The following is a 114599-nucleotide window of genomic DNA, read 5'->3' on the forward strand; positions in this document are numbered from 1 at the left end:
CCGCATCTTCTATTCCTTCATGGTGCCGATCTTCGGCGGCCGCCTGTGGACGACGCTGACCACCTGGTCGCTGGTCATTCCGGCCATCGGTATCGGCTATGCGGTGCAGAACCCGAGCACGCCTTACTTCATCTTCCTCCTGCTGGCGCTGTGCTGCGGCTTCGGTGGCGGTAACTTTGCCTCCTCCATGTCCAACATCTCGTTCTTCTTCCCCAAGCACGAGAAGGGCAATGCGGCAGCGCTCAATGCGGGCCTTGGCAATCTCGGCGTCAGCGTCGTGCAGTTCGTGGTGCCGCTGGTCATTACCGCCGGTATCTTCGGCAAGCTCGGCGGCGATCCGGCGATGGTCGCGACCGAAGCGGGCAGCGCACCGCTGTGGCTGCAAAATGCCGGCTTCTTCTTCGTGCCGTTCATCGTCGTCACGGCTTTCGCCAACTGGTTCGGCATGAACGACATCGCGTCGGCCAAGGCTTCGTTTGCCGATCAGGCCGTCATTTTCCGCCGCAGGCACAACTGGATCATGTGCTGGCTCTATACGGGAACCTTCGGCTCGTTCATCGGCTATTCGGCAGGCTTCCCGCTTCTGACCAACATCCTGTTCCCGGAAGTGAATGCGCTTCAGTTCGCCTTCCTCGGGCCTCTCGTCGGCGCGCTGTCGCGGTCGGGTTCGGGCTGGCTGGCGGACAAGTATGGCGGTGGCCGTGTCACCATCTGGGCATTCGTGCTGATGATGGTGGGCGTAGCGGGCGTGCTGTACTTCGTCGGCATCAAGGATCAGCCGAATGCGTTCTGGGGCTTCTTCGCTTCCTTCGTGCTGCTGTTCTTCGCAACCGGCATCGGCAATGCCTCCACCTTCCAGATGATCCCGGCGATCATGTCGAAGGAAATGGTGCGGCTTATGCCCAATGCCACCCCGGAAGAGCGCCGTCACGAAGCGGACAAGGAATCCGCGGCCATCACCGGCTTCACCTCCGCCATTGCTGCCTTCGGCGCGTTCTTCATCCCCAAGGGATATGGCACCTCGATCAGCATGACCGGCGGACCGGAAGCGGCACTGTGGGCCTTCCTGATCTTCTACGTCACCTGCCTCGTCATCACCTGGGGTGTCTACACCCGAAAAGGCGGCCTGCTCTACGACGTGGAGCACCGCAGCAATCCAGCCGCTGCTGCTGCCTAACGAAATAATGTGAGGATAAAATCATGAGTCTGCTCCTCGATCGCCTGAACTTTCTTGCGCGCAAGAATGTCGGCACCTTCTCGGAAGGCCATGGCGTCACCACCAACGAAAACCGCGACTGGGAAGATGCCTATCGCAAGCGCTGGCAGCACGACAAGATCGTGCGCTCCACCCATGGCGTGAACTGCACCGGCTCCTGCTCGTGGAAGGTCTACGTCAAGGGCGGTATCATCACCTGGGAAACCCAACAGACGGACTATCCGCGCACCCGGGCCGATCTTCCGAACCATGAGCCGCGCGGCTGTTCGCGCGGGGCGAGCTATAGCTGGTATGTCTATTCGGCCAACCGCGTGAAATATCCGCTGATCCGCTCGCGCCTGCTGAAGTTGTGGCGCAAGGAACGCGCGCTGAAAACGCCGGTCGGCGCGTGGGCCGCGATCCAGCAGGACCCTGCCAAGCGCGCCGACTATATGAAAGTGCGCGGCCTCGGCGGTTTCGTGCGCGCCACGTGGAGCGAGGTCAACGAGATCATCGCCGCCGCCAATGCCTATACGGCCAAGACTTATGGTCCGGACCGGGTGGTCGGCTTCTCGCCGATCCCGGCCATGTCGATGGTGTCCTATGCGGCGGGCTCGCGTTACCTGTCGCTCTTGGGCGGCGTCTGCATGTCGTTCTATGACTGGTATTGCGACCTGCCGCCGGCCTCGCCCATGACATGGGGCGAACAGACCGACGTGCCGGAATCGGCAGACTGGTACAATGCCGGTTTCCTGATGCTGTGGGGTTCCAACGTGCCGCAGACCCGCACGCCGGATGCGCATTTCTATACGGAAGTGCGCTACAAGGGCACGAAGTCGGTCGTGGTCTCGCCCGACTATTCGGAAGCCGCGAAGTTCGCCGACCTGTGGCTGCATCCAAAGCAAGGCACCGACGCAGCGCTTGCCATGGCGCTCGGCCATGTGATCCTGCGCGAATATCACCTCGACCGGCAGGTGCCGTATTTCGAGGATTATTGCCGCAAATATTCCGACTTCCCCATGCTGGTCATGCTCACGGAGAAGGACGGGCGCTACGTGCCGGATCGCTTCCTGCGCGCATCCGACCTGAAGGACGATCTGGGCGAGGCCAACAATCCCGACTGGAAGACGGTCGCCTTCGACAAGAAATCGGGCACCTATGTTGCGCCGCAGGGCTCGATCGGCTTCCGCTGGGGCGATGACGGCCAGTGGAACCTTGAAGAAAAGGACGGCCGGGGCAAGGATGTGGAACTTGCCAAGAGCTTCATTGAGGCGGGCGCGCACGATGCGGTCGCCGATGTGGCCTTCCCCTATTTCGGCAATCGCGAGCACGATTATTTCGAAGGCACGGACCATGACAGCGTGCTGGTGCGCAAGGTTCCGGCCCGCAAGCTCAAGCTGAAAAAGGGCGAGGTGCTGGTCGCGACCGTGTTCGACCTGTTCGCCGCCAATTACGGCCTCGATCGCGGGCTTGGCGACGAGAACTCCGCCAAGTCCTATGACGAGGGCCTGCCCTATACCCCGGCCTGGGCGGAGAAGATCACGGGCGTCCCGCGCGACCAGATCATTGCGGTCGCCCGCGAATTTGCAACCAACGCCGAAAAGACCAATGGCCGCTCCATGGTCATTCTCGGTGCCGGTCTCAACCACTGGTACCACATGGACATGAACTATCGCGGCATCATCAACATGCTGGTGATGTGCGGTTGTATCGGCCAGTCGGGCGGCGGCTGGAGCCATTATGTGGGGCAGGAAAAGCTGCGTCCGCAGACCGGCTGGACCGCGCTTGCCTTCGCGCTGGACTGGAACCGTCCGCCGCGCCACATGAACTCCACCTCATTCTTCTACGCGCATACCGACCAGTGGCGCTACGAAACCGTGAAGGTGCAGGACATCCTCTCGCCCACCGCTCCGGACGGCGCGTGGGATGGCACGATGATCGACTATAATATCCGGGCCGAGCGCATGGGCTGGCTGCCTTCCGCGCCGCAGCTCCAGACCAACCCGCTGCAGCTTGCCAGGGAGGCCGCCGTATCGGGCAAGGAGCCGAAGGACTTCATCGCCGATGCCTTGAAGAACGGCACCCTCACCATGTCGTGCGAAGACCCGGACCACGAGGCCAATTGGCCGCGCAACATGTTCGTCTGGCGCTCCAACCTGCTCGGTTCGTCGGGCAAGGGGCATGAATATTTCCTGAAGCACCTGCTCGGCACGTCGAATGGCCTGCTTGGCAAGGATCTGGGACAGGAAGGCGCGCAGGAAAGCCGCGAGGCCGTGTGGCACGAGAATGCGCCGGAAGGAAAGCTCGACCTGCTGGTCACGCTCGATTTCCGCATGTCCACGACCTGCGTCTATTCCGATATCGTTCTGCCGACCGCCACCTGGTACGAGAAGAACGATCTCAACACTTCCGACATGCATCCCTTCATCCATCCGCTGTCGAGCGCTGCCGACCCGGCTTGGGAAGCGCGCAGCGACTGGGAAATCTTCAAGGGCATCGCCAAGAAGTTCTCCGAAGTGGCGCCGGAAGTGCTGGGCGTGGAGAAGGACATCGTTCTGGTGCCGACCCTGCACGACACGGCGGGCGAACTGGCGCAGCCGAAGGACGTGCTGGACTGGAAGAAGGGCGAAGTCGAGCCGATCCCCGGCAAGACCATGCCATCGGTCGTGGTTGTGGAGCGCGATTATCCGAACCTCTACAAGCGCTACACTTCCGTCGGGCCGCTCCTCGACAAGCTCGGCAATGGCGGCAAGGGTATTTCGTGGAATACCGAACACGAGGTGGAACTGCTCGGCAAGCTGAACGGCAAGGTCCATGAGCCGGGTGCGACCGAAGGGCGTCCGCGCATCTATACCGATGTGGACGCAACCGAGGTCATCCTGTCGCTCGCGCCGGAAACCAACGGCGAAGTGGCGGTGAAAGCATGGGAAGCGCTGTCGAAGTTCACCGGACGCGACCACACCCATCTGGCCATCCCCAAGGAGGAAGAGAAGATCCGCTATCGCGATATTGTCGCGCAGCCCCGCAAGATCATCTCCTCGCCAACCTGGTCGGGGCTGGAATCCGAGCATGTCTGCTACAATGCGGGCTATACCAATGTGCATGAGCTGATCCCGTGGCGCACGCTGACCGGCCGTCAGCAGCTCTATCAGGACCATCTGTGGATGCGCGCCTTCGGCGAGGGCTTCTGCGTCTATCGCCCGCCGATCGACACCAAGACGGTCAATCCGGCGATCCGCGAGAAGGCGGACGGCCAGCCGCATCTGGTGCTCAATTTCATTACGCCGCACCAGAAATGGGGCATCCACTCCACCTATACGGACAATCTGTTGATGCTGACGCTCAATCGCGGCGGGCCGGTTGTCTGGATTTCGGAGCCGGATGCGGCGAAGGCTGGCATCGTCGATAATGACTGGGTGGAAGTCTATAACGCCAACGGCGCCATCGTTGCCCGTGCGGTCGTTTCCCAGCGCATGAAGGATGGAACCATCTTCATGTATCACGCGCAGGAGAAGATCGTGAACACGCCCGGCTCGCCGCTCACCGGCCAGCGCGGCGGCATTCACAACTCCGTCACCCGCATCATCACCAAGCCGACCCATATGATCGGCGGCTACGCCCACCAGTCCTATGGCTTCAACTATTACGGCACCGTCGGCGCCAACCGCGACGAGTTCGTGGTGGTACGCAAGCTCGACCATGTGGACTGGATGGAAGGGCCGCTTGAAGAAGGCAACCGCAACTCCGCAGTGAAGGAGGCAGCAGAATGAAAATTCGTGCGCAAATTGGAATGGTGCTCAATCTCGACAAGTGCATCGGCTGCCACACCTGCTCCGTGACGTGCAAGAACGTCTGGACCAACCGCGAAGGTGTGGAATATGCCTGGTTCAACAATGTCGAGACCAAGCCCGGCATCGGTTTCCCGAAGGAATGGGAAAACCAGAAGAAGTGGAACGGCGGCTGGGTCCGCAAGAAGAACGGCAAGATCGAGCCGAAGATGGGCGCGAAATGGCGCATCCTCGCCAAGATTTTCGCCAATCCCGACCTGCCGGAAATCGACGACTATTACGAGCCGTTCGACTTCGATTACGGCCATCTGCAAACGGCGGCCGAAAGCCAGACCATGCCGACCGCCCGCCCGCGCTCGCTGATTTCGGGCGAGCGGATGGAAAAGATCGAATGGGGCCCGAACTGGGAAGAAATTCTCGGCGGCGAGTTCGCCAAGCGCTCGAAGGACTATAATTTCGAGGGCGTGGAGAAGGAAATCTACGGCCAGTTCGAAAACACCTTCATGATGTACCTGCCGCGCCTGTGCGAGCACTGCCTCAACCCGACCTGCGTTGCGGCCTGCCCTTCGGGCGCGATCTACAAGCGCGAGGATGACGGCATCGTCCTGATCGATCAGGAAAAGTGCCGCGGCTGGCGCATGTGCGTCTCCGGCTGCCCCTACAAGAAGATCTATTACAACTGGAGTTCCGGCAAGTCCGAGAAGTGTATCTTCTGCTATCCGCGCATCGAATCGGGCCAGCCCACCGTCTGCTCGGAAACCTGCGTTGGCCGCATCCGCTATCTCGGCGTGATGCTCTATGATGCCGACCGCATCTCGGAGGCCGCTTCCACGGCCAATGAACAGGATCTCTATCAGGAACAGCTCAATATCTTCCTCGATCCGAACGATCCTGCCGTGATCGAACAGGCCCGCAAGGACGGCGTGCCGGAAGCCTGGCTGGAAGCGGCCAAGCATTCGCCGGTCTACAAGATGGCGATGGACTGGAAGATCGCCTTCCCGCTCCATCCCGAATACCGCACCTTGCCGATGGTCTGGTACGTGCCGCCGCTTTCGCCGCTGCAATCGGCTGCTGCTGCCGGCAAGCTTGGCATGGACGGCCCGCTGCCGGATGTCCGCTCCATGCGCATCCCGGTCCGCTACCTCGCCAATCTCCTGACCGCAGGCAAGGAAGAGCCGGTCATCTCCGCGCTGGAACGCATGCTCGCCATGCGCGCCTATATGCGCGCCAAGACCGTCGACGGCGTTATCGACGAGGCGATTGCCGACCGCGTCGGCATGAGCGGCGCGATGATCGAGGAAATGTACCACATCATGGCGATCGCCAATTACGAGGACCGCTTCGTCATCCCGACGACGCATCGTGAAATCACCGAGGACGCCTATGACGTGCGCGGCTCCTGCGGCTTCACCTTCGGCAATGGCTGCTCTGGCGGCACGTCGACGGAAGACCTGTTCGGCGCCAAGCGCCAGAAGGTCGTCCAGACGCCAACCGATATTTTCAGGGAGCAGGCGTGATGAACAGGACCCTTAAAATCATATCGCTGCTGCTTTCCTACCCGTCGGCAGAGTTGCAGCTCGGCGGCGAGGAACTGAAAAAAGCGCTGGCCGGGGAAAACCTTTCCCCCGGCATACGCAGGCTTCTCGACAGCCTTGTCGAATATGTCTGCGACTGCGATCTCTATGAGGCACAGGAACGCTATGTGCATCTGTTCGACCGCACGCGATCGCTGTCGCTGCATCTTTTCGAGCATGTGCATGGCGAAAGCCGCGACCGCGGCCAGGCCATGGTTGACCTGATGAAGATGTATGACGACAACGGCTTTGTGGTGGATGCCAAGGAACTGCCGGACTATCTGCCGCTGTTCCTCGAATTCCTGTCGACGCGCTCGCCAGAGGAAATTCACGATCTCCTCACCCAGACCGGCCATATCACGGCGGCCATCGGCGAGCGTCTGCGCAAGCGCCATTCGCCCTATGCCAATGCCTTTGCGGCCCTGCTTCATGTCGCCAATGCCAAGCCGGACAAGAACCTCGTCGGAGAGTTGCTTCGGCAAGAGGAAGACGACCCGAACGACCTCGCCGCGCTCGACCGCATCTGGGAAGAAGAAGCGGTGACGTTCGGCGGCAATGCGGGCGAAAACTCCTGCGGCCCGGACCGGCTGCGCATGCAGATGCGTGCCGCACAGCGCAAGCCCGGCGCCCCGTCCAACCCTTCACATCTATAGGAGACGGAAAATGGCTTACCTCCATACGTTTCTTTTCGGCATCTATCCCTACATCGCATTGAGCGTGCTCGTTCTCGGCTCGATCTTCCGCTACGACCGCGAGCCTTACACATGGCGCTCGGGCTCAAGCCAGCTCTTGCGGCGCAGGCAGCTCATGTGGGGTTCGGTTCTGTTTCATCTTGGCGTTCTGTTCATCTTCGCCGGTCATTTCGTCGGCTTGCTGACGCCGATCTGGGTCTTCGACACGCTTGGCGTCAGCCATGAGGCAAAGCAGATTCTCGCGGTCGTCGCGGGCGGCATCGCCGGTGTGATGGCAATCATCGGCGCCACCATGCTGGTGCATCGCCGCCTGTTCGATCCGCGCGTGCGCGCATCGTCAAGGCCGACCGACACGCTGATCATCATGCTGTTGTGGGTACAGCTTCTGCTGGGCCTCGGCACCATTCCGGTCTCGCTGCAACATTTGGACGGCGGTGAAATGGTCACATTCATGAACTGGGCGCAGGGCATCTTCACCTTCAACCCGGCTGCCTCGAGCTACATCACCGATGCATCGTTTGTCTTCAAGATGCATATCTTCCTCGGGCTGACCATCTTCCTCCTGTTCCCGTTCACGCGTCTGGTGCATATGCTGAGCGCGCCGGTGCGCTATATCTGGCGTCCGGGCTATCAGGTCGTGCGCGAGCGCAATCATGGAGCGCCTGTGCGCGTCCCTGCGGAGTAAGGCTGATGGTAACGCTTTTCGACCGCAAACAGCCCGCTGCCGGGCAGCACAGTCACCCGACCGGCTACACCACCTATCAGGAGCCGGATACGCGGGTGCCGCCAAAGCCGCGCCCGGTCTTTGATGCGGTGTCCGTCAATGGCGTGGCGATCAACGAAACCGACATTCTGACGGAGGCGCAAAACCATCCGTCGGACAATCCGGGCGCAGCATTGCTTGCTGCCGCCCGCGCGCTGGCGGTGCGGGAATTGCTTTTGCAGCGCGCAAGGGAAGCGGGCATCGTCCCCGAGCGCGAGAAGGACGCCGAAGGCCGCAGCGAGACCGATGAGGATGCGCTTGTGCGCATGGTGATCGAACGGGAAGTGGAAGTGCCTTCCGCCACGCGGGAGGAAGCTTTCCGCTTTTACGAAAACAACCGCCACCGCTTCACCAGCGCGCCCATTCTGGAGGCGAGCCATATATTGATCGCCGCCGATCCAGCCGACAGCCAGGCCCGCGAAAAGGCTCGCACGACCGCATCGCGTCTGGCGGCTTCGGTGATTGCCGAGCCGGCCACGTTCGCTTCGGTCGCGCATGAATATTCGTCCTGTCCTTCAGGCGCGCAAGGCGGCAATCTCGGCCAGCTCACGCGCGGCAGCACGGTGCCCGAATTTGAAAGGGCGCTGGAGCGGATGGTCCCCGGCGAAATCACCGTTGCCCCCATTGAAAGCCGCTTCGGTTTTCATATCGTGCGGCTTGACCGCCGCATGGAGGGGGAGGAACTGCCGTTCGACTATGTGGCCGACCGCATTGCCGGCTGGCTGGAAGCCTCCACATGGTCCAAGGCCGTGTCGCAATATATCGCGATCCTCGCAGCCGATGCCGACATTACCGGCATTGATCTCCTGTCGAATGAAGGAGCGGGGGCATGAGCCGCGAACCGATGCTCGCCGCCATCCGGGTTGCGAAGGACGTGCCGGTGGACCAGCTTCTGGCGAGCGTGGCGCAGCGGGCGAGGCAGGCGGGCCTGCGCGTGGCGGGCTTTCTCCAGCACCGTGAAACCGGCGGCGAGGAATGCTGCCGCGATATCGAGATCGAGCATATCGGCACCGGCGTCATCCAGATTATTTCGCAGCCGCTCGGTTCCGGGTCGAGGGGATGCCGTCTTGATCCGGCGGCGCTTGCCGATGTGGCAGGCTCGCTTATGGCCGAACTCGATGGCGGCGCCGATATGCTGATCCTCAACCGCTTCGGCAAGGGCGAGACGGAAGGGCACGGTTTGCGATCCGTCATTGAAAGGGCCTATGCGCGGCGGGTTCCTGTGCTGACCGTAGTGCGCGAGACCTATGTGGAGGGCTGGAACGACTTTGCCGGGGATTGCGGTGTTCTTCTGGCCCCGGACAGCAAGGCCGTACTCGGCTGGTTCGACCGCGTGACGGAAGCACGGCGATTGCCGGAAGCCGTCTGAGAGCCAGCCCTACAAGTCCAGCTGGTCGCGGCGGTCTTCGGCAATCAGCTTGCGGATCTGATAGACGATCTGGTCGCCATGCGCCTTGCCAAGCAGGTCGGCGGTGTCGACGTCGCGCTCTTCGATGGCGCGGATCATGTCCTCATGTTCGGTGACATAACGCTCCGGCAGGCGGTCGGCAAAAGACTGGTAATAGAGACGCAGCAGCCTGCGCCCTTCATCAAGAAGCCTCGAAAAGAATGTGGTGTAGAACGGGTTGCGGCCCGCTTCGGCAATGGCTGCATGAAAGTCGCGGTTTGTCGCGATCATTTCCAGCGCGTTCTGTGAGCGGACGGCGCGGGCAAAAGCTTCCTGATGCGCCCGGATATTCTCAAGGTCCTTATCGGTCCGGTTGCGCGCGGCAAGCCGCGTCGTCACGCGGTACATCAGCGTCACCGCGTCGAAAAAGGCGGGCAGGCTCAGGAAGTCGATATTGGAAACAACTGTCGAGCGGTTGGGCAGTGTAGTCACGAAGCCGTCGCTCGCAAGCCGCACCAGCGCCTCGCGGATCGGCGTGCGCGACATGGAAAAGCGCTCGGCCAGCTGGTTTTCATCGATGGGGCTGCCCGGCGCGAGCGAAAGGTCGATGATCTCGTCGCGCAGCACGTCGTAAACCAGCTTGACGCCCGAACCCTTCTTCCGGTCGGCTGTCTGGCTTGCGTCGTCTTTGTCCATGTCCTGCCTGTCCTTTTTCGGTGTGCGGTGCAGCGCATGTCTTCAGCACCGCAGACCCTAAACACCAGTTTAAATCCCGCTGGTCAAGCAATCCTATCCTCAATTGAAATTTTGGTCGACAAGAAAAATACAAAGTGTATATTTGATTTCAATACAAGGTTTGGCAGACCGATTGTAGATCCAGCTCGCGTGAAAACGCTCAAGGAAAAACGTCCAAGGAACGACGCTATGACCTCTAACATTTTCTCCGGTTGCATTCCGGCCCTCATGACCCCCTGCAAGCCCGACCGCACGCCGGATTTCGATGCGCTGGTCCGCAAGGGCAAGGAACTGATCGCGAAGGGCATGTCTGCGGTTGTCTATTGCGGTTCAATGGGTGACTGGCCGCTCCTCTCGGACGAGGACCGCATGGCAGGCGTCGAGGCGCTGGCCAAGGCTGGCGTGCCCGTCGTCGTCGGCACCGGCGCGGTCAATACCAAGATCGCCGCCGCCCATGCCGCCCACGCCCAGAAAGTCGGCGCGAAGGGCCTGATGGTCATTCCGCGCGTTCTGTCACGCGGATCGTCGATCACGGCGCAGAAAGCGCATTTCAAGGCGATCCTGTCGGCTGCTCCAGATCTGCCTGCCGTGATCTACAACAGCCCTTATTACGGTTTTGCCACCCGCGCCGACCTCTTCTTCGCGCTGCGCGCAGAACATCCGAACCTGATCGGCTTCAAGGAGTTCGGCGGCGCGGAAGCCATGCGCTATGCCGCTGAAAACATCACCAGCGCCGATGACAATGTGACCCTGATGGTTGGCGTCGATACCGGCGTTTTCCACGGCTTCGTCAATTGCGGCGCTACCGGCGCAATCACCGGCATCGGCAATGTGCTGCCAAAGGAAGTGCAGCATCTGGTTGCCTTGTCTAAGGCGGCGGCGGCAGGCGATGTCGAGGCGCGCAAGCTGGCGCTGGAACTGGAAGCCGCGCTCAACGTCCTCTCGTCCTTCGATGAAGGTCCGGACCTCGTTCTCTTCTACAAGCACATGATGGTCCTGACCGGAAATCCGGAATACGAGCTGCATTTCAACGAGACGGACAAGTTGTCCGATAGCCAGCGCGGCTATTGCGAAGCGCAGCTCAAGCTGTTCCAGGACTGGTATGCCGGCTGGATCAAGCAGGGCGGCGCGGCAGCGAAATACGCCGCCTGAGATCAGGACAGGCCATGAAAAAGGCGCCGGGTTTCGGCGCCTTTTTGTTTGGTCAGGACACTGCGTCCAGCCCTTGTTCCTTCAGCTTATCCAGAAGCGCCATTTCAGCGGCGGTAAGCGTGATGCCCTTGCTGAGTGAATCGCGACGGGCGGCAAAGCGGCGCTGCGAGGGCAGGCGCGCGCCCTGTCCGGCAATCGCCTCGATCAGCATCTCGCCGCGTTCCTGCGGATTGCCGCGACCGCCCGCCATGCGGGCCGGATCGAAGGCGATGATGAGTTCGCCATGGCGCGGCGCAAGCGTCGTCGTGCCCAGAAATTCGAGCGCTTCGGGGCTGGTGAAATCGCCGATCATCGCTCCGGCCAGAAGTTCGATCATCGTGGAAATGGCCGATCCCTTGTGCTCGCCGAATGGCAGCATCGCGCCTGCAAGGGCCGCTTCCGGGTCGGTCGTGGGCTTGCCGTCCGCATCGACGGCCCAGCCTTCGGGCAGTTGCTTTCCGGCGCGCCGATAGAGCTCCAATTCGCCGCGCGCGGCAACGCTGGTGGCAAAATCGAACACGTAAGGGTAGTCGCCAGGGCGGGGCCAGCCGAAGGCGAAGGGATTGGTGCCGAGAAGCGGCTTGGTTCCGCCTGCGGGCGCGACGGTGGCATAGCTCGGGCACATGGCGATTGCCGCAAGGCCCTGTTCGGCCAGCACCTCGACTTCCGGCCACAGGGCGGCGAAATGGGTGCAATCATTGATGGCAAGCACGGCGACGCCAAGCTTGCGCGCCTTTTCGACAAGGGCAGGGGCGCCGCGTTCGAAGGCCAGATTTGCAAAACCGCCCTTGGCATCCACACGAACGACGGCGCTGTCGTCGGTCGTGACGACCGGTTCGGCATCGGCGACCACCTTGCCGCTTTTCAGCGTGCGCAGACAGCCCTCGATGCGATAGACACCATGGGATTTGCAGCCGTCGCGCTCGCCCGCCACGATCGTCTTGGCGATGGCTGCGGCATGGTCGGCGCTGAAACCCGCCTTGTTCAGGATTTCCCGCACAAGCCCGGCGAGTTCATCTGTCGAAATCGAAATGGTGTCGCTCATTCTGTCATTCCTTGCGGCGAATAGTGTTCCCTGAAATGCATACAAGATGCATGCAGGATTGTCATGCCGGGGTGGTGCTTGAAACTGCGGCAAAAGGGCTGAAGCCATGCACATGATGCGATGGCCGGGCGCGGAAAATCAACCGGCTATTCCGGTTGAAATTTGAGCGTCCTTATCATGAATAACTGGACCTGTTTGATTCAGATCAAAGAGATCGGGAGGCCGCGGGTCTACATGCCTTACATGGCGTGCTGGGGGCCGAGACGGCGGGCGCGCCAATCGATGGAGATCAGGACGAAAATGCGTAACCTCGCGATCAAATTTGCTGCTGCAGGCATCCTCGCCGTGCTGGCGGCTCCCGCTCTTGCCGAAAATATCGAAGTCAAAATGCTCAACAAGGGCGCCGAGGGCGCCATGGTTTTCGAGCCCGCCTATATAAAGGCAAATCCCGGCGACACGATCACCTTCATGCCGGTGGACAAGGGGCACAATGTCGAATCCATGAAGGACATGATCCCCGAAGGCGCGGAGAAGTTCAAAAGCAAGATCAACGAGAATTATGTGCTGACGGTTACCGTGCCCGGCGCATATCTGGTAAAGTGCACCCCGCATTATGCGATGGGCATGATCGCGCTGATCGCAGTGGGTGACGACCCCGCCAATCTCGACCAGATCGTTTCGGCCAAGAAGCCGAAGATCGTCCAGAAGCGGCTGGAAGACATCATCGCCAGCGCCAAGTAGTACGAAACTCGATGAGCCGAACTTGAACCGGCTGCATGACGAGGACATCATGACCAGACAATCAGGCCTGCAGGCAGTACCTGCTGCGATGCCATCCGATCAAAAAGGTATGCCGCGCGGACTGAAGATGACTGGCCCCGTTCTCCTCAGCTATGGCTTCCGCCCATTCTTTCTGGGCGGAGCCATATGGGCCGTTCTGGCCATGCTTTTGTGGATATTGTCGCTGACGCTCGGAATGCCGTTGGGCGGCTCCTATGGCGGGCTGAACTGGCACGCCCATGAAATGGTGTTCGGTTTCTCCTCCGCAGTGCTCGCGGGGTTTCTGCTGACGGCCATTCCGAACTGGACCGGCGGCCTGCCGGTGTCGGGAACGCCGCTCGCCATCCTGTTCGGCCTGTGGCTTGCCGGACGGCTCGTCTTTCTGGAACCTGACCTTATAGATGCGCGGTTCGCCGTTGCGGTTGAAAGCCTGTTCCTGCCGATGCTGCTTTTCATCTGCGCGCGCGAGATCGTCGCCGGACGCCAATGGAAAAACCTCAAGGCGGTGACCGGCGTGGCGACGGTTATGGTCGCCAATCTCGTCTTTCATTATCTGATCCTGACCGAGGGCGACGTTGCCTTGGCCAACCGCATTGGGGTCAGCGCCTATGTCCTGCTGGTCATGGTGATCGGCGGGCGCATCGTGCCAAGCTTCACCCGCAATTGGCTCAACAAGATGGGAAAGACGCGCTTTCCGGTGCCGTTCAACCGTTATGACGGGGTGTGCATTCTTGTCGGCGTGGCGGCCTGCATCGGCTGGATCGTCGCTCCCGACCTGACGATAACCGCCATTGTGGCATGGGTTGCGGCGCTGTTTCATATTGTGCGGCTTTATCGCTGGCGGGGATGGTCGGTCACGCGCGAAAAGCTCCTGCTTGTCCTCCATATCGCCTATGCGTTCATCCCGCTCGGTTTCATCGCCATCGGCCTTTCGGCCATCGATCGCCTCAACCCTTATTCGGCCTTGCATGTGACCACGGTCGGCGCGATGGGCTGCATGATGCTGGCCGTCATGACGCGGGCGACACGCGGCCATACCGGGCGCGAACTGACGGCATCCCCTGTCACGCAGGTCGCATATGCTTGCCTCGTCGCGGCGACGCTGGTCCGCCCGCTGGCGGAAATCATGCCGAATTTCTTCCACACCATCCTTGCCGCATCGGCCTTGCTCTGGATGGGCGCTTTCGGGCTTTACGTTGTGGAATACGGTCCGATGCTGTTGCGGGAACGCCGCCAGCGCATGGCCAGCGCGTAAGCAATTCATTTCCACGCTCGATTATGGAGCAGTTCGTGGTCGTCCACGAACTGCTTTCTGGCGTTTTGACGGGTGAGTCGCGGCGCGGAAGCTGCAATTTGTGCCCTTCAGCAGCCCTCGAACAGGGGTGTCGAAAGAAAAATCACACTCAAGATCACATTTAAATCGTTATAATGTTATGACCGTATTGTTATGCTTTTGAAACGGTGTTACCGGAATTGGTGCCTGGGAGGCTGGTCCTGAAAGGGCCGCCAAATCTCGGACAGTGCGAGCGCAATGCGCCCGAACTTTGTTGTTTTTACGCATATCGGCACCGGAACCCGGGTTTCGTTTTGCCGGAAATGCCTCGAGACTTTGCATTTGGCAAGGAGGTTGCCGCCGATGAATTTCGCCCCGCCCGTATCAGATATGCTGCAACTCGCCAACTGCATTCGCGCTCTCTCTATCGATGCCGTCGATGCCGCCAATTCCGGCCATCCGGGAATGCCGCTCGGCATGGCGGACGCCGCAGCCGTTCTGTTCTCGAAGCATCTGAAATTCGATGCTTCGGCACCCAACTGGGCGGATCGCGACCGTTTCGTGCTTTCCAACGGCCATGGCTCGATGCTGCTTTACAGCGCGCTTTATCTTGCAGGCTACAAGGACGTATCCATCGATGAGTTGAAGAACTTCCGCCAATGGGGTTCCAAGACCGCCGGTCACCCTGAATATGGCCACACCGAAGGCGTCGAGCTGACGACCGGGCCGCTCGGTCAGGGGCTTGCAAGCTCGGTCGGCATGGCAATCGCCGAACGCGCACTTGCCGACCAGTTCGGCAAGGATATTGTCGATCATCGCACCTATGTTTTCTGCGGCGACGGCTGCCTGATGGAAGGCGTGGGACAGGAAGCGATCTCGCTTGCCGGTCATCTTCGCCTCGGCAAGCTGATCGTGCTTTACGATGACAATGGCATCACCATCGACGGCAGCACGGAAATCGCCTTCACCGACGATATTCCGGCCAAGTTCAAGGCTTGCGGCTGGAATGTCGAAAAGGTCGACGGTCACGATCACGACGCCATCGATGCCGCGCTGACACGGGCCAAGGCGCAAACAGACCGCCCGACGCTGATCGCGCTCAAGACCGTCATCGGCTATGGTTCGCCCAACCGCGCCGGTACCAGCGGCGTTCATGGCGCGCCGCTCGGTGCCGCTGAAAATGCCGCCACCAAGGCCGCGCTCGGCTGGACGGCGGAAGCCTTTGAAATTCCCGCTCCCTTGCTCAATGCATGGCGTGAAGCCGGTGCGCGCGGCGCGTCCGAACGCGAAGCCTGGCAGAAGCGCGTCAATGCGCTGCCTGCAACCGAACGCGCCGAATTCGACCGCCGTATCGCTGGCGTTTTGCCGGAAGGCTTTGCGGCGGCTGTCGCAGACGCCAGGCAGCGCCTTCTCGACAAGCCGCAGAATGTCGCGACCCGCAAGGCAAGCCAGATCGCGCTTGAAAGCCTGACGGCGGCGCTCCCGGAAATGATCGGCGGTTCGGCTGACCTTACCCACTCGAACCTCACCCGCGTTCCGGCTGTCGACAGCGATTTCACGCCGGAAAAGAGCGGCCGTTATGTCAGCTACGGCGTGCGTGAGTTCGCAATGGGCGCGGCCATGAACGGCATTGCGGTCCATGGCGGTTTCATTCCTTACGGCGGCACCTTCATGGTGTTTTCCGATTATGCCCGCAACGCCATCCGCCTTTCGGCGCTGATGGGCGTGCGCGTCATCCATGTGCTGACGCATGACTCCATCGGCCTTGGTGAAGACGGCCCGACCCACCAGCCGGTCGAACATCTGGCGAGCCTGCGCGCCATGCCGAACCTGCATGTGTTCCGCCCGGCAGATACGATTGAAACGCTGGAATGCTGGGCTGTTGCGGTTTCCGATCCGCACACGCCTTCGGTGCTGGCCCTGTCGCGCCAGAACGTGCCGCAGCTTCGCACCGACAATGGCGAGAACCTTTCCGCACGCGGCGCCTATGTGCTGCGCGAAGCGAAGGGCGAGCGCCAGATCACGCTGCTTGCCACCGGCACGGAAGTCTCGCTTGCGGTGAAGGCTGCCGAAAAGCTTGCGGAGGAAGGCATTGCAACCGCAGTCGTCTCCATGCCGAGCTGGGATCTCTTTGAAAAGCAGGACAAGGAATACCGCAAGGGTGTTCTGGGCGATGCGCCGCGCATCGCCGTGGAAGCCGCAGGCAAGTTCGGCTGGACGCGTTATGTCGACAGCGAAGACGATGTTATCGGCATGGATGGTTTCGGCGCTTCGGCCCCTGCCGAAGTGCTCTATGAGAAATTCGGCATCACGGCGGAGGCGATTGTCGCCCGCGCAAAATTCTTGCTGGAGCAGGGCAAATGACGATGGCTGGCAATTTTTCTCCGCTGGTGCTGGTCGGCGATAGCGACCGTGTGGAAGCAGAAGCGGTCGGCGCCTATCTGGACAATTGGGCTGGCAAGGACGCTTTGCGCCTTGCGACCGCCGATGCGATCAAGGCTATTCTGGCTGGCGCGACGCGGCTTGCCGGTCGCATCGCCCGTGGCTCGCTTCCCGGCGATCCGGGCAAGCTCGTCGGCGTCAACAGCGATCAGGACCAGCAGAAATGCATCGATGTCGGTTCGCACAACCTGTTCGTCGAGCTGCTGATTGCGGCGGGTGCCGCCTCCGTTCTTTCGGAAGAAGCCGATCTTCCGGTCGCCGGTAAGGCCGATGGGCTGATTGCCGTCGCCATCGATCCGCTCGACGGTTCGGGCAATGTGGGCCTTGGCGCGCCGCTTGGCACGATCTTCTCGATCTTCCCCGCCGATGTGGAAGAGCCGTTTTTGCAGCCCGGCAACCGCCAGATCGCCGCCGGTTATGTGTCTTACGGCAATTCGGTCGATCTCGGCTTTTCGGTCGGCGAGGGCGTGATCTTCGCGACCTTCGATCCGGCAAGCGGGATTTTCCATATCACGCGCCGCAATGTGACCTTGCCGGAACGCACGTCCGACCTGGCGTTCAATGCATCCGTTTATCGCCACCTGTCCCCCGGGATGAAGGCCTATGTGGATGATGCCTATAACGGCAAGGATGGCCCGCGCGGGCGTAACTTCAACATGCGCTGGCTTGGTGCGGCGGTTGGCGACATGCACCGCATCATGCAGCGCGGCGGGCTGTTTTTCTATGTGAACGACAGCCGCCCCGGCTACGAGAAGGGCCGCCTGCGGCTCGTCTACGAAGCCAATCCGATTGCTTTCCTCGCCCGGGAGGCGGGAGGCAAGGCGACCAATGGTGCAATGCCCATCCTCGATATCGTGCCGCAAACCTATCACGAGCGCAGCGCGCTGGTGTTCGGTGTGGCCGAAGAGGTGGATATCCTCGGCGAATATTTCGCGAAATAGTCTGATAGTGGGAATTCAAGGGAGTCTGGAAAATGGCGCGCATTACGCTGCGGCAATTGCTCGATCACGCCGCTGAAAAGGGTTACGGCGTACCGGCATTCAACATCAACAACATGGAACAGGCGCTGGCCATCATGGAAGCGGCGGATGCCGTCGATGCGCCGGTGATCCTGCAGGCTTCGCGCGGCGCGCGCGCCTATGCCAATGACATCATGCTCCGCCACATGATGGACGCGGTCACGGAAATCTATCCGCATATCCCCGTCTGCGTTCACCTCGACCATGGCAACGAAGCCGCCACCTGCATGACCGCCATTCAGGCAGGCTTCACCTCCGTCATGATGGACGGCTCGCTCAAGGCCGACGGCAAGACCCCCGCCGATTGGGACTATAACGTCTCGGTCACGCGTCAGGTCAGCGAGATGTCGCATCTGGGCGGCATTTCGGTGGAAGGCGAGCTCGGCGTTCTGGGCTCGCTCGAAACCGGCATGGGCGATGCCGAAGACGGCCACGGCGCGGAAGGCGTGCTGTCGCACGACCAGCTTCTGACCGATCCGGACGAAGCCGTAAAGTTCGTGCGCGAAACAAAGGTGGATGCGCTGGCAATCGCCATGGGCACCTCGCATGGCGCCTACAAGTTCAGCCGCAAGCCGGACGGTTCGGTTCTCGCCATGCATGTGATCGAGGAAATCCATCGCAAGCTGCCGAACACGCACCTTGTCATGCACGGTTCGTCTTCCGTGCCGGAAGAATTGCAGGAAATCATCAACAAGTATGGCGGCAAGATGAAGCCGACCTGGGGCGTGCCGGTCGAGGAAATCCAGCGCGGCATCAAGCACGGCGTGCGCAAGATCAATATCGACACGGATAACCGCATGGCGCTGACTGGCCAGATCCGCCGCGTCCTGCAGGAAGACCCGAGCGAGTTCGATCCGCGCAAGTATCTCAAGCCCGCAATGGCTGCCATGACCAAGCTCTGCAAGGAGCGTTTCGAGCAGTTCGGCACCGCCGGTCATGCGGCTTCCATCCGCCCGATCCCGCTTTCCGACATGGCAAAGCGCTATCGCGATGGCTCGCTGGACCCGAAGTTCAGCTAAATTTTGCTGTTACGACAATAGAAAAGCGGAGGGGAAACCTTCCGCTTTTCTGTTTTCAAGAGACTGAATAATCAGGCCTTGTTGTACTTCGCGTCAACTTCGTTGATCGCGTTGACATTGCCAGCCGAACGGCCGTTTTCGTCAAAGGTCTGCGCGAGGAAGGCGTCGGCGATGGTCTTGGCCACTTCCGAGCCGATGACGCGGGCGCCCATGGTGATGATCTGGGCATTGTTGGAAAGCGCTGCGCGCTCTGCCGAATAGGTGTCGTGCGTGAGTGCAGCCCGGATGCCCGGAACCTTGTTGGCGGCAATGCACACGCCGATGCCGGTGCCGCAAACGAGGATGGCGCGGTCATAGGTGCCGTCGAGAACCGCGGAAGCCACACGGTCGGAAAGATTGGCGTAGAATGCATCCGCGCCAGCATCCGTGCGCGAGATTTCCGAAACCTCGAAACGGTCCTTGAGATAGTCGGCGAGAATCTTGGCCAGACCTTCGCCGGCGCTGTCGCCTGCAACTGCTACTTTCATGATGTTACTCCTTAATTGGATGCGATTTTCCTGGCGCACTTGTCCAGAATGTCGAGATAGCCTTCCACGTTCCACGCCGAACGGCCGATGAACAGGCCGTCGATATGCGGGCAGGCAATGAGTTCCTCGCAATTGCCGGGATTGACCGAGCCGCCATAAAGGCAGGGCACGCGGCGTCCGAGCACGCTTTCGGCAACCGCAATGATTTCCGCCTGACGCGCATCGGCGTAATCGGCGGAAGCCGGGATGCCATTCTCGCCAATGGCCCAGACCGGCTCATAGGCGAACAGGATTTCAGCCTTTTTCTGGTCGTCGGAAAGCTTGGCAAGGGCGCCGCGCACTTCTTCTTCCAGCACTTCAGCCGCGCGCCCGCTTTCGCGGTCTTCCAGCGTTTCGCCGATGCAGATGAGCGGGATCAGGCCGTGGCGCACAGCGGCTTCCACTTTCAGGCCAACCGTTTCGTTGGTTTCGCCGAAATGCTCGCGGCGCTCCGAGTGACCAAGCTCAACAATGTCGAGATTGCAGTCCTTCAGCATCAGCGGCGAAATTTCGCCGGTCCATGCGCCCTGATCGGCCCAGTGCATGTTCTGCGCGCCGACCTTGACGGAGGTGCCGGACAGGATTTCCTTCACTTCGCGAACGGCGGTGAACGGTGGAATGACAAAGCGCTGGATATCGGCGGAACGACCGCCATCGGCAGCTTTCAGCGCTTCCGCGAAGACGCGGGCCTCGGCCAGCGTCTTGTTCATTTTCCAACTCGTTCCAACCCAGAATTTGGTCATGCGTAACTGTTCCTAGTCTGCTGCTATTGTCAGTCTGATCCCGGCCTGCTCCAGCTCGGCCAGAACGGTCGCGCCGGGAGAGGCGTCGGTGATGATCGCGTCGAAATCCGACAGGTTTGCCATGACGTGGAGGGCAGGGCGCCCGAACCGCTGGTGGTTGACCAGAAGGCAGGTGCGGGCGGCGGATGCCGTCATGGCGCGCTTGGTGCGCACCACGTTTTCGTCCATGTGATAGACAAGCTGCCCGTTGACGGCGGGCGACGAAATAAAGGCGATGTCGGCACTCAAATGCGACAGCGCTTCTTCCGTCAGAATGCCGAAAAAGGCGTTGAACTTGGCTGAATAGGTTCCGCCGAGCGCAATCAGGTTGATCCCGTTCTCGCCCTTCAGTTCATCGACGATGACGGCATTGTTGGTGATGACCGTCAGCGGGCGCTTTTCCAGCAGCATGCCGCCAAGAACCGCCGCCATGGAACCGTCATTGACCATCACGGTCATGCCGGGCTCCACCAGTTCCAGCGCAGCGCGGGCCATCTTCTGCTTGGCTTCGCCGTCCTGCCGCTCGCGGAAGCGGAAATCGCTCTCGAACTGGGTGCCGGTATCGATGGTCGCGCCGCCCCGCACCTTGCGCAGCACGCCGGAATGTTCCAGCGAATCCAGATCGCGGTGGATCGTCATCTTGGAAACGGCAAACCGATCCGCCAGATCGTCGAGATCGACGGCCTGATTTTCGATGAGAAGGTTTATGATCGCCTGTCGTCTGTCGTCGCGCTTCACGCTGTTTCCGATCTATTGGGCGGAACATTTATCGCATGAAGTTAGATCACAAAATCACAAAAAAATCCACGAGAAAAATGTGATTTTGTTATTTTCCGTTCGGTTGCTGGACAAGGGCCTTTGCCGTGCGCTCATCGGTGATGAGGCCGTAAAGCCGCCCGCTTTTCAGCACGGCGCGAATGGCGTCAGCCTTGGCGATGCCGCCCGCAAGTCCGATGATTCGGCTCATATCGGCATTTTCCACCGAGGCGGCGATGGTCCGGGCGGTAAGCGCGGTTTCGAGGCGCTGGCCGTTTGCGTCAAAGAAATGTCCGAGCATTTCGCCAACGCCGCCGAGGGTGGCGATCTCCTCGACTTCGCTCAATTCTATCATGCCGGATGTGACGAGCTGCGCCTGCGCATCCACCGTGCCGATGCCGACGATCTTCAGTTCGGCGCGGCAACCCATGTCGAAAACCGTGGTGACGCCGCGCTGGGCAAGCAGCACCTCGCGGTCTTCCGCCGTGTTGGCGAAAAAGGGAACCGGCATCACATAAGCGGGCATTCCGGTTTTTTCCGCGATGCGGTGCATCACGTCATGCGGGTTGGCTGCGAAATTGCGCGTCAGGCCACCGAGCAGCGAGACGAAACGCACATTGCTGGCCGCGACACGCGGCATATAGCTGACGGCGGCAGACAGCGTGCGGCCATGGCCGATACCGATGACTTCATGATCGCCATGCTCGATCTCGCGGCGCAGAAAATCCGCGCCCGCATGGCCGAGGACCATGAGCGGCAGGCCTTCCTCGCCAATGTCGGGCGCAACCTCGCAATAGTCGAGGCCATACATGTCGGCGAGACGATTTTCGAGGTCGATGCATTCAGTAATGTCGCCATCGATGCTCACCTTCACCGCGCCGTCGGCAACGGCCTTGGCAATCAGGCGATGCGCCTTCACCGATGGCAGGCCGAGCCGCTTGGCAACGGCTGACTGGGTCATGCCGCCCACGAAGTGAAGCCAGGCGGCGCGCAGCGCCAGTGAATCGTCAGCATCTGCCATTGAAAGCGGTCCGGTTCCTTAAATTGTCTATATCTTCAAGTCCTTAGCGCCGGTGTCAATGTGGGGAGCCCAGAAAGCCACACTTTCCGCAATCTGCGGAATGACTTCACGGTCGTTCGGCTCGCGTTCCTTGAAGGAAAGTTCGAGGCAGATTTCATTATCCACCGCGCCGCCTTCGGCAAAGGCTTTCAGGAGCGGTTCCGGCTGGATGCGGCCCTTGGCGTTGAACGCGGCGGTGAACGGGCGATGCCCACCCTTGTCCATCAGGCTCTGCTTGATATGGATGATGGGCGAGACCTTCGGCACGGCCCGCGCCCAGGCATATGGGTCGTAGTCGTCCGGGTTGGACGAGGTGACGTCGCCATGGTCGATGTCGGCCATCATCCACATGGGGATCGCCATGTCGGCGGCGGTCAGGCGATCCTGAAGCTTCATGCATTCGGCGATCGTCTCGCCGAACTCGCGCCCGATGCTCATCGGCTCCCAGAACACATAGTCGAGACCAGCACCGGCGGCATGTTCGGCCACTTCCGCCCAGCAGTCGATGGCGATCTTGATCAGCTCTTCGCGGCGCGCCGGATCGTCGAAATCCTTATAGGTGAAGATCGCGAACTGCGTGCCGACCGACTTGCCGCCGAGATCACCGATAATGTCGGCAAAGGTCTTGAACCAGTCGACATAATAGCGGCGCACGTCTGCATCCGGATGGCCGAAATGATTGAGGCGACCATAGGGGCCGGTCATGCCCGAAGTGACGCGAACGCCGGTGCGCTGCAAGGCCTTGTCCATGTCGCGGGTGAGGCGGCGGATGGTCGAAGCCTGCCAGCTCGGATTGATGAATTCATGCGTAAGCTGGAGGTCGCGCAGGCGCAGGTCGCGGGCAACCGTTTCGATCAGGTCGTCCGGTTCGGCAAAGCGGTTGACCAGCGGATTGGTGTTGAGCGAAAGCGTCAGGGTCATGTCGTCCTCAAGCAACTAGATTGGCGTTGTCGAACCATTCCACGAAAGCGGCGCGTTCGGCTTCGGTCAGGTGCAGGTAATGCTTGGTGCGGCGATAGAGAATGTCTTCCGCCGTCTTCGCCCATTCCTTGGCCACCAGATAGCGCACTTCGGCCTCATGGAAGTTGCCGCCGAAATGACGGCCAAGCCCTTCGAGGTTCTGCGCACCCGCAACAACGTCTTTCGTGCGCGCGCCATAGAGACGCCCGTAATGATGGACGAGCGCGCGCGGCATCCAAGGATAGGTGTCGCGCAAGCTATTGGCGAAGGTTTCATAATCGGCATTGGCGATTTCGCCGCCCGGAAGGGGCGCATCGTGGGTCCAGTCGCCGCCCATCTTCGGGAAGATATGCTTGAGGCGATGCATCCCGCGCTCCGCCAGTTCGCGGAACGTGGTGATCTTGCCGCCAAAGACATTGAGCAGCGGCGCGTCATTGGTTTCGTCGAGGTCGAAGACATAATCGCGGGTAACGGCGGAAGGATTGCCCTTGCCGTCATCGAACAGCGGACGCACGCCGGAGAAGGAATGCAGCACGTCCTCGCGGCGCAACTTTTCCTTGAAATAGCGGTTTACCGCTGCCAGCAGATATTCGATTTCCTTCTCATCGGCTGCCACGTCTTCCGCGCGCCCTTCATAGGCGATGTCGGTGGTGCCGATCAGCGCCTTGTCGCCCTCATAAGGGTTGATGAAGATCACGCGCTTGTCGTGGTTCTGGACGAGATAGGCATTCGCGCCCGACCAGAATTTCGGCACGATGATGTGGCTGCCCTTGACGAGGCGCACATTGCGCGACGAGTTGGAGCCGGCGACATTGTGGATGACGTCCGTGACCCAGGGGCCGGCGCAATTGACGATGCAGCGGGCGCGGAACGTGCGGGTCTCGCCGGTGTCGCGGTTCTTCGTTTCCACGATCCAGCCGCCTTTTTCGCGACGGGCGGAGACGACAGGCGTGCGGGTGAGGATGGTTGCGCCCTTTTCGGCGGCCCCCACCGCATTGAGCGCTACAAGACGGGCATCGTCGACCCAGCAATCGGAATATTCAAAGCCTTTGGTGTACTGGTCGAGGATCGGCGTGCCTTCCGGGTCGCGGCGCAGGTCGAGCGTGCGCGTGCCGGGCAGTTTCTTGCGGCCGCCGAGATGGTCGTAGAGAAACAGGCCGAGCCGCACCAGCCAGGCCGGGCGATCCTGCGGGCTGTGCGGCAGCACAAAGCGCATCGGCCAGATAATGTGCGGAGCGGCGTTCAAAAGCACCTCGCGCTCGATCAGCGCTTCGCGCACAAGGCGGAACTCGTAATATTCCAGATAGCGCAGGCCGCCATGAACCAGCTTGCCGGAGCGCGATGATGTGCCTTGCGCCAGATCGTCCTTTTCCGCCAGCACGACCTTGAGGCCGCGCCCGGCAGCGTCGCGGGCCACGCCCGCGCCGTTGATGCCGCCGCCGATTACAAACAGGTCGCAGGTTTCCGGTTCAGCCATTTCAATGTTTCCTTATTTGCCGGAAGCGAGCTTGTCCCAGACTGGCGTCAGAGCCAGTCGCGCTTCCCGATAGGCAACGAAAAGTTCTTCATAGTGATGCGCGCGCGCCGCATCCGGCGCTTCGCTTGCGCCGAGCAGAGGCTCCACCCATTCGGCGATGCAATCATCCATGGTTGGATAGGCGCCGATGGCCACAGCGGCCATCATGGCGGCTCCTGCCGCGCCCGCTTCCTCGCGGGAAGAAACGCGCACCGGTGCATTGACCGCCGCCGAAAGCGTGCCGCGCAGCGCCTTCGAGCGCGCCGCGCCGCCGGTGATGCGCAGTTCGGAAGGCATTTCGCCCATGGCGGCGTAGCAATCGCGGGTCGCCATGCCGAGGCCTTCCACGACCGAACGCACCAGCTCCGGGAAACGGTCGCGGCTGGAAAGGCCGATGAAACCGGCCCGCGCATCGGCATTCACGAAGGGACCGCGCTCGCCTGCTTCCGAAATATACGGATGATAGAGGATCGATCCGGGGCGGCTGGCGTTGAACCAGCCGTCGAGGCGGGGAATGAGATCGCCAAGCGAAACCGGCTTTTCCGGCGTCGACATAAGGTCAGCTGCAACCTGCAATATCCAGTCGATATTGATGGTCGCGCCCATATTGGTCTGCACCTGCGTGACGATGCCGGGAATGGGCAGCGCGATGACGTAGCCGGTGCCTTCCTTGTTCAGATGAATATCGGCGACCGGCTTGGCGCGCATATGCACGCCGGTCGAACCGATGGTCGAGCACCCCGCACCAGCCGTGCCGCCGCGCACGCCAGCGCCAAGGGCCGTCATCGCCATGTCCACATAGGCAAGACTCACCGGTGTTCCGGCGCGCAATCCGGTCGCAGCAGCCGCTTCGGGGGAAAGCGGCTGCTGGACCTCTGCGCCGTCGATAATCTCCGGCAGCAGCTTGCGACGTTTTTGCAAGCCCAGCGCTTCGATAACCACATCGTCATACTGGCGATTGCGGAAATTGCCGAAGGTGAAGCTTGCTTCAGACGGATCGGTGGCGCGAACGCCGGTAAGATTGAGATAGAGCCAGTCCTTACAGTGAAGGGCTGCTTCCGCATTGTCCAGAAGCTCCGGCGCGGTAGCATCCATATGCGCCATCTGCGAGCCTTGCTGGCAGGTGTTCAGTCCCGTGCCGGTCGCTTCAAAGCGCGCGCGGTTCATCGGGCCTGCGGCAAGTCGTTTTACGGTGGATGCGGCGCGGGCGTCGAGCCACAGCCAGGCATCGCCAACCGGCTGATTGTCGCGACCGACCAGCCAGGTTCCGTCGCCCTGTCCGGTGACGGCAATCGCCGCGGTGCGATCGGCAAGGCCCGGCAGTTTGGCGCCTAGGTCGCGCAGGGCGCGCGCGCAGTCCTGCCATGTCTGGGAAAGCGATTGGGTAACCGCGCCATGATCGCCGGTATCGTATCTGTTGCGGACCGCCGCAGAATCGATCTGCCGCCCGCTGAGGTCGAAAGCGACCGCCTTGAGTACGGACGTGCCTGCGTCGATCCCGATGATGATGTCACCTGTCTTACGCATGGCGGATATGTGCCTTCATTGACATTTGGATTCCTCCCGCGACTGAAAATACAGCGCTCGCGGCCCCGTTTATAATGAAATCGGGCAATGGCGTAAGTTGGAGATAACATAACGCTACCACCTTGTCTGTAAAATTTTCGAGAGTGCGCATTTTTTTTCACCAAACAGTGAATGTGGAGAAAATCGCTAGGCTTCGCGCCCTGTTTTTTCTCCGGTCTTTCCGCGATCTTTCGGTCTGCGCTTGGTGTTGGAATTAAATTAAATATCTGAAAATACTACATAATATTAAGAATATGGACCAGGCCGCCATCCGGCTTTGCAATGGATCGCCGCACTGTGAATACCGCGTCGGGTAACGGATTATGTAGTGGATTTCGCTACGTCGTGATCGGGATTCAGCGCGAACTTATGCTAATTCACCGGCGTTTGAAAAACATCCGATTGACAGCTTTCGAGCTTTATAACATCATTATTGGAGCTAATAACACGCCGTTATCATAAGTTCCGATCGCGGCGCATCTGTTTCCAGGATGCACGGAGGAGCGGCCCTGGAATTCACGCGGAGGATATCATGCTCTCGTCTGTCGCATCTTGCACCGCTCCGGCGGAGGCTTTCGTCTACCCGGCGAGCGCGGAAGCGATGATCGGGGATGATCTCCGGGCGGTCTGATCTCAGCCGCATCTTCTGTTTCAATAACGACAATCCGGCAGAATTGCTGAAGGCGTTTGATAATGAGTGCACAAACCAGTCAAGTTTCACAAAAGCCCGCCAAGCTGAGCCGCGCCATCGTATGGAGCGTGATCGCCGCGGTGGTGGTTGTCGGCGCGATTGCTTTCGACACGAAGGTCGTGAAGATCGGGTCCGATTCCGATGTGCGCCAGCAGGCTTTCTCCCCCGATGCCTATGGCGCTTCCGAATTCCCCAAGGTCAAGGCCAGCGTCGAGCAGCGCGCCGTCGATGCCGTTGAAGTGGGCAATGCCCTTGTCGCTGACAAGGCTGCGGCCGGAAAGAAATATGGCGTCGGCGACGTCAATCCGGTCATTCCGGTCAAGTTCACCGGCACGGTCGAGGAGCGCAAGTCCAACTACAATGTCATCAAGGTCGACGGCCTGCCGGAAGGCGTGGCGATCCGCGTCCAGACCGGCCCCGCCGTCAACGGAACGGACCTGCGCGACGCGACCGGCGAAATCCAGTTCGGCCAGTTCAAGAACCAGATCGAATATCAGAATGCCGGTTCTGCCCTGAACAACGAGATGAAGAAGCAGGTGCTTTCGGGCGTTGATGTCGAGAATCTCGTTGGCAAGACCGTGACGGTGGTTGGTGTGTTCAAGGTCGTCAATCCGAAAAACTGGCTGGTGACGCCGGTGGGGCTCGAAGTGAAATGAGCGCTGCTCCCAAAATAGAAGGCAAAAACGGCGATGTCGTTCTTGCCGCGCATAATGTCGCCAAGTCCTATGGCCGCATTCATGCCCTGAAAGGCGTGAATTTTGAAATCCGCCGTGGTCAGGTCACGACGCTTTTCGGCGAAAACGGTGCTGGCAAATCGACGCTGATGAAAGTGCTTTCGGGCGTCATCCAGCCCACATCCGGCACGATCATCCTTGATGGCGAGCCGGTGACGTTCAACTCGTCCACCGAAGCGCGCGACCGCGGGATCTCGATCATCCATCAGGAACTGAGCCTCGCTCCCAACATGAATGTGCGCGACAACATCTTCATGGGACGCGAGATCCGCACCGCCACCGGCGTCGATTTCGCGGAAGAAGAGCGGCTGACGCGCGAGCTTCTGAAGGAGCTGGAAGAAGATATCGATCCGCTGACGCCGGTCGAGGAGCTGCGGCTCGGCCAGCAGCAGGTGGTGGAAATCGCCCGCGCGCTTTCGGTCAATTCGCGCATTCTCATCATGGACGAGCCGACTTCGGCGCTCAGCGCCTCGGAAGTCGAGGTTCTGTTCAAGGTGATCCGTGATCTGACGGCGCGCGGCGTCGCCATCGTCTATATTTCGCACCATCTGGAAGAGGCGCTGCAGATCACCAATCATGCGGTGGTTTTGCGTGACGGAACGATGACTGCCTATGCGCCGCGCGAGGAAATCGATCTGGAATGGATCGTGCGCAACATGGTCGGCGAAAACTTCGACCTCGGCTCGCCGCCAACCGGATATGAATGGGGCGATGTGGCGCTCTCCGTCGAAAACCTGACCGTTCCCGATCCGGGCGGCGCAGGCTTCTCGCTGGTCGACCGCATGTCGCTCGATGTGCGCGCCGGTGAAATCGTCTGCATTTACGGTCTCATGGGTGCAGGCCGCACCGAGCTTCTGGAAACCATCGCTGGCCGCCTCAAGGCGAGCGGCGGACGCGTTCTCCTGAAAGGGCAGGACGTTTCCGGCCTCACTATCGCGCAGCGCATCGAGAAGGGTCTTGTGCTGGTGCCGGAAGATCGCCAGCGCGACGGTCTCGTGCAGACGATGACGGTCGGCAAGAACCTGTCGCTCGCCAGCATCGCAGAAATGACCAAGGGTCTTTTCACATCGCGCAAGCGCGAAAAGCAGATCGTCGATCAGTCGATCAGGAATGTGCACATCAAGACGGATGGCGGCGAAGCGGCAATCGGTTCGCTTTCCGGCGGCAACCAGCAGAAGGTCGTGATCGGCAAGATGCTGGCGACCGAGCCGGAAGTCATCCTGCTTGATGAGCCGAGCCGCGGCATCGACATCGGCGCTAAGGCGGAAGTGTTCAAGCTTCTGGCCGAAAAGGCGAAGCAGGGTCTGGCCGTCGTCTATACGACCTCGGAAGTCGGCGAATGCCTCAGCATCGCGCATCGTATCATCGTCATGCACCGTGGGCGCATCTCCGCCGAATTCGGATCGGACGTGTCCAAGGAGAAGATCATGGCCGCCTCGGGCGAAGCCATGGTCGGTCACTAGAATAGTTATGGAGCACTGATAGAATGTCAGTCACAAGCACCAACAAGGAAACAGCGGCTCCGAACGGCGCGAAGCGGAAACCCGGCCTCGTGCATCTGCTGCTCGAAGGTCGTGCATTCTTTGCACTGATCGCGATCATCGCAGTTTTTTCGTTCCTTTCGCCTTATTACTTCACGGTCGACAACTTCCTCATCATGTCGTCGCACGTGGCCATTTTCGGCCTGCTTGCCATCGGTATGTTGCTGGTCATTCTCAATGGCGGTATCGATCTTTCGGTCGGCTCCACGCTCGGGCTTGCTGGCGTGGTCGCCGGTTTCCTGATGCAAGGCGTAACGCTGCAGGAATTCGGCATCATCCTCTATTTCCCGGTCTGGGCGGTTGTGCTGATCACCTGTGCGCTTGGCGCATTCGTCGGCGCGGTCAATGGCGTGCTGATCGCCTATCTGCGCGTTCCGGCCTTTGTCGCGACGCTCGGCGTTCTCTATTGCGCCCGCGGCGTGGCGCTTCTGATGACCAATGGCCTGACCTACAACAATCTTGGCGGACGCCCGGAGCTTGGCAATACCGGCTTTGACTGGCTCGGCTTCAACAAGCTGTTCGGCGTGCCGATCGGCGTTCTGGTTCTGGCCGTGCTTGCAATTATCTGCGCGATCGTTCTCAATCGCACCGCATTCGGCCGCTGGCTCTATGCATCGGGCGGCAATGAACGCGCGGCTGAACTGTCCGGCGTTCCGGTCAAGCGCGTCAAGGTGTCGGTCTATGTCATTTCCGGCATTTGCGCCGCCATCGCCGGTCTGGTTCTTTCTTCGCAGCTGACGTCGGCAGGCCCGACGGCAGGCACCACCTATGAACTGACGGCAATCGCTGCCGTGGTTATCGGTGGCGCTGCGCTCACTGGGGGGCGCGGTACTATCCAGGGTACGCTTCTCGGCGCCTTCGTGATCGGGTTCCTTTCCGATGGCCTCGTGATCATCGGCGTGTCCTCCTACTGGCAGACTGTCTTTACCGGCGCGGTGATCGTGCTCGCGGTTCTGCTCAACAGCATTCAATATTCCCGGCGATGATCGGTAGCGGCTCTGCCCACCGTTCCGGGCGGGGCCGCAGAAATTCCGGGCGTATCGAAAGGTTTCCAGAAAGGCGCTGATCTCGAAAACGGCCTGATGGAAATGAGTACCGCCGGGGAACCGGCATAACGCAAACGAAAATGTTAAGGGAGTGAGACCATGTTCAAGAAGGGAATGCGCGTTCTGTTCGCCGCGGCGGCAGCGTTGCCTCTCATCGCCAGCACGGCCTGGGCCGAAGGACTGATGACGATCATCGTCAACGATCCGTCCAATCCGTATTGGTTCACCGAAGGTGAAATCGCCAAGAAGACCGCTGAAAGCCTCGGCTACAAGGCTGTCGTCGGTGGCCACAAGGGTGACACCAACACCGAAAGCAACCTGATCGACACGGCTATCACCAACAAGTCGGTCGCCATCATTCTCGACCCGGCCAATGCGGACGGTTCGGTCGGTGCGGTCAAGCGTGCAATCGCCGCCAACATTCCGGTTTTCCTCGTCAATGCGGAAATCAACCAGGAAGGTCTGGCCAAGGCGCAGCTCGTTTCCAACAACGCGCAGGGCGCCGCTCTCGGTGCGACCCAGTGGGTGGAAAGCGTTGGCGACAAGGGCAAATATGTCGAGCTGTTCGGCTCGCCATCGGACAACAACGCCGCAACGCGCTCGAACGGCTATGAAACCGTTCTGTCGCAGTATCCTGATCTGGTGAAGGCTGGTCAGGATGTCGCCAACTGGGACCGCACCCAGGGTCACGACAAGATGCAGGCCCTGCTTCAGGCCAATCCGGACATTATCGGCGTTATCTCCGGTAACGACGAAATGGCTCTGGGCGCGATTGCTGCCCTGAAGAAGGCTGGCAAGCTGGATCAGGTCAAGGTTGGTGGTTTCGACGGTTCGCCGGATGCGGTTGCGGCCATCAAGGCCGGTGAACTGCAGTACACCGTTCTGCAGCCGGTTGCCGTGTTCTCGGAAGCTGCCGTCAAGCAGGCCGACAACTTCATCAAGACCGGCAAGACCGGCGTTGACCAGGAAAAGCAGCTCTTCGACTGCATCCTGATCACCAAGGACAATGTCGACAAGTACACCTCGCCGTTCGTTCTGGAACAGTAAGGTTTGAAAAAGGCGCATCCCGACAGCCCAAGCGCTTTCGGGATGCGCATTTCAGAAGTCCCTCTCCTCAGACAAGTCCCATGCAATCACTCGCTGGATTTTGGGGCTGAAGACCGCGCAATATAAAGCCTATGGGGCGATTCCGGGTGTTTTGGAACGCGCAAGCTAGGGGACAAGTGGCAGGCATGGCAGTGAGCAACAAAGCAAGCATAGACAAGCTGATGACGGATCAGGTGCCGAACGACAGCCGGCATGCGCGTCAGCTCGTCCGGCGCCAGCAGATTGCTGAAACTGTAATGGCCGAAGGCTCGATGCGTATCGAGGACCTGACCGAACGGTTCGGCATCAGCCTGATGACGGCGCATCGCGACGTCGATGAACTGGTGAGCCGCGGCCTGTTTCGCAAGTCGCGCGGCATCGTGTCGGCAGCGCCGACCAGCCTGATCGAGGCAAGCGATCTTTATCGCGTGACCCGCCAGTCGGAAGAAAAGAAGCTGATCGCCGAAGCGGCGATGCAGTTCGTCGAACCCGGCCAGGCGATTTTCTTCGACGATTCCACCACCGTCCTGCAAATGGTGCCGCACCTGGCCGAAAAGGGGCCGCTGACCGCCATCACCAATTCGCTCATCCTGATGAACGAATTGCGCGACATGAAGGACGTGACGCTGCTTGGCCTGGGTGGCCAGCTCTATAACTGGTGCAACGCCTTCGTTGGCGGCATGACCATCCACGAAATCCGCCGTCTTCGCGCCGATGTGGCCTTCATATCGATTGCTGCGATCACCGATGATCTTCTGTTTCACCAGTCACCGGAAATGGTGGAGACCAAACGCGCCATGCTGGATTGCGCCGCCAAGCGCATCCTTCTGGCCGACCATACGAAGTTCGAGCGCCGCGCCCTGCACAATTTCGGTGCACTGACCGATTTCGATGTCGTCATCGTCGATGAAAACACGCCTTTTGCGCATATCGAGCGGATGGAAGCGCAAGGCATCAATGTTGTTGTTGCGCGCGCCCGGACAGGCGGCAGGCCGGAATAACCTTCCGCATATTTATCAGGAATACGATACATGCCTTCTCTGCTCGGAATCGATAGCGGCCTCACTGTCACCAAAGCGGTCTTGTTCGATGTTGACGGGACCACACTTGCCGTTGCGCGCCGCCGCGTGGCGCAATCGTTTCCGCGCCCGCGCCATGTCGAACGGGACATGGTCGAATTCTGGAGCGCGACCGCCGATGCGATTGCGGAAGCCATCGCCAAAAGCGGGCGGCCCGCTTCCGATATTCTGGCTATCGCCACCACAGCGCATGGCGACGGCATCTACATGCTGGACAAGGACCGCCAGCCGCTCGGCGCGGGCATCCTCTCGCTCGACAGTCGCGCCGTCGATGTGGCGGAGCGCTGGGTGAACAGCCCCGTCGCCGACCGCGCCATTGCCGTTACCGGCCAGTTGCCCCATGCATCGGCACCATCAGCCATTCTGGCATGGGTGAAGGAAAACGAACCGGAACGCTATCACCGCATCGCCCATGTGATTGCCTGCAAGGACTGGCTACGCTTTTGTCTCACGGGTGACGTGGGCACGGATCGCACCGAAGCCTCCACCTCCTTTACCGATGTGAACACGCAGGACTATTCCAAGGAAGCGCTCGCTCTGTTCGGGCTCGATGCGCTTTGGGACGCGCTGCCGCCCATGTCGCGTTCGGATGAGATTGTCGGCAATGTTTCGCCCGAATGCGCGCAGCGCACCGGCCTTGTCGCCGGTACGCCGGTTGTCGGCGGTCTGCATGACGTGACGGCCTCCGCACTCGGCGTCGGCGGGCTTGGCGTCGGTACGGTTGCCGTGGTTGCGGGGACTTATTCCATCAACGAAACGCTGTCGTCCGAACCGCGCGTCGATAAAAGCTGGTTCTGCCGCAACGGTATTGCGCCGGGCGAATGGAACAACATGTCGATCTCGCCCGCATCAACCGCCAATTACGACTGGTTCCTCGACAAGCTCTGCCCGGCAGAACGGCGCGAGGCGGAGGAAACAGGGCGATCAATCCACGACATGCTGCGCCCGGAAATCGATGCGGCATTGGCCAAGCCTTCGACGGCCATGTTCCATCCTTATCTGTTCGGCTCGCCCTATGGGGCGATGGCGAGCGGCGCGTTTTTCGGCCTGCGCGGCTGGCAGGATCGCGGCGACATGCTGCGCGCCGTCTGGGAAGGCATTGCCTTCAACCACCGTATCCATGTCGATCACCTGAAGGGCGGTTTCGAGATTTCTGCCGCACGGCTTACCGGCGGCGTATCGCGCAGCCCGGCTTTCGCGCAGATGTTCGCCAATGTGCTGGGCATGCCCGTGACCGTGACGGATACGGACGAAGCCGCAGCTTGGGGCGCCGCCCTTTGTGCTGGCAAGGGTGCGGGTGTTTTTGCCGATGTCTACAGCGACCCGCGCGATCTCGATGCCATAGGCCGCACCTATCGGCCGGATGCGGAGCGGAGCGCGCTCTATGAGACGCGCTATCAGCTGTTCAAGGAAATCGCGTCGGCGCTCGGGCCGATCTGGCCGAAGATCGAAGCCCTCACGGATTGAAATGAAGGGCGTTCTTCGCCCAGAGAGACAGTGACATGAATGATTTCGTAAGTCTGGCCCAGATGAAAAGCCGCATCGGACAGCTTGAGGCCGAAGGCGTGGATGTGCTCATTCTCGGCGCGGGCGTCAATGGCGCGGGGCTCTTTCGCGATCTTTGCGAGCAGGGCGTGAGCTGTCTCATCGTGGACAAGGCGGATTTCGGTTCGGGCACGAGCGCCGCCCCGTCGCGGCTTATCCATGGCGGACTGAAATATCTGGAAACCGGCGAGTTCAGCCTTGTGGCCCAGTCCACGCTGGAGCGCAATCTGCTGCTGAAGAACGCGCCGCACAATGTGGAGCCGCTGCCGACCTTCATTCCGGTTTTTTCGTGGACCAAGGGCATCACGGCGGCGCTGCGCACCCTGTTCGGCTCGACGACCGCGCCGCGCAGCCGTGGCGCCGTGCTGATCAAGATCGGACTGGCGCTCTACGACTATTTCGGCGCGCGCGAACGCGTCATGCCGCGCCACCGTTTTCTGCTGAAAGAAACGGCGACGAAGGAAATGCCCTATATCACGCCTGCGATCGTGGCAGGCGGCATCTATCACGACGCGAAGGTCAGCCAGCCGGAACGTCTGGTCTATGAACTGGTGAGCGACGGCTTGCGCGCCAATCCGAAAAGTGCGGCCGCCAATTTCACCACGCTCATCTCCGCCGAAAACGGCGCGGTCGGCTTCGAGGGGCCGGACGGTGCGAAATTCGCCGTCAGGCCAAAGCTCGTCATCAATGCCGCCGGGCCGTGGATCGATCGGGTCAATGCCGCGCTTGGCAAACCGACCAAGATGATCGGCGGCACCAAGGGCTCGCATATTCTCATCGACCACCCCGAACTGGTGAAGAGCCTCAACGGGCGGATGATATATTTCGAGGCGGATGACGGGCGCATTTGCCTCGTCTACGACTATCACGGTCTGGCGCTGGTGGGTTCCACCGACATTCCGTCCGATGATCCGGACAATGTGCGCTGCGACGATCCTGAAACCGACTATTTCATCGACAGCCTGCGTTCGCTGCTGCCCAAGCTCAAGTTCGACCGCAGCCAGATCGTCTATACCTATAGCGGCATCCGCCCGCTTCCGGCGTCCAACGCGTCCGAACCGGGGCTGATCAGCCGCGATCATTCCGCTCCGATGATCGAGCCGGATAGCGACCGCCCGTTCCCGATCATTGCGCTGGTCGGCGGCAAGTGGACAACGTTCCGGGGCTTCGCCGAGGAAGTGGCCGACAAGGTGCTGACCCGGTTCGGCAAGACGCGGCAGGTGTCCACGCGCAATCTCGCCATCGGCGGCGGCAGGGACTATCCGTCCGATGATCGCGCCCGCAAGGCCTGGGTGACGAAATATGCCACCGAAACACGGCTGCCCGCAGCACGGGTTGAAACCCTGTTGAAGCGCTACGGCACAACGGCCTTGCCGATCCTCCGCGAGGAAGCGAGCGCATCGGTGACGATGTTGCCGGAAACCGAAACGATCAGCGTGACGGAAATCGCATGGATCGCGCGCAACGAACTCGTCGTGCATCTGGCGGACGTCGTACTGCGGCGCACCACACTTGCAATCGACGGGGCGCTGACCACCGGCAATCTCGCTGCGATCGCTGACATTCTGGCGCGGGAACTGGGCTGGGACGATACGCGCAAGGCGCGGGAAATCGAGGCGGTCAACGTCGAGCTTGAAAAACGGCATAACGTTATTTTGCAGGCGTACCCCGCCAAAAGGCGCTGATCTCCCCGCGTACTTGATTTATGGTGCATCTCTCATATTCGCGAAAGGAAACGCGCCATGGATATCAAGCGAAACGGAACCGATCCTTCGGGCAAAGGCCCAGCCGACTGGTTTACGGGTAATGTCCGTATCGACCCGCTGTTCTCTCCAAACAATGCAAGGCGCGCGGCGGCTGCGACCGTGACCTTCGAGCCGGGTGCGCGCACCGCCTGGCACACGCATCCGCTCGGCCAGACCCTGATCGTCACCGCCGGACTTGGCCTCGTGCAGCGTGAGGGCGGGCCGATCGAGGAAATCCGGCCCGGCGACGTCGTCTGGTTCGAGCCGGGCGAGAAACACTGGCACGGCGCATCGGCCAGCAACGCCATGACCCATATCGCCATTCAGGAACAGCTCGACGGCAAGGTCGTGGACTGGATGGAGCATGTCAGCGACGCGCAATATGGTGCGGGCAAGTAAATCTTGTCCGGGTTTTGCGCAGCTTTCTAAAGCCAACCCGGCGCGTTGAGGGCCAAAGGCTGCGCAAAACGCAAAGATGATTGCGTATATTGCGAAGAGGTATTTCCTGTTTCCCCTATCATGTTGTTCTCAATAAAAACAAAGGGGAGAAGAGAATGAAACACCTGCTTCTTTTGCTTGCAGCAAGCGTCGCCATCCTTGCCAGCGTGCAGGCGCACGCCGCCGAAAGCGATGCCTGCAAGTCGCCCAAATTCTCCGATGTCGGCTGGACCGACATCACAGCAACCACGGCGCTCGCTTCGCTGTTGCTGGAAAAGGCCGGTTATCAGCCGCAGACCACCATTCTTTCCGTGCCTGTCACCTTCCAGTCGCTGGAAAACGGGCAGATCGATATTTTCCTCGGCAACTGGATGCCGCTTCAGGAAGAAGCGCGCAAGCCCTATATCGAGGGAAAGAAGGTCGAACAGGCCGGTGTGAACCTTGAAGGCGCGAAGATCGGTCTTGCCGCCACGGGCAAGTATCTCGGCATCAAGACCTACGCCGACATAGCCAAATTCAAGGACCAGCTTGGCGGCAAGATCTACGGCATTGAGGCGGGCAGCAGCGCCAATGCCACCATCCAGTCGATGATAGAGGAGGACAAGTTCGGCCTGAAGGATTTTCAGCTCGCGGAATCGAGCGAGCAGGCCATGCTTTCGCAGGTTCAAAATGCAGTGCGCAAGGATGAGCCTGTCGTGTTCTTCGCCTGGACGCCGCATCCGATGAACATTCGCTACAAGCTGACCTATCTGCAAGATGGCGAAAACCTGTTCGGGCCGGAAGATGGTGCGGCCACCGTCGAGACCCTGACCCGCAAGGGTTATGCAGCCGACTGCCCCAATGTCTCGCGCTTCCTGTCGAACCTGAAGTTCAACACGGAAATGGAAAGCACGATGATGAACATGATCCTGAATGACGGCCTGGAAGCCAAGGACGCCGTTGCGAAATGGATCAAGGAGAACCCGGCGCAGCTTGATGCATGGCTCGAGGGCGTGACCACTGTCGACGGCAAGCCGGCGCTTGCCGCGGTGAAGTCCGGTCTCGGCCTGTAAGGCTTTTATTGCCGCAGCTTGCTCGGCGACTGACCGAAATGCCGCTTGAAGGCGCGCGACAGCGAACTGATCGACGAAAAGCCGGTCTGTTCCGCCGTGTCAGCCATGGAAAGGCGCGTGTCGAGGATCAGCCGCCGGGCCGCTTTCAGCCGGAGCGACAGGTAATAGTTGCCCGGTGACTGGCCGATCACATTGGCAAACAGCAACTCAAGACTGCGCGTCGAAAGGCCAAGCCTGCGCGCCACGCTCGACACAGGGATCGGACGGTCGATGTGCGTCTCCATGATCTTGATGGCGTCGGCCAGTCGCGGCTCGCGATTGAGCAGGCGGCCAAGGGAGACCAGCGGCTGCGCATCCGAAGCCTGTTTCACCTCGTCATAAACGTAGAGGCTCGCCACATCGAGCGCGATGGAATAGCCGTGGCGGGCGCGAATGAGCGCCAGCATCATGTCGAGCGCCGGGGCCGCGCCCCCGGTCGTCAGGAGTGCCCCGTCCCGCACCCAGCGATCCGACTGCATTTCAACTTCCGGAAAGCGCTGCGAAAATGCCTCCAGGTCTTCCCAGTGGGTGGTTGCCTTGCGCCCGTTGAGCAATCCGGCTTTTGCCAGCACCCATGATCCGGCCTCCACGCCAACGATGAGCTTCGATTGCGCGGCGGCCTGGCGCAGCATGGCGAGAAGCTTCGGCGTTGCGTGTTCCAAGGCATGAAAGGCGCTGACGATGATGAGAATATCCTGCGCACCGGCCTCGAATTTTCCGTCTGCCGAAACCTTGAGGCCGCTGGACGTGACCGGATCGCTGCCATCCGGCGACACCACCCGCCAGCGATAGAGCGAGCGTCCCGTCACACGGTTGGCGCCGCGCATCGGGTCCAGCGTCGCGGCCAGCGACATCAGCGAACAATCCGGCAGGACAAGCAGCGTAACGCTCAGTTCTCCGTCGGACGGTTCAAAGATCATGCTCTTCGCTCTTCGCCAAATAGATTTCGTAAAATGATAATCCCGTCATTTCGCGACCTGTCAAGCTCGGCGAAAATTGAGGGAAACGACATGCCTTTAAAACCTGCCCGCGAAATATTCATCACCGCCGCCGTCACCGGGGCCGGGGCTACCACGCATCGCTCGAACAAGGTGCCGGTCACGCCGCGCCAGATCGCGGATGCGGCAATCGAAAGCGCCGAGGCAGGCGCCGCAATCGCCCACATTCATGTGCGCGATCCCGAAACCGGCGAATCATCGCGCAAGCTGGAGCTTTTCCGCGAAGTGGTGGATCATATCCGCGCCTCTGGCGTCGATATCGTGCTGAACCTGACCGCAGGCGTTGGCGGCGATCTGGTCTTTGGGTCGGCAGAAGCCCCGCTGCCGCCCGATGCTTCGAAAACCGATATGGCTGGCGCGACGGAACGGCTTGCGCATGTTGCTGAACTCCTGCCGGAAATCTGCACGCTCGATTGCGGCACGATGAATTTCGGCGAAGGCGATTATGTGATGACCAACACGCCCGCCATGCTCAAGGAGATGGCCGCGCAGATACAGCGGCTTGGCGTGCGCCCGGAAATCGAGATTTTCGATACGGGTCATCTGCCGCTTGCCCAATGGCTGCAGCAGCAGGGCCTGCTCGACGATCCGGTTCTGGTGCAGTTGTGCATGGGCATCCCGTGGGGCGCGCCCGACGATCTGGCGACGCTGGTTTCGATCCTCCACAACCTGCCGGAAAACTGGATTTTCTCGGCCTTTTCCATTGGCCGCAACCAGTTGCCCTATGCGGCGCTCGCCGTGCTTGCAGGCGGTAATATCCGTGTGGGACTGGAAGACAATATCTGGCTCGACAAGGGCGTTCTGGCGTCGAATGGCGATCTGGTTGAACGGGCGCGGAACATCGCCGTCAATATGGGAACGAAGGTTCTGACGCCCGCCGAAGTCCGCGAGAAACTCAAGCTCACGAAGCGCTGGTGATAGTCATGAACAGCAATCCTCCCAAGATCGCCTGCATCGGCAGCGGTGTCATCGGCAGCGGCTGGGCCGCACGCTTTCTGCTCAATGGCTTCGATGTTGCTGTTTACGATCCGTCGCCGGATGCGAAGGCGACGACCGAGCATATTCTCGACAATGCGCGCCGGGCCCTGGCGGCGCTGACCACCGTGCGCCTTCCGCAGGAAGGGCGGCTGTCCTTTTCCGCGTCGCTGGCCGAAGCGGTTGAAGGCGCGGCGCTTGTTCAGGAAAGCGTGCCCGAGCGCCTCGACCTGAAGCTTGCAGTGATGACGGAGATCGAAGCGGCCTGTGCGGACGATGCGTTGATCGCATCTTCCACTTCAGGCTTCTTGCCAAGCAAGTTGCAGGCCGGGTTGCGGCATCCCGAGCGGCTGCTGATCGCGCACCCTTACAACCCCGTTTACCTGCTGCCGCTGGTCGAACTCGTTCCCGGCGAAAAGACCGCAGCCGCAACGATTGAGGCCGCTTCCGCGCTCTATCGCCAGACCGGCATGGAGCCGGTCGTGCTTGAAAAGGAGATCGACGCCTTTGTCGGCGACCGCCTTCTGGAAGCGCTGTGGCGCGAGGCCCTGTGGCTCGTGCGCGACGGCATCGCAACGGTCGAGCAGATCGACGATATCATCCGCTATTCCTTCGGGCTTCGCTGGGCGCAGATGGGCCTGTTCCAGACCTATCGCATTGCAGGCGGTCCCGCAGGTATGCGGCACTTTCTTGCGCAATTCGGGCCTGCGCTGCAATGGCCATGGACGAAGCTGACGGATGTGCCAGACCTCGATGACAGCCTGATCAACCGCATCGCCGACCAGTCGGATGCGCAGAATGAAGGGCTTTCCATCCGCGATCTCGAGCGGATTCGCGATGAAAATCTGGTCGCGATCATCCGTGCCCTGTCGCAACAGCAGCAGGGTAGGGGCTGGGGCGCGGGCGCGCTGCTCAACAACTATACCGCGCGGCTCGATGCGGCGGCGGACCGCCCCGCCACAGCTTCCGGCCCGTTGCGGCTTCTGGATGCGCGCGTGATCCCCGAATGGATCGACTATAACGGACATATGACCGAGCATCGCTATCTGGATGTGTTCGGGCAGGCGACGGACAGGTTTCTGGCCCATATCGGTGTGGACGAGGCCTATCTGCAATCCGGGCATAGCTACTATACGGTTGAAACCCATATCATGCATCGCGGCGAGGCGAAGGCAGGCGATGCACTGCATGTCGAAACGCAATTGCTCTCCTTCGACGAAAAGCGCGCGCATGTCTTTCACAGCCTCCGGCGTGGCGATACGGAAATTGCCAGCGCCGAGCAGATGCTGCTGCATGTCGACAGCAAGGCGGGCAAAGCAGTGGCGGCAAAGCCCGTTATTCGGGAAGCCCTTCAGCGGGTGTTCCATTCCCATCAGGAGATGCCGACACCGATTGCGGTCGGTCGGCATGTTGGCAGGCGCGGCTGATGCGGAGCCGTTGAACTAAGCCCACACACGGGCCAGCGGCGGCGTTTGCTTCGCCTCTGACCGCAGCGAACAACGGAACCCTAGCCCCCCCGAAGGTTCTCCGTTGTTCGCATTGCTTGACATTTAATCAATCGATTGATTAAATCAAATGTATGAGCACGTCGGAAAATATCGCGAAGGCTGACGGTCGAGCATCGGCCGAACAGACGCGCGCCGCGCTTATCCATGCGGCATTGCAGCTTTTCGGGTCGAAAGGTTTTGACGCCACATCGACGCGGGAGATCGCGGGTCTTGCCAAGGCGAATATCGGCTCAATCGCCTATCATTTCGGCAACAAGGAAGGTCTGCGACTGGCAGCGGCGGACTATATCGTCGAGACAATACAGGGCGTGGCTGGTCAGGCGCTCGGCCATTATGGGGTGATCGGCACGTCCGCTAACACGAAGGAAGAGGCGCGGCAGCTTCTTGCCATGGTGATCGAGCGGATGACGCGATTCATCGTGGCGCAACCGCAATCGGGCGAAATCGTGCAGTTTCTTCAACGCGAGCTGGCGCATCCGACGGCGGCGCTCGACCGGATCTATTCAGGCGTTTTCGAGCCGACGCACAAAAGGCTTTGCGCCATATGGGAGGTCGCGACGGGCGAGCCTGCCGAGGGCGAGGATACGCGGCTTATTATCTTCACGCTGCTTGGGCAGGTTGTCTATTTCCGCATCGGCCGCGAGGCGGTGAAACGGCGCATGGGCTGGGCGACGATGGGCGAGAACGAGGCGGCGGCAGTGGCAGCAATAGTACGCCAGAATCTGATGGCCATCCTTGCGGCCAAAGACGCCGCTCAAAACGCCGGGGTGTCGATATGAGTGTCCTGTGTATTCTCCCTTTCGCTTCCTACCTTTTTGCAGCGTGCAGCACGCAGCCCCTTGCAGTTGGCTATGTGGAAGGGGAGTTTGTGCAGCTCGCGCCGCTGGAAGTGGCGCAGGTTCAGTCCGTGACCGTCAGGCGCGGTGATCGCGTCGAGCCGGGCAAGCCGATAGCACAGACCGAAGACGCGGACGCAAGGATTGCGGTCGCGCAAGCCGAGGCGACGCTGGCGCAGGCACGCGCCCAACTGGCGGATTTGCAGGTCGGCAAGCGCCCCGATGAGATTGCCGTTCTCGAAGCGGCGGTCAGGACGGCGAGGGCGCAGGCCGACGATGCGCGGCGCACGCTTTTGCGCACGCAGGACCTGACGAAGCGCGGGGTGACGACGCAGGCACAGCTTGACGATGCGGCGACCAAGGTGGAGGTGGCGGAAGCTGCCATCAATCAGGCGACGGCCAATCTGGCGGTGGGGCGGCTTCCCGCCCGACCTGAAACCATCAAGGCGGCGGAAAATGCCGTCAAGAGCGCCGAAGCGCAGCTCGATTCCGCGCGCTGGCATCTCGCCAAGCGTACCATCGAAGCGCCCGCCCCGGGACGCATCACAGATGTCATCCGCAATCCCGGCGATATTGCCGGTCCCTCCGCGCCGGTGCTGACAATGCTGCCAGACGGTGCGGTGAAGCTGAAAGTCTATATACCGGAAGACAAGTTCGCGGCGGTGCGGACGGGCGATGTGCTGTCAGTGCGCTGCGACGGTTGCGCGCCCGGACTGCAAGCCCGTGTGAGCTATGTCTCGCCCGATCCGGAATTCACCCCGCCGGTGATCTATTCGCTCGAAACGCGCCAGAAGCTTGTTTACCTCATCGAGGCGCATCCCGTCGATCCAGCATCACCGCTCCAGCCCGGCCAGATCGTGGATGTCGATCTGGCTTCGCAATAGGCGGAGGCGGCAATGCCGAACGCCATTGATGTCAAGGGTCTCGTCAAGCGTTTCGGCGATGCCACTGTCGTCGATCAGGTCAGCATGTCGGTGGCCGAGGGCGAGATAGTCGGCTTTCTGGGGCCGAACGGCTCCGGCAAGACCACCACCATCCGCATGATGTGCGGATTGCTGACGCCCGACGAGGGTGAGGGCGAAGTGCTGGGCTACGATCTTCGCACGGAAGGGCTCAAGATCAAGCGCGAGGTCGGCTACATGACGCAGCGCTTTTCCTTCTATGAAGACCTGACCATCGCTGAAAATCTTGAATTCGTTGCGCGTCTCTACCGGCTGAAGCCGGTGAAGGAGCATGTGGCGCGCACGCTTGAGGAACTGGGCCTGACCTCGCGTGGCAACCAGCTTGCGGGCACGCTTTCCGGCGGCTGGAAGCAGCGGCTGGCGCTTGCCGCCTGCATCATGCACAAGCCAAAGCTTCTGTTGCTGGACGAGCCGACCGCCGGTGTCGATCCCAAGGCGCGACGCGATTTCTGGGACGAGATCCATCGTCTCGCCGATGGCGGGCTGACCGTGCTGGTTTCGACCCATTACATGGATGAAGCCGAACGCTGCCACCGCATCAGCTATATTTCCTATGGCAAGCTGCTGGCCACTGGCACTGTGCAGGAAGTGATCGACAAGGCCGGGCTTTCGACCTTCATCGTCAATGGTCCGCGCCTTGGCGAAATTGCGCGCATACTGGAAGGCGAACCGGGCGTGGAGCAGGTGGCTCCTTTTGGTGCGACGCTGCATGTGGTGGGCTCCGACCGGGCGAAGCTTGAAAAGGCGCTCACAAAAATCAGGCAGCGCGACGGGATCAGAATCGAGCCGGGCGAAACCAGCCTTGAGGATGTCTTCATTCAGTTCATGGCCAGTGCCGAGGACAATATGGCGAAGGACGGCCCATCATGAGCGGCGGCTGGTTCTCGTTCGAGCGTCTTGGCGCGATGCTGATGAAGGAATTCATCCAGATGCGGCGCGACCGCATCACCTTCGCCATGATGCTGGTTGTCCCGCTGATGCAGCTTTTGCTGTTTGGTTTCGCCATCAACAACGATCCAAAAAGCCTGCCGAGCGCGCTGGTTGTGACCAGCCAGGATCACTATACGCGCGCGATGATTTCGGCTTTGGAAACAACCGGTTATTATCGGTTCGACCATGTGGTGCAAAGCGCGGCGGAAGCCGAGGCGCTGATTGCCAGTGGCGCGGTTTCCTTCGTGGTGACGATCCCGTCCGATTTCGCAAGGCGGGTCGACGCAGGCGCGCAGCCGCAGATCCTGATCGAAGCAGACGCGACCGATCCATCGGTCGCAAGCGGAGCAATCTCGACGCTTGGAACCGTCGCAAGTCAGGCGCTTTTGCGCGAACAGGGCAGACAGGCCGAAGCCGCCGATATGGCGCGCAGCCAGCTTCAGGTCGTGGTGCACCGGCGTTACAACCCGGAAGGCGTGTCGCAATATAATATCGTTCCGGGTCTTCTGGGCGTGATCCTGCAAATGACCATGGTCATGATGACGGCGATGGCGCTGACACGGGAGACCGAGCGCGGGACGATGGAAAACCTGCTCGCCATGCCTGCAACACCGGCTGAAATCATGCTGGGCAAGGTGCTGCCGTTTCTGGTCGTCGGGGCCGTGCAGGTTGTGGTGGTGCTGGCGGCGGCAAAACTTCTGTTCGGGGTCCCCTTCGTCGGATCGCTGGCGCTGCTTTTGGCCTGCGTGCTGATCTTCGTTCTGTCGCTGGTGCTGCTTGGCTATACGATCTCGACGGCTTCGCGCACGCAGATGCAGGCCATGCAGCTGACCTTCTTTTTCTTCCTGCCCTCGCTGATGCTGTCGGGTTTCATGTTCCCGTTCAGGGGTATGCCCGATTGGGCGCAGATGCTTGGCGAGATTTTTCCGCTCACGCATTTCCTGCGGATTGTGCGCGCAGTCATGCTGAAGGGCGCCCACCTTTCCGACATTGCCGGAGAGGTGAATGCCCTCATATTCTTCGTGTTCCTGTTTGCGTCGCTGGCGCTTCTGCGCTTCAGGCGAACGTTGGATTAGCAGGCTGAAGGAGCCAGCGCTGTTTTCGGACGCCGGGACAGCGTGAACAACAGGCCCGCCGCTGCCAGAAGGCCACCGGCTACCGGTATCGCGGCATAGCCAAAACCAAGGCTGATAACGCCGCTGCCCAGTGCCGCGCCGACGGCATTGCCGAGATTGAACGCGCCAATATTGATCGACGATGCCAGTCCCGGCGCTTCGGAAGCAGCCTGCATGACGCGGGTCTGAACCGGCGGCACGATGGCGAAGGCTGCCGCGCCCCATGCAACGAGACCAATGGCGGCACCGATATGGCTGGTAAGCACCAGCGGCAGTGCGAGACTGATGATCGCAAGCGCGCCAAGGAAGATGCGCGTCGCACCATCAAGCGACCAATCGGCGAGACGCCCGCCAAGCGCATTGCCGATGGTGAAGCCGAGGCCAATGAGAACCAGCGCCAGCGTCACGAAGCTTTCCGATGCGTGGGTCAGTTCGGTCAGAACCGGCGCGACAAAGGTGTAGAGCGTGAACATGGCGCCCGCGCCCATGACAGTCGTTGCCAGCGACATGAGCACTGTCGGGCGCATGAGAACGCGAAGTTCCTGGCCGACATTCGGCATCTTGCCTGCTTCGCCGCGCGGCAGGGCAAGCCAAAGCGCGGTGATCGTGACGAGGCCCAGAACGGCGGTGCCAGCAAAGGACATGCGCCAGCCGATTTGCTGGCCGACCCAGGTTGCTGCCGGAACACCGCCAATATTGGCGATCGTCAGGCCCATGAACATGGTGGCAACAGCGCTGGCGCGCTTTTCAGGCGGCACGACACTGGCCGCGACGACGGAGCCAAGGCCGAAGAACGCGCCGTGATTGAGGCTGGTCACGAGGCGCGCGGCGAGCAGCGTCCAGTAATCCGGAGAGAGCGCGGACAGGATGTTGCCGAGCGTGAATATGGCCATGAGCAGCATCAGCGCGGTGCGCTTGCCGAAGCGCCCGAAGGCGAGTGTCATGACCGGCGCGCCGACCATCACGCCGACTGCATAGGCGCTGACGAGCAAGCCAGCCGTCGGGATGGAGACATCAACGCCGTCCGCGATGACGGGCAAAAGGCCCATCGGTGAAAATTCGGTGGTGCCAATGCCAAAGGCACCGATTGCAAGCGCGAGCAGCGGCCAGTTGAAACCGGCCGCCTTCGTCGCGCTGTCGTGAGACTGTGTAGCGCTCATAATAAAATTCCTATTTGTCCCAGACGGGAGCCAGGCCTTCGGGGCTGACGATGCGACCATCGGGGCGGCTGAGTTTGGCGATGGCGGCCATGTCTTCGGCATTCAGTTCAAAGTCGAAGACATTGAAATTCTCTGCCACGCGCTCAGGCTTGGCTGTCTTGGAAAGGGCGACGAAACCCTGTTCGATCAGCCAGCGAAGGCCGACCTGTGCGGCGGTCTTGCCGTATTTTGCGCCAATGGCCTGAAGCACTGCATCGCGCGGCACCGCGCCATCGGCCATGCCGTAATAGGCGGTGATGGCGACGCCGGCAGCTTTCGCGGCCTGTGCAATCGTGCTCTGGTCGAGATAGGGGTGAACCTCGATCTGGTTGGTCACGATGGGCGCGCGGCTCTTCTGGACGGATTCCTTCATCTGCGCGACGTTCTGGTTGCTGACGCCGATGAAGCGCGTCTTGCCTGCTGCTTGCACGGCATTGAGCATGTCGATCTGATCGGCGATGGAAACCTTGTCAGCAGGCCAGTGCAGGAGCAGAAGATCGACCTGATCGACCCTCAGCTTGTCGAGGCTTTCATCGACGGAAGCCGCGAATTTTTCCGGGCTGTAATTATCGACCCAGACCTTTGTGGTCAGGAACAGGTCTTCGCGCCGTGCGCCCGCCTTTTGCAGGGCGCGCCCGAGGGCGGCTTCGTTCTGGTAGATTTGCGCGGTGTCGAAATGGCGGAAACCAGCTTCCAGCGCTGCCGGAACCACGCTTTCCACTTCGGCGTCCGTCATGCGGAAAACACCAAAGCCGAGCGCTGGTATGGCCGCGCCATCTGCGTTCACGATTTTCATATTATCTCCTGTCGATTGGCCTTCGGCATATCGCGTCGATTGCGCGAGCTTGGGAGGCTCATGCTTCGGGCCGTCAATTCCAGTTTTCCTGAATCAGCAGGTTTCAGGTAAGGTATGATCTCGGCTGCACAGATAGGACAATTGCGCGGGCTTGAAAATCCGCTCGGAATCCACATTATCTGTGAAACGATTTCACAGATGGAGCGGGCGATGGACAATCGCATCGGCGAAATGCAGGTTTTTATGCGAGTTGTGGAAGCAGGCAGTTTCTCCGAGGCCGCACGCCTTCTGCGCATGAATCCTTCGACCATCAGCAAGCTCATATCCCGTATAGAGGCGAGGCTCGGCGTGCGGCTTCTGGAGCGCTCCTCCCGACGCCTGTCGATGACGAGCGAGGGACAGATTTACTACGAACGCAGCCAGGGATTGCTGCGCGATTTCGAGGAAGTTGAACGCGAGCTTTCGCAAGGTTCGGCAAGCACCGGCGGCACGGTGCGCGTCAATGCTTCGGTAGCGTTGGGCGCGCTGGCGCTGGAGCCGCTTTTGCCGGAATTCTTCGCCGCCTATCCGAATATCGTGATCGACCTGTCGCTGTCGGATGAACTGGTCGATCTTTATCTCGACCGCACCGATGTGGCGTTTCGCATCGGAACCCTCCCCAATTCCAGCATGACGGCGCGCAAACTCGGCATTGCCCGGCGCAAGATCGTGGCGGCTCCTGCCTATCTGGAGCGTCACGGTACGCCCGTGACTGTCGACGATCTTGCCGAGCATAATTGCATCGGTTTTAATTTCCGCCGCGCCGCACCAGTCTGGCCGCTGAAGGAAAGCGGGCGGATCGTGGACCGTGCCGTCTACGGCTCGCTCCTGGCCAATAATGGCGAGACCGTCCGCCGCATGGCGGTTGCGGGGCTGGGGCTTGCAAGGATCGCTGATTTTCATGCGCGCAACGACCTTGCTTCCGGCGCGTTGGTGGAGGTTCTCGCCGACGCGGTCGAGAACGATCTGGAGGACGTGCATGCCGTGTTTCTGGGCGGCGCGCGACTGCCGCAACGGGTCCGCGTTTTTCTTGATTATGTCGTGCCGCGCTTGCAGACCTATCTCGCTGCGCAATAGGCCCCTTCTGTCGAATCACGAGCGATGCTTCCCGGAAACGTCCGATTTCCGGCGCAAAAGCGGGTGCTTGCCTGAAAATATTTTGGTTTCTGATAGCTGAACGATTTCAGCTTGTTGCTGTCGTGCGCCGTTATGTTCACGACGATACGCTCCGCTTTTGTGTTGACTATTAACAATCCGTTAACCACAGTTTGTTGCAATATGTAACACAGTGTTACATTTCTTGATGACGAATGGGGTGTGGATTGGACAAAAACCGGCAGACAAGACAGCAAACCTTGCAGGCAAGGGAGAGGTCTGCCGTAGCCGATATGACGTCGTTCTGGGGACTGATGCGCGCCTATTGGGTCTCCGATCGCTGGAAGGAAGCCTGGGCTCTCACGCTCGCGATCTTTCTGATGACGGCTTTCGTGAGCAAGACCACCGTGTGGGTGGCGGAGGCTTCCGGCCTGCTCATGAATTCCATCGTCAATGTGAACACCGCGCCTGTTCAGCATCCCCTCATGACGATAGCCTACAATGCGGGCATTCTTGTTCTGCTGATGCTGGCAAAGGACGTGATGCTGGTCGGCTCCCGTCACTTCCTGTCCACCACGCTGCATCGCAAATGGCGCAAATGGCTGAACGACCAGTTTTCCACCGCTCTGTTGAACGGCAAGCACACGCATTTCCATTTGCAGCAGGGCAGGGCCAAGGACCAGCCCGACAATATCGACCAGCGCCTGCAGGAATCGATCAAGGGGATGACCGGCGGTGCCATTGGCCTCGTCATGGGCATTGTCGGCGTATTCCTGTCGGCTTTCTTCATCGGTCAGAAGCTGATTGAGATGTCCACCCATGTGGATGGGCTGGATTTCCTCGGCAGCTACGGCAGCGCCGTTCTGGCTTTCGCGGCAATCGTCGTCTATGTCCCGCTCGGCACACTGGTCGCCATCAAGATCGGCAAGCGTCTGGAGCGCCTCAATCTCGGCATCCAGAAGGCCGAAGGCTCGTATCGTGGCGAATGGACGACGCTCTTGCGCCGCAGTTTCCAGATTTCGGCGTCCGGTGGTGAGGCTGTGCAGCGCTCGGTCAATGACCGTCTCTACAAGGATGTCGACGGGACGTGGAACCGGCTCAACCGTTTCGATGCCGCCTATCTCGCCTTCTCGCAGGCCTATGGCTTTCTCTCGAACCGCATCGTTGCCTATATTCCGGGCCTCCTGCCCTATATGAGCGGCTCCGTCAGCTTCCGTAACTATGTGACGGGCGCGGAACTGGTCGCGGCCATGATCAACGATTGCTCATGGTTTATCCAGGTCATGCCGGCGATTGCCAATCTGCGCGCCAATGCGGGCCGCGTGACGGGGCTGGCGCAGGCCATCGAAAATGTTCAGGAACCGACCGAATTCTACAGCCGGTCGGGCATCAACCGTTTCGCTTTTGCGCAGCAGCATCCGCGCTTCGGCCTGTCGGTGCGCAATCTGGCTCTCATGCAGGGGCCGGACAGCGAAGCGCCCTTCCTGCGCTCCGGCGTGATCAATATGCGCGCTGGCGACTGGGTTTACATGCGGGGCGAATCCGGCTCGGGCAAAACTTCATTCATGAAGGCGCTGAATGGCCTGTGGCCCTACGGGGCTGGCGAAATCATCTATCCGCAGAATGCCACCTCGCTTTATGCGACGCAGGAGGCCAAGTTCCCTTCCGTAACGCTGAAACAGCTTGTCGCCCTGCCGGCCGATGAAGGCCGGTTCAGCGATCTGGCTGTCGCAGCCGTGCTGCACGAAGCGGGGTTGGGCGAATTCATCGAGCGCATGAACGACCCGGATGCAGACGGCGCGCCATGGGACATGATCCTCTCCGGCGGCCAGAAACAGAAAATCGTGCTGGCGCGCATTCTCCTGCACAAGCCGTCGATCATCTTTTTGGATGAAGCGACCGGCGCACTCGATCCGGCCTCGAAAATGCGTTTCCACGAAGCGCTGAAAGCGCGCTGCCCCCAATCCATCGTCATCAGCATCATGCATGAGGACAAGCTGCCGCTGCTCGAAGACGGCCGGAATGTCTATTCGCATGTACTGGATATCCGCAACGGCTATGTTTCGTTGCGTCCCGTTCACTTCGATATACTGCCGGAAATCGCTGCCGGAACCGCCCTCATCGCCGCTGAATAGAGCCTCTTCGGTCTCAAGAGAAATGCCGCAGGTTGCATTAGTCCAAATTTGGACTATATTCTGATCTGGACGATCGGAGGCAATCATGGCCCGAAACAAGGCAGTGCTGGATAGGCAAATTGGCAAGGGACCGGATATTCTCGATGCCGCCCGCTTCGCTCCCGGTTCCCGCAAGCGGTTGAGCGGACCGGGGCTTCGCACTTTCCTGACCATTGCCGATCTGTGGGGGCTGGACGAACAGCAGCGGCTGATGGTGCTGGGCCTGCCTTCGCGATCAACCTATTACAATTGGGTGAAGGCGGTGCGCGAGCGCCGCGATATCACGCTTGATGTGGATGTGCTGATGCGGCTTTCCGCAGTGCTTGGCATCCATCAGGCGCTGGGTGTGCTCTATCCCGATGAGCAAGCGGGCATTCGCTGGCTGCATAGGCCCAATCAGGCTGGCGTCTTCGGCGGGCATCCACCGTTGCGGCTTGTGACGAGCGGCTTGCAGGATGGACTGCTGACCGTCCGCCGCTTTCTGGATGCGGCGCGTGGCGGGCTCTATATGGAGCCGAATGAACTGGATCGCGCCTTCAAGCCCTATCGCGATGAAGATGTGGTGTTTTCGTGAAGCGCAATCCCGCACCGCAGCCGAGCTATCGCCTGATCCCGTCGCGCTTTCCGCCTATCGGTCTTTTCGACACGGTTGCCACGGCTGCTGATCTGGAAGCGGTGATGGAACTGGCGGGATGGACGAATGATCGCCTTCTGGCTGAACGATTGCAGCGCCTTCCCCGCGAGGAATGGGTGTTCGGCAGGCCCAACTCCAGCATCGTCATGGCGACTTTTCTCCATGTTGCGCCGGGCGGAATGCGGTTTAACGGGCCGGAGCTTGGCGCGTGGTATGCGGCGGCGCGGCTCACCACATCCGTCATCGAGGTGGCGCATCACATGCGTCGCGAAGCCGTTGCGACACAGCAGGACAGTCTGGCCCGCACCTTCCGGGTCTATACCGCCAAGCTGGAAGAGGATTTCGTCGATATACGCGGCGCGCAAGCCGCATTGCCCGCAGTCTATGACCTGGCAGATTATTCCGCATCACAGAAGTTCGGTGAGGAGATGCGCAAGGGCGGCGAGTTCGGGATTCTGTTCGACAGCCTGCGTCACGCGGGTGGCATCAATGCGGTTGCATTTCGTCCGAGCAGGATCGCGGAGGTGACGCAGAGCGATCATTACGAAATCACGGTCGAAAGGGCATCTTCGCGTATCCAGGCGAAAAAGCTCAACGCCTGAAGAGGCGGGCGCCGCAGCCCGCCTCGTTTCATCCGCTTATGACCAGCCATATTCCTCATCGAGATCCTGAAATTTTTTCAGGTCAACGATGTCGCAATATTGCTGATAGGTAATCATGTCTCCGGCGCGTGCCTTCGGCGTGCCGTCACGCTTCAAAACCGACAGCGTGTCGCTCACCGCCTTTACTGCCGAGAACAGTGTGGACAGAGCATAGAACACGACATTGAAACCCATCTGTTCGAGATCGGCGGCAGTCAGCGCCACGGTTTCATTGCCATCGACAATGCTGACGCCCTTCGGTCCTTCGACATGCCGGGCGACGGTTTCGATTTCCGCGATGGTCTTGATGCCATCGACGAAAACAAGATCGACACCCGTGTCCTGATACATTTTCGCGCGGCGGATTGCTTCTTCCGCTCCCGCTGCGGGCATGGCGTCGGTGCGGGCAATAAGGAGCAGGTCCTTGTCGGCGCGAGCCGTGATCGCGCATTTGAGGCGACGCACATTTTCTTCCGCCGGGATCAGCCGGATACCGGCAAGCTGGCCGCAGCGTTTCGGCGCCATCTGGTCTTCCAGATGAATGGCTGCAACGCCGGACTGGATATATTCTTCGACAGTGCGAACGATATTTGCCGGGCCGCCATAGCCCGTATCCGCATCGGCGATGACCGGAATATCCACCGCGCGGGTCATATCCCGCGCATGGGTCGTCATCTCGGTCTGGGTGAGAAGGCCAAGATCGGGAGTGCCGAGGCGGCTTGCCGTCGCGCCGAACCCTGTCATGTAGATGGCCGGAAATCCCGCCTGCTGCACGAGGCGGGCGGTCAGCGGATCGGGCGCCCCCGGCGCCTGAACGATGCGCCCTGTTTCGATGAGGTTTTTCAGGGCTCTTGCCTGTGTCATCGTCGTCTCCTTGAGCATGTTCGCGCTGGAAAATGCGATAAAACAAATAGTTGGAGCGGTTCTGGCGATGCTATCAGGAACCGCTCTATCGTCCGCCGGAAACATCAAGCACGACGCACGTGATATAGGCTGCGCCCGGCGACAGCAGCCAGATGGCCGCGTCGGCAACTTCATCGGCGGTTCCAAGCCGTTTCAGCGGGATGAGGTCCGCCATCTTCGCGATGCTCGCCGGATCTGCGAAGACGTCTTTCTGAATTTCCGTGTCGATCACGCCGGGGGCGAGAGCGTTGACGCGGATTTCCGGCGCGAGTTCCTTGGCAAGCGCGTAGGTATAGGACGCGATTGCGCCCTTGGTCGTGGCATAGGCGATGTTGCCGACCATGCCGCCGGTGCGCCCGGCGATGGAGGAAAGGCCGACCACGGATTTGTTCGGCTTCGTGCCCGGATTGTTAAGGAAGGCACTGGAAACGTAGAACACGCTTTTCAGATTGACGGCGAGCACCCTGTCCAGTTCATCGGCATCGAAATCCTTGACGGTCATGCGCTGGCCGATGATGCCTGCATTATTGACGAGATGGTCGATGCCGCCCCATTTCGCGGCGATGTCTTGCGCCGCGCGGTCGACGGCTGTCTTGTCCGAAACATCCACAAGGGCTGTCAGAACCTGCTCGCCATGCCTTTCCGCCATTTCCTCAAGGCGCGCGCCGTTCACGTCCCAAAGCGCGACCCGGGCCTTGAGCGCGATGAGCTTTTCGGCAATCGACTTGCCGATGCCGGATGCGCCGCCGGTGACGAGCACCACGCGGTCGACGAAGAAATCGGTCGGAAACGCTGGCGGGGCGTTGAGTGCGGTCATGAATTATCTCCTCCTCGAAAACGAACGCTGCAGCGCGTCCGTGGGTCGCCGATGAGAATCCGCGGGACTCGGTCATGGGGCGACGTTGACTTTAAAAGCCATGCGAGCGGCAATCTGTCAATCTAAGGTACAAGATTTTGTATGCTACTTGTAAAGTGATCGTTGGCAGGCTAATCATTGCGACGGAGCAAGACGACAACGGTCGGAATTGTGCGATGGCCTACCCGTCCGTGGGGCCATGCCTGACTGCCCCGACCTGTTTTTCGCCGAAGCTCCAAACGGAAGGCGCGCATTGCCGCGTGACAACTTCCGCAAAGATTATTGCATGCCGCTCATGCAGGGACGTGAGCGTAGATCTGGGAGGATATCGTGGTCAATTCCACTGTGAGCGCGGTCGGCGTAACGCCCGACCTGCGCGACAGCACCATTCGCAAGCTCAACCTGCGGATCGTACTGTTCTGTTTCATCTGCTTCATCGTCAACTATCTTGATCGGGTGAATATCGGCTATGCCGCGCTTCACATGAACAATGATATCGGCCTGACGCCTTATATGTTCGGCGTCGGGGCGGGCATCTTCTTCATCGGCTACATGCTGTTTGAAGTGCCGAGCAACATGATGCTGCACAAGCTTGGCTCGCGCGTCTGGATCGCGCGCATCATGGTCACGTGGGGGCTGGTCTCCTGCGCCATGGCTTTTGTGCAGGGCCCGGTTTCGTTCTACATCCTGCGCTTCCTGCTGGGCGTTGCGGAAGCCGGTTTTGCGCCGGGCGTTCTGCTTTACCTCACCTATTGGTTTCCGGCCAAGGAACGTGGCCGCGCAACGGCGCTGTTCATGACGGCAACCGTGCTTTCCATCGTTGTCGGCGCGCCGTTCTCGGGCTGGCTGATGGATGCAGGCGAGGGGCTTTTCGGCCTGCATGGCTGGCAGGCGATGTTCATTCTCGAAGGGCTTCCCGCCGTGCTCCTCGGCATCGTGACATTCTTCTATCTGGTCGACAGTCCAGAAAAGGACAAGCACTGGCTGACGGCAGACGAACGCGCCTGGCTGATGGCCGAACTTGCCAAGGAAAATCAGGGCAAGCAGCCTGATACCCGCCATTCGCTGAAAGAGGTTTTCAGCGACTACCGCGTCTGGCTTCTGACGCTGGTCTATATGTTCAACGGCATTGCCGTTTATGGCGTCATCATGTGGCTGCCGCAGATCGTCAAAAGCCTTGGTGATTACAGTGCGGCCCAGACGGGGCTCATTTCGGCCATTCCTTTCGTGTTCGCAGCCATCGGACTTGTGGTGATTTCGCGCAGTTCGGATCGTACTGGCGAACGCAAGATCCATACGGCGATTGCAGGCCTGTTCGGCGGCGTGTTCCTCGCCGCCAGCGCGCTGTCTCCGTCGCCGGTCTTGAGCCTCGTCCTGCTGTCGGTCTGCGCCTTCTTCCTCTGGTCTTATCTGGGTGTGTTCTGGACGCTGCCGACCCAGTTCCTTTCGGGCGCCGCTGCTGCTGGCGGTCTTGCCGCCATCAATGGCTTCGCGCAGCTTGGCGGCTTCACCGGGCCTTATCTCGTCGGTTGGGTCAAATCCACGACCGACAGCTTTTCGCTGTCATTGCTGGCCCTGTCCGTATTCCCGATCATCGGCTTCTTCCTCTGCATGAGCCTGAAAGCCAAACGGGACTAGTGGACTGACGGACCCGGCATCACCGGGTCCGTTACTATCACGCGTGGAATTTGAATGCGGTTTCAACCGCTCTATACGTTGCAATAAGGCGTCTGTAAGATTCGGACATGAAAGAGATTCGGGGCAAGAACAAGAAGTCGCTGGCAAGCAGCATCGCGGAACGCATTCGCGGTGCGATTGTCGATGCGGAGTTTCTATTCGGTGAAAACCTCTCCGAAGACATGCTTGCTGCGGCGTTCGATGTCAGCCGCACGCCGGTGCGCGAGGCGCTCAACATTTTGCAGATGCAGGAACTGGTCCACATCGTTCCGAAGTCCGGCACCTATGTTTTCACGCCCACGCAGGAAGACATTGCCGAACTGTGTGATTTTCGCGTCGGCCTTGAGGATCAAGCCATGCGGCTGGCGCTCGTCTGCAATCGCAAGAAGCTCGTTTCACAATTGAAAAAGCAGTACGATCTCATGCGCGTGGCGATAGACGAAGATGATCTGCGCGCTTACGGGCGCTGTGACACGGAATTCCATCTGGCTTTCTTCCGCGTCTGCGGCAATCGTTATCTGGCGCGGGCCTATGACAGTATTCTGGGACGTGTCGCTGCCTTGCGGACCCATCTGGCCATCGGCGCGGAGGGCGAGCCCGCGCGCTCTTTCGCCGATCATGCCGCCATCATCGAACTGGCTGACGCCGACAAGCCGGAAGAACTGAAGGAAATACTGGACGCGCACATCATGCGCACCAAGACCAATTACCTGAATGCCTTCAGCCGGTTGCCTCGCCAGCCGGGCGACAGCCGCACGATGCGGCTGCGCCGGCAATTGTCGCTGACAAACGAATAGGGTTTCGGGTCAGACTGCCCACTCCACATCCGTGGTGAAGGCGATGGTCAGCCACCGGTCCGGCCCTTCACCGCCGAGCGCATCGCCGATTTCGTCACGCAATTGGTCCCATTCTTCAAGCTTTCGCGGCGGAAGATCGGGCGGGACAATGAAATAGAGTTCGATTTGCTTGCCGCGGCCGACCTTGGCGACATAAGCGCGGTATGACAGGAAACCGTGGCGCTTGACGAACTCTTCCGCAATCCTGTCGACATGCTGTTTAAGGTCCGCTGGGGTGACAAGGAATATGTCGGCCAGCGCCTGTTTGATCGTGCCGATCGGCATGGGAATGATGACAAGGCAAACGACTGCCAGAACTGCGGGATCGATATAGGGTGTCAGCCAGCCCAGTTCCGTATTCTCAATGGCATAGCCAATGGAGAAGGCTATCAAAAGCGCTGCGGTAATTCCGCCCGACATGATCCAGGCTTTGGCGTCGAGCGCCACGAAGTCCGACTTCAATGTGCGGTTTGCGCGCATTTCGAACCACGCCATGCCGAGGCAAGCGATGAGCGCGACCACCGCATAGAAAATCGCATAGCTGAATTCAAGATTGCGTCCGCCATCCATCAGGCTGCCGATTGCATTTATAAGCGCGTAGATCGCAACGCCGGTCAGCATCATACCATTGAGGCCGAGCACCATGGGTTCCAGATGCCAGAAACCCATCGTGAAGCGATCACGCAGTTTTCCGCGAGGCTGTTCCGGCAGGGCAGAGAGTGCGATGAGCCGTGAAACGAGAAGGGCAAGCCCGCTCATGGCAGCGTCGGCAAGCATGTAAACGCCGTCGAATACGATAGAAAATGAGCCGGATAGCAGGCCGAAAACGACGCCGAAACCAGCAACAAAGATAGTAACCGCTATTGAGATTTGAAGAATAGATTGTTCACTGCGCAATTTGTACTCCGATTTAACCAAACACAACGCGGTTTGGCTTCGGAATGCGCTTCTTCAAGCGCCGAGCCAATTCCGCGTTGCACGGCAAATCTACACCGGCGGCGCTAAACTGGCAAATCGGTCAGCTATTCAGCATCAGGCCCATTCTGGTACGCGGGTCGCGGATTCCCGCAGGATAAGCTCGACCGGCCATAATTCCTGAATGTCGGACGCGGCGCGTCCGTCGAGTATGTCCATCAGGAGATCGGCGCAACGCTTGCCTGCCGCACGCATCGAGGAGCGCGTCGCCGTAAGGGAAGGGACCATATTGTCGGCGCTCAAAAAAGAGATCACGTCGTCATGGGCGATGACGGAAATGTCCTTGCCGATGGTCAGGCCGAAGGATCTTGCGGCGCGGTATATGCCAAGTGCGGTCATCATCGAGCCGGCCACAAATGCGGTCGGGCGCGGATTGCGCTCCAACAGCTTGCGAGCAAGGCGATAGCCGATTTCGTCCGTGAAGTCGCCATGCGCGACCAGATCGGGATCGAAGGCGATGCCTCTGCTTTCAAGCGCTTTGCGGTAGCCTTCGTCTCGGTGAAGCGAGAAGGTGAAGCCGTAACGCCCATTGATCATCGCAATGCGCCGATGGCCGAGATCGAGCAAATGCGTCGTCGAGCGATAGACCGCGCCTTCATTGTCGATGTCGAGCCATGCGTGCGGAATGTCGGTCTCGGAACGTCCATGGACGAGAAATGGCATGCCTAGTTCGTGCAGCAGGCGGATGCGCTCGTCATTGGGCTTCGGAGATGTCACGATGACGGCATCCACGCGGCGACTGGTGGCCAGACGCCGGCAGAGCTGCACTTCGTCGTCGGTTCCATTGTTGGCGATGGGGCTGACAAGAATATCGACTTCGTCCTGACTGAGCCGTTCGGCCATGCCGCGCATGAATTCAGCGAAGTGAAATTCGCTGTTGCGTCCCATCACGACACCGATTGCACCGGCGCGACCCGTAACAAGCCTGACCGCGTTGACATTGGGCCGGTAACCAAGACGCACCGCCTCGTCCATCACCCGCTTGCGCGTGCTTTCCGCCACTTCGGGATAGCCGCTCAACGCCCGGCTGACGGTCGTGGCCGAAAGGCCCAGATGTTTGGCGAATTCACGGAGCTTCATTTGGCTTTCAAATTATACGGGCAGGCAAGGCGGCGGATTATAGCCGCTTCCCTGCGATTAACAATTGGCCGGCTGCGTTCTTTGCGTGCTGCAACATATAGGGTGCATGAAATCCAAACCGATTTCAAGTTTGTTCGGATTCTTGCTCCCGCCTGCCGCAAGGAAAGCGTGCCTAGAATGCCGATCAACAACGCAATGAAACCCTAACCGCTTGAATTATAACAGAATAGGGATTGGCAATGGGTGAAACGAAGCGCGCCGGAGATTCTGCTGCTTGACAGAAATCCACTCCTCTGCAACCTTTTTGCCATCCAAACCGTTTTCGATTTTATCAAACCGTTTGCAGAATGGATGGGAGGAGGGAACTATGAAGGCTTTTCAAGGTGTGCTCGCGGCGTGCGTGGCGCTTGGTCTGGCGACGGTGAGCGCCCATGCGGTGGAGATTTCCATCGCGGCCAATTCGACGGGCAACAACATCAAGTTTCTGCAGGAGCAGATCGTCAAGTTCGAGAAAGATACCGGCAACAAGGTCAATATCGTCTCGATGCCGCCCTCGAGCAGCGAGCAGTTCAGCCAGTATCGTCTTTGGCTTGCAGCCGGTAACGCCGATATTGACGTTTACCAGACGGATGTGGTCTGGGCGCCGCAACTGTCCGACCAGTTTGTCGACCTGACGGAAGCGGCCAAGGACGTCACCGGCGCGCATTTTCCTTCCATCATCGCGTCGCAGACCGTGAACGGAAAGCTGGTTGCGCTGCCATTCTATACGGATGCTCCCGCCCTTTTCTATCGCAAGGATCTGCTCGAAAAATATAACAAGCAGGTTCCGAAGACCTGGGACGAGATGACGGCAACCGCCAAGGAAATCATGGACAAGGAGCGGGCCGAAGGAAAGTCCGATCTCTGGGGCTTCGTGTTTCAGGGCAATGCCTATGAAGGCCTGACCTGTAACGCGCTGGAATGGATCAAGTCCTCCGGCGGAGGCCAGATCGTCGAGGCCGACGGCACCATCTCCGTCAACAACGAGAAGGCCGCGGCAGCACTCGACCGCGCCAAGGGCTGGATCGGCACGATTTCGCCGCAGGGCGCGCTTGCCTATCAAGAGGAAGAATCGCGTGGTGTCTGGCAGACGGGCAACGCTGTTTTCATGCGCAACTGGCCCTATGCCTATGCGCTCGGTAACAGCGCGGACAGTGGCGTAAAAGGCAAGTTCGATGTCGCGCCCTTGCCTGCGGGTGCGGAAGGCGACGCGCCATCCTCGACGCTTGGCGGCTGGAACCTCGCCGTTTCCAAATATTCCACCAAGCAGGATGCGGCCATCGCGCTGGTCAAATATCTGGCCTCGCCGGAAGTGCAGAAGGTGCAGGCGGTGGAGATTTCGCGACTGCCGACCATCGAAGCGCTCTATGACGACAAGGACGTCATCGCGGCGCAGCCTTTCATGGCCAACTGGAAGCCGATCTTCCAGAATGCCGTGCCGCGGCCATCGGCTGCGACCAAGGTGAAGTATAATGAAGTCTCATCGAAATTCTGGACAGCGGTGCACAAGACGCTCTCGGGCAACGGCACTGCGGCGGAAAATCTCGAAATGCTTGAGGTCGAGCTGACTGAGCTGGAAGGCTCCGGCTGGTAGGACCGGTCAAGCCGCGTTCGGGTTGTTCTCCCAAGCCCCTATCGGGCAACCCGAACGCTCCAATCCCTCTGGACAGGACCAAGAGTGGGATCATGACGGAGACTTCTCTCAATGTTGCGGGGAGCCTGGCCGGAAAAAGCCGGGTTCATTCCGATCTGCGCGCGCAGCGTGTCCGCTCGGCGTGGCTGTTTCTAGCGCCCACGCTGGCCGTGCTGGCGCTGGTGGCAGGCTGGCCGCTGTTGCGGACCGTCTATTTCAGTTTCACCAATGCGTCCCTCACGAGCCTCGGGACGGCGGAATTTGTTGGCCTCAATAATTATCTGTCGTGGGTGACGCTCAAGAGCGGACGCACTATCTATCGCGGTCTCCTGGCCGATCCGGCCTGGTGGGGCGCAGTCTGGAATACGATCCGGTTCACCGTTCTGTCGGTCAGTCTGGAAACCGTCTTCGGATTGATCGTTGCATTGGTGTTGAACGCAAACTTTCGGGGGCGCGGGCTTGTGCGCGCTGCAATCCTGATCCCCTGGGCCATCCCGACCATCGTTTCGGCCAAGATGTGGGGCTGGATGCTCAATGACCAGTTCGGCATCCTCAATCATATCCTGATCAATCTGGGCCTCATCAGCCAGAAGATCGCCTGGACGGCCAATCCCGATACGGCGATGATCGCGATCCTGATCGTCGATGTCTGGAAGACGACCCCTTTCATGGCGCTGCTCATTCTGGCCGGCCTGCAAATGGTGCCGTCTGATATTTATGAGGCCGCGAAGATCGACGGCGTGCATCCGCTGAAAGTGTTCTGGCGCGTAACGCTGCCATTGATCCGCCCGGCGCTGATGGTAGCGATCATCTTCCGTATGCTCGACGCGTTGCGCATCTTCGATCTGATTTATGTGCTGACGCCCAACAACGCGCGGACCAAGACCATGTCGGTTTTCGCCCGCGAGAATCTCTTCGATTTCGACAAGTTCGCCTATGGCGCGGCGGCATCGACGATGCTGTTCCTCATCATCGCGGCGATAACCGTGGTCTACATGTTCTTCGGACGCGTGAATGTTGGCGGAAGGGGAGAGTAGCGTGATGCGCTTTGTGAAAACGCTCGGCTTTTATCTGCTCGTGGCGCTCATCATTCTGATTGCGGTGTTTCCGTTCTATTATGCGATCATCACAAGTTTAAAATCGGGAACGGCGCTGTTTCAGGTCGATTATTGGCCCAACAGCTTTTCGCTCGACAACTATACCGGCGTGCTGACGCAGGGCAGCTTTCTACGTAGCCTCGGCAACTCGTTGCTGGTGGCAACCGTTGTAGTAGCGATTTCGCTGTTGCTGGCGGTAACGGCTGCCTATGCGCTGGCGCGAGTGCGCTTCCGGGGGCGGGGGCTCTTGCTTCTCACCATCCTGTCGGTGTCCATGTTCCCGCAGATCGCGGTGCTGGCCGGCCTTTTCGAGCTGATCCGCTTCCTGGGCATTTTCAATACGCCGCTGGCGCTGATTTTTTCCTACATGATCTTCACGCTGCCTTTCACGGTCTGGGTGCTCACTACCTTCATGCGCGACCTGCCGGTGGAAATCGAGGAAGCGGCAATCGTGGACGGCGCGTCGCCATGGGTGATCATTACGCGGGTTTTCATGCCGCTCATGTGGCCCGCCCTGGTGACGACCGGACTGCTCGCCTTCATATCGGCGTGGAACGAATTCCTGTTCGCGCTCACCTTCACCTCTTCCGGCAGTCAGCGCACCGTGCCCGTGGCAATCGCGCTTCTGTCCGGCAACAGCCAGTTTGAAATTCCATGGGGAAACATCATGGCGGCTTCCGTTATCGTTACGGTTCCCCTCGTCATCCTCGTGCTCATCTTCCAGCGGCGGATCGTGTCCGGTCTGACGGCAGGCGGCGTAAAGGGTTAGGTACAACCATGGCAGAACTTCAGTTGCGCGACGTGCGCAAGTCATTCGGGAATTTCGAGGTTATCAGGGGCGTGGATATGGATATACGCCCCGGCGAGTTCATGGTTTTCGTCGGCCCCTCCGGCTGCGGAAAATCCACGCTGCTGCGTCTCATTGCCGGGCTTGAGGAAATCACCTCGGGAAGCCTTTCCATCGACGGAACGGTGGTCAACAGCTTCGCGCCGTCGAAGCGCGGCATTGCCATGGTGTTTCAATCTTATGCGCTTTATCCGCATATGACGGTCTATGAGAACATGGCCTTCGGCATGCAGCTTGCAGGCAAGAGCAAGGATGAATGCAAGGACCGTATTCATCAGGCCGCAGAGATGCTGCAACTGTCACCTTATCTGGAGCGCCTGCCGCGCCAGCTTTCGGGTGGACAGCGCCAACGCGTTGCTATCGGCCGCGCCATTGTGCGTGATCCGAAGGTTTTCCTCTTCGATGAACCCTTGTCCAACCTCGATGCGGCACTACGTGTGGCTACAAGGCTTGAGATCGCCAAGCTTCACCAGAGCATGGAAGACACCACCATGATCTATGTGACGCATGATCAGGTGGAGGCGATGACGCTAGCTGATCGCATCTGCGTTCTGCGCGATGGACGCGTGGAGCAGATCGGCACGCCGCTCGAGCTTTATGAAAAGCCCAATTCGCTTTTCGTCGCCGGGTTCATCGGATCACCGAAGATGAATTTCCTGACCGGCAGATATAGTGAGCCTTTTGGCGCGCATACGGTGGGCCTGCGTCCTGAACATCTCGCCGTCGTGCCCGAAGGAGGCCGCTGGACCGGTCAGGTGATCCATACCGAAATCCTCGGTTCCGATACCTATGTCTATATCGATCTCGGCCTGGAGGAGCCGCTGGTGGTCCGCGAAAGCGGCGTGGCAGCGCGTAAACCGGGTGAGACGCTTTCGGTTTCCCCCATGGGGGAAAACATTCATCGTTTCGATGAAAAAGGCCGCGCCGTATAGCGCCGACCTCCCAAGCTCAACGACACGTGAGACAAATGGGCCATGATGCCCGCAGCAAGGAGAATACTCGTGCCTATTCGTACTATCGTCTGGGGTGAAAACATTCACGAGCAGATCAATGAAACCGTGCGTTCAATCTATCCGGACGGGATGCACAACACCATCGCCGATGCGCTCAACAAGGATGGCGCTATCGAAGCGACGACTGCGACCTTGCAGGAACCGGAACATGGCCTGAGCGAAGAGCGTCTTACCGGAACCGATGTGCTGGTCTGGTGGGGACATAAGGACCATGGCGGCGTCAGCGACTTGGTTGTGGAGCGTGTGGCAAAGCGCGTCTTTGAGGGCATGGGGCTGATCGTGCTCCATTCCGGCCATTTCTCCAAGATATTCAAGCGCCTGATGGGAACGCCCTGCGCGCTGAAATGGCGGGAGGCGGGCGAGCGTGAACGGCTTTGGGTGGTCAATCGCGGCCATCCCATCACGCAGGGGCTGGATGAGAATTTTGTGCTTGAGAACGAAGAAATGTACGGCGAGCAGTTTTCGGTACCCGAACCGCTCGAAACCGTTTTCATCTCATGGTTCGCTGGCGGTGAGGTCTTCCGGTCGGGAATGACCTGGCGGCGCGGGGCAGGCAACGTGTTCTATTTTCGGCCCGGTCACGAGACATATCCGACCTATCACGATGCGAATGTGCAGACGGTTCTGCGCAATTCAGTGAAATGGGCTTACAATCCGCAACCGGCCTGGACGGGCATCCATACTGCGCCGAATGTCCCGGTCGACAAGGCGCCGGAGCCGATCGTGGAGCGTGGTCCGAAATTGCACAAACCGGGCGAAGCCGGCTATCGCTGAGGTGCATCATGCGTCTTCTTATTCTTGGTACAGGCGGCATGGCGAAGAACCATGTCGAAGCCTTCAAGGCCATTGAGGGCGTCGAGGTCGTGGCGGCGTGCGATGTTTCGGCAGTGCGTGTCGATGCGTTTTCGGAAAACCATGGCATTCACAACCGCTTCACGCGGCTTGAGGATGCTCTGGAATGGAACCGTTTCGATGCAGTTGCCAATGTGACGCCGGATGCCATCCACCACCCGACCACGCTTGCGCTGGTCGGGGCCGGCAAGCACGTCTTCTGCGAAAAGCCATTGGCTGAAAGCTATCAGAAAGCCGCTGAAATGGCCGATGCCGCAGAGCAGGCGGGCGCGGTGAATATGGTCAACCTCACCTATCGCAATGTCGCGCCGCTGCAAAAGGCGCGCGAAATGGTGCTGGCGGGCGAGATCGGACAGGTTCGCCACTTCGAGGCGTCCTATCTGCAAAGCTGGCTGGTCTCCAAGGCGTGGGGCGACTGGAAGACGGAGAGCAAATGGCTCTGGCGTCTGTCGACCCGGCACGGCTCAAATGGCGTTCTGGGCGATGTCGGCATCCACATTCTCGACTTCGCGACTTATGCCATCGGCAGCGATGTGGAGCGGGCTTCGGCGCGCCTGAAAACTTTCGAGAAGGCGGACAACAACCATATCGGCGAATATGTGCTGGATGCCAATGACAGCTTCGTCATGATGGCGGAATATGCCAATGGCGCGCTGGGTGTCATCCATGCAAGCCGCTGGGCGACGGGTCATCTGAACGAGCTGCGGCTGCGCATTCATGGAGACAAGGGGGCTCTGGAAGTCGTTCACACGCCGACGGGGTCAAGCTTGCGCGGCTCCATCGGTGAGGATATCGAAACGCCGGTCTGGCGGGACATTGATGCAGGAACGGTGGAAACCAACTATCAGCGGTTTGCGCGCGCGGTCGCTGATGGCGCGCAACTGGAACCAAGCTTCCGTCATGCGGCCAATCTGCAACGTGTTCTCGATCATGCGATGATCGTGGACAGGCCGTTGCCTGAAGTCGTCAGCGGATAGAAAAGGTAGAAGCCCTCCCGGTCTTGCCGGGAGGGCAATTTGTCAGTTGTCCTTGGTAAAGGTGTTATCTGTCTCGCCACGGAAGAAGTCGCGGCCATAGATCAGCAGGCACAGGACAACACCCGTTGCAAACGCCCAGGCTGCGCCGCGTGTAGCGAGAACCGCACCCACGACGCCAGCAATGCCGAGATCACGTTGCGAGCGTGCTTCGAGAATGCCGACGCGAACCGAAACATAACCTTGAATAAGCAAGGTTAGCGCAAGCGCCACGCCGAGGATCGGCTGAACGAGCGTTACGATCGGCATCAGGAACAAGCCGGTATTGGTGCCCCAGCGGAACGAGCCCGCGCCGCCGAAGATCGAATGCATGGCCTTCTTGCCTTGCGAAAAACGTTCGGTGATGACCACATGCATGGCCGACCAGAGCGGTCCGCACATGCAAACATCCGGCCCCAGAACACTCATTGCCGCGTTGCGCCCGCCAAAAATGAGGTGCGCGCGATCGGGATTGTAGTCCACTTTTTCGTCCGGACGCGCCTCGTCGGCCTCCTTCAGGATGGCGCGGCTTTGCAATACGTCGCCGAATACGACGATATAGGCCGCGAGCATGGTCGGGATAGCGCTGAGAAACATCGAAAGCGGCGGCAAGCCGAGACCGAACACCGTGTATTCACGCCACAGCGTGGCGAAATCCGGGCTGGTGAGCGACCATTCCAGCTTCGGCCACTGCGCTTCTCCAAAAAGGGGAGCGATAATGACAGCAAGCAGAATGATCGGAAATACGCCAAGCTTTCCAATGATGGCGAGTATCGGATTGCTGTTCTTGATACGCGCAAAATGGCGGGAAAAGATGACGTAGAAGCCAAGGCCGACGGCAATGGTGATCGTGAAGGGGAACGTATCGAAACGCCCGCCAAGCTGGAAAACCGATATGACAGCGGCAAATCCCGCACCGACGATGATGCCCGCCTTGATAGCGGCTGGAATGAGCTGCACCACGCGATGCGCCATGCCCGTCGCGCCGATGAAAATGGAGAATATGCCCAGCATCATCTGGAATGCGACCAGCGCGTGAACGCGTTCCGGTCCTTCGGGGAAGGTGGCGCAATAGGCCATCAGCAGCGGAATGGCAGGCGTGATCCAGCCCGGAACGACAGGATCGCCCAGAAGATGGTGCGCAAGATAGAAAAGCCCATTGAGAACCACCACCGCAAGGGCGACCTCGAAGGGCATGCCAAGCAGTTCGGTCATCAGCGGGATGGCGGACAGGTCCACTGCGCACATGAGCAGGCCCTGAAAATAATCCGGCCATTCGAATTTGTAGTGAAGGAAGGGCAGGCGAATTTTGAATGGTCCGGCAGGCCAGTATGGCTGCTCCTGACCGTCGATACGTTCAGTGCTCAATTTATTCTCCGAAGACATGAGGAACGGCTGCGGAGAAGCGGCAATCAGCTCGCTTCTCCGGCACGTTCCGTCAGGTCGTTGTTATTGATCAGAAGGCTTCGCGGTAAAGCGCGAGCGCATCGGCCTCGGTTACGTCAACCGGGTTGTTGCCCAGAAGCCGTGTCTGCAGCATCGCGTCGCGCGCCAGCATTTCGAGGCTATCTTCGGTCACGCCGACATCACGCAGGCGGCGCGGCGCGCCGGACCGGTTCATCAGCTCTTCCATATAGGTGACGAAGGCCGCTGAGCGCTCTTCCGTCGTGCCTTCGGATTTCTCCAGCAGGAGATCGGCAAGCTCGGCGTAAAGCGTAGCCGCGTCTGCCATATTGTAACGCAGGACAGGCCCCAGCATTAGCGCGTTGGAAAGGCCGTGCGGCACATGATAGTGGCCGCCGAGCGGATAAGCCAGCGCGTGAACGGCGCCGACAGGCGAGTTGGAAAAGGCCTGACCGGCATAGTTGGCGCCGAGCAGCATGGCCTCGCGGGCATGACGGTCATTGCCGTTTTCGCAGGCAGCAACCAGATTGGCTGAAAGAAGCTTCAGCGCTTCGCGGGCGAATGCGTCGGAGAGCGGGTTCTTCTTGATCCGGCTCGTATAGGCTTCGATTGCATGGACCATGGCGTCGATACCGGTCGCCGCCGTATGAAGTGCAGGCAGGCCGCAGGTCAGCTCCGCATCGAGGATAACGAAGTCAGCGTAAAGCTGGCGGGCAACGACGCCCATCTTTGTGGTTTCGCCGGTTGTCAGAATGGTGATGTTCGTGACTTCTGATCCAGTTCCGGCGGTCGTCGGAATCTGGATCAGTGGAAGACGGCTGCCTTGCACCTTGCCGATACCGTAAAGCTCGGAAAGCTCCTGTTCGGAAACGAGCAGCACGGCCGCGAGCTTGGCGATATCCATGGAAGAGCCGCCGCCCAGACCAAGTACGATATCGCAACCGGCGGCCTTTGCTTGCTCAACACAGGCAAACAATACGGATTCCGGCGGATCGGCAACCACGTCATCGAACACGCTGATACCGAAACCAGCCTTTTCAAGCGAGGCCAGCGCATGGTTGAGGACGCCGGCCTTGTGCAGGCCCTTGTCCGTCACGATCAGAATCTTGCGTTCGGAAAACCGCTCGCCGAGGATTTCGCCGAGGCGCTTGGCAGCGCTCCATTCGACGAGCATCGAGCCGACGGTATCGAACGAAAATGGCTTGATCTCTGTTGTCATCATTCCACCCTTATCACTTTCACCAGCGCCGAGGTCTCTCACTTCCTCACCGGCACACAACGCTGGGCTTATCCCGGAAAAGCTTCTGTCTTGGGAAGGAAGCGCCTCCGTCATTTTCCGATACAGCCGATGCATCGGCGGTTCTGAAGAAAAGCCTGGGAGAAACTTTTCGTTTGTTCAGTATATTGAACAATGTTCAAAACTAAACGACCGATACAGGATAAGAAGCCGGACTGTCAATTTCTCCCTTCGATCAGGAGGGCTAAATCAAGGCCAGAAAGTTCGCGGTCGAAATGCCCCGGAATATAAGCGATTGAAAATGTTCGCTTTCACTTCGGTTGCCATCACACAATTTTGTGAATATTTCAGGAAAAATAACTTGCCGGGCTTCGCCCGAGGCTGCGTTTGAACGTTGCGGCGAAAGCGCTTGCGCTTTGATATCCGCAGTCCAGCGCAACGGTGACGACGGGCATTCCCGCGGCCAAGGCGGGCAGGGCAGCGAGCAATCGTGCCTGTTGCCGCCAACGGCCATAGGTCATGCCGGTCTCGCGCTCGAAGTGTCGCATGAAACTGCGCCTGCTCATGCCGGTTCGATCAGCGGCATCGTCAAGGGACAGCTCTGTATCGGGCTCTGCTTGCAGGGCTTCACAAAGGTTGCGGAACCGTTGATCCAGAGGCATTGGAAGATTGAGCGGTTCCGCGGGGAGAAAGGTCAGTTCTTCCAGCAAAAGTTCGCTGATACGCTGTGCAAAGGATGTAACAGGCTGGTCCTGCAATTCAACCAGACGCAGGATCAATTCCCGCAATAATGGCGAAACTTCCACCACGCCGCAGGACGGGGGAAGGGAGCGGGCCGCATCCGAACGGACAAAGATCGTACGAAACTGGACCGGTCCATGGCTGCGCGTTGCATGCTCCACCATCGGCGGTACCCACACCGCACGATTTGGCGGCACGACCCAGGTGCCGCTCTCCGTTGTGACGGATACCACGCCGGATCGCGCATAGATCAGTTGCGCATCCTGATGCCGGTGCGGCGGCCCGGCAAAAGACGTGTCATCTTGCGCCAGGGCCGATAGGGCGAGCGCAAGCGGTGCAGGGTAGTTCAGCGACATGGGTTGACCCTTTTGCGCTCTATTATGACCCTGATGCGCAAGAATGCCAATATCGGGACGTCTATTATCGGGTGGAGAAGCCAGTTTTCCAGAAAGCCTGAACGTGTCCGCTTGCGCCTGCCACAACACAGTTGTTTCGACGGAGTTGAACACTCCGGTCAGCAATGCGCGACTGGCGTCCCTGCTTCTTCTCCTTCGACTTACCGGCGACCGTTGGGCCTGATGGCATCCCGGCGGTCGTAATCTGCCGTCAATCCCTTTCCCATTGTCGCAGTCGCTGCTCAGCGCAGCCGAAGGAATCTATTGTCATGTTGCAGAACCCGGACAGCAAATACCGTCCTTTCATATCTCCAATCGAACTGCCGGATCGCCAGTGGCCGAACCGGCGCTTGACGCAGGCGCCACGCTGGGTATCGACAGACCTGCGCGACGGCAATCAGGCGCTTGCCGACCCGATGGATGGCGACAAGAAAATGCGCTTTTATCGCATGCTCCTGGAAATCGGTTTCAAGGAAATCGAGGTTGCATTTCCTTCAGCTTCGCAGACGGAATTCAATTTTGTCCGCCGCCTGATCGAAGAGGAACTGATACCCGACGATGTGACCATTCAGGTGCTCACCCAATCGCGAGCCGACCTGATTGCACGCACTTTTGAATCCCTGCGCGGAGCGCGTCAGGCCATTGTCCATCTTTATAATGCGACAGCGCCGCTCTTCCGTCGCGTTGTATTCAAGATGGAAAAGAACGAGATAATCGACCTAGCCGTCTGTGGCGTAACGGCCATGCTAGAGGAAAGCCGGAAGCAACCCGAGACGCGTTGGACGTTTGAATATTCACCGGAAACCTTCTGCTTTACCGAGCCGGACTTTGCGCTGGAAATCTGTGAACGTGTTCTGGATGTCTGGCAGCCAACGCCGGAAAACAAGGCGATCCTGAATCTGCCTGCTACCGTTGAAGTGGCAATGCCGAATGTCTATGCGGACCAGATCGAATGGTTCTGCCGCAATCTTTCCCGCCGCGACAGCGTGATCATAAGCGTCCATCCGCATAACGACCGGGGCACAGCGGTGGCTGCAACGGAACAGGCCCTGCTCGCAGGCGCTGATCGTGTCGAGGGCTGCCTGTTCGGCAATGGCGAGCGCACCGGCAATGTCGATCTCGTGACGCTGGCGCTGAATTTCTATACGCAGGGCATCGACCCAAAACTGTATTTTCCAGAAATGCGTTCCGTCGTGCGAACGGTGGAACATTGCAATGACTTGCCAGTTCATCCGCGCCATCCCTATGCAGGCGAACTGGTTCATACAGCTTTTTCCGGCTCGCATCAGGACGCTATCCGCAAGGGCTTTGCCGCGCATGAAACACGTAATGACGGAATATGGGAAATGCCTTACCTGCCCATTGACCCGAAGGATATCGGCGAGAGCTATGAAGCCGTCATTCGCGTGAACAGCCAGTCGGGCAAGGGCGGCGTGGCGTGGGTGCTGGAACAGGACCGGGGCCTGAAACTGCCGCGTCCGCTGCAAATCGATTTCAGTCGTCGCGTACAGGCATTTGCCGACGATACCGGCAAGGAAACGACCTCTGAAATGATCTGGACGCTGTTTAGCGACCTGTATCATTTGAACGCAAACGCCGAATTCGAGCTTCTGAACTATAGGGAAAGCAGACCGGCGCGGAGCGAGGAGCCGCGTGTCTTTGCCGGGCGAATCCGGCATCGCGGCAAGGAAATCGCCATAACGGGGCGCGGTAACGGTTTGATCTCAAGTGCGGTTTCGGCATTGCAGGCCGGTTGCGATACCGATCTGGAAATCGTCGATTATCACGAGCATTCGTTGAAAAAAGGCACCTACGCGCAGGCTGCGGCCTATATCGAATGTCGGACGCAGGATGGGCGGAAAGTTTTCGGCGTCGGGATCGATGACGATATCGCAACCGCGTCGATACGGGCTGTGTTAAGCGCTGCCGCAAACGATACCAAGAGCGCCGTCTAAAAAAGTGAGGAAGCAGACAAGATTTGCTCTTGACCTCAACCAAGGTTGAGGAACTAGAGAAACATGGCCGATTATCTGGAGTATCGTCCATGCGCTTGTCGCTCCTTCTTGTTCCCCTTGCCTTTTCCACTGCTCTCATTGTTTCGACAGCCGCCTCTGGTGAAGGGGCGGATGCTGCCGCGGGGAAAAAACTCTTCAAGCGATGCTCCGTCTGCCACAGGGCGGATGCCGATGAGAGTAAACGCGGTCCGTCATTGCAGGGCGTGGTGGGCCGCAAGGCCGCCTCCTATCCGGGCTATCCCTATTCGGATGCAATGCGCAAGGCGGCGTCCGAAGGACTGGTCTGGAACGAGGATGAGCTGAAGAGCTTTCTCAAGAAACCGCAAGCCATGGTGAAAGGCACATGGATGGCTTTCGCCGGACTGACCAAGGAAAAAGACCTCGAAAACATGATCGCCTATCTGAAACAGCATTCCGAATAGCTGTTTGGAGCCGATATGGCCGAACGGACATCCCGACGTAAGGCCATGGCCGGTCGGAAACGCTGCGGGGCGATTCCGACCGGCGCCAGAGCATTTCCAGCAAAAGTGTGAAACGGTTTTGCGTTCGGAAATGTTGAAAAACAAATAGATGGAGCTGTTCCGACGATGCCGTCAAAACAGGAACCGCTCCAAGCAGGGACAAAGCCGAAGGTTGCTTCGATGATGAACAGAAACGTGCTGCATATAGATCGCGACGCAATTGGCGCCGTTCCGAAACAGGAGTTCGCGGATGTGATGTCGCGTATGGCCGCTACCGTGTCCGTGGTGACAGCGCGCGATGCTGGCGAAGCCCACGGTCGCACGGTGACAGCGGTGTTGTCGCTTTCCGCCGAACCGCCGATGGTCCTGGTTTCGGTCAAAAGCGACAGCGCACTGGCAACGGCGATCATTTCCGATGGCGGCTTCTCACTCGCCATGCTCGCAGAAGGGCAGGAGATGATCGGCGATGGCTTTGCAGGCAAAATACCGCATGGGCATAGATTTCTCATTGGGGTGTGGGGCGAATGGCCGTCGGGCAGGCCGCATCTTTTCGGGGCGTCAGCTGCGATAGATTGCGAACTGGCGGGCAGTGTTCCAATGGCGGATCACACGCTTTTTGCCGGGCTGGTAACGAATACCGATTTGCCGCTGCATTCGCGCCCGTTGCTATGGGCGCGTCGCAATTATCGCGCGTTGAGACATGACGCGGATTTATGAGACGCTTGCAATGGCGCGCGGCTGGAGCGCTTTTCTTCCGCGCATCTGAACCAAAAACCGTTTCACACTTTTCGGGATGCGCTCAAAGGCCTACACATTCGGCATGATCGAGTTTGACGATATGGAACATTCAGGTCTCAAGAAAAGCCTGACAGTTGGTGACGTTTCCCGGCGCGCTGGCGTGGCGGTCTCTACGGTTCATTTCTATGAAACCAAGGGGCTTATCGAGGGCTGGCGCACAGAGGGCAACCAGCGACGTTATCACCGCGCCGTGCTGCGTCGCATTGCCATTATCAAGATCGCGCAACGCGCGGGCATCCCGCTCGCGATCATTCGTGAGGCGCTGGAAGACCTTCCGCACGACCACGTACCGACGGCGGAAGACTGGAGACGATTTTCGGAAGCTTGGAAAGGCATGCTTCAGGAACGTATCGACAGTCTGATGCAGCTTCGTGACCAGATAACAAGCTGCATCGGCTGCGGTTGTCTCTCGCTTTCCGAATGCCCGTTGCGAAATCCAGACGACATCCTCGGACAACAGGGCGCCGGCCCCAGAAGATTGATGGTCAAGACCGGCAATCTCACTTGATTTTCCAGCGTCCGAGCCGAGTTTTCCCCACCGCCATTGCGCTCGTTCGCGGTGGCGGTTTTGTTTTGGATTTGGCCGATTAAATCCTGATGTTTTCAGTCGAAATAGCCTATTGACCTCAACCAAGGTTGAGGTTCTATAAACCCGTCGGCAACAATTCAGTTCACGGAGGCCGACAGTGCAAAGTTCGATCGAAGAAACAATTCCGGCGGGGGACGCGGGCTATAAGCCCGCTGGCTGGGGTGAGCTTCTAAGCGGTAAAAATGGCCTCTATGCCCTGGCTTTGGCTGGTGGGGTCACGCTCCACGCGGTCAATATGTACATCGCGACCACAGTCATGCCGAGCGTGGTGCAGGATATTGGCGGCATGGATTTCTATGCTTGGGCCACGACCTTGTTCGTCGTTACATCCATTCTGGGCGCCGCACTCACTGCGCGGCTTCTGAAAAGCGCCGGTCCAAGGGGCGCCTATGTCGTGGCGACCCTGCTGTTCGCGGCCGGTACGCTGATTTCATCTCTGGCGATCAATATGCCGGTGATGCTGGTGGGGCGGAGCGTGCAGGGCCTTGGCGGCGGCTTCCTTTATGCGCTTGCCTATGGCCTGACCCGTGTCGTACTGCCAGAGCGTCTGTGGGGCAGGGCCATTGGGCTCATTTCCGCGATGTTTGGCGTGGCGACACTGATCGGTCCGGCGATTGGCGGCATCTTTGCCGAATATGGCGCATGGCGCGCCGCGTTCTGGTCGTTGCTGCCCGTTTCTGGCCTTTTCGCTGTGGTCGCATTCGCAACAATGCCGCGCTCGAGCTGGGACAAGAATGAGCGCGTTTCCATTCCCGTTCTTCAACTCATCCTTTTGACCGGCGCTGTCCTTGCGGTGTCAGCAGGCAGCCTGTCTCAGGAGACGCTATGGAAGATCGTTGGACTGGGGGCTGCGATATTCATGATTGCCGTCATTGCGGTCGTGGACCGCGACGCCAAGGCCCGCCTCCTGCCGCGCCGCTCGTTCAGCCTGTCGATGCCGCTGGGTGCGCTTTACCTTACAATCGCGCTTTTGATGCTCAGCATGCAGCCCGAAATATACGTGCCCTACCTGCTTCAGCACCTGCATGACCAGTCTCCGCTATGGGCGGGATATCTGGCGGCACTGATGGCCATTGGCTGGACTGTGGCATCCTTCCTCAGTTCCAAATGGCAGGAGAAGGGCGGCGACAAACTTGTCGTGGCGGGCCCCATCCTTGCGCTCGCGGGCCTCGTATTGCTCGCCATATTCCTTCCGGTTCACGGTAACGGCAACTGGTCATTGCTCGCGCCCGTCTGCCTTGGGCTCATCCTGATCGGTTTCGGGATCGGCCTTGCCTGGCCGAGCCTCGTCACCCGTGTTTATCAAAGCGCTCCGTCGACCGAGCAGGACCTTGCCGCAGGCGGCATGACGACCGTGCAGCTTTTCGCCATCGCCTTCGGGACGGCCTGTGCGGGCATGGTTGCCAATTTCGCCGGCATTGCCGTGCCTGGCGGCGTGGAAGGCGCGGCCAATGCCTCGCTCGGGCTCTCGGTGATTTTCGCGCTCGCACCGGCAATTGCGATTGCCGTGGCATTCAGGGTCAACCGGATTACTGGCGGAAAGGGCTGATCGATGCCGCGTTTCATTGCCAACATTCTCGATTCCCGCGTCAGTCTTTTGCTAGCGCGGATCGTTCTCACCTTTGTTTTATGGTCCAGCGGTCTGGCCAAGCTCTTTGATTTCGGTGCCAATGTCGCGGAAATGGAGAGCTTCGGTCTCTATCCGGGCTGGCTGTTCAACAGTGCGACCCTGCTTTTGCAAATCGGCGGATCATTGATGATTATCTTCAATCGCGGAACCTGGCTTGCTTGCGGCGCTCTTGCGGTCTTTACGATCCTGACCATTCCGGTCCCGCATCCATTCTGGACGAAAGAAGGAGAAGAAGCTTTCCGGGATATGACGGTGGCACTGGAGCACATATCGCTGATCGGTGGCCTCGCCATAGCCGCGATCCTGGCGCGTAAGGTTTAAACCACTGGACGCAAGGATTGGCCTGCCTGTACCCTGCCTGTCGTCTGATCGATAGGCAGGGAGGGCCTGGAATGGATGTGACGGTCATAACGGGAGCATCGGATGGTATCGGGGCCGAAACGGCACGGCAGATTGCCCGGCGCTACCGTGCAAATGCTGCTTTGGTGCTCGCCGCACGCAATGTGGACAAGCTGGAAAATTTGGCAACGGAATTGCGGCAGCTGCGCAGTTCTGCCCTCGTGGTGCCAACCGATGTAAAAGATCGCGCTGCCTGCATCGCTTTGATTGACAAGGCGGTTTCTACCTATGGCCGCATCGATACGCTGATCGTGAATGCGGGCATGTCGGCCCATGCCAATTTTGCCGAAATCAAGCCGGATGATCTGGGCTGGATGCATGATCTGATGGAGCTGAACTACTGGGGCAGCGTATGGCCTATCCATGCCGCACTTCCACATCTCGCTGCTAGCAAGGGACGGATTGTAGCCGTCTCATCCGTTGCCGGGTTGATCGGCGTGCCGGGGCGCACGGCCTATAGCGGAACGAAGTTCGCGCTTTCCGGCTTCTGCGAGGCGCTTCGCGCGGAACTGGAACCAAGCGGCATATCCGTGACAATCGTCTATCCGGGTGTCGTCAAGACCGACATTCGCAAGGTGGGCTACAGCGCGAGCGGGGCCGCTCTTGGAACGAGCGGCGTGCGCGAGGATGACATGATGCCGGTCGAAGAAGCTGTGCGGCTGATGCTGGACGGCGTGCAAGCGCGCAAACGGGAAGTGCTGATGACCCGGCAGATGCGGCTGGGGCGTTGGTTGAAGCTTATTGCGCCCCGGCTGGTGGACCGCATGGCGCTCAAGGCTATCAAGCCGGAGTTCAGGCCGAAACCGATCGTCCCCGCAAGGTAAACAAGGACCAACAAGCGGTTGCGAGCGAGGGAGCGTTGGATATCCCTTCCGACGCACGGTGCTCCACGCTTCAAACGCGAATTTAGCGCAATCTACATCGCATAAGTTCATTTTTCATTTGGCTTCTGTCGCGGTCCCGTTACAAGAGAGGCTCGGGCGGTAAAGGGCTAAAAATGGACACGCGGGGGCAGGGCAGCAGGAATGTGCCGCTGGCAGTCGATCTGGACGGAACGCTGGTTTCGACCGATCTGCTGTGGGAAGGCATTTTTCTTCTTCTGAAAAAGAACATTCTGTTCGTCTTCATGTTGCCGGTTTGGCTGCTCTCCGGCAAGGCACATCTCAGGCAACAGGTGGCTGACCGTGTGACGCTCGATGCTTCGCGACTCCCTTATCGAACAGAATTTCTGGATTTTTTGCGCGGGGAACATGCATCGGGAAGAGCTTTGGTGCTGGTGACGGCAGCTCCAGAACCGGTAGCGACTGCGGTCGCGTCGGAACTCGGTATCTTCAGTGAGGTCTGCTCAACGTCCTTGGCAAAAGAATCTTCCGCAAAAAGCAGGGCCGAACTGCTGGTGGAGCGCTATGGGCGGCAGGGGTTCGATTATGCGGGGAATGATCGCGACGATTTGCCGGTTTTCGATGCGGCGCGGCAGGCGATTGTCGTGGCACCTGATCGCGCAGCGGCTCAATTCCAGAAGCGGACGGGCTGTCCGGTTTTCAATGCTGGAAAACCGACTATCCGAACCTATGTCCGGATGCTGCGGGTTCATCAATGGCTGAAGAACCTGCTGGTCTTTGTTCCTGCCACGCTGGCTCACGACATAGCAAAACCCGATGTGTTCACCGCGGTTTGTCTGGCATTCGTCGCCTTTTCTGCGACGGCGTCCGCAATCTATATCATCAACGACATTATCGATCTTCCGGTTGACCGGAGACATGCCCGGAAAAATCAGCGGCCTTTTGCAAGCGGGCAGGTATCCATTCCATTTGGTCTCGGCACCGTAGCTGTGCTGCTGCTTTTGACGGCCTTCATCTGTTTCTTCCTGCCGCCTGCTTTCACGCTGGCAATCGTCACCTATCTGGCTTTCACCACCGCCTATACATTTGCCTTGAAACGCATGTTGCTGGGCGACGTGATTTGCCTCGCAGGGCTTTACAGCTTGCGTCTATTGGGAGGATCGGCTGCCTCCCATGTTCCGCCGTCTTTCTGGCTGATGGCCTTCGCCATGTTTTTCTTCCTCTCGCTCGCATTGGTGAAGCGTTATGTCGAGCTGGACGGCGCGATGGCAACGGAAATTGACCGGATTGCCGGGCGAGGCTACCGTCCGGAAGATCGTGATATTGTGGGACAGTGCGGCGTTGCCGCCGCGTTTACCGCAGCCCTGGTTCTGGCCCTTTATATCAATAGCGACTCGGTCAAGACGCTCTATACCTATCCCTGGCTGATATGGCCGCTCGGCCCGATGGTTCTCTATATGAACGTGCGCGTATGGATATTGGCGCATCGCGGTGACATGGACGACGATCCGGTCCTCTTCATGGCCAAGGACTGGCGCAGCCAGGTCGTTATCGCGCTTGGCGCGGTGTTGCTTCTTGTGGCTGGAATGCGCTGATGGAACAGTCCTTTGACAGTTTCGGGCGAGTTGACCGGCGAGAGCGCCGATCCCTTTCGCTTGAGCGGCTGGAAACTGATTTCGCACGGACCTTGCCTGAAGGGGCCAGCCTGTTGCCATTCGGAAATGGTTGTTCCTATGGCGACAGCTGCCATAACGATGCGGGCTTCCTCGTCCCCATGCGGGCTCGAAGGAGCATACTGCACTTCGATCCAGATACGGGATTCTTGACGGCTGAAAGCGGCGTGCTCCTGAGCGAGATCATCGCGCATGTTGCGCCGCATGGCTATTTCCTGCCTGTTACGCCCGGCACCCAGTTTGTCACGCTCGGCGGCGCCATCGCCAATGACGTGCACGGGAAAAACCACCATCTGCGGGGAACCTTCGGGTGTCACGTCAAAGAGCTGGACCTGCTTCGCTCGGACGGCGGCCAGTATCGGTGCTCCGAGACGGAAAATGTTGGGCTGTTTCGCGCAACAATCAGCGGAATGGGGCTGACCGGGTTGATCCTGCGCGCAACGATCCGGCTCATGCGCGTAGGCGGTCTTGATATTGAGGAAAGGGCTCTGCCTTTCGGCAGTCTTGATGCATATTTCGATATGGCTGAGACCGCAGATATCGAGAATGAATATGCAGTTGCCTGGGTCGATCAGCTTTCCGATGGCAGGGGTCTGCTGTTGGTCGGCAATCATGTCGACGTGCCCGGCGGCGTGCATATCGCGGCATCTGCGCGCCTCGGCGTGCCTTTTGAGTTGCCGTTCTCCGCACTCAACAGGACAAGCCTGTCATTGTTTAACGCGGCCTATTTTCGGCGTAAGCGACGGCTGAAGGCGGCACATAGGATGCCATATCGAAATTTCTTTTATCCGCTCGACAGTATCGGGAACTGGAACCGGCTTTATGGCCCGGCAGGGCTTTACCAGCACCAAAGCGTGATCCCGCTTGATGCTGCCAGAACCGTCATTCCCGCAATGCTGGAGGCAAGCCGTGCCGCCGGGCAGGTTTCATTCCTGACGGTGCTCAAACGTTTCGGCTCGGTGAAGTCCCCCGGTCTCATGTCGTTTCCGACGCCGGGATATACGCTGACCATGGATTTCCCAAATCGTGGCCGAAAGACGCTGGATTTGCTGGACCGGCTGGACCGTCTGACCGTGGGAGCCGGTGGCCGCATGAACCCGTATAAGGACCAACGGATGAGCGCTGATATTTTTGCTGCGAGTTTTCCGCGCTGGCGGGATTTTGAAATTTTTCGCGACAGGGCTTTCAATTCAAATTTCTGGCGCCGCACGGCGTTGACGCTCGGCGAGGCAGAGTAGGAAACGTGATGAAATATATTCCCTTCATCCTGTTCACAGTCATGACCAACGCCGCCGCGCAACTGATGCTGAAATACGGCATGCTGACGCTCGGGCCGATCAGTTTTTCAGCCGAAACAATGATCCAGCGCATATTCCAGATCGTGTTCAACCCCTGGGTGTTTGCGGGTCTTTTGACCTTCGTGATCTCAATGGCATCGCATCTTTACGTGCTGTCCAAGGTCGACCTTTCCTTTGCCTATCCGTTCCTCAGCCTTGCCTATGTGGCGGTCGCTTTGCTCGCCTGGCTTTTGTTCAAGGAGGAACTGGGCGCATACAAGATCGCAGGCATAGCGTTCATCTGCATCGGGACGGTGCTGATCGCGCAGAGCGCCAAATCGTCGGCCCCGCAAGCGGAAACGACTGTAAACCGGCAGACGCAAGGGTGAACGGGGGGCATAATGAGACACATAATTTTCGGTGGCGATGGATTTGTCGGACGCTATCTCGCGCCAAAACTCCTTGCCGATGGCCATGAGGTCATTGTTGCGGATATCGTGAAAAGCGATCTGCCGCACTACGGCGACGCAGCCTTCATCGCGACCGATGTAACCGATCTGGAAGCTATCCGCAGGCTGGGCATTCGCGCTGACGACGTGATTTACAATCTGTCGGCCAAGATGCTCTCGCCGATACAAGTCCGTGCAAAGCGGCATGATTTTTTCTTTCCCGTCAATTATTACGGGACGGAGAACATCATCAAGGCAATGGATCTTGCCGGTGCGAGCAAGCTGGTCCACTTCACCACCGACATGGTGTACGGGCACACCTATACTTGGCCGCAGAAGGAAGACCATCCGTGCAAGCCGCTTGGCGAATACGGGCTTTCCAAATTGAGGACCGAGGAGCTTGCCGTTGAATGGCGGGAACGGGGAATGAATATTTCGCTGTTTCGTCCGCGTCTTATCATTGGCCCCGGACGCCTCGGCATTCTGCAAAAGCTGTTCAAGCTGATTGATTACAATCTGCCGGTGCCGATGATCGGTTCGGGCAAAAATCCCTACCAGTTTATTTCGGTGTTCGACTGTGCCGAGGCGGCATGGGCTGCTTTCAAGGCGGGTATACCTAATGAGGTCTATAATCTCGGTTCGCTCAATCCGCCTCCCGTACGCAAGCTGCTCGGTGATCTCATCCGTCACGCCGGATCGAAATCCATTCTGTTGCCGACGCCGGCCTGGGCGGTGAAACGGACGCTCGACCTGCTCGACTGGATGAACATGCCCCTCATGGACCCGGAGCAATATCTGATTGCCGATGAAATGTGTGTTCTCGATGTTTCAAAGGGCGAGCGCGAACTTGGTTGGGTGCCGCAATATCGGGACGAGGATATGTTGATCGCAGCCTATGGCGAATATCGTAAGAAAATCGGGGCAGATTCCTCGGAAGTGCGGGCTTCCGAAACGGCACAGAGGCAGAAATGACCAGAACCAATGCAACGCCAAAGCCGAAACTGCTCACTGTAGGCGAAGCGAAGGCGCTCGACTTGCCACGGATGACCGAGCTGTTCACTGCCCACCTCAATCCGGGCCAGCTTCATTTCATGAAGCTGCTCGGCTTTCATAAGGTGAAGATCGAACGCGCGGAAGGCATGTATTATTACGACCAGAACGGGCGCCCGATTCTCGATTTCTTCGGCGGGTTCGGATCGCTGGCTTTCGGCCACAATCATCCGCGCATTCTCGAAGCGAGGCGTCTATTCCAGGAAGAGATGCGCCACGAGATCGCCATCGCCTTCATGTCGCAATATGCAACTGCTCTCGCATATGACATTGCGGCCTGCTCGCCCGGCGATCTGGATATGGTGTTTCTGGGGTCTTCCGGCTCGGAAGCGATGGAAGCCGCAATCAAGGTCGCGGAGCGCGCTGCCGGTCCGAGCAAGCCGAAGATCGTCTATGCGGAAAACTCATTCCACGGGAAGACGAAGGGCGTTCTGTCCATCACGGATGGCGGGCTTTATCGCGGCGAATTCAAGCTGGTCGACAACACTGTGCGTGTGCCTTTCGGCGATATAGAAGCCATTGAAAATGCGTTTCGCGCGGACCCTGAAATCGGGGTGATCGTGCTTGAAACGGTGCAGGGCGGCGGCGGCATCATTCAGGCTGATGCAGAGTTCTGGCAGAAGCTGCGTGGCCTGTGTGACCAGTATGGTGTCATCTGGATCGCCGACGAAGTGCAGTGCGGGTTGGGACGAACCGGGAAATTCTACGCTTTCGAGCATTATGGCGTCATACCGGATGTCACCGCGCTGGCGAAATCGCTTGGCGGCGGAAAGACGGCTATGGCCGCGATGATTGCCCGTCGCGACATCTATATGAAGGCTTATGGCACGCCAAAGACGGCGATGATTCATGCCATGGCAACCTTTGGCGGGATCGGCGAAGCCTGTGTCACTTCCATCGAAGCCTTGAATGTTCTGTACGACGAGCATCTGATCGATAACGCAGCCGAGGTAGGGGATTACCTTCTGGAAAGGCTGCGAGAGGTGCAGAGCCGCTATCCCGCGCTTGTGAAAGACGTGCGCGGGAAGGGGATGATGGTGGGGCTGGAGTTCCACGATTTTTCCCAAACCATGCCGGCTGTGCTGCGGCCAGTTCTGGCGATGCTGGATGAAAAGCTGAAAGGCTCGCTCCCTGGCTTCATCGGCAGCCATCTGCTGCGCGATCACAGGGTTCTGGTCGCCTTTACCGAATATAATCGCAATGTCATTCGTCTTGAGCCACCGCTGATCTGCGAACGCCAGCATGTGGATGCGTTCATCAAGGCGCTGGATGAAGTGCTTTCGCGCGGTATCGTCCGGATTGTGCGCGATTTCGTCAAGGCTCAAATCAAGTAGGTGGATTCCACTTACGGAACAAGACCATGGCGAAGCAGCAAATCCCAACAAGGGTTCAAGGCGATAACGGTTCGATCCTTTAGCGCCTCGGCGTATATTTTCTGCAGGGCAAGGCGATTTGTCGTGGGCGGACATTTCGGACGCAATACGCCGTCAGTTGCTTCCACGGCGGCTTTCGCTTCTTCGGACAGAGCGGGAACCGTGCGGAAAGGGTCAGCGCCGATCTGGATATGCCGTGTAGCGTCACGGTCCAAAACCCAAGCGAAAGGGTTGACGAAATCAAGCGTCATGATGCTTTGCAGGCGAGTGTTGATGCGGTTTTCGAAGGATTTCAGATCCTTCACCATCTGGTTTGCAGAAAGGAGCCAGAAAACCTGAAAGTCAATTTCCGAAAAAAGCTGCCAGCTGGGTAGCTGGCCCTGTTTGGCCAGTGTTTCGAAAGCGGCACTGTTCTCCGGGTAATGCGACTGGAAAAGTTCTGCGCGCTGCAGGAAATCGGGCCGTGTCAGCACCTGCCCCATGTCCTTCAATTCCGGCAATGACGGCCGAACATAAGTGGGCGCCACAGCGACGGCGCGCAAGGTCCTGTGCGCAACCTTGGTGAAAGTCGGAATGACGCAGAAGGCGGCCAATATCAGGAAAGCGAGCTTGAAGTTCGGACTGCGAAGCTGCACCCGCTGAAAGATCATGATCAGAACAGGCCAAAGAAAAATAAACTCCTGGCTGCCGGTGTTCTGGGTTTCAAGGATGACTCCGCCGAGCAACCCGACAGCGAGCCAGACGGAGCTTCGGTCGAAGAAGCGGGGGCGTTCGCTGGAGGCCTGAGGACCGGTCCGGCGCTGCTCGTTCCAGAAAAGCATCACGACCAGGACTGAAGCGGGTAGAATGACATCCAGCTTCAACGATATGACGGTCAGGAACCGCGGAAGCAGGGCTTCTTCATTCAGTGCCAACAGTGTGGCTATATCGCGCACATAAGCGCCGACTATTCCGTTGTGCAATTCAAGAACGGATAAAGCTGCCGAAGCAGCGACTGTCGCCAGAAGGACATGACGGACCGAGATTCGTCCGCCCAGAAGCGCTGCAAGCCCGAACAGCCCGCCTGCGAGAAAGCCGGTAACTTTCATCAGGAGCAGGGCGAACATCGTCGTCGCGCAAAACAGCGCAAGCTTTGGGCTGTCACGCATAAACATCAGCCCGCACATGAGCACGTAAAGCAGAAGCGACGTGTGACGGTTATAAATACCGAAGCCGTCCAGTCCGGGATACGGATAGAAGCTCTGCGTGTTGGCGGGAAAAGTCGCGAAAACCAGAAATGGAACAAGGAGGAGAAATCCGGTGGTCCGGCTTTGGGAACGAAGCTCGGCCAGCAGCCAGAACATCAGTGGGGCTGCCACGATCAATATGGACCATTGCACAAGCAACAACGGCTGCGCTTTGGGAAACAGGGATTGTCCCCACGCGAAAAGATAATAGCCAAGCGGTCCGACCGGTGTGGCGAAGTCCAAATTGGGAACCTGCCCCATCTTTATGCGCTGGGCTGCATCGAAGTAGATGTAGCTGTCCCAGTACATGGGGCCGATAGGGGCATTGAGCTGGAATGACAGAAGAACAATCAGCAGGATGAGCGCAAAGGCCAGCCAGAACAGAGGCGCGGATAACAGCGGCGCTTTTGCCGTTTTGAAGGTCGTACCGAAGAACATGAAACCCCACTCCCATGCGTAATGCGCAGAGATTAACGGCTGACCCTTAAAACAACAGAAATAGGGAAAGACCGCTTGACCCAACTCGATTTCAAAAGGGGACTTCCAGATATGAGAACGCCCACTGCACTGGGAGGAGGAGTGTGCAGTGGGCGAATCTATAAAGCGCGATTGGGAGGAGGAGTATCGCGCTTCGCGTTCGGTTTTTGGGAGGAGGAGTAAAACCGAACAACCGCAAGATAGGAATACGGCGTCTCGCTTGCAAGGGGCAACCTTGCAATGCAGATATGCATTTTTGTGTGACTAAAAAGAAACCGCCCCGCAGCGATCTAGCGCGCAGGGGCGGTACTCCCTCCTCCAAGTGAGACGAACAATAACTCCGCTCATGAAGAAAGCAACCCCTAATATAACTACATAAATTTCAGAAAATACTGAAAATAGTATACGATTATCCAGTGGAGCGCCGTTCTGCACTTCGTCGACAGAAGCACGGACAGCTACGTTGCAGTCTGGTTTGTCCGTATACGCGTCGAGTTCTTGGAGTTTGTTCCAGAATTCGTCTTTTGGGCTGCAAATGGCAATTTATCTGCGTTCCCATGCTGCCTATTTTTCCTGCGCATAATCGGTCCCGAAAAAGACTGCGGCTTTTCGGGGCGAGTAGAAAACCACCATTTCCGCACACATACGCGGTTCTTTGATTCAATCTCCTGGACGGTCGTGAGGCGAAGAAATGTTCAGGAAAACAAAGGGGCCTCAACCTCTGGGAGATATTGTCTGCGGATTTTCTAACAATGGTGCAAATTGCCTATTTATTTTTATCGAAGCTGTGATTAAGTTCCGTCATCTTCTTCGCTTGGGGGCTTTCGAGGAAGGTACGCCGCCTCAGCGCGTTCATCGCCGCGGGGCGGTTTTCATTTGGGGTGTGGAAAGTGCATATCAGCAATGCAAGCTTGTTAATTGAGTGGGCGCGCCGAAGGGATTATTAAAAATCCATCCCGGCTTGCTCCTCCTCCCAAAAGCCGGGCCGGAGCGCGATATTCCTCCTCCCAATCGCGCTTACTGATCAAGCCCGCAACGCTCACCTCCTCCCGAGCATTGTGGGCTTTTCTGTATTTCGGTCACGTAATTTTTCAGGCTGGAACGTATTGTTAGTTCCAGAATCGCAGCTAACGTTCCATTTTCATTGTGCGTGCACTCCTGAGAGCTCGCCCGCCTCGCGCCCCTAAGCCCCCCGCCCAAACGCGAGGCGGTTCCTTTTGAGCGGAACCTTCCCAAAACTTTAGCTTCCAATGCGTTCGGAAGAATTTATTCCAACTGAAGTGAGCTTCATTGGACACCGAAGGCCTTAGGAAAGCTTCTCTTTCTTCGGTTATTATGCGCCGCTATGGGAGGCAGGCGCTCTGCGTTGCGTTTTGTTTCCGAATTTCCGGAATCGGCGGCGTCGATATGCGATGTCAGTCCTTTGACCTGTGATCACCTTCCGCAATGGATAAAATATACTTTTAAAAATATCGATTTAATTATATTATATTTCTCTCTCTGCACAATTTCTGCTCAGTTATCTAAATAAAATTTATTATAAAATTATAATACATTACGTAGCGTCAATTTTGATTGGAATTTAAGTTTATATTTTTCTGTATCGACTTCTGTGGACGGTCGAAGAAACGACAATGATCGGTCCAATTATCCGTTTACAATCAAGAGGAAGTTGAGTCGCTTTCGATCTTGAGGCGGCTCCGACTGTTCGGGCGGGCATGATGTTGCGTTCTGTGCCTGTCGGCGGATTCCTTGCGGGTAGTTGTGTTCTGATCGTCGAATGGAATGGTTTCTCCAATTCAGGAGACCTTCACGCTTCAGAAATTAACCATCCGTTAACCATTGCGCATATAGACCGGATAAACCGTTTTTTAACCAAGATGAATCAAGTGCTAACACAGTCTCGTCCAATCCGCTTGAAAGGGAGGTCCTTTCTGGCGCTGGTCCTCTCGCCTGAATTGCCGCTCGACGGCTGGCTCGACAAGCTGGATGATCTTGCAGCGCGTTCAGTCGGTTTTTTTCTCAATCGTCCGATCGTCCTCGATCTGGAAAATGTAACGATTGAACGCCCGCAACTGGTGCAGTTGCTTGAGGATCTGGTTAGCCGCGGCGTCTGGATTACGGGTTTCGAAAATGCGCGGCCTTCGCTTCTGGGACCCGGGATGCCGCCGGCGATGCGGGGCGGGCAGCCTGCCGCCGATTTCGATCCGGAAATCGCGGAATCGAAACCGAAGGAACGCACGCCAGCCGCGCCCGCATCGGTGCAACTCGTCAAGGCAGTCCCTTCCATGGTCGTCACCGAGCCGGTTCGATCCGGCCAGTCGATCTATTTTCCAGACGGCGATGTGACGATTGTCGGTTCTGTTGCATCCGGTGCGGAAGTGGTGGCTGGCGGCTCGATCCACGTCTATGGCGCACTGCGCGGCCGGGCAATGGCGGGAACGGCCGGAAACGCCGATGCGCGCATTTTTTGTCGCAAGATGGAAGCTGAGCTCGTCGCTATCGATGGTCTCTACAAGACGGCCGAAGACATGGAGAGCAGATTGCGCGGACAAGCCGTACAGCTCTGGCTCGACGGCGACTATATGATGGCCGAAACGCTGGGCTAGCCTGTTTCCCGGCAGGCGGAAATGCCTTGGGGAGCAGACGTTCGAACCGATTCCGGGCACGTTGAGTGTCACAAAAGAAAAGCAGAGCATCTCATATCCCGGGTAACGGATGTTCTGGAGGCGCGCGGGAGATACAGGAGACAAATATGGCAAAAGTGATTGTTGTAACTTCCGGTAAAGGTGGCGTTGGCAAAACGACATCTACCGCCGCAATCGGCGCCGCGCTGGCGCAACGCGGCGAGAAGACCGTCGTTATCGATTTCGATGTAGGCCTGCGTAACCTCGATCTCGTCATGGGAGCAGAACGCCGCGTCGTGTTCGATCTGGTCAATGTCATTCAGGGCGATGCAAAGCTTCCGCAGGCTTTGATCCGCGACAAGCGTCTTGAGACGCTCTACCTGCTGCCAGCCTCGCAAACGCGCGACAAGGATAACCTGACCACCGATGGTGTCGACCGCGTTATGGAAGACCTTAAGAAGGAATTCGACTGGATCATTTGCGACAGTCCTGCCGGGATTGAACGCGGTGCCACGCTCGCCATGCGCCATGCCGATATGGCCGTGGTCGTCACAAATCCCGAAGTGTCGTCGGTGCGCGACTCCGATCGCATTATCGGTCTGCTGGACGCCAAGACGCTCAAGGCCGAGCGTGGCGAACGCGTCGAAAAACATCTCCTCCTGACCCGTTACGATCCGGTACGCGCTGAACGCGGCGACATGCTGAAGGTTGATGACGTTCTGGAAATCCTGTCCATTCCGCTTTTGGGCATCATTCCGGAAAGCCAGGATGTTCTGCGGGCGTCCAATATTGGTTCCCCCGTAACGCTGGCCGATCAGCGCAGTGCGCCCGCATTGGCTTATCTCGACGCAGCCCGCCGCCTTGCCGGTGAAGAAGTGCCGATGACTGTTCCATCCGAAAAGCGCGGCCTTCTGGGTAAACTTTTCGGAAGGAGAGCGGCATGAGCCTGTTTCGTTTTTTCAGCAAACCTGCTTCCGCGCCACAAGCGCGCGAACGGTTGCAGGTTCTGCTCGCCCATGAAAGGGCGTCACATGAACATTCCGATCTCGTCGCGGTGCTGCGGGAGGAAATCCTCGCCGTGATCGCCAAGCATATCCAGATCGATCGTGACAAGGTCAGCGTGAAAATGGATCGGGGCGACCAGATGTCGACGCTTGAAGTCGATATCGAACTTCCCCTGAAGACGAAAGCGAAGGTGCGGGCAGCCTGATTACACCAATCTTGCGGATAGCCAGAAAGATGGAGGGAAAACCATGAACCGCGGTGCACTTCTCACCAGATTGAAGGAGCTTCAGGAGCTTCCAAAGTTTCAGAAGCGGGATATCTGTAGCATAAGCGCTTTCTTGCAGCTCGAGGCGCTGGCAGAACATGTCAGGGTTTGCGAAGAAGCGGCCGGTGTCGCACAAACGGGGCAGGATCAATGATCCTGCCTTTCTCGTGATCGCCTGAGCGAACATGAGGGCTCTTTGCCAGGCTAACCAGAGAACGGATTTCGATGTTCGGGCGTTACGGCACGGCAAAGAACATCTGCAAATAGCAGCCGAGGAAGACGAGGGCGATCAGCGCCGCGATGAGGAGCAGAAGTTTCATTTTTGATGCATCGCTCAATTGCTGTTCACATTCAAGAAAACAGATGGTGATTGAACGGCGGGTAAGGAAAAGCCTTGCCCCGGTTTCCTGTCTTATGGTGGCCTGCCGGTCGGATGACCGTCAGTTTTGCGGAAGAGGCGCGAGTTCCTGACGCGCCGTCATGAGGACGGTCTGCGTCAGCCCAGCAAGACGCTCGGCTGCCAGGCGGTTCACCTGCCAGAACAAGGGAATATCCAGAGCCGTATCAGGAAGGAGTTCAACCAGCCGCCCGGCTTGCAGATGCTCACCGACCAACTGCATCGGATTCATCCCCCACCCCATGCTTGACAGACTTGCATCGACGAAGGCCTGCGTCGAGGGAAGCCAATGTGTCGGGCAAGTCATGTCAGTTCCGAGAACAGAACGGACCCACCGATCCTGCAATCTGTCTTTCTGGTTGAATGTCAGCGCGGGAGCCTTGGCGATCGCACTGCGGGTTATTCCGCGGGGAAAATAGCGGGCGATGAAATCCGGCGATGCTGTGGCGCGATAGCGGAGAATGCCAAGCGGCGTGAGACGGCAGCCCTGAACCGGTTTGGAGAGCGAAGTAACAGCGGCGACGACGCGCCCACGTCGCAGCCATTCGGCGGTGTGATCCTGATCGTCGACAGCAATGTTGAAGAGATATTCCGATCTGGTGCTGAAATCCGAAATCGCTTTCAGAAACCACGTGCCCAGACTATCGGCATTGGTCGCTATGTGGAGTGTGACGCGCTGAGCCGTGCTTTCGCTACCGGACAGGCCGGGCAATTCCGCCAGAAGCTCGCGTTCGAGCATGCCGACCTGCTCAATATGGCGGCACAGCCAGTCTCCCTTTTCAGTCGCCGTGCAGGGCGTACCCCGCTCTATCAGGACTGCGCCCAGCCGCTCTTCCAGATGTTTGACGCGCTGCGAGATTGCAGACGGGGTAACGTTCAATATACGGGCGGCTTTCTCAAAACTGCCCGTCTGAACCACCATTGCCACAGCTCTCAGAGCAGAATAGTCGATCATTAGAATTCCTAAATCGGCTTTACCATATTTAACTATTCTAACCGTCGTTCATGCGCTATCCAAGTGCCAACTTACTCCCAGACGGCGACCTTTCATGAATCCTTCAGTCTACATAACCGGCCTTACCATGGGCCTCAGCTTGATTGTTGCTATTGGCGCGCAAAACGCCTTCGTGTTGCGGCAGGGATTGCGGGATGAGCATGTGTTTGCGGTCAGTCTGGTTTGCGCCATATCGGATGCCATCCTTATCCTCATCGGCGTGACCAGTTTCCAGAAGATCGCTGCCATCATGCCAGCGCTCGATCCCATCATGCGCTATGGCGGAGCGGCTTTTCTGATCTGGTATGGCGCGCGAAGCCTTCATTCCGCCTTCACATCGTCTGCCGCACTGGCGACGGCAAACGGAGCATCTGCAAGCCTGACCAAGACGCTGGCAACCTGTCTTGCGCTGACATGGCTTAACCCGCATGTTTATCTGGATACTGTCGTTCTTCTGGGAACGATCTCCACGCAGTTTCCCGGTTTGGAAACATCGTTTGCGGCAGGTGCGATCACTGCGTCTTTTCTGTTTTTCTTTTCGCTGGGCTTCGGCGCCCGCTGGCTGCGTCCGGTTTTTGCCCGTCCGTCTTCGTGGCGTATTCTGGAAGGTCTGATTGCCGTCACGATGTGGTCAATTGCGCTGAAGCTGGTGATCGGCATGTAAAGAAAAGCCGGAGGCGATAAACGCACCCGGCTTTTCAGTTTTCGGAGGGTGCTTACAGGCCCATGGCCTTGAGTTCCTGAAGCGGAGGGATCGTTTCATACATAACGGGATCGAGCCGGTCCCAGATGATCCCGCAGGTTGGCTTGTGCGGGTCCTTCACCTCGATGGTGCGGGTCGGCGTGAAAATCACGTCCGCCACCGTGTCGTAAACATCGGGCGTCAGCTTTTCGCTCAATACCTGGCAGTCATGAACGACAGCGGCTGCTGGTGTCGCCGCGGTGATGCGGCCCAGACGGTAAAGCATGCCCCATTCCGCATCGAAGAAGCCATGGCCCTTGCCGAAACGGACCCCTTCCAGATTGATCGCCCCGGTGCCTGTGACCATGTAGTCGATGACTGGCAAGGCGGAGATGTCTTTCAGCGTTACCGGCTGTCCCACGCGCTCCATGCCGTCGAGCGTAGACGCATAAAGATAATGATCCGGCGAAATCAGTTTCGGATCGAGAACCCAGAAGCCGCGCCTGATGGAATAAGTGGTGATCAGAACGGTCTTGCCGTCTTTCAAAGCCTGAAGGCGAAGGCGGTCGAGACAATTGTCGGGCGTGATGAAGATGAAATCGGCGTTCTGGTAGTAGCGATGGGCCGTCAGTCGGGCAACCGCTTCCTCGCCGCCTTCAAAATCCGCGATGAATTCCCCAAAGTCAAAATGGAAGCGGCTATCCGGAACGGCGACCTTGCGCAACTCGCTCCAGACACGTTCGCGAACGGAAGCTTTATGATCGGTGATTTCCATGGGGACTCCTTGCATTTTAGTCTGCCGGGTTCATACCCCGGCGGGCGAGCACACGGCGCTCGCAGAGGGCTACGATCTGGTAGAAAAAGACGGACAGCATGACGGAGACCACGGCGACGGCCCAGATCATGCCGTAGTCGAGATATCCGCGCGATTGGTTGAGCAGGTTTCCAAGGCCCGTTCCTGTCGCGAGCCACTCGGCGATCATGACGCCGAGCAGAGCCCGCGGCACGGCAAGGCGGATGGCAGCGAAGAGATAGGGGAGGGAGGCTGGCACCGATACGAGGCGAATCTGTTTCCAGATGCTCGCGCCGTATGCGCGGGGCACATCCAGCGCAGCACGTGGAACCAGTGCCATGCCTTGCGCCATGGTGACGAAGGCGGGAAAGAATGTAACCGAAACGGTGATCCAGAGGATCACCGACGGCCCGCGTCCCAGCAGCAGGACGAGCAGGGGCGTCAGTGCAACGAGAGGCATTGTCTGCGTGACAAGGGCGATAGGCATGAAGCCGCGCACGATGGCCGGTTTCGCGACCGACGCAATGGCAAGTGCAAAGGCAAAAAGGATGCCCGCGGCCATGCCGAGAAAGGTAAGCGGCAAGGTCTGCGAAAGCGCTGTCAGCAATTTCGTCTGGGCGACGACTGCGGACGGGGCGAGAAACAGATAATCGAACAGCGCAGCAGGTGTTTTTGCGATCATGGCCGGCGTTCCCATGACGGCAAGCAACAGCCACCACAAGAGGAACGGAAGCGCGACTGAACAAAGAGTGAGAACGAAATTCAAGCCGCGAGAGCCGCGTGGGGCAGCATCTGGAGCACTGGCCGGCACGGTGATGGCCTTGGTGCTGCCTGTCATCATTTTTGCAACAATGGAAAAAAGCGCATAGGCCAGCCCCGCGAGCAGGGTGGCGCAAAGGCCAATACCCCATAACCGGGTCGGTTCGGCTCTCCCGAGAGAACCGATCAGATAGGCACCGAGACCGAAACGTCCGCCACCGCCGAATTCGGCCAGAATGGACCCCAGAACCGCGTTCGGAGCGGCAATGCGCAGACCCGCGAGGATCGACGGCAGTGCAGACCGCAATTGCGCCAGGCGCAACACTTCCCATCGACTCCCACCATAGGCGCGAACGATATCGACCATGCGTTGGTCCGTCTGGCTGATGCCGGTTACGGTGGCAGCCATGGTGATGAAATAACAGCCGAGCGCCGCCAGCGTGATACGCGGCGTCATGCCTGAAAAAGTCAGCACCAGAATGGGTGATATGGCAATCGGCGGCAATGCAAAGATCGCGATGTTGATGCCGCGCCCCAGTTTGGCAGCAGCGGGAAACAGAGCGAACAGGATACCGGCTGCCACGGCAACGAGATTGCCGATGATAAAGCCCGCGCCTGCGCCGTGAAGTGTGGCCAGTATGTGGGCCGGATAATCGGCCCGGTCGATCCATAGGCGGGCTACAATCGCCGAAGGTGCTGGCAAGGCTCCGCCCGCGATCAGCGAAAAGCGGCCGCATATCTCCCAGATCGCAAGAAGGATAATCCAGTTGCGCAAGGTCGAGAGACGGTTGGACGGCTTCACGTCAGCCATGCAAAGCCTCCGCGACGGCGTCCTCCAGAGCATGGAATTGCGACGTACTGAATATTTCGGGACTGCGTGGACGCTCCAGTGGAATATCGATGATCTGCGCGATGCGTCCGGGGCGGCTGTGCATCACCACGATCCGGTCTGCGAGAAAAACGGCTTCGTCAATTCCATGGGTAACAAGCAGGGTTGTCGCCTTGCTTTCAAGCCATATGCGTTGAAGCTCTATGTTCATCTGGCGGCGCAATATCTGATCGAGTGCGCCAAAAGGCTCATCAAGGAACAGAACGCGCGGGTCGGTAACCAGGGAACGGGCGATGGCGACGCGCTGGCGCATGCCGCCCGAAAGCTCGCCGGGAAGCGCCTTTTCAAAGCCTTTGAGGCCGACAAGAGCGATGAGTTCCGCAATCCGCTCCGTCTTTGCGGAACGCGAAAGACCGAGAACATCCAGCGGCAAGGCGATGTTGTCTTCGACACTGCGCCATGGCATGAGCGCCGCGTCCTGAAAGGCCACGCCTGTCAGCCCGGCTTTTGCGGCCTCGACCGGGCTTTTACCCATGACAGAAACCGAGCCGCTGTCGGGCCGGTCAAGCCCCAATGCCAGCCGCAACATGGTCGACTTGCCACAGCCGGATGGCCCGATAAGTGCAGTAAACGATCCGGTCGGGCGTTCAAGCGAGACGTCGGAAAGTGCAATCACATTCGTGCCGCGCCCCGAAAAGGAGCGCGTCACGTTTTCAAGTCTGATACCGGACATGTCAGGCATCAAATTTCTTCGAGAAGAGTTGTATCGAAATGATCCCGCTTTGCGGCGATGCCGATAGTGCCGAGCGCCTTGATCGTTTTCTCAATGGCTTCTTCGCTCATGGAAAACACGCCATTCGGTGTCTCGATGAGTGGCTTCTGCGCCGTGTTGAAATAGATTTCGTTTTCGATTGAACGTCCCGTTCCCTTGAACCAGCTGTCGGCAAACCTGGGCGGATAGGCTGCGGGATCCTTGAGGTTTTCATCCCAACCCTTGCGGCTTGCGCGAAGGAACGCAACGATATCCTTGCGCTTTTCCTTGAGCGTCTGTTCCGTCACGACAACCGTGTCGTTGAAGATGGTGAAGCCGAAATCATAAAGCAGAAAGGAGACGGCCTCTTCACCAGCCTGTTGGATGGTGAAAGGAACATTGGTCGTAAAATCGAGCGACGCGTCGATTTCACCCTTGATGAGCGGCGTCGGGTCGTAGGCATAGGGAACGATATTGACTTGAGATGGGTCGATGCCCGAAATCTTCAGCATGGCTTCGACAGAAATGACGTTGACCGGTGGTACAGCAAGGGTCTTGCCGATCAGGTCCTTTGGTTCCCTGACAGGGTTCTTGGCGAGCGAAATAATGCCGATCGGATTCTTCTGGTATTGGGCGCCGATGATTTTGAAAGGTGCGCCCTGTTCGACGATGGCCTTGATCGTTGTATCCGGAGTGGTGAGGGTCAGGTCAGCCTTGCCGGCAATGATCGCACTTTCGGGAATGACATCCGGACCGCCGGAAATGTAGTTAAGGTCAAGGCCTTCTTCTCGGTAAAAACCCTTGTCGGCTGCAATGAAATAGCCGCAGAATTCGGCGTCATTGATCCAGGAAGCCTGAAAGCTGAACGGCGTATCCGCAGCTGCAAAACGATTCATGGCAGGCAGGGTTGCTGCAGCACCCATAAGTCCGAGAAAACGGCGGCGATCCAGAATTATATTCATTGAAACTTCCTCTTTGGTGCTGAATTGTCAGGCAACACCGCGCATGCGGGCGAGTTCGCGCAGCGGTGGAATCGACTGTATGTCCTCTGCGGAGACTTCGTTCCACCGGATACCGCGCGGCCGGCGACGATTGCGCGAGACTTCAATCAGACGGCTTGGTGTGGCAATGAAATCGAGAGCAATATCGCTTTCAGAAACATTAAGGCGCTCTTCCACGATCTGTACGTCGTGGACGGCTGCGACAATCAGGGATTGCTCGTCCGCAAGCCCCAGGTCGGTAAACATGCCCCATTCCAGATCGAAGAACGCATGACCTTTGCCAAAGCGAACTCCATCGATGGAAACAGCGGATGCGCCAGTCGCCACGACATCAAATCGACCGATACGGGTCAAATCTTCGAGACTGACCGACCGGCCGAAATGTTCCATCCCATCAAGCCAGGCTGCGGCTTTCTCCAACCCCGGGGGAACGGATCCCGGTTCCAGCAGGAGAAAGCCGCGCTGCATGCCGTAGGTCGGCATGATGAATGGTGTACCTGACATGATCAGGCGACGGCGCAACTCGATCATGGAATTATCCGGGGTGACAAAAACCAGATCGGCCTTTGCAAACCCTTCCAGCGCCAGCAAACGATCGGTAGCTGTCTCGACACCTTCAAAGTCCGGAATGAATTCCGAAAATTTGAGGTGGAAGCGTGCATCAGGACGTGCGACATCTTTCAGTCGCTCCCAGATGCGCTGCCGGGTATTGCGGGAGTACGCCATGGAGATTCCATGAATTTCAACGTTTCACTATCAATGAAACAAATGTTTCAGTATTGCAAGAGGCAATGATAAGCTTTTTTAGTGCATTAGAGATTCGGAATAAACGCACATGGCCTCACGTCTGGTACTGCGCATACAGGAGCGCTACGCAAAGCTCACGGCAGGGGAGCAGAAAATCGCGCAGCTCGTTCTTGAGCGCGAAGACGATATCCTGATTCATTCCGCTACCGAAATCGCGGAGATGGCCGGTGTATCCAAGGCCACGACGGCTCGTTTCTTCCAGCATCTGGGCTATGCCGATTTTAATGAAGTAAAACTTCAGGCGCGGGAGGAGCGCAATCGCACGGAGCCATACGAATATTCGGCTATCATTGATGAAGAGGTGCCGCTGGTGCGTACCATCGGCGCACATCTTGATCTGGAGATCGCCAATATCACGCGGACCTTCGAGGCGTTGCGTTCCGACAAGATGCGTGAGGCTGCGGAACTGATCGCTGCCGCGCCGCGTGTCTGGGTAATTGGAATGGGCGATGAGGAAGGGTTCGCGCGCTATGCGCGGCTTCTGTTTTCCAGGCTGCGGCACAGCGTGATGATCCTTGGCATCAATCAGGGTTCGTGGGCTGAAGATCTGGCCATGACTGGCCCGAAAGACGTATTGCTGCTGATCACGCTGCCGCCGCATCGGGCTTTGCTGAAACAAGTTCTGGGATATGCCGTTACCAGCCGGCTGAATATCGTGACCATTACGGACCGGGGATCGGTTTCGGAGGCGCAGCGTTATGCGCGTGTCGTCCTGCCGTGCCATGTGGACAGTTTCGCACTGGGGGCATCCTATACGGCTGTCAGCAGCGCCATCCGGCTTCTCGCTTTGACCTATGCTTCGCTCGCAGGCAAATCGGCGCAACAGCGGCTGGAGATCGTTGCCGGAATCCACGATGAACTCGACGACATAGACTGAAGTCTTCCGCTCATTTGTTGCGGACGTGCTCCGGGCGAAAGCCGATCCCGATCAGTCTACCCGCGAGGTGCGCCAGCATTGGCCAGCGGGCGAGATGGCGCATGAAAGCGGGCGGTCCGTCTTGTCTAGTGTCATTCGCTTCGCGTTTGCGGCGATCGCTACGCATCATGAGCTGCAATTTTTGCGTTGCCTTCGTCGGAAAGCGGCGTCGCGCCTCGACAGCCGCAAGGTGACGGGATGAGACCGAGTTGTCCTTGAGCGGTCCGGCCAGAATATTTGCTGCTGCAACAGCGTCCTGAATGGCAAGATTGACTCCGAATCCGCCGATAGGCGACATGGCATGGGCGGCGTCGCCGATGCATAAAAGTCCCGGTTTCCACCATTTCTTCAGCCGATCAATGCGTACACTCAACAGATGAACGTCATCCCATGTACGTATTTCATCCATTCGGTCAGCGGGCAATGGGGATACTTTCGCTACCGCATTCCTGAATGCTTCGAGCCCCTTCTGTTTTACCTCGGCGAAAGATTGTTTGCGGAGCACGTAACCGCATTGCCAGTAGTCGCCGCGGTCGATCATGACGAAACCTTGCCTGGGGCCGCCATGCCCCATCGTATAGGGCGGGTCATCGCCAAGGTGAGACAGTTTCATCCAAAGTATCTCGCTCGGCGAACCAAAGCTCTCGATTTCCATGCCGGCTTTTGCGCGCACCATGGAGTTCCGACCGTCGGCACCCACCACGAGTTTGGCGCTGATATTGATCGTTTCATCGAGCGTTGTCGCAACGAGACCGGTGATATTTCCGTCCCGTTCGATCAGCTCCGCCACGCTGGCGGACATGATGAGTTTGAAGTTGGGATATTTCGCAGCTTCACGCGCGATATAATTGAGAAATTCCCATTGCGGCATGAAGGCGATAAAGCGGCAGTGCGCTGGAATCCTCGAAAAATCCGCTATCGTTATGTCCTGATCGCCAATCTCCGCATGTAACCGATATGCCTTGGTATGGGGTAACGCGAGAAGCCCGTCCAGCAAGCCCAGTTCATGCATGATCTGAAGAGTAGACGGGTGAATTGTGTCGCCACGAAAATCTCGCAGGAAATCCGGATGTTTCTCGAGAACGGTTACGCTCACGCCTGAACGGGCGAGCAGAAGCCCCAACATCAGGCCTGCCGGCCCGCCGCCTGCTATCGCACAGTCCGTCTTCATGCCGTTTATATCCGATGTGACTGGTTGCATCATGACGTATCCACTCAACTATGCTGGCGCGGCCCGGAAGGCATAAAAGGACCGGCACTCTCGCAGGTCAAGCCCATGGACATCAATCTCGAAAGCAGCAAGCAGGCGAATGTCGTGATGTTATAACCAAAGTGGGCACCTCGGCGGGTTCTAGCCGAGTGCAGGCGGCTTGCTTTTACCAAGCTGACGTTCGCGGAAGACAGAAAACAGTCCAGCGCCCACGACGATAAGCGCACCGAGGACGATGTTCCAGGTCAACTGTTCATGAAATACCGTAACTGCGATACATGCGCCAATAACGAGCTGGAGGTAGGTGAGGGGCTGCACTTCTCCAGCTTCGAGAATGTCATAGGCGCGAATGAGGAAGTAATGGCTGGCTATGCCGCAGGCACAAAGAGCCGCCATCCAGAACCAGTCGCTCCGCGCAATCGGCATGAGATAGAAGCTGCCGATAAATGTAAGGGCTACAGCGCCAGCCATCCCCGTATAGAAAAAGCTGGTCATGGCATCATCGCTTTTGCTGACGGCGCGCGTTGCAACAGCGTAAACGGCAAACATGACCATCGCTGCAACAGGCAGAAGCAGGGATGCGTCGAATTTTGCATTGACCGGATTAATGATCAGCAGGACGCCAATCAGCCCGACGATGATCGCCGTCCAGCGCCTCCAGCCCACCTTTTCACCTAAAAATGGCACGGAAAGCATGGTCACCAGCAGGGGCGCCCCTTGGAAGATCGATTGCGCCGTTGCCATGCCTGCACGGCTGAGAGCGAAGATGAAAGTAACTATTTCGGCGGCAAGCAGAATGCCGCGAAAAAGCTGCAGAAACGGGCGTTTCGTTGCCGCGGCTTTGGCAATGCCGCCGGAGCGAATGGCCAGCAGAAGAACGAAAGCTGCAAAAACCCAATAGCGGATCATCGTTATCAGGATGGGTGAATAATGCGTGCCAAGGTACTTCGAGATACCATCCTGCGTCGCAAAAATGGTAACCGCGAGAAGTGTGAAGAGATAGCCTTGGCCCTTACGTGTCATGGCGCACTCATATCGGGACAATCTCGCGGGTGCTACCCGTAAATTCTCAAATGCTCAGATAGTAATGGTTTGGGCTGCACAACGCAGAAAGGCTGGCGATCAGCGCCGGCCTTTACGTGGTTGAAGCTGCTTTCGATCAACTTTCGATGTGTTGTTGCTTGGCGAGGTCCTCGACGCTCATGTCAGGCTCGTTGCGGGTTTTATAAAGCGAGTAAAGTACACCGCTTGCGAGGATGGCGAGCGTCACGACAAGCGACAGAAGCGTATTGATGTGAACGCCCAGCGGCACGAGGAAAATCTTGATGCCGATCAGCACCAGAATGATTGCAAGCGATACCTGCAGATAGCGGAACCGGTTCATAGCAGCGGCAAGTGCGAAATAAAGGGCGCGCAAGCCGAGAACGGCAAAGATGTTGGAGGTGTAGACGATGAATGTGTCCTGCGTGACAGCGAAGACGGCCGGGACCGAGTCGACTGCGAAGATGAGGTCGACTGTTTCCACCATGATAAGAGCAACTGCCAGTGGTGTCAGCCACGTAACCATCTTGCCGGTTTTCGGATGCGGTTGCTTGACCGTGAAATTGCGGCCATGCAATTCGCTGGTGATGTTGAACCGACGGCGCAGAAATTTGAAAACGGCATTCTGTTCGATGTCAGGCGTCTCATCTTTATGGCCGAACATCTTGAAGCCGGTGAAAACGAGGAACGCGCCGAAGAGGAAGAGAATCCAGTTGAACTCGTGCACAAGTGCCGCGCCCAGCCCAATCAGGATTGCCCGGAAGGCGATGACACCAAGAATACCCCAGAACAACACGCGATGCTGATAAAGGCGCGGAATGCCGAGAAAGCCGAAAATCGTGGCGATGACAAACATGTTGTCCATCGCGAGGCTCTGCTCGATCAGATAGCCGGTATAAAATTCCAGACCGGCTTCCGCTCCGCGCTGCCACCAAACCCAGCCACCGAAGGCCAGTGCGATCAGAACATAGAAGCCATAAAGCAGGAGGCTTTCCTTGGCTTCGATCTCATGTTCGTCACGATGAAGAATGCCAAGGTCGAAGACAAGCAAACCGACGACAACAATGATAAATGCCGCCCAAAAATATACAGGTGTACCAAGAAAATCGCCCGAAAGGGCTGCAATAAGCGAATCCATCGCCGGACCATCTCCATTTGAACAAGTGGAGCAGCCCCGACATCGCCATAGCGGTAGCCATGACCAGAGGGGCCCGGCGCTGCGTTCTTCAGATGTGTATCGTTTGGCGAAGTTCAAGACCGGAACATAAATTTTTTCCAGTCTCCGGTTGACGATGGCGCCTCTTGCCCCGCTGGCGCTTTATTCTCTGAGCAGGGAGAACCCACCTGCTGCGCTCACTGCCTTTTGCCAGGCTGTGCGGGAGTTTTTAGTCTGGTTGCAGAAAGCGCTACATCGCAGTGGTTGTTGAGCACTCTGTTGACCCAGTATGCGACAGCTTACGTCCTGAGCAACCCTAGGCGGTATCCCGCAATTATAAGCGTTGATGCAATCGGGCTCCGCCCCTCGAATTTCAGCCGCTCGCGGACATATTTCAAATTGCGTCGCTTTCGTTTTCCTTTGGCAGTCCAAACCACAGCCCCAGGTTTGAAAGTCCAGTCGAGCCAGCCTGTTTCGGCGATGTCGAACACTCTTACATTTCGTCTTGAGAGATAAGTTTCATAGAGTGCTCGTTGATCGAGAAAATAGAACGGTTCGTGGTTGTCGATGTAGCGTGAAACATCCTCAAAGAATTCGACGCCAGAGGGCGCGGCGTAGATCATGGCACCCAGCACTTTCATGCCAAGACGCTCATACTCATTTCTGCCCTTTTCCTCATTAAGCCGCAGGAACAGACCGACGTCGTTGCCTGGCCTAGCAGGTATGGGTTGGATTACGAGGCTGTCGATATCGAGAACTGCTACTGGACGATTGTAAGAGCGCAACAAAGCAGGAAGACGGAAAAAACGAACCGATTGGTAGAAAATAACGGTTTCAAGCTCACCCATCTCCCGTTCTATACGAGGATCAGACCAAATCTCGACGGTGATACGCGCACGTTCTTCGTCCGAAAACTGTCTCCAAAAAAAAGGCAATAACTTTCGCTGCAATTTCTGCGCGCGCGATGCTGCTTGCGCGCCAGGAGAGGGGGTGACTGTTAGATGTACCGAGTGGCCAGCCCTCAACGAGGACTTTGCAAAACCAACTGCATGCTTTCGAAAATATGCTTCATCCGATGCAGCGAAAACCAAAGGCTTCGCGCTGAAAACAGCAGAACCGTCCATAGTGCCCCCAACAACACGCAGGTAGGTATCCCCGGACGTTTCGAATTTCAACTGCAATTATTGATTGTTAAGCGATATGTGTTTATCGTTTAATCAGCGCGAATTGCGTTGATCCTCTGTAGCGCGAAAGATGCTTGGCAGAGCAGTAGTCATCGCCAAAGCGATCAGGATTAACTGCCGCTCTGCGGCAGTCAGCGATATGCATCGCTTGCGACCGTTACCTTTTGGCTTTGAATGGCTCCAAAGCATTTTGATCACGGACATAGCCCTTCGGGACGTTCGCTCGATTTTGGAGGCGCACTATCTCAATCACGATCCGAAGCTTGGAGGACAGGCTATTTGCAAGCTCGAATCTGTAACGGAAGTTGCAAAATAAACTGCAAAATGGCCTTTACAGTTCCAGTTTTGTTTCGGAAATTACGCAGGAAAATCAAGTGGCTGGGGGACCTGGATTCGAACCAAGACTAACGGAGTCAGAGTCCGCTGTTCTACCCTTAAACTATCCCCCAGCAGGGATTTGCATATGCCTTCAATCTGGAGGCCTGCAAGCGCGACAGAAGCGTTAACTTGTTCGCGACGGCCCCCATCTAGCGAACTCAAACACCGAACGCAACACTTTTCTTTGAAAAAAACAAAGCGATTTCAGTTATCCAGAAATTGCTTATTTCGAGCGCTCTGATGGTTGCAAGTTGGCTGCCGAGGAGTGCGCTTCAGATGCTGGCACATAAAAAAGCCCGGCCAGCGGAGGAGCGGCCGGGCAAGGGGCAGGCTGGCCGAGAGGGGACCCGGCATGTGAAGGTGGCGCCTGCCAGATGTAAGGTCTGCGAGTTCAAAGAGAGCAATATCTTCAAACTTCACACTGATGTCTTCAGCAGATAAGGCCTGTTGCCTTGATACGCAGGCGTGCGGCTGCAAGTTCGCTCAGAACGCAGGTGGGGTCTTCAACGCCACGATAGTGGGTCGCCGTGTAAATATCTTCTCTGCGAAGTCCGATATCGCGCAACATGTGATCGTCGAAATCGCTTAGGTTCGCCACTTGCCGTCGACCATCGGAAAACGTCCAGCGACGCATGATCGACGTAATTGCAGTCTTCACCTTTTGCGCGAGCATGAAGGTCGGTGCGCTCGTTGCCGGTAAATGCGTGGTCGTTATCTTGCTTGTCGCTGTCATGTCCGCTCTCCTTTGATATAGCGGGGCTAGGGGATCCTTATCGTCAGGTTCATTCGCTTTCGCGGCTCCTTTTCCTTTAGGATGACGGCTTTATCCAACAATCGAATTGATTGTTCCAACGAATGTTTTTAATGTCATCCTTCAATAATAGTGATGGATCACGCCAATGAGCACGCCTCTGGATCTCGATCAGTTGCAGACCTTTATAGCCATCGCGGATACAGGCAGTTTTACGCGTGCCGCGGATGCTGTTTTCAAGACACAATCGGCTGTTTCGATGCAGATGCGCCGTTTGGAAGAGCGCATCGGCAAGCCTTTGTTCGAACGAGACGGACGAACCAATCGTCTTACCGAAGAGGGGGAGCGGCTATTGCTTTATGCGCGCCGCATGATGCAGCTCAATGGCGAAACCATCGCGGCATTCGACGATACTCAATTGGAAGGCCATATTCGCATCGGTACGCCGGACGATTATGCGGATCGCTTCCTCCCGGAAATCATGGCGCGGTTTGCCAGATCAAATCCGCGCGTCGAATTGTCGGTCGTGTGCGAACCTACTGTCAATCTGGACGAGATGATTCGCCGCGGAACGCTGGATATCGCCCTCGTCACCCAGTGCGATGACAAACGACGGTCTGAGGTCGTTCGCACGGAGCCCTTGCTTTGGGTTACGTCCGCCAACCATGCAGTGCATGAAGAAGCCGTGTTGCCGCTTGCCGTGGGACGTCCAACCTGTATCTGGCGTCATGCCGCTATCGATGTGCTGGAGGCGGCCCGGCGTGATTACCGCATCATAATCACGAGCTGGTCCGCCACAGTGCTGGCGGCCGCGGTTCTTTCCGGGCTTGCGGTTTCGGTGCTTCCGGAATGCGCGCTCCGTCCGGGCATGCGCGTGCTTGGTGAGGCCGATGGTTTCGGAATGTTGCCGGAATTCGGCATCGGCATCATGCGTGGTCATACAAAACAAAACGCTGTCGTAGATGCGCTTGCACAGCACATCATTGAAAGTCTAGACAATATATCGTCACCACAACCCGGCGCGATGGCTTCGGCGGAAATTTCGCCGTTTCCGGCGGTTCGTACGAGGAGGGTACGAGCCGACGAATTGCTGCCAGGCTGGTGACGAAGCAGTAAATCGCCGCATGGCTCCTTGACCAGCCATGCCACCTGGTTGCCTATGATGGGATGAGCATGGGTTCCGATTCGAGTTTTACCGGCGCATCGTCCAATGTCGCCGAGTACAGCGTTTCCGAGATTTCCGGCGCGTTGAAGCGCACGGTCGAGGATGTGTTCGGGCATGTGCGCGTACGCGGCGAAATTTCCGGCTATCGTGGCCCGCATTCGTCGGGGCACGCCTATTTTGCATTGAAAGACGATCGGTCGCGGCTGGAGGCCGTTATCTGGCGCGGTTCAATGAGCCGGTTGCGCTTCCGGCCCGAAGAAGGGATGGAGGTGATTGCCACTGGCAAACTCACCACTTATCCGGGCTCTTCCAAATATCAGATCGTCATCGAACAGATGGAGCCTGCCGGCGCCGGAGCGCTGATGGCGCTTCTGGAGGAACGCAAGCGGCGGCTGGCTTTGGAAGGCTTGTTCGATCCTGCCGTAAAGCAGCTTCTGCCTTTCATGCCTCGTGTGATTGGGGTGGTAACTTCTCCAACCGGGGCGGTCATTCGAGACATCATTCACCGGATCACAGACCGTTATCCCTTGCACGTCATGGTTTGGCCGGTGCGCGTGCAGGGCGAAACAAGCGGGCCCGAAGTGGCCGCCGCCGTAAATGGTTTCAACGCTTTGCCCGAAGGCGGAGCCATTCCGCGGCCCGATATAATCATCGTGGCGCGCGGTGGCGGCAGTCTGGAAGACCTGTGGGGGTTTAACGACGAAATCGTTGTACGCGCGGTTGCTGCATCGCATATCCCCGTGATTTCGGCTGTTGGCCATGAAACTGACTGGACCTTGATTGATCTCGCAGCCGATATTCGCGCTCCTACGCCGACAGGTGCGGCAGAAATGGCGGTACCGGTAAAAGCGGATTTGCTGGCCGCGCTGGCGGGGCAATCCGCACGGCTTTCATCTGCCATTTCCCGCTTTATCGACCTGAAACGGCAAACGCACCGTTCCGCGGCGCGGGCCCTTCCATCGGCTGACCAGCTATTGGCTTTGCCGCGCCGGCGGTTCGATGAGGCAGCTTCGCGTCTCACGCGCGCTTTGTTCGTCAATACGCAAAAGAAGCGGGTGCACTTCGAAGGTCATGCAAGACAGTTATCGCCGCGTCTTCTGCAGCGCCGGTTCACGGAGCTGGAACGCGGGATTTCCGTTCTTGGACAAAGATTGCCACGAGCGCTTGAGAAATTCCTGCGCGAACGGCGGATTGCTTTCACACATCGGGCAAATCGTCTTTCTGCTGAGCCCGTACTGCGACGCACCAAGCTTGCGACCCTCTCGATAGAGCAGTTGGATCGTCGTCGCGATCAGGCTGTGCGGCTTCTTATTGAAAGAGCCAAACGACGCGGTCAGGAGTTGGAACGTCTCATGCGTACGCTTTCTTATGAAAGCGTGCTGGAGCGTGGTTTTGCGGTTGTCTTCGATGCAGAAGGGACGCCGGTGAAGCAGGCTGCAACCGTATCGGCTGGCGAAGCATTATCGATCCGGTTTCGCGATGGCGTCGTGGCCGCGGTCGCGGATGAGGGCAGTGGGAGTGAGCGAGGAAAGCCTGCCCAAACGAAGAAAGTTCAATCTCCCGGCTCCGACAATCAGGGATCGCTATTTTAGCAACATCCAATCGCGTTGTTTTCCGCTTTCGGCTGAGTTCGGGTGGCCTTAAGGCTGACTTAAGCTTGAGCATCCTTTTTCTTGCGCATCTGTCATTGTTAGAGATTCAGGATGTCGCGTAAAAATTCTCAGGACGACCTTGCAAATGGCTTTGCGAAGGCTTCCTTCAGCCGTCGTGGCTTTATTATAGGTGCGAGCGCCATTGCGTTGTCGGGCTGTGTTTCGGCTGTATCGCAGCCGACTCAACCGGCGAAAAAACTGCCTCAACCAGCGCCTTCGCGACCCGTGCCGCTGATGTACCAGGCGTTGCCTGACGAGCAGTTTCCTATCCCTGCTGTCGATACGAGCAAGGTCGATCCCAAATTTTGGCGGCAGGAAGTCGAGTACCCGACGGACGAAGTGAAAGGCACTGTCATCGTCGATACGCCGAACAAGTATCTTTATCATGTACTCGGTAATGGCCGGGCCATGCGCTATGGTATCGGGGTGGGGCGCGACGGTTTTGCTTGGGCGGGACGCGCAAAGATCGCTTATAAGCGCCAGTGGCCGCGCTGGACGCCGCCGGATGAGATGGTCGCTCGCCAGCCATCGCTGGAGCCCTACAGCATTGCCAATGGCGGAATGCCCCCCGGGATTAAGAACCCGCTTGGTGCAAGAGCGATGTATATCCACAAGGATGGGCGCGATACGCTTTACCGCATCCATGGATCGCCGGAAGCCTGGAGCATCGGTAAGGCTGTGTCGTCAGGATGTATACGCATGCTCAATCAGGATGTGATCGATCTATATAATAATGTGCGTGATGGCAGCACGATCGTCGTGATACCCGATCCAAGCAAAGGCCAACAGGTTGTGAGCTGATTAAAATACAAAGGGCGCGAATTTCGCGCCCTTTGTGCTCCATGTGCTTTGGGGCACAAGGCTTAATAGGCATATTCCAGAAAGATCGGGTCGACCGATCCCGCCCAAACGCTGTTATATGCTTTCAGCATACGCTCGGCATCAGTCACACCGGCGGCGACGATCTCCTCAAGCGGCGCGAGGAAGTGGGTTTCGTCATGACCTTCACTGTTGAGCTTGTTGCGGTTCAAAAGGCCCAGACGAGAGATTTTTAAAGTCTCGCGGGCGATCTGTTCCAATGGCTTGCCGCGGAAGGTTGTGTTCAATGCCTTGGCTGGAACTTCGTTGCGAAGCGCAAGCACTTCTTCATACGTCCAGTCCTTGGTCAGAAGCTCGGCGGCTGTCAGGGCTTCTTCGTCATAGAGCAAACCCACCCAATAGGCTGGAAGGGCACAAATGCGGCGCCATGGCCCCCCATCGGCGCCACGCATCTCCAGGAAGCGCTTCAGGCGCACTTCAGGGAAAAGAGTGGAAAGGTGGTTGGTCCAGTCGCCCATATTGGGCAGCGGATCACTTACCTCGCCTTTAAGTGCACCGTTCATGAACTGGCGGAAGGTGACATGCGTGCAGTCATGATAATGGCCGTCGCGCAGAATGAAGTACATCGGGACGTCGAGCGCCCATTCAACATAGTCGGCAAAACCAAAATTTTCCGAAAAGACGAAAGGCAGCACGCCCGAACGCTGATTGTCGGTATCGCGCCAGATACTCGACCGCCAGGATAGCAGGCGGTTCGGCTTGCCTTCCGTGAATGGAGAACTGGCGAAAAGTGCTGTCGCCACCGATTGCAGTTTCATCGAAACCTGCATCTTGCGGCGCATGTCCCGTTCAGAACTGAAATCCAGATTCACCTGAATGGTTGAAGTGCGATACATCATGTCCAGACCTTCATGCCCGACTTTGGGCATGTAGTTGGTCATGATCTTGTAGCGCGATTTCGGCATGACGGGCGTTTCGGTCAAGGTCCATTTCGGGCTGCCGCCGACACCCAAAAAGCGAATTCCCAGTGGTTCTGCTATTTCGCGGACCTGTGAAAGATGCGCGTTCACTTCCCGGCATGTCTGATGAATGGTGGAGAGCGGTGCACCGGAAAGCTCGAACTGGCCACCCGGCTCAAGCGAAATTGCGCCTTGTCCGGTTGGTTCCACCAAGCCGATGATGTTGCCTTCATCGATAATGGGCTCCCAGCCTAGCTTGGCCTGCATGCCTTCGAGGATGGCTTTGATGCCGCGCGGCCCCTCATAAGGGACTGGACTGTTATCGGCCGTATAGAATGGAAATTTTTCATGCTCGGTGCCGATACGCCAGGCGTCCTTGGGCTTGCATCCGCCAGCCAGATAATCTGCCAGTTGTTCAACGCCCGTCAGTGCCGTTTCGTCCGTCGTATCGCGCGCCATGCAGTCTGTCCCTAGTCGATTTTTCGCGTTTCAGCGTGATTGGACAAATTTGTCAAATCGCGCAAGTCAATTCCATTGAACATCATGTTTCGAGAACGTCATCCTGCATTGCGCCAGTCTCCGAGCACCGATTGTACCAAAGCCATGGCGGCGACGGCTGCGGTATCAGCGCGCAGGATTCGCGGGCCGAGCGGAATAGCCGTTACGTATGGAAGCCCTCGCAGTGTCTGGCGTTCGCCTTCCGAAAAACCGCCTTCGGGCCCGATCAACAACGCGGCGGGGCCGGGCTTCATGGCCTGCAAGATAGTCAGCGGATCGTCCGATTCGTGCCCTTCATCGCAGAAGATCAGGTGACGGGTCTCATCCCAGTGTTCGATGAAGCGGTCAAAGCGGATGGCTTCGCAGCATTCAGGCAAGGAAAGAACGCCGCATTGTTCCGCAGCCTCTATCGCATTGGCTCTGACGCGGTCAGTTCCCAGTTTCGGAATCTGGGTATGCTGTGTAATAACCGGTTGCAGGACGCCAGCGCCCATCTCCACGGCTTTTTGCACCATATAGTCCAGCCGACCCTGTTTCAGCGGGGCGAAGCAATAGATCAGGTCACTGGCCGGCGGCTGTGGACGCGTTTGCTCGAAGGGCTCAAGGAAAAGCCGCTTTTTACCCTCCGGTCTCAGCCGTGATTTCCATTCACCGTCACGGCCATTGAAGGTCAGAATTTCGTCACCGTCCTTCAATCGCAGAACATGCGTAAGATAATGTCCGGCTTGTGAAGCGACCTCAACCCGGCTACCAGATTCGAGATCGTTTTCAACATATAGTCTCTGCATTTTGTAATTTGCGCGCATGTCAGCATCGATGGCAGAGGGCAGGGGCGGCGGTCAAGCGCCTTGGCGACGCATGATGAGGCAATTGATGAGCATTCCTACACAAACAATTGATGGGAAATATCAGCCAAGTTGCAATTAACTAGATTGTATCCATATAGGTATGAAGCTATCTATTTGAATGGAATTGATGTGATGAAACAAGCGTGGGTCGAATTCGCGCCGCTTCTTGCCAGTACCGCCAGAGGATGGCGGAAAGCTTTCGATGCGGCGATGGCGGAACATGGTCTTTCCGACGCGAAAGCCATACCGCTGATGATCCTCTTGCGGCATGGAGATCGTGTTCCTCAAGGTGTGCTGGCCGAAAGGGTCGGGATCGAAGGGGCAACGATTGTCCGGGTCGTCGACGAGTTGGAAAGGGACGGCCTGATCCAGCGGATTGCCGATGATGCTGATCGTCGCGTCAAGCTCATCCAACTGACAGAGGATGGCCGCGCTCTTGCCGCCGAGGTGGAAAAGTCTGCTGCCCGTCTTCGCGCTTTTTTCCTTGGCGATTTCGATTCCGATGCGGTCGATGTCGCCATGGAAGTCTTGCGCAAGCTGAATGAGAAATTTGAAATATAGTCTTTCTGATCGGCCGTCTGACCGGAAAGGCGCATTGCGTTCAACCGGTGCCCCCCCAAGCCATGACGAAACCAGCCGAAACAACCCCGAAATTTTGGGATGTCGTCTTTTCATTGAAGACTTTCGCTGCGGGCATGCTGGCGCTTTGGATCGGCTTGATGGCCAATCTGCCCAATCCTTACTGGTCCATTGCGGCAGTTTATATCGTTGCGCATCCGTTGTCCGGGGCCACCACGTCAAAAGGATTCTACCGCCTCATCGGTACGATCATCGGCGGCGCGGTGACCGTTCTATTCGTGCCGCATCTGGTCAATTCGCCTGAAATCCTAACATTGGCCATCGGGCTCTGGATGGGGCTTTGCCTTGCAATCAGCCTGCTTGACGGCACTCCGCGCAGCTATCTGTTCATGCTTGCCGGTTATACGGTGGCAATCGCCAGCTTTGCCGTTGTTTCCGTGCCGGAAACGACGTTCGACTATGCTGTGGGCCGCGTGGAAGAAATCGCGATCGGCATTATTTGCGCTGCCGTCGTCAATCGTCTCGTCTTTCCGCGCCATAGCGGTCCGGTACTCGTCAGCCGTATCGATAACTGGCTGCGGGATGGTTCAAAGCTCGCGCTGGCGAGCCTGCGAGGAGAGGGTGCCACGCCGGAATTCCTTCGGGATCGTCAGCGTCTGGCAGCCGATGCGCTTGAGCTGCGCAATCTGACGACGCATGTTGCCTATGACACCTCATCGATCAGAAATGTTGGTGCGCTGCTGCATGTGCTGCAGCAGCGTATGGTGGCTGTTCTTCCAATCATATCGAGCTTGCATGACGTGCTGGCGCTGAAGCCCGATGAAAACGCGCAGCCCTGGCATCCTGCTGTACAGAAGCTCTTGGACGAAGCTTGCGACTGGATAGAAAGCGGCGAGAACCTGACGGAGGAACGCCGCACCGTTCTGTTGCGATTGATCGAAGATATAGATCGGCACGGGAAGGATGCGACGCGCTGGGACGAATTGCTGCCTTTCAACGTCGCTGCTCGCGTTCGCGATCTGATCCAGATATGGAGCGATTGCATCACGTTGCGCCAGGATATCCTGTCGGGTTCGCGGCATTCGCTGCGGTGGCGTCGCTACGACGCCCATCTGAAAGCTCGCCCCATGCATCGCGACTACGGCATGGCCTTTCTATCGGGCTTTTCGGCTCTTCTGGCTACCTGCGTGGCGACCGCCTTCTGGATCGCCAGCGGCTGGTCCCAAGGCAGCGCCGCAGCCATGATGGCGGGCATCTTCTGCTGCATCTTCGCTACCATGGACGATCCTGTGCCTGTGATGCGCAAGTTCAACTGGCTGCTCCTGATCGTTATTGCGGCTGCTTTCATTTTTGAGTTTGCGCTACTGCCGCTTGTCGATGGCTTCTTCCCACTGGTTCTGGTGTTGGGGCTGTTCCTCATTCCGGCAGGTCTGCTGCTTGCCACTCCATCGCAATTTCTGCTGGGAATGGTTCTTTGCGTAAACTTGCCGAACATGCTCATGCTGCAAGGCCATCTGACCCACGATTTTGTGAGTTTTGCCAATGCCAATCTGGCCACGGTTTTGGGGATCGTTATCGCTGCGGTCGTAACCTCGATTGTACGATCGGTGGGTGCGGAATGGAGCGTTCGTCGTCTCATCAGGGCGGGATGGAACGACATCGCGCTTGCTGCTGAACGTGGCCCGGGACGACATCGCCGCCAGCGCATGAACCGCTTGCTGCTGCGCATGATCGACCGCATCGGCATGATGACGCCCCGTCTGGCGCTTGTTGCGGCGGCTGACGTCGCGAAGGTCGATCTGCTGCGCGATCTGCGAAATGGCATGAACACGATCGATCTTCAGCAATATCGTACCAAACTGCCTGAAAACTGCCGGGCGGCTGTCGATGCAGTTCTGGATGGTGTCGGTGCGCATTACCGGGCCTTGGCCAATAGGCCGCAGGAGGCTGGTGAAATCGACAGAAATCTGCTCGCCTCCATCGATCAGGCGATCACGGCCATTATTGAGAGCGGATCGCCAGCGATTGCCAAGCGCACGAGAATGGCGCTGGTCGCGCTACGCTTCAATCTTTTCCCAAAAGCGCCACCTTTTGCCTTGCCGCCGCGTCCGCTGATGGACCTTCCGCAAGCAGCATGAAGACAATGTGATTTGTGATGCAACCTGAACTCGACATTTACGGAATCTACATTCCTACCCTCGGCGTGCTGGCGCTCGGAGCCTATTTCGCAAACTCGATCATGCAACGGCTTCTGGCGCGCGCCCGCTTCTATCGTTTCGTATGGCACCGGCCTTTGTTCGATGCTGCCATGTATTTTTGCATTCTCGGCTCAGCAGCCGTCATCCTCAATGGAATACCGCTATGAAAAAGCTCTTTGCCCATTCAGGCCGTGTGTTTGTAACCCTCGTCATGGTCACGATGGCAGGGCTTCTTGGCTGGCATTTATGGGACTACTACATGAATGCGCCTTGGACCCGTGACGGCAAGATCCGTGCAGATGTTGTGCGTGTCGCGCCGGATGTTTCAGGACTGGTTGGCGAAGTGCTTGTCCACGACAACGAGGCGGTTCATCGCGGCGACGTGATCTTCCGCATTGATCAGGCCCGATACAAGCTCGCCCTGCAAACGGCAGAAGCAAAGGTCGATAGCAGCAAGGCGGCGCTCGACATGGCCAACCGTGATCTGGTTCGCTATCGCCAACTCAACGATACGACCGTGACTCGCCAGAAGCTCGAACAGATTGAAACGACGGCCCAGCAGGCGCAAGCTGCTTATCGGCAAGCGCAACTGGACCGTGATCTCGCAGCGCTCAATCTGGACCGGTCGTCGGTGAAAGCGCCCGTAAACGGTGTGGTGACCAACTTCTCGCTTCAGCCGGGCGATTATGTTTCCGCCGGTTCGGCGGTGACGGCTCTCGTTGATACGGATTCCTATTATGTTTCCGGCTATTTTGAAGAAAATAAGCTCGAACGTATCCGGGTGGGCGATCCGGTGGTGATCGATATCATGGGCAGCAAGGTTCAGCTCAAGGGGAAGGTCGAAGGTATCGCCGGAGGAATAGAGGATCGCGAGCGTAGCGATTCATCGAGCTTGCTTGCGAATGTTTCGCCGACATTCAACTGGGTGCGGCTGGCGCAGCGCGTGCCGGTGCGCGTGAAACTTGAGGATGTGCCGGACAGCGTGCACCTCGTTGCAGGCCGAACGGTAAGCGTTTCGGTCGTGAACTGATCAACGATCCGGCTGTCGCCGGACTCTTTTCCGTGATACCGAGTGTGAAAGTCGGCAGGGGATATCATGGGCGTGCTGGTCGTTCAAAACTACAAAGGGTCGGGGTTGGGACAGATTGAACCCGTCCTGACAGATGCGGGCTTTTCCATCGATCTGCGTCATCCCTATGATGGGGATACGCTACCGGTGGACGACGATGGATATCAGGCCTTGATCGTTCTTGGCGGTGAGCAGAACGCGCTCGCCGACGATGAATGTCCTTATTTCCCGCATCTGCTGGAACTTATACGCAGATTTGGCAGCAGCGATAAGGCCGCTCTCGGCATTTGTCTGGGCAGCCAACTCATAGCGCGCGCATATGGTGGCGAGAACATTCTTGACCGACCCATGGAGTTCGGCTGGCGGGAGGTTCGGCTTACGGAAAATGGCAAGAGCGATCCGGTCCTGTCCGCGGCAGGTGATGCCTTTCCAATCTTTCACTGGCATCGCGATACGTTTTCGCTGCCGAAGGATGCAATCCACATGGCAACGAGCGATATGACGCCTCATCAAGCCTATCGTATCGGACGTGCCGTCTATGGCACGCAGTTCCATTTTGAGGCAGACACACAACTCGTAGCCGAATGGAACGATCAGCTTGGCGGTCTGATATCGAGCTTTGCTCCGGAATGGGCAGTGCAGTATCCCGCGCTTGCAGGGACATTCGGAGTAGGAGCGGATGCTGCCGGCGCTGCATTGGCAAGGGCTTGGGTAAGCCAGATCTAGAGGTTTCGTAACGGCGCCTTAACCTTAAGTCGCTGTTTTGCGTTGCCCCTTTGCCACAGCGTGCAGCCAATCAGTTCTGCCCTTCAAAAAAGCGGTGATCCGGCCGGAACCGTTCAGTTGCGGGTAACTTTTTTCGGGTGTAACTGAACGCCGTCCCCCGGGCAGCGACCGAACGGGCAAGGCTGATCGCCGTGCTCCCAAGTGGCGGCTCGTCTAAAGAACTTTGTCCGGCCCAGTCGAAAGAGTTTCCGAATATGACCGCCAAGCATGCCGCTCTTCTTACCGTTCTGATGGTTTCCGCGATTGTGTTCATGGCGGTCGGCATATTCACCGTCGATGCGGGCAACAATGCGATGTCTACAGACGGTTACGGCATTTCCAGCGCGCACTAAGCGCTTTTTCTCGCTTCAATAAAACGCTTTTCCGCGCCATCGATCACGATGGCTGAAAGCTGGCCGCTTTTCCATGCATAAGTATCGAGATTGACCCTGTTGGGCTGAATATCGATAGCGCTCTGCGGTGTATGACCGTGGATGACGACTTTTTCGAATGGTTCTGTCCATTTCAGGAAGGCGGTACGAATCCAGATCAGTTCCTCGGGATCTTGTGCATCGAGTGACACTGTGGGATTGACGCCGGCATGACAGAAGAAGAAGTCGCCGAAATCGACTGAGCGGGGCATGGTGCGGATGAAGTCTATATGACTTTGCGGAACGGCTTTGACGAGCGCGGCATGACCGCGGCGCGCTGAATCTGCATCGGTAAAATCAACTTCCACACCATAGGATCGAGCGGTATCGACGCCGCCATGCAGTGCGAATATCCCCGCAACGTCTCCCGTCGCGAGATAGGTGAGAAAACCGTCGTCGTGATTGCCAAGCAGCGAAATCACGCGTTCGTCCCGTTCCGACGCGTCGATCAGGAAATCCAGCACGTCCTTCGATTTCGGGCCGCGATCGATATAATCGCCCAGATGAATGATGCGCCAGTCATGGACAGGACGGCGATCAAGGTCGGCACGGATGAGCCCATGCATGTCCTCCAACAAGTCGAGACGGCCGTGCACGTCGCCAATTGCATAAAGCCGTATCCCGTAGGGCGCTCTCGCATCCTTGAAAACTACACTCATTCGCTATCGTCTTCTTTCATGTCTTTGCTTGCTTTCACGCCGGCCCGCTGCCGATAGCGCAGGCGCGAGACACGTTCGCGTTCTTCGTGAAGCTCGCGATCATGCGTTGCCTGCTCAACGAAACGTATGTGTTTTTGTACCGCTTCGCGCGCTGCCTGCGGATTTCCGGCCATGACTGCATCGTAAATGGCCCGGTGCTGCGACAAAAACATGTCAGCGACGCCAGGATAGCTGTAGATGAGACCGCGATTGTAGAAAACGCCATCCTTCAGCAGTTGATAGCACGACCGCAAGGTGTGTAGCAGAACGATATTATGAGCGGCCTCGCCGATGGCATTGTGCAATTCCACGTCGAGACGCGCTTCCGTGTCGAAGTCACTGACGCCATGAGCCTTTTCCATGGCTTCCATGATTTCGGTCAAAAGCGCCTTGTCTGCCGGTGTAGCTCGCAAGGCGGCATATTCGGCGGCAATACTTTCAATTTCCCGGCGATATTCGAGATAATCTGCGGTCGCCTTGCGGTGATCGGCAAACAGCTTCACGACAGGAGCGCTGAATACCTGTCCAATCACGTCCGCGACAAATGTGCCTCCTCCATGGCGGGAAACGAGAAGTTCGGCGGCCTCCAGTCTCTTCAGGGCGTCGCGCAGGATGGGACGCGAAATATCGAATTGGCGCGCCAGCTCGCGTTCACCGGGAAGGCGGTCACCGCCACGCAGAACGCCCTCGAGGATAAGCGTTTCGATCTGGCGCACAACATCATCTGCGGTGCGGCTAGCCTGTATGCGTGAAAAAATTGTTTCCGCCATGCCCTTTGAAGCCTCTCTGTGACGGCGGCAAAGTAGCCGTTAGCCCCATATCCGGCAACGGAATATATCGAAATTGAAAGCCCGGTTCATAATACAACCGGGCTTTCATGGTTGATCGTCAAAAAATGATCAGGCTTTGTTGCGCTTGCGTGTTGCGACGAGCACGAAAAGTCCTGCGACCACACCATACATCGCCCATTTGAAGGGAAGCGCGTCTGCGGTCTCGCTACGGATAGGCAGTACGGTCACGGTGCCGGGACGGCTTTCCACGCCGGGTTTGCCTTCGGCTTTGGCCTGCTCGATCTGCTGAGGAGAAACGACCCATTCGGCGCCACGCGATTTGTCATAGACCATGAAGCCGCAGCCAACGATCACGGCGACGATGATTGCGAGAATAAAGCGTACAGGTGTGTTCATCATTTTTTCCAGAAATCAGGACAAGGGGAGGAGGCATCCGATTCGCTTGAATAGCGGATTGCTCTGGGAGATAAGCCTTTTAGAATCAAAAGCTTAGTCAGCTTTATATGCTGTCACGCTAATAGAGCGTGCGTGACTTACTAACCGACGAATGAAAGCCAGTCTATTTCTTTGCTATTTCGTGTGGAGACGTTCCACTCTCCCAATAGGGAACAGGGCCATAAAGATCGGCGAGATAGTCGATGAACAGTCGGACCTTCGCCGGAAGAAACTGTTTCGATGGATAGACGGCATGAATTGCAACGTTGCGAGAAGCCGCATAGTCGGGCAGAACCTGTACCAGCTTTCCGGCTGCAAGTTCGGGTCCGATATCCCAGGTCGATCGTTGCGCGATGCCAAGGCCCGCCAGAACTGCCTCCCGCACCATCTCGCTGGAATTGGTTTGCAGCGGTCCTACCGGGCGAATGACGATCGGCCCTTTGGGGCCTTCCAGTCGCCACGGGTCGTTGTTGTGCGGGGCCAGGCAGATATGGTTTTGCAGATCCTCAATCGTCTGCGGTGTACCACGTTCCACGACATAGTCCGGTGATGCAACGAGGATGCGGCGCACGGGTGCAAGCCGACGCGCGACGAGGGTTGAATCGGACAGTTCAGCGATACGGATAGCAAGATCGTATCCATCCCCCACAATATCCACCATCTCGTCCGTGAGCTGCATATTGACAGTAAGATCGGCGTTGGCGCGCATGAACGGCACAAGATAGGGGGCAATGTGCATACGCCCGAAAGTCGTTGGGGCCGAAATTTTCAATGTACCCCGTGCATCAGCAGAACGGCGGGCGACAAAGGCTTCCGCTTCCTCGATGTTGGACAGAATTGCGAGCACACGCTCATGATAGCCCTGACCGGCCTCGGTAAGTGCGATCTGTCGGGTTGTACGTTGAAGTAAGCGGGTTCCCAACCGCTCTTCCAAACGTCCGAGACGTTTGGATACGACTGCGGGAGAAAGACCCAGATCACGAGCGGCGGCGGACATGCTGCCCGTCGCCACGACGCGGGCAAAGATTTCCATATCGGCCAGACTGCTCATCATGTTCTGCTATCCCGCTTGCTGCTGCATTTGCTAATGCTTTTGATTTTAAAAGCATCTAGCCGAGCGTCAGGAAACTAGGCAAGCAATTATGCCGCAGCGTGGAAACTGTTTAGCTGATGTCTAAAGTGGTAAAAATGATTTACCACTTGACGAAAACGGTATGGAATGCACTTTGGCCATGCAAGTGGTGGAGGAGAATATGAGCGGACTCATAATGCCGGAGCCGGATGCATCGGTCATGGAACGGCGTGAGCAGATCGTGGCGGACCTGCGCGGCATCGTGCCGGGCGAAGGCGTTGTCGATGCGATCAATGCGATGCGCGTATTCGAGAGCGACGGTCTGACGGCACATCGCTCGCTGCCGCTGGTGGTTGTGCTCCCCGAAACCGTCGATCAGGTTGCGCGGGTTCTGCGCTATTGTCACGACAATAACGTTCGTCTTGTGCCACGAGGGGCGGGGACCTCGCTCTCCGGCGGGTCCATGCCGTTGCAGGACGCCGTGCTTCTGGTGATGTCGCGTTTCAACCGCATTCTGGAAATCGATTATCCCAACCGTGTCGCCGTGGTGCAGCCTGGCGTGACCAATCTCGGCATTACCAAGGCCGTCGAACACGAGGGTTTTTATTACGCGCCTGATCCGTCGTCGCAGATTGCCTGCTCTATCGGCGGAAACGTCGCTGAAAATGCGGGTGGCGTGCACTGCCTGAAATATGGTCTCACCGCCAATAATGTTCTGGGCATTGAAATGGTGTTGATTACCGGCGAGGTGATCCGGCTCGGGGGCAAGCATCTCGATAGCGAGGGCTACGATCTTCTTGGTCTGATGACCGGTTCGGAAGGGCTGCTCGGCGTCGTGACGGAAATTACTGTGCGCATCCTGCAAAAGCCGGAGACGGCGCGCGCCGTCATGGTCGGTTTTCCCTCCAGCGAACAGGCGGGCCAGTGCGTCGCCGACATTATCGGCGCGGGCATCATCCCCGGCGGCATGGAGATGATGGACCGGCCAGCCATCAAGGCTGCGGAGGATTTCGTACGGGTCGGCTATCCGCTGGATGTGGAGGCGCTGCTGATTGTCGAACTCGATGGGCCGCCGGTTGAGGTGGATTATCTCATTGGACGAGTCGAAGCGCTGGCACTGAAAAATGGCTCCACAACTTGTATCCTGTCCCAGTCGGAAGAACAGCGACTGGCTTTCTGGGCCGGGCGCAAGGCCGCTTTTCCAGCAGTG

General features: G+C 58.3%; 104 protein-coding genes, 1 tRNA gene and 1 pseudogene (2 of these 106 cut by a window edge). 67 read left to right on the top strand and 39 right to left on the bottom strand.

Annotated elements, in window-relative coordinates; all coding sequences use genetic code 11:
• The 7 genes in view from F9K78_RS06745 to F9K78_RS06775 are tightly spaced (at most 23 nt apart) and all read left to right on the top strand, a layout consistent with a single transcriptional unit that may run on beyond the window.
• On the top strand, positions 1 to 1177 hold the end of the coding sequence (locus F9K78_RS06745; RefSeq protein ID WP_122066783.1) for a nitrate/nitrite transporter. 1562 nt of this gene lie to the left of the window's left edge; only the last 1177 of its 2739 coding nucleotides appear in the window; the start codon falls outside the window, past its left edge; it ends in the stop codon at positions 1175 to 1177.
• 23 nt (positions 1178 to 1200) lie between these two features.
• Positions 1201 to 4965, top strand: a complete 3765-nt coding sequence (locus tag F9K78_RS06750; protein WP_122066782.1) for a nitrate reductase subunit alpha — start codon at positions 1201 to 1203, stop codon at positions 4963 to 4965.
• The gene (gene narH / locus F9K78_RS06755) at positions 4962 to 6500 is read left to right on the top strand and encodes a nitrate reductase subunit beta (RefSeq protein WP_121981100.1); all 1539 of its coding nucleotides are present in this window, start codon (positions 4962 to 4964) and stop codon (positions 6498 to 6500) included. Before F9K78_RS06750 ends, narH begins: the two co-directional genes overlap by 4 nt.
• Positions 6500 to 7210, top strand: coding sequence for a nitrate reductase molybdenum cofactor assembly chaperone (narJ, locus tag F9K78_RS06760; protein ID WP_121986214.1), 711 nt, complete (start codon positions 6500 to 6502; stop codon positions 7208 to 7210). The genes narH and narJ overlap by 1 nt, the downstream gene beginning before the upstream one ends.
• A gap of 10 nt (positions 7211 to 7220) precedes the next feature.
• A complete protein-coding gene (narI, locus tag F9K78_RS06765) occupies positions 7221 to 7934 on the top strand; it encodes a respiratory nitrate reductase subunit gamma (protein ID WP_121986215.1) in 714 nt (237 codons plus the stop codon).
• 5 nt (positions 7935 to 7939) lie between these two features.
• Entirely contained in the window at positions 7940 to 8845 is a 906-nt protein-coding gene (locus tag F9K78_RS06770; protein ID WP_121986216.1) for a peptidylprolyl isomerase, read from the top strand.
• Positions 8842 to 9381: a DUF2478 domain-containing protein gene (locus F9K78_RS06775; RefSeq protein ID WP_121986217.1), complete on the top strand. Its 540-nt coding sequence runs from the start codon at positions 8842 to 8844 to the stop codon at positions 9379 to 9381. Before F9K78_RS06770 ends, F9K78_RS06775 begins: the two co-directional genes overlap by 4 nt.
• A 9-nt stretch (positions 9382 to 9390) precedes the next feature.
• Here F9K78_RS06775 and F9K78_RS06780 read toward each other — a convergent pair whose 3' ends face one another.
• Positions 9391 to 10095, bottom strand: a complete 705-nt coding sequence (locus tag F9K78_RS06780; protein WP_121981095.1) for a GntR family transcriptional regulator — start codon at positions 10093 to 10095, stop codon at positions 9391 to 9393.
• Between the two features lie 228 nt (positions 10096 to 10323).
• On the opposite strand from F9K78_RS06780, the gene F9K78_RS06785 reads away from it, so the two are divergent.
• Positions 10324 to 11286, top strand: coding sequence for a dihydrodipicolinate synthase family protein (locus F9K78_RS06785; RefSeq protein ID WP_121986218.1), 963 nt, complete (start codon positions 10324 to 10326; stop codon positions 11284 to 11286).
• A gap of 52 nt (positions 11287 to 11338) precedes the next feature.
• Here F9K78_RS06785 and F9K78_RS06790 read toward each other — a convergent pair whose 3' ends face one another.
• Positions 11339 to 12370, bottom strand: a complete 1032-nt coding sequence (locus tag F9K78_RS06790) for an Ldh family oxidoreductase (protein ID WP_121986219.1) — start codon at positions 12368 to 12370, stop codon at positions 11339 to 11341.
• 300 nt (positions 12371 to 12670) lie between these two features.
• On the opposite strand from F9K78_RS06790, the gene F9K78_RS06795 reads away from it, so the two are divergent.
• The 5 genes from F9K78_RS06795 (at position 12671) to fba (ending at position 18903) form a co-directional block, all read left to right on the top strand.
• Positions 12671 to 13111 (top strand): pseudoazurin, encoded by a 441-nt coding sequence (locus F9K78_RS06795; protein WP_121986220.1) that lies wholly within the window; start codon positions 12671 to 12673, stop codon positions 13109 to 13111.
• A 49-nt stretch (positions 13112 to 13160) separates the two neighbouring features.
• Positions 13161 to 14405 carry an NnrS family protein gene (locus F9K78_RS06800; RefSeq protein ID WP_151682109.1) on the top strand — a complete coding sequence of 415 codons (1245 nt, stop codon included), beginning with the start codon at positions 13161 to 13163 and terminating at the stop codon, positions 14403 to 14405.
• A 381-nt stretch (positions 14406 to 14786) separates the two neighbouring features.
• Positions 14787 to 16787, top strand: a complete 2001-nt coding sequence (gene tkt / locus F9K78_RS06805) for a transketolase (RefSeq protein WP_121986221.1) — start codon at positions 14787 to 14789, stop codon at positions 16785 to 16787.
• Positions 16784 to 17806, top strand: coding sequence for a class 1 fructose-bisphosphatase (locus F9K78_RS06810; RefSeq protein ID WP_121986222.1), 1023 nt, complete (start codon positions 16784 to 16786; stop codon positions 17804 to 17806). The genes tkt and F9K78_RS06810 overlap by 4 nt, the downstream gene beginning before the upstream one ends.
• 32 nt (positions 17807 to 17838) lie before the next feature.
• On the top strand, positions 17839 to 18903 hold the full coding sequence (gene fba, locus F9K78_RS06815) for a class II fructose-bisphosphate aldolase (protein WP_121981089.1): 1065 nt from the start codon (positions 17839 to 17841) through the stop codon (positions 18901 to 18903).
• Between the two features lie 71 nt (positions 18904 to 18974).
• Here the strand turns inward: fba and derI are convergent, their stop codons facing one another.
• The 8 genes and pseudogenes from derI to F9K78_RS22330 form a co-directional block, all read right to left on the bottom strand.
• Positions 18975 to 19430, bottom strand: a complete 456-nt coding sequence (gene derI / locus F9K78_RS06820) for a D-erythrulose-4-phosphate isomerase (RefSeq protein WP_121986223.1) — start codon at positions 19428 to 19430, stop codon at positions 18975 to 18977.
• An 11-nt stretch (positions 19431 to 19441) separates the two neighbouring features.
• Positions 19442 to 20212, bottom strand: coding sequence for a triose-phosphate isomerase (locus F9K78_RS06825; RefSeq protein ID WP_121986224.1), 771 nt, complete (start codon positions 20210 to 20212; stop codon positions 19442 to 19444).
• A 12-nt stretch (positions 20213 to 20224) separates the two neighbouring features.
• Positions 20225 to 20989, bottom strand: a complete 765-nt coding sequence (locus F9K78_RS06830) for a DeoR/GlpR family DNA-binding transcription regulator (protein ID WP_121981087.1) — start codon at positions 20987 to 20989, stop codon at positions 20225 to 20227.
• Positions 20990 to 21077: 88 nt separating this feature from the next.
• Complete coding sequence (locus tag F9K78_RS06835; RefSeq protein WP_121981086.1) at positions 21078 to 22028, bottom strand: sugar-binding transcriptional regulator; 951 nt, start codon at positions 22026 to 22028, stop codon at positions 21078 to 21080.
• Between the two features lie 27 nt (positions 22029 to 22055).
• Positions 22056 to 22988, bottom strand: coding sequence for a sugar phosphate isomerase/epimerase family protein (locus tag F9K78_RS06840; protein WP_121986225.1), 933 nt, complete (start codon positions 22986 to 22988; stop codon positions 22056 to 22058).
• Positions 22989 to 22995: 7 nt separating this feature from the next.
• The gene (locus tag F9K78_RS06845; protein ID WP_121986226.1) at positions 22996 to 24504 is read right to left on the bottom strand and encodes a glycerol-3-phosphate dehydrogenase; all 1509 of its coding nucleotides are present in this window, start codon (positions 24502 to 24504) and stop codon (positions 22996 to 22998) included.
• 12 nt (positions 24505 to 24516) lie between these two features.
• The gene (locus F9K78_RS06850; RefSeq protein WP_121986227.1) at positions 24517 to 26070 is read right to left on the bottom strand and encodes an FGGY-family carbohydrate kinase; all 1554 of its coding nucleotides are present in this window, start codon (positions 26068 to 26070) and stop codon (positions 24517 to 24519) included.
• A 641-nt stretch (positions 26071 to 26711) separates the two neighbouring features.
• Positions 26712 to 26823 (bottom strand): annotated as a pseudogene (locus tag F9K78_RS22330) (ATP-binding protein); the annotation flags it as partial.
• Here F9K78_RS22330 and F9K78_RS06860 point away from each other — a divergent pair.
• The 9 genes from F9K78_RS06860 (at position 26803) to choX (ending at position 37066) form a co-directional block, all read left to right on the top strand.
• Positions 26803 to 27456, top strand: coding sequence for a DUF2291 domain-containing protein (locus F9K78_RS06860; RefSeq protein ID WP_121986228.1), 654 nt, complete (start codon positions 26803 to 26805; stop codon positions 27454 to 27456). The pseudogene F9K78_RS22330 and the gene F9K78_RS06860 overlap by 21 nt on opposite strands.
• Positions 27453 to 28997 carry a sugar ABC transporter ATP-binding protein gene (locus F9K78_RS06865; protein WP_121981081.1) on the top strand — a complete coding sequence of 515 codons (1545 nt, stop codon included), beginning with the start codon at positions 27453 to 27455 and terminating at the stop codon, positions 28995 to 28997. Before F9K78_RS06860 ends, F9K78_RS06865 begins: the two co-directional genes overlap by 4 nt.
• A 23-nt stretch (positions 28998 to 29020) precedes the next feature.
• Entirely contained in the window at positions 29021 to 30061 is a 1041-nt protein-coding gene (locus tag F9K78_RS06870) for an ABC transporter permease (protein WP_114215987.1), read from the top strand.
• Positions 30062 to 30220: 159 nt separating this feature from the next.
• The gene (locus F9K78_RS06880) at positions 30221 to 31168 is read left to right on the top strand and encodes a D-ribose ABC transporter substrate-binding protein (RefSeq protein ID WP_121981080.1); all 948 of its coding nucleotides are present in this window, start codon (positions 30221 to 30223) and stop codon (positions 31166 to 31168) included.
• Positions 31169 to 31353: 185 nt separating this feature from the next.
• Positions 31354 to 32208, top strand: coding sequence for a DeoR/GlpR family DNA-binding transcription regulator (locus tag F9K78_RS06885; RefSeq protein ID WP_121981079.1), 855 nt, complete (start codon positions 31354 to 31356; stop codon positions 32206 to 32208).
• Positions 32209 to 32238: 30 nt separating this feature from the next.
• On the top strand, positions 32239 to 33753 hold the full coding sequence (locus F9K78_RS06890; protein WP_121986229.1) for an FGGY-family carbohydrate kinase: 1515 nt from the start codon (positions 32239 to 32241) through the stop codon (positions 33751 to 33753).
• Positions 33754 to 33788: 35 nt separating this feature from the next.
• Complete coding sequence (locus tag F9K78_RS06895) at positions 33789 to 35516, top strand: glycerol-3-phosphate dehydrogenase/oxidase (protein ID WP_121986230.1); 1728 nt, start codon at positions 33789 to 33791, stop codon at positions 35514 to 35516.
• A gap of 57 nt (positions 35517 to 35573) precedes the next feature.
• The gene (locus tag F9K78_RS06900) at positions 35574 to 35975 is read left to right on the top strand and encodes a (R)-mandelonitrile lyase (protein ID WP_114215983.1); all 402 of its coding nucleotides are present in this window, start codon (positions 35574 to 35576) and stop codon (positions 35973 to 35975) included.
• 155 nt (positions 35976 to 36130) lie between these two features.
• Positions 36131 to 37066, top strand: a complete 936-nt coding sequence (gene choX, locus F9K78_RS06905; RefSeq protein ID WP_121986231.1) for a choline ABC transporter substrate-binding protein — start codon at positions 36131 to 36133, stop codon at positions 37064 to 37066.
• 5 nt (positions 37067 to 37071) lie between these two features.
• On the opposite strand, the gene F9K78_RS06910 is transcribed toward choX, so the two are convergent.
• Positions 37072 to 38025 carry a GlxA family transcriptional regulator gene (locus F9K78_RS06910; RefSeq protein ID WP_121986232.1) on the bottom strand — a complete coding sequence of 318 codons (954 nt, stop codon included), beginning with the start codon at positions 38023 to 38025 and terminating at the stop codon, positions 37072 to 37074.
• A 90-nt stretch (positions 38026 to 38115) separates the two neighbouring features.
• Here F9K78_RS06910 and F9K78_RS06915 point away from each other — a divergent pair, with 90 nt between their 5' ends.
• From F9K78_RS06915 to F9K78_RS06940, 6 genes are all read left to right on the top strand, one after another.
• Positions 38116 to 39021, top strand: coding sequence for a beta-keto acid cleavage family enzyme (locus F9K78_RS06915; protein WP_121986233.1), 906 nt, complete (start codon positions 38116 to 38118; stop codon positions 39019 to 39021).
• A 5-nt stretch (positions 39022 to 39026) separates the two neighbouring features.
• Positions 39027 to 40505, top strand: coding sequence for a carnitine 3-dehydrogenase (locus F9K78_RS06920; protein ID WP_121986234.1), 1479 nt, complete (start codon positions 39027 to 39029; stop codon positions 40503 to 40505).
• A gap of 152 nt (positions 40506 to 40657) precedes the next feature.
• Entirely contained in the window at positions 40658 to 41365 is a 708-nt protein-coding gene (locus F9K78_RS06925) for a DUF1956 domain-containing protein (protein ID WP_121986235.1), read from the top strand.
• Positions 41362 to 42306, top strand: coding sequence for an HlyD family secretion protein (locus tag F9K78_RS06930; protein WP_121986236.1), 945 nt, complete (start codon positions 41362 to 41364; stop codon positions 42304 to 42306). The genes F9K78_RS06925 and F9K78_RS06930 overlap by 4 nt, the downstream gene beginning before the upstream one ends.
• Before the next feature lie 12 nt (positions 42307 to 42318).
• Positions 42319 to 43254 (top strand): ABC transporter ATP-binding protein, encoded by a 936-nt coding sequence (locus F9K78_RS06935; protein WP_121986237.1) that lies wholly within the window; start codon positions 42319 to 42321, stop codon positions 43252 to 43254.
• A complete protein-coding gene (locus F9K78_RS06940) occupies positions 43251 to 44390 on the top strand; it encodes an ABC transporter permease (RefSeq protein ID WP_121986238.1) in 1140 nt (379 codons plus the stop codon). Before F9K78_RS06935 ends, F9K78_RS06940 begins: the two co-directional genes overlap by 4 nt.
• Here F9K78_RS06940 and F9K78_RS06945 read toward each other — a convergent pair.
• Together F9K78_RS06945 and F9K78_RS06950 are read right to left on the bottom strand one after the other, a co-directional pair.
• Entirely contained in the window at positions 44387 to 45589 is a 1203-nt protein-coding gene (locus tag F9K78_RS06945; RefSeq protein WP_121986239.1) for an MFS transporter, read from the bottom strand. The genes F9K78_RS06940 and F9K78_RS06945 overlap by 4 nt on opposite strands.
• A 10-nt stretch (positions 45590 to 45599) precedes the next feature.
• The gene (locus tag F9K78_RS06950; RefSeq protein ID WP_121986240.1) at positions 45600 to 46424 is read right to left on the bottom strand and encodes an aldo/keto reductase; all 825 of its coding nucleotides are present in this window, start codon (positions 46422 to 46424) and stop codon (positions 45600 to 45602) included.
• Between the two features lie 210 nt (positions 46425 to 46634).
• On the opposite strand from F9K78_RS06950, the gene F9K78_RS06955 reads away from it, so the two are divergent.
• The 4 genes from F9K78_RS06955 to F9K78_RS06970 all read left to right on the top strand — a co-directional run bounded on the left by F9K78_RS06955 (position 46635) and on the right by F9K78_RS06970 (position 50968).
• The gene (locus F9K78_RS06955; RefSeq protein ID WP_121986354.1) at positions 46635 to 47540 is read left to right on the top strand and encodes a LysR family transcriptional regulator; all 906 of its coding nucleotides are present in this window, start codon (positions 46635 to 46637) and stop codon (positions 47538 to 47540) included.
• A 245-nt stretch (positions 47541 to 47785) separates the two neighbouring features.
• On the top strand, positions 47786 to 49693 hold the full coding sequence (locus F9K78_RS06960) for an ABC transporter ATP-binding protein/permease (protein WP_121986241.1): 1908 nt from the start codon (positions 47786 to 47788) through the stop codon (positions 49691 to 49693).
• 85 nt (positions 49694 to 49778) lie between these two features.
• The gene (locus tag F9K78_RS06965; RefSeq protein WP_121986242.1) at positions 49779 to 50306 is read left to right on the top strand and encodes an MbcA/ParS/Xre antitoxin family protein; all 528 of its coding nucleotides are present in this window, start codon (positions 49779 to 49781) and stop codon (positions 50304 to 50306) included.
• Positions 50303 to 50968 carry an RES family NAD+ phosphorylase gene (locus F9K78_RS06970; protein WP_121986243.1) on the top strand — a complete coding sequence of 222 codons (666 nt, stop codon included), beginning with the start codon at positions 50303 to 50305 and terminating at the stop codon, positions 50966 to 50968. Before F9K78_RS06965 ends, F9K78_RS06970 begins: the two co-directional genes overlap by 4 nt.
• A 36-nt stretch (positions 50969 to 51004) precedes the next feature.
• On the opposite strand, the gene F9K78_RS06975 is transcribed toward F9K78_RS06970, so the two are convergent.
• Together F9K78_RS06975 and F9K78_RS06980 are read right to left on the bottom strand one after the other, a co-directional pair.
• Positions 51005 to 51871, bottom strand: a complete 867-nt coding sequence (locus F9K78_RS06975) for an isocitrate lyase/PEP mutase family protein (protein WP_121986244.1) — start codon at positions 51869 to 51871, stop codon at positions 51005 to 51007.
• An 85-nt stretch (positions 51872 to 51956) separates the two neighbouring features.
• Positions 51957 to 52727: an SDR family NAD(P)-dependent oxidoreductase gene (locus F9K78_RS06980; RefSeq protein ID WP_121986245.1), complete on the bottom strand. Its 771-nt coding sequence runs from the start codon at positions 52725 to 52727 to the stop codon at positions 51957 to 51959.
• A 369-nt stretch (positions 52728 to 53096) separates the two neighbouring features.
• On the opposite strand from F9K78_RS06980, the gene F9K78_RS06985 reads away from it, so the two are divergent.
• Both F9K78_RS06985 and F9K78_RS06990 read left to right on the top strand, forming a co-directional pair.
• Complete coding sequence (locus tag F9K78_RS06985; RefSeq protein WP_121986246.1) at positions 53097 to 54404, top strand: MFS transporter; 1308 nt, start codon at positions 53097 to 53099, stop codon at positions 54402 to 54404.
• A 107-nt stretch (positions 54405 to 54511) separates the two neighbouring features.
• Positions 54512 to 55240: a GntR family transcriptional regulator gene (locus F9K78_RS06990; protein ID WP_121986247.1), complete on the top strand. Its 729-nt coding sequence runs from the start codon at positions 54512 to 54514 to the stop codon at positions 55238 to 55240.
• A gap of 9 nt (positions 55241 to 55249) precedes the next feature.
• On the opposite strand, the gene F9K78_RS06995 is transcribed toward F9K78_RS06990, so the two are convergent.
• Positions 55250 to 56176 (bottom strand): cation diffusion facilitator family transporter, encoded by a 927-nt coding sequence (locus F9K78_RS06995; protein ID WP_121986248.1) that lies wholly within the window; start codon positions 56174 to 56176, stop codon positions 55250 to 55252.
• A 135-nt stretch (positions 56177 to 56311) separates the two neighbouring features.
• Positions 56312 to 57334: a substrate-binding domain-containing protein gene (locus F9K78_RS07000; protein WP_121986249.1), complete on the bottom strand. Its 1023-nt coding sequence runs from the start codon at positions 57332 to 57334 to the stop codon at positions 56312 to 56314.
• 367 nt (positions 57335 to 57701) lie between these two features.
• Between F9K78_RS07000 and F9K78_RS07010 the strand changes: the two genes are divergently transcribed.
• The 6 genes from F9K78_RS07010 to F9K78_RS07035 all read left to right on the top strand — a co-directional run bounded on the left by F9K78_RS07010 (position 57702) and on the right by F9K78_RS07035 (position 63792).
• Positions 57702 to 58967 carry an ABC transporter substrate-binding protein gene (locus F9K78_RS07010; protein WP_121981056.1) on the top strand — a complete coding sequence of 422 codons (1266 nt, stop codon included), beginning with the start codon at positions 57702 to 57704 and terminating at the stop codon, positions 58965 to 58967.
• 92 nt (positions 58968 to 59059) lie between these two features.
• Positions 59060 to 60043 (top strand): carbohydrate ABC transporter permease, encoded by a 984-nt coding sequence (locus tag F9K78_RS07015; protein WP_121986250.1) that lies wholly within the window; start codon positions 59060 to 59062, stop codon positions 60041 to 60043.
• A gap of 1 nt (position 60044) precedes the next feature.
• The gene (locus F9K78_RS07020; protein WP_162929803.1) at positions 60045 to 60872 is read left to right on the top strand and encodes a carbohydrate ABC transporter permease; all 828 of its coding nucleotides are present in this window, start codon (positions 60045 to 60047) and stop codon (positions 60870 to 60872) included.
• An 8-nt stretch (positions 60873 to 60880) separates the two neighbouring features.
• The gene (locus tag F9K78_RS07025; protein WP_121986252.1) at positions 60881 to 61882 is read left to right on the top strand and encodes an ABC transporter ATP-binding protein; all 1002 of its coding nucleotides are present in this window, start codon (positions 60881 to 60883) and stop codon (positions 61880 to 61882) included.
• Between the two features lie 69 nt (positions 61883 to 61951).
• A complete protein-coding gene (locus F9K78_RS07030) occupies positions 61952 to 62737 on the top strand; it encodes a ThuA domain-containing protein (protein WP_162929802.1) in 786 nt (261 codons plus the stop codon).
• An 8-nt stretch (positions 62738 to 62745) separates the two neighbouring features.
• Complete coding sequence (locus F9K78_RS07035) at positions 62746 to 63792, top strand: Gfo/Idh/MocA family protein (RefSeq protein WP_121981051.1); 1047 nt, start codon at positions 62746 to 62748, stop codon at positions 63790 to 63792.
• Between the two features lie 42 nt (positions 63793 to 63834).
• Here F9K78_RS07035 and F9K78_RS07040 read toward each other — a convergent pair whose 3' ends face one another.
• From F9K78_RS07040 to F9K78_RS07050, 3 genes are all read right to left on the bottom strand, one after another.
• Positions 63835 to 65196, bottom strand: coding sequence for a hypothetical protein (locus F9K78_RS07040; protein ID WP_208851915.1), 1362 nt, complete (start codon positions 65194 to 65196; stop codon positions 63835 to 63837).
• 88 nt (positions 65197 to 65284) lie between these two features.
• Entirely contained in the window at positions 65285 to 66454 is a 1170-nt protein-coding gene (locus F9K78_RS07045) for an iron-containing alcohol dehydrogenase (protein ID WP_121986255.1), read from the bottom strand.
• Between the two features lie 362 nt (positions 66455 to 66816).
• Positions 66817 to 67566 (bottom strand): AraC family transcriptional regulator, encoded by a 750-nt coding sequence (locus F9K78_RS07050; protein ID WP_121981048.1) that lies wholly within the window; start codon positions 67564 to 67566, stop codon positions 66817 to 66819.
• Between the two features lie 308 nt (positions 67567 to 67874).
• On the opposite strand from F9K78_RS07050, the gene leuA reads away from it, so the two are divergent.
• From leuA to F9K78_RS07115, 12 genes are all read left to right on the top strand, one after another.
• A complete protein-coding gene (gene leuA / locus F9K78_RS07055) occupies positions 67875 to 69560 on the top strand; it encodes a 2-isopropylmalate synthase (RefSeq protein ID WP_122066781.1) in 1686 nt (561 codons plus the stop codon).
• 89 nt (positions 69561 to 69649) lie between these two features.
• Positions 69650 to 70042, top strand: coding sequence for a c-type cytochrome (locus F9K78_RS07060; RefSeq protein WP_121986257.1), 393 nt, complete (start codon positions 69650 to 69652; stop codon positions 70040 to 70042).
• Positions 70043 to 70261: 219 nt separating this feature from the next.
• Positions 70262 to 70798 (top strand): flavin reductase family protein, encoded by a 537-nt coding sequence (locus F9K78_RS07070; RefSeq protein ID WP_121986259.1) that lies wholly within the window; start codon positions 70262 to 70264, stop codon positions 70796 to 70798.
• 121 nt (positions 70799 to 70919) lie between these two features.
• Positions 70920 to 71387 carry a redox-sensitive transcriptional activator SoxR gene (soxR, locus tag F9K78_RS07075; RefSeq protein WP_162929807.1) on the top strand — a complete coding sequence of 156 codons (468 nt, stop codon included), beginning with the start codon at positions 70920 to 70922 and terminating at the stop codon, positions 71385 to 71387.
• A gap of 178 nt (positions 71388 to 71565) precedes the next feature.
• On the top strand, positions 71566 to 73017 hold the full coding sequence (locus F9K78_RS07080) for an MFS transporter (RefSeq protein WP_122066780.1): 1452 nt from the start codon (positions 71566 to 71568) through the stop codon (positions 73015 to 73017).
• A gap of 3 nt (positions 73018 to 73020) precedes the next feature.
• Positions 73021 to 73419 carry a DoxX family protein gene (locus F9K78_RS07085; RefSeq protein WP_122066779.1) on the top strand — a complete coding sequence of 133 codons (399 nt, stop codon included), beginning with the start codon at positions 73021 to 73023 and terminating at the stop codon, positions 73417 to 73419.
• Between the two features lie 71 nt (positions 73420 to 73490).
• A complete protein-coding gene (locus F9K78_RS07090; protein WP_122066778.1) occupies positions 73491 to 74321 on the top strand; it encodes an SDR family oxidoreductase in 831 nt (276 codons plus the stop codon).
• A gap of 173 nt (positions 74322 to 74494) precedes the next feature.
• Positions 74495 to 75934: a UbiA family prenyltransferase gene (locus tag F9K78_RS07095; RefSeq protein WP_151682110.1), complete on the top strand. Its 1440-nt coding sequence runs from the start codon at positions 74495 to 74497 to the stop codon at positions 75932 to 75934.
• Positions 75934 to 77250 (top strand): FAD-binding oxidoreductase, encoded by a 1317-nt coding sequence (locus tag F9K78_RS07100; RefSeq protein WP_122066776.1) that lies wholly within the window; start codon positions 75934 to 75936, stop codon positions 77248 to 77250. Before F9K78_RS07095 ends, F9K78_RS07100 begins: the two co-directional genes overlap by 1 nt.
• Positions 77251 to 77258: 8 nt before the next feature.
• Positions 77259 to 77678 (top strand): EamA family transporter, encoded by a 420-nt coding sequence (locus tag F9K78_RS07105; protein WP_122066775.1) that lies wholly within the window; start codon positions 77259 to 77261, stop codon positions 77676 to 77678.
• Positions 77679 to 77690: 12 nt separating this feature from the next.
• Entirely contained in the window at positions 77691 to 78710 is a 1020-nt protein-coding gene (locus tag F9K78_RS07110; RefSeq protein ID WP_122066774.1) for an NAD-dependent epimerase/dehydratase family protein, read from the top strand.
• Entirely contained in the window at positions 78707 to 80122 is a 1416-nt protein-coding gene (locus F9K78_RS07115) for an aspartate aminotransferase family protein (RefSeq protein WP_122066773.1), read from the top strand. The genes F9K78_RS07110 and F9K78_RS07115 overlap by 4 nt, the downstream gene beginning before the upstream one ends.
• 11 nt (positions 80123 to 80133) lie before the next feature.
• Here F9K78_RS07115 and F9K78_RS07120 read toward each other — a convergent pair whose 3' ends face one another.
• Entirely contained in the window at positions 80134 to 81825 is a 1692-nt protein-coding gene (locus tag F9K78_RS07120; RefSeq protein ID WP_121986260.1) for a hypothetical protein, read from the bottom strand.
• A gap of 1919 nt (positions 81826 to 83744) precedes the next feature.
• On the opposite strand from F9K78_RS07120, the gene minC reads away from it, so the two are divergent.
• From minC to minE, 3 genes are all read left to right on the top strand, one after another.
• Positions 83745 to 84473 (top strand): septum site-determining protein MinC, encoded by a 729-nt coding sequence (gene minC, locus F9K78_RS07130; RefSeq protein WP_121986261.1) that lies wholly within the window; start codon positions 83745 to 83747, stop codon positions 84471 to 84473.
• Between the two features lie 146 nt (positions 84474 to 84619).
• Positions 84620 to 85435, top strand: coding sequence for a septum site-determining protein MinD (gene minD / locus F9K78_RS07135; RefSeq protein WP_010660936.1), 816 nt, complete (start codon positions 84620 to 84622; stop codon positions 85433 to 85435).
• Entirely contained in the window at positions 85432 to 85701 is a 270-nt protein-coding gene (gene minE, locus F9K78_RS07140; protein WP_006468449.1) for a cell division topological specificity factor MinE, read from the top strand. The genes minD and minE overlap by 4 nt, the downstream gene beginning before the upstream one ends.
• A gap of 500 nt (positions 85702 to 86201) precedes the next feature.
• On the opposite strand, the gene F9K78_RS07145 is transcribed toward minE, so the two are convergent.
• On the bottom strand, positions 86202 to 87113 hold the full coding sequence (locus tag F9K78_RS07145; protein WP_121986262.1) for a LysR family transcriptional regulator ArgP: 912 nt from the start codon (positions 87111 to 87113) through the stop codon (positions 86202 to 86204).
• Positions 87114 to 87207: 94 nt separating this feature from the next.
• Between F9K78_RS07145 and F9K78_RS07150 the strand changes: the two genes are divergently transcribed.
• Complete coding sequence (locus F9K78_RS07150) at positions 87208 to 87816, top strand: LysE/ArgO family amino acid transporter (RefSeq protein WP_121981034.1); 609 nt, start codon at positions 87208 to 87210, stop codon at positions 87814 to 87816.
• Between the two features lie 52 nt (positions 87817 to 87868).
• Here the strand turns inward: F9K78_RS07150 and F9K78_RS07155 are convergent, their stop codons facing one another.
• From F9K78_RS07155 to F9K78_RS07175, 5 genes are read right to left on the bottom strand one after another with little or no spacing between them, the layout of a single operon-like run.
• Positions 87869 to 88609: a 5-formyltetrahydrofolate cyclo-ligase gene (locus tag F9K78_RS07155; RefSeq protein WP_121986263.1), complete on the bottom strand. Its 741-nt coding sequence runs from the start codon at positions 88607 to 88609 to the stop codon at positions 87869 to 87871.
• A 16-nt stretch (positions 88610 to 88625) separates the two neighbouring features.
• On the bottom strand, positions 88626 to 90197 hold the full coding sequence (locus tag F9K78_RS07160; protein WP_121986264.1) for an ABC transporter permease: 1572 nt from the start codon (positions 90195 to 90197) through the stop codon (positions 88626 to 88628).
• Positions 90190 to 90957: an ABC transporter ATP-binding protein gene (locus F9K78_RS07165; RefSeq protein ID WP_151682111.1), complete on the bottom strand. Its 768-nt coding sequence runs from the start codon at positions 90955 to 90957 to the stop codon at positions 90190 to 90192. The genes F9K78_RS07160 and F9K78_RS07165 overlap by 8 nt, the downstream gene beginning before the upstream one ends.
• The gene (locus F9K78_RS07170; RefSeq protein WP_121986266.1) at positions 90957 to 91928 is read right to left on the bottom strand and encodes an ABC transporter substrate-binding protein; all 972 of its coding nucleotides are present in this window, start codon (positions 91926 to 91928) and stop codon (positions 90957 to 90959) included. Before F9K78_RS07170 ends, F9K78_RS07165 begins: the two co-directional genes overlap by 1 nt.
• 27 nt (positions 91929 to 91955) lie before the next feature.
• The gene (locus tag F9K78_RS07175) at positions 91956 to 92693 is read right to left on the bottom strand and encodes a 5-formyltetrahydrofolate cyclo-ligase (RefSeq protein ID WP_121986267.1); all 738 of its coding nucleotides are present in this window, start codon (positions 92691 to 92693) and stop codon (positions 91956 to 91958) included.
• Between the two features lie 109 nt (positions 92694 to 92802).
• Here F9K78_RS07175 and F9K78_RS07180 point away from each other — a divergent pair, with 109 nt between their 5' ends.
• Complete coding sequence (locus tag F9K78_RS07180) at positions 92803 to 93651, top strand: MurR/RpiR family transcriptional regulator (RefSeq protein ID WP_121981028.1); 849 nt, start codon at positions 92803 to 92805, stop codon at positions 93649 to 93651.
• Positions 93652 to 93661: 10 nt separating this feature from the next.
• Here the strand turns inward: F9K78_RS07180 and F9K78_RS07185 are convergent, their stop codons facing one another.
• The 6 genes from F9K78_RS07185 to F9K78_RS07210 all read right to left on the bottom strand — a co-directional run bounded on the left by F9K78_RS07185 (position 93662) and on the right by F9K78_RS07210 (position 99392).
• On the bottom strand, positions 93662 to 94894 hold the full coding sequence (locus F9K78_RS07185; protein WP_121986268.1) for an FAD-dependent oxidoreductase: 1233 nt from the start codon (positions 94892 to 94894) through the stop codon (positions 93662 to 93664).
• A gap of 147 nt (positions 94895 to 95041) precedes the next feature.
• The gene (locus tag F9K78_RS07190) at positions 95042 to 95923 is read right to left on the bottom strand and encodes a DMT family transporter (protein ID WP_121981026.1); all 882 of its coding nucleotides are present in this window, start codon (positions 95921 to 95923) and stop codon (positions 95042 to 95044) included.
• Positions 95924 to 96059: 136 nt separating this feature from the next.
• Positions 96060 to 97079: a TerC family protein gene (locus F9K78_RS07195; RefSeq protein ID WP_121981025.1), complete on the bottom strand. Its 1020-nt coding sequence runs from the start codon at positions 97077 to 97079 to the stop codon at positions 96060 to 96062.
• A 317-nt stretch (positions 97080 to 97396) separates the two neighbouring features.
• A complete protein-coding gene (locus F9K78_RS07200) occupies positions 97397 to 98221 on the bottom strand; it encodes a hypothetical protein (RefSeq protein ID WP_121986269.1) in 825 nt (274 codons plus the stop codon).
• Between the two features lie 435 nt (positions 98222 to 98656).
• Positions 98657 to 98730: transfer RNA gene (locus F9K78_RS07205), tRNA-Gln, on the bottom strand.
• Positions 98731 to 99089: 359 nt separating this feature from the next.
• The gene (locus tag F9K78_RS07210) at positions 99090 to 99392 is read right to left on the bottom strand and encodes a DUF1127 domain-containing protein (protein WP_121986271.1); all 303 of its coding nucleotides are present in this window, start codon (positions 99390 to 99392) and stop codon (positions 99090 to 99092) included.
• A gap of 166 nt (positions 99393 to 99558) precedes the next feature.
• Here F9K78_RS07210 and F9K78_RS07215 point away from each other — a divergent pair, with 166 nt between their 5' ends.
• The 3 genes from F9K78_RS07215 (at position 99559) to F9K78_RS07225 (ending at position 103028) form a co-directional block, all read left to right on the top strand.
• A complete protein-coding gene (locus tag F9K78_RS07215) occupies positions 99559 to 100515 on the top strand; it encodes a LysR substrate-binding domain-containing protein (protein WP_151682112.1) in 957 nt (318 codons plus the stop codon).
• A 68-nt stretch (positions 100516 to 100583) separates the two neighbouring features.
• Positions 100584 to 102167, top strand: coding sequence for an exodeoxyribonuclease VII large subunit (gene xseA / locus F9K78_RS07220; protein WP_121986272.1), 1584 nt, complete (start codon positions 100584 to 100586; stop codon positions 102165 to 102167).
• 111 nt (positions 102168 to 102278) lie between these two features.
• Complete coding sequence (locus tag F9K78_RS07225; protein ID WP_121981021.1) at positions 102279 to 103028, top strand: L,D-transpeptidase; 750 nt, start codon at positions 102279 to 102281, stop codon at positions 103026 to 103028.
• Positions 103029 to 103090: 62 nt separating this feature from the next.
• Here F9K78_RS07225 and F9K78_RS07230 read toward each other — a convergent pair whose 3' ends face one another.
• Positions 103091 to 104464: a glutamate--cysteine ligase gene (locus F9K78_RS07230; protein ID WP_121986273.1), complete on the bottom strand. Its 1374-nt coding sequence runs from the start codon at positions 104462 to 104464 to the stop codon at positions 103091 to 103093.
• Between the two features lie 98 nt (positions 104465 to 104562).
• On the bottom strand, positions 104563 to 105309 hold the full coding sequence (locus F9K78_RS07235; RefSeq protein WP_121986274.1) for a 16S rRNA (uracil(1498)-N(3))-methyltransferase: 747 nt from the start codon (positions 105307 to 105309) through the stop codon (positions 104563 to 104565).
• Between the two features lie 174 nt (positions 105310 to 105483).
• On the opposite strand from F9K78_RS07235, the gene F9K78_RS07240 reads away from it, so the two are divergent.
• The 6 genes from F9K78_RS07240 (at position 105484) to F9K78_RS21855 (ending at position 110315) form a co-directional block, all read left to right on the top strand.
• Positions 105484 to 105912 (top strand): MarR family winged helix-turn-helix transcriptional regulator, encoded by a 429-nt coding sequence (locus F9K78_RS07240; RefSeq protein ID WP_121986275.1) that lies wholly within the window; start codon positions 105484 to 105486, stop codon positions 105910 to 105912.
• 62 nt (positions 105913 to 105974) lie between these two features.
• A complete protein-coding gene (locus tag F9K78_RS07245; RefSeq protein WP_121986276.1) occupies positions 105975 to 108068 on the top strand; it encodes an FUSC family protein in 2094 nt (697 codons plus the stop codon).
• 17 nt (positions 108069 to 108085) lie between these two features.
• Positions 108086 to 108295 (top strand): DUF1656 domain-containing protein, encoded by a 210-nt coding sequence (locus F9K78_RS07250; RefSeq protein ID WP_121981016.1) that lies wholly within the window; start codon positions 108086 to 108088, stop codon positions 108293 to 108295.
• Positions 108292 to 109158: an efflux RND transporter periplasmic adaptor subunit gene (locus F9K78_RS07255; protein WP_121981015.1), complete on the top strand. Its 867-nt coding sequence runs from the start codon at positions 108292 to 108294 to the stop codon at positions 109156 to 109158. The genes F9K78_RS07250 and F9K78_RS07255 overlap by 4 nt, the downstream gene beginning before the upstream one ends.
• A gap of 66 nt (positions 109159 to 109224) precedes the next feature.
• Entirely contained in the window at positions 109225 to 109923 is a 699-nt protein-coding gene (locus tag F9K78_RS07260) for a type 1 glutamine amidotransferase (RefSeq protein ID WP_121986277.1), read from the top strand.
• A 254-nt stretch (positions 109924 to 110177) separates the two neighbouring features.
• Positions 110178 to 110315, top strand: a complete 138-nt coding sequence (locus tag F9K78_RS21855) for a hypothetical protein (RefSeq protein ID WP_010660970.1) — start codon at positions 110178 to 110180, stop codon at positions 110313 to 110315.
• On the opposite strand, the gene F9K78_RS07265 is transcribed toward F9K78_RS21855, so the two are convergent.
• The 4 genes from F9K78_RS07265 to F9K78_RS07280 all read right to left on the bottom strand — a co-directional run bounded on the left by F9K78_RS07265 (position 110312) and on the right by F9K78_RS07280 (position 113371).
• Complete coding sequence (locus tag F9K78_RS07265; RefSeq protein ID WP_121986278.1) at positions 110312 to 111052, bottom strand: metallophosphoesterase; 741 nt, start codon at positions 111050 to 111052, stop codon at positions 110312 to 110314. The genes F9K78_RS21855 and F9K78_RS07265 overlap by 4 nt on opposite strands.
• The gene (locus tag F9K78_RS07270) at positions 111049 to 111861 is read right to left on the bottom strand and encodes an FCD domain-containing protein (protein WP_121986279.1); all 813 of its coding nucleotides are present in this window, start codon (positions 111859 to 111861) and stop codon (positions 111049 to 111051) included. Before F9K78_RS07270 ends, F9K78_RS07265 begins: the two co-directional genes overlap by 4 nt.
• Before the next feature lie 129 nt (positions 111862 to 111990).
• A complete protein-coding gene (locus F9K78_RS07275; protein WP_121981011.1) occupies positions 111991 to 112278 on the bottom strand; it encodes a hypothetical protein in 288 nt (95 codons plus the stop codon).
• A 163-nt stretch (positions 112279 to 112441) separates the two neighbouring features.
• The gene (locus F9K78_RS07280) at positions 112442 to 113371 is read right to left on the bottom strand and encodes a LysR family transcriptional regulator (RefSeq protein ID WP_121981010.1); all 930 of its coding nucleotides are present in this window, start codon (positions 113369 to 113371) and stop codon (positions 112442 to 112444) included.
• 199 nt (positions 113372 to 113570) lie between these two features.
• Here F9K78_RS07280 and F9K78_RS07285 point away from each other — a divergent pair, with 199 nt between their 5' ends.
• On the top strand, positions 113571 to 114599 hold the 5' portion of the coding sequence (locus F9K78_RS07285) for an FAD-linked oxidase C-terminal domain-containing protein (RefSeq protein ID WP_121981009.1). It continues 468 nt past the right edge of the window; 1029 of the gene's 1497 nt are visible here — the first part of the coding sequence; its start codon is at positions 113571 to 113573; its stop codon lies beyond the right edge, outside the window.

Origin of the sequence: Brucella pseudintermedia (assembly GCF_008932435.1) — a bacterium.
Classification (GTDB): Bacteria; Pseudomonadota; Alphaproteobacteria; order Rhizobiales; family Rhizobiaceae; genus Brucella; species Brucella pseudintermedia.

Bases quoted from the DNA above. Each gene is read 5' to 3' on its own strand.
- F9K78_RS06750 (WP_122066782.1), top strand. From the start codon at position 1,201: ATGAGTCTGCTCCTCGATCGCCTGAACTTTCTTGCGCGCAAGAATGTC.
- narH (WP_121981100.1), top strand. From the start codon at position 4,962: ATGAAAATTCGTGCGCAAATTGGAATGGTGCTCAATCTCGACAAGTGC.
- narJ (WP_121986214.1), top strand. From the start codon at position 6,500: ATGAACAGGACCCTTAAAATCATATCGCTGCTGCTTTCCTACCCGTCG.
- narI (WP_121986215.1), top strand. From the start codon at position 7,221: ATGGCTTACCTCCATACGTTTCTTTTCGGCATCTATCCCTACATCGCA.
- F9K78_RS06770 (WP_121986216.1), top strand. From the start codon at position 7,940: ATGGTAACGCTTTTCGACCGCAAACAGCCCGCTGCCGGGCAGCACAGT.
- F9K78_RS06775 (WP_121986217.1), top strand. From the start codon at position 8,842: ATGAGCCGCGAACCGATGCTCGCCGCCATCCGGGTTGCGAAGGACGTG.
- F9K78_RS06780 (WP_121981095.1), bottom strand. From the start codon at position 10,095: ATGGACAAAGACGACGCAAGCCAGACAGCCGACCGGAAGAAGGGTTCG.
- F9K78_RS06785 (WP_121986218.1), top strand. From the start codon at position 10,324: ATGACCTCTAACATTTTCTCCGGTTGCATTCCGGCCCTCATGACCCCC.
- F9K78_RS06790 (WP_121986219.1), bottom strand. From the start codon at position 12,370: ATGAGCGACACCATTTCGATTTCGACAGATGAACTCGCCGGGCTTGTG.
- F9K78_RS06795 (WP_121986220.1), top strand. From the start codon at position 12,671: ATGCGTAACCTCGCGATCAAATTTGCTGCTGCAGGCATCCTCGCCGTG.
- F9K78_RS06800 (WP_151682109.1), top strand. From the start codon at position 13,161: ATGACCAGACAATCAGGCCTGCAGGCAGTACCTGCTGCGATGCCATCC.
- tkt (WP_121986221.1), top strand. From the start codon at position 14,787: ATGAATTTCGCCCCGCCCGTATCAGATATGCTGCAACTCGCCAACTGC.
- F9K78_RS06810 (WP_121986222.1), top strand. From the start codon at position 16,784: ATGACGATGGCTGGCAATTTTTCTCCGCTGGTGCTGGTCGGCGATAGC.
- fba (WP_121981089.1), top strand. From the start codon at position 17,839: ATGGCGCGCATTACGCTGCGGCAATTGCTCGATCACGCCGCTGAAAAG.
- derI (WP_121986223.1), bottom strand. From the start codon at position 19,430: ATGAAAGTAGCAGTTGCAGGCGACAGCGCCGGCGAAGGTCTGGCCAAG.
- F9K78_RS06825 (WP_121986224.1), bottom strand. From the start codon at position 20,212: ATGACCAAATTCTGGGTTGGAACGAGTTGGAAAATGAACAAGACGCTG.
- F9K78_RS06835 (WP_121981086.1), bottom strand. From the start codon at position 22,028: ATGGCAGATGCTGACGATTCACTGGCGCTGCGCGCCGCCTGGCTTCAC.
- F9K78_RS06840 (WP_121986225.1), bottom strand. From the start codon at position 22,988: ATGACCCTGACGCTTTCGCTCAACACCAATCCGCTGGTCAACCGCTTT.
- F9K78_RS06845 (WP_121986226.1), bottom strand. From the start codon at position 24,504: ATGGCTGAACCGGAAACCTGCGACCTGTTTGTAATCGGCGGCGGCATC.
- F9K78_RS06850 (WP_121986227.1), bottom strand. From the start codon at position 26,070: ATGCGTAAGACAGGTGACATCATCATCGGGATCGACGCAGGCACGTCC.
- F9K78_RS06860 (WP_121986228.1), top strand. From the start codon at position 26,803: ATGAGTGCACAAACCAGTCAAGTTTCACAAAAGCCCGCCAAGCTGAGC.
- F9K78_RS06865 (WP_121981081.1), top strand. From the start codon at position 27,453: ATGAGCGCTGCTCCCAAAATAGAAGGCAAAAACGGCGATGTCGTTCTT.
- F9K78_RS06870 (WP_114215987.1), top strand. From the start codon at position 29,021: ATGTCAGTCACAAGCACCAACAAGGAAACAGCGGCTCCGAACGGCGCG.
- F9K78_RS06880 (WP_121981080.1), top strand. From the start codon at position 30,221: ATGTTCAAGAAGGGAATGCGCGTTCTGTTCGCCGCGGCGGCAGCGTTG.
- F9K78_RS06885 (WP_121981079.1), top strand. From the start codon at position 31,354: ATGGCAGTGAGCAACAAAGCAAGCATAGACAAGCTGATGACGGATCAG.
- F9K78_RS06890 (WP_121986229.1), top strand. From the start codon at position 32,239: ATGCCTTCTCTGCTCGGAATCGATAGCGGCCTCACTGTCACCAAAGCG.
- F9K78_RS06895 (WP_121986230.1), top strand. From the start codon at position 33,789: ATGAATGATTTCGTAAGTCTGGCCCAGATGAAAAGCCGCATCGGACAG.
- F9K78_RS06900 (WP_114215983.1), top strand. From the start codon at position 35,574: ATGGATATCAAGCGAAACGGAACCGATCCTTCGGGCAAAGGCCCAGCC.
- choX (WP_121986231.1), top strand. From the start codon at position 36,131: ATGAAACACCTGCTTCTTTTGCTTGCAGCAAGCGTCGCCATCCTTGCC.
- F9K78_RS06910 (WP_121986232.1), bottom strand. From the start codon at position 38,025: ATGATCTTTGAACCGTCCGACGGAGAACTGAGCGTTACGCTGCTTGTC.
- F9K78_RS06915 (WP_121986233.1), top strand. From the start codon at position 38,116: ATGCCTTTAAAACCTGCCCGCGAAATATTCATCACCGCCGCCGTCACC.
- F9K78_RS06920 (WP_121986234.1), top strand. From the start codon at position 39,027: ATGAACAGCAATCCTCCCAAGATCGCCTGCATCGGCAGCGGTGTCATC.
- F9K78_RS06925 (WP_121986235.1), top strand. From the start codon at position 40,658: ATGAGCACGTCGGAAAATATCGCGAAGGCTGACGGTCGAGCATCGGCC.
- F9K78_RS06930 (WP_121986236.1), top strand. From the start codon at position 41,362: ATGAGTGTCCTGTGTATTCTCCCTTTCGCTTCCTACCTTTTTGCAGCG.
- F9K78_RS06935 (WP_121986237.1), top strand. From the start codon at position 42,319: ATGCCGAACGCCATTGATGTCAAGGGTCTCGTCAAGCGTTTCGGCGAT.
- F9K78_RS06940 (WP_121986238.1), top strand. From the start codon at position 43,251: ATGAGCGGCGGCTGGTTCTCGTTCGAGCGTCTTGGCGCGATGCTGATG.
- F9K78_RS06945 (WP_121986239.1), bottom strand. From the start codon at position 45,589: ATGAGCGCTACACAGTCTCACGACAGCGCGACGAAGGCGGCCGGTTTC.
- F9K78_RS06950 (WP_121986240.1), bottom strand. From the start codon at position 46,424: ATGAAAATCGTGAACGCAGATGGCGCGGCCATACCAGCGCTCGGCTTT.
- F9K78_RS06955 (WP_121986354.1), top strand. From the start codon at position 46,635: ATGGACAATCGCATCGGCGAAATGCAGGTTTTTATGCGAGTTGTGGAA.
- F9K78_RS06965 (WP_121986242.1), top strand. From the start codon at position 49,779: ATGGCCCGAAACAAGGCAGTGCTGGATAGGCAAATTGGCAAGGGACCG.
- F9K78_RS06975 (WP_121986244.1), bottom strand. From the start codon at position 51,871: ATGACACAGGCAAGAGCCCTGAAAAACCTCATCGAAACAGGGCGCATC.
- F9K78_RS06980 (WP_121986245.1), bottom strand. From the start codon at position 52,727: ATGACCGCACTCAACGCCCCGCCAGCGTTTCCGACCGATTTCTTCGTC.
- F9K78_RS06990 (WP_121986247.1), top strand. From the start codon at position 54,512: ATGAAAGAGATTCGGGGCAAGAACAAGAAGTCGCTGGCAAGCAGCATC.
- F9K78_RS07000 (WP_121986249.1), bottom strand. From the start codon at position 57,334: ATGAAGCTCCGTGAATTCGCCAAACATCTGGGCCTTTCGGCCACGACC.
- F9K78_RS07010 (WP_121981056.1), top strand. From the start codon at position 57,702: ATGAAGGCTTTTCAAGGTGTGCTCGCGGCGTGCGTGGCGCTTGGTCTG.
- F9K78_RS07015 (WP_121986250.1), top strand. From the start codon at position 59,060: ATGACGGAGACTTCTCTCAATGTTGCGGGGAGCCTGGCCGGAAAAAGC.
- F9K78_RS07025 (WP_121986252.1), top strand. From the start codon at position 60,881: ATGGCAGAACTTCAGTTGCGCGACGTGCGCAAGTCATTCGGGAATTTC.
- F9K78_RS07035 (WP_121981051.1), top strand. From the start codon at position 62,746: ATGCGTCTTCTTATTCTTGGTACAGGCGGCATGGCGAAGAACCATGTC.
- F9K78_RS07045 (WP_121986255.1), bottom strand. From the start codon at position 66,454: ATGATGACAACAGAGATCAAGCCATTTTCGTTCGATACCGTCGGCTCG.
- F9K78_RS07050 (WP_121981048.1), bottom strand. From the start codon at position 67,566: ATGTCGCTGAACTACCCTGCACCGCTTGCGCTCGCCCTATCGGCCCTG.
- leuA (WP_122066781.1), top strand. From the start codon at position 67,875: ATGTTGCAGAACCCGGACAGCAAATACCGTCCTTTCATATCTCCAATC.
- F9K78_RS07060 (WP_121986257.1), top strand. From the start codon at position 69,650: ATGCGCTTGTCGCTCCTTCTTGTTCCCCTTGCCTTTTCCACTGCTCTC.
- F9K78_RS07070 (WP_121986259.1), top strand. From the start codon at position 70,262: ATGATGAACAGAAACGTGCTGCATATAGATCGCGACGCAATTGGCGCC.
- soxR (WP_162929807.1), top strand. From the start codon at position 70,920: ATGGAACATTCAGGTCTCAAGAAAAGCCTGACAGTTGGTGACGTTTCC.
- F9K78_RS07085 (WP_122066779.1), top strand. From the start codon at position 73,021: ATGCCGCGTTTCATTGCCAACATTCTCGATTCCCGCGTCAGTCTTTTG.
- F9K78_RS07090 (WP_122066778.1), top strand. From the start codon at position 73,491: ATGGATGTGACGGTCATAACGGGAGCATCGGATGGTATCGGGGCCGAA.
- F9K78_RS07095 (WP_151682110.1), top strand. From the start codon at position 74,495: ATGGACACGCGGGGGCAGGGCAGCAGGAATGTGCCGCTGGCAGTCGAT.
- F9K78_RS07100 (WP_122066776.1), top strand. From the start codon at position 75,934: ATGGAACAGTCCTTTGACAGTTTCGGGCGAGTTGACCGGCGAGAGCGC.
- F9K78_RS07105 (WP_122066775.1), top strand. From the start codon at position 77,259: ATGAAATATATTCCCTTCATCCTGTTCACAGTCATGACCAACGCCGCC.
- F9K78_RS07110 (WP_122066774.1), top strand. From the start codon at position 77,691: ATGAGACACATAATTTTCGGTGGCGATGGATTTGTCGGACGCTATCTC.
- F9K78_RS07115 (WP_122066773.1), top strand. From the start codon at position 78,707: ATGACCAGAACCAATGCAACGCCAAAGCCGAAACTGCTCACTGTAGGC.
- F9K78_RS07120 (WP_121986260.1), bottom strand. From the start codon at position 81,825: ATGTTCTTCGGTACGACCTTCAAAACGGCAAAAGCGCCGCTGTTATCC.
- minC (WP_121986261.1), top strand. From the start codon at position 83,745: ATGAATCAAGTGCTAACACAGTCTCGTCCAATCCGCTTGAAAGGGAGG.
- minD (WP_010660936.1), top strand. From the start codon at position 84,620: ATGGCAAAAGTGATTGTTGTAACTTCCGGTAAAGGTGGCGTTGGCAAA.
- minE (WP_006468449.1), top strand. From the start codon at position 85,432: ATGAGCCTGTTTCGTTTTTTCAGCAAACCTGCTTCCGCGCCACAAGCG.
- F9K78_RS07145 (WP_121986262.1), bottom strand. From the start codon at position 87,113: ATGATCGACTATTCTGCTCTGAGAGCTGTGGCAATGGTGGTTCAGACG.
- F9K78_RS07150 (WP_121981034.1), top strand. From the start codon at position 87,208: ATGAATCCTTCAGTCTACATAACCGGCCTTACCATGGGCCTCAGCTTG.
- F9K78_RS07155 (WP_121986263.1), bottom strand. From the start codon at position 88,609: ATGGAAATCACCGATCATAAAGCTTCCGTTCGCGAACGTGTCTGGAGC.
- F9K78_RS07160 (WP_121986264.1), bottom strand. From the start codon at position 90,197: ATGGCTGACGTGAAGCCGTCCAACCGTCTCTCGACCTTGCGCAACTGG.
- F9K78_RS07165 (WP_151682111.1), bottom strand. From the start codon at position 90,957: ATGCCTGACATGTCCGGTATCAGACTTGAAAACGTGACGCGCTCCTTT.
- F9K78_RS07170 (WP_121986266.1), bottom strand. From the start codon at position 91,928: ATGAATATAATTCTGGATCGCCGCCGTTTTCTCGGACTTATGGGTGCT.
- F9K78_RS07175 (WP_121986267.1), bottom strand. From the start codon at position 92,693: ATGGCGTACTCCCGCAATACCCGGCAGCGCATCTGGGAGCGACTGAAA.
- F9K78_RS07180 (WP_121981028.1), top strand. From the start codon at position 92,803: ATGGCCTCACGTCTGGTACTGCGCATACAGGAGCGCTACGCAAAGCTC.
- F9K78_RS07185 (WP_121986268.1), bottom strand. From the start codon at position 94,894: ATGATGCAACCAGTCACATCGGATATAAACGGCATGAAGACGGACTGT.
- F9K78_RS07190 (WP_121981026.1), bottom strand. From the start codon at position 95,923: ATGACACGTAAGGGCCAAGGCTATCTCTTCACACTTCTCGCGGTTACC.
- F9K78_RS07195 (WP_121981025.1), bottom strand. From the start codon at position 97,079: ATGGATTCGCTTATTGCAGCCCTTTCGGGCGATTTTCTTGGTACACCT.
- F9K78_RS07200 (WP_121986269.1), bottom strand. From the start codon at position 98,221: ATGGACGGTTCTGCTGTTTTCAGCGCGAAGCCTTTGGTTTTCGCTGCA.
- F9K78_RS07210 (WP_121986271.1), bottom strand. From the start codon at position 99,392: ATGACAGCGACAAGCAAGATAACGACCACGCATTTACCGGCAACGAGC.
- F9K78_RS07215 (WP_151682112.1), top strand. From the start codon at position 99,559: ATGAGCACGCCTCTGGATCTCGATCAGTTGCAGACCTTTATAGCCATC.
- xseA (WP_121986272.1), top strand. From the start codon at position 100,584: ATGGGTTCCGATTCGAGTTTTACCGGCGCATCGTCCAATGTCGCCGAG.
- F9K78_RS07225 (WP_121981021.1), top strand. From the start codon at position 102,279: ATGTCGCGTAAAAATTCTCAGGACGACCTTGCAAATGGCTTTGCGAAG.
- F9K78_RS07230 (WP_121986273.1), bottom strand. From the start codon at position 104,464: ATGGCGCGCGATACGACGGACGAAACGGCACTGACGGGCGTTGAACAA.
- F9K78_RS07235 (WP_121986274.1), bottom strand. From the start codon at position 105,309: ATGCGCGCAAATTACAAAATGCAGAGACTATATGTTGAAAACGATCTC.
- F9K78_RS07240 (WP_121986275.1), top strand. From the start codon at position 105,484: ATGAAACAAGCGTGGGTCGAATTCGCGCCGCTTCTTGCCAGTACCGCC.
- F9K78_RS07245 (WP_121986276.1), top strand. From the start codon at position 105,975: ATGACGAAACCAGCCGAAACAACCCCGAAATTTTGGGATGTCGTCTTT.
- F9K78_RS07250 (WP_121981016.1), top strand. From the start codon at position 108,086: ATGCAACCTGAACTCGACATTTACGGAATCTACATTCCTACCCTCGGC.
- F9K78_RS07255 (WP_121981015.1), top strand. From the start codon at position 108,292: ATGAAAAAGCTCTTTGCCCATTCAGGCCGTGTGTTTGTAACCCTCGTC.
- F9K78_RS07260 (WP_121986277.1), top strand. From the start codon at position 109,225: ATGGGCGTGCTGGTCGTTCAAAACTACAAAGGGTCGGGGTTGGGACAG.
- F9K78_RS21855 (WP_010660970.1), top strand. From the start codon at position 110,178: ATGACCGCCAAGCATGCCGCTCTTCTTACCGTTCTGATGGTTTCCGCG.
- F9K78_RS07265 (WP_121986278.1), bottom strand. From the start codon at position 111,052: ATGAGTGTAGTTTTCAAGGATGCGAGAGCGCCCTACGGGATACGGCTT.
- F9K78_RS07270 (WP_121986279.1), bottom strand. From the start codon at position 111,861: ATGGCGGAAACAATTTTTTCACGCATACAGGCTAGCCGCACCGCAGAT.
- F9K78_RS07275 (WP_121981011.1), bottom strand. From the start codon at position 112,278: ATGAACACACCTGTACGCTTTATTCTCGCAATCATCGTCGCCGTGATC.
- F9K78_RS07280 (WP_121981010.1), bottom strand. From the start codon at position 113,371: ATGATGAGCAGTCTGGCCGATATGGAAATCTTTGCCCGCGTCGTGGCG.